The following is a 113,761-nucleotide window of genomic DNA, read 5'->3' on the forward strand; positions in this document are numbered from 1 at the left end:
GGACGTGGTTGGCGAACTGGGAGGTGATCGCGCCGTCCTGGGTCCAGTGGCCGGAGTTGTGCGGGCGCATCGCGAGTTCGTTGACGAGGATGCGGCCGTCGCGGGTCTGGAACAGCTCGACGGCGAGGTGGCCGACGACGTCCAGTTCCTTGGCGATGTTCAGGGCCAGTTCCTCGGCCCTGAGGGCCAGGGACTCGTCCAGGTCGGGGGCCGGGGCGATCACCGTGTCGCAGACGCCGTTGACCTGCTGGGACTCGACAACCGGGTAGGCGACGGCCTGGCCGTGCGGCGACCGTACGACGTTGGCGGCGAGCTCGCGGACGTAGTCGACCTTCTCCTCGGCGAGGACGGGGACGCCGGCCCGGAAGGGGTCGGCGGCCTCCTCGGCGGAGTCCACCACCCACACGCCCTTGCCGTCGTAGCCGCCGCGGACGGTCTTGAGGACGACGGGGAAGCCGTCGCCCTCCGCCGCGAAGGCCGCCACGTCCTCGGGATCGCTGACGATCCGGTGCCGTGGGCACGGGACGCCGATCGCGTCGAGCCGCGCGCGCATCACGCCCTTGTCCTGGGCGTGCACGAGCGCGTCGGGGCCGGGGCGGACGGGGATGCCGTCCGCCTCCAGGGCTCTGAGGTGCTCGGTGGGTACGTGCTCGTGATCGAAGGTGATCACATCGCACCCGCGCGCGAACTCGCGCAGCGTGTCGAGGTCGCGATAGTCGCCGATGACGACGTCGCTCACCACTTGCGCCGCGGAATCCAGAGGGGTGTCACTGAGAAGCTTGAACCTGATGCCGAGCGGGATGCCTGCTTCGTGTGTCATACGCGCGAGCTGGCCCCCGCCGACCATGCCGACTACCGGGAACGTCACGACCCCAGGGTATCGGTCGAGCCACGGCGGCCGAATTCCGCGCCTCTCACCGGTCCTCTTACCAGGTTGTTTCCCTGTGTGTGAGTTCATCCACAGGCAACTGGCCAGGGGGGTGGTTAGCATGGCTGAGTTGACGAAATCACTCGACTGACCGACCCGACTGGGGGACTGTACAACCATGGGACATGGTTCCTCAGGGTTGCGAAGGATCGTTCGCGAGGTCGCCAAATTCGGTGCGGTGGGCGGAGCGGGGCTCCTCGTCAACCTTGTCGTCTTCAACATGGTGCGGCATCTCACCGACCTTCCGGTGGTCCGGGCGAGCGTCGTGGCGACGGTCGTGTCGATCGTCTTCAACTACATAGGGTTCCGTTACTTCACGTACCGCGACCGCGACAAGAGCGGCCGTACGAAGGAGCTGACCCTGTTCCTGCTGTTCAGCGTGGTCGGCCTGGTCATCGAAAACGGCATCCTCTATGCCGCGACCTACGGTTTCGGCTGGGACAGCCCGCTCCAGAGCAACATCTTCAAGTTCGTCGGCATCGGCATCGCGACCCTGTTCCGCTTCTGGTCCTACCGCAGCTGGGTCTTCAAGACCCTCCCCGCCCGCGAGGCGGTGGCGAGCGCGGAGTCCTTCCTGGAGGAGGCCGAGCAGGGCGCGGCCAGGAAACCCCGACCGCGCCAGCGAGTCCTCTGACGCCGGCCGCCGGGCGGACCTAGGCGGGCTCGCAACGGCCCCACCGGACCCGCACAGGCCGCCGCAGGCATTTCAGGGGCGCGGGGAACTGCGCAAAAACGCCCACCCCCACAGACCGGCACCCGAACAACCACCCCCGCCCCCACGGGACCGGCGCCGCTCAAGCCGCGCAGCTCACCGCACCGTCGGCTCGTCCTCGTCCAGCACCGACGACTTCAGCGGGGTGCGGGAGAGGAACAGGCCGAAGACCGGGGGCTGGGCCTGGAGCATTTCCAGGCGGCCGCCGTCGGCCTCCGCCAGGTCCCGGGCCACCGCGAGGCCGATGCCCGTGGAGTTGCGGCCGCTGATCGTGCGCTCGAAGATGCGCGCGCCGAGGTCGGCGGGGACGCCGGGGCCCTCGTCGGTGACCTCGATGACGGCCTGGTTGCCGGTGACGCGGGTGCGCAGGGCCACCGTGCCGCCGCCGTGCATGAGGGAGTTCTCGATCAGCGCGGCCAGCACCTGGGCCACCGCACCCGGCGTGCCGACAGCCGTGAGATGGCGTTTGCCCGAGCTCACGATCGCCCGGCCGGCACTGCGGTACGCGGGCCGCCACTCGGCGAGCTGCTGCTGGATGACCTCGTCGAGGTCGAAGGTGACCGCGTTGCCGGCCCGGGGGTCACGGGAGTTCGTCAGCAGCCGCTCGACCACGTCCGTCAGCCGCTCCACCTGGGTCAGCGCGACGTTCGCCTCCTCCTTCACCGTGTCCGGGTCGTCGGTGAGGGTGATCTCCTCCAGGCGCATGGACAGGGCGGTCAGGGGTGTACGGAGCTGATGGGAGGCGTCGGCGGCCAGGCGCCGTTCCGCCGTCAGCATGCGCGCGATGCGCTCGGCGGAGGAGTCCAGGACGTCGGCGACCCGGTCCAGCTCGGGGACGCCGTACCGTTTGTGCCGGGGCCGCGGGTCGCCCGAGCCGAGACGTTCCGCGGTCTCGGCGAGGTCGGTCAGCGGCGAGGCCAGCTTGTTGGCCTGGCGGATCGCCAGCAGCACCGCGGCGATCACCGCGAGCAGCGCCACCAGGCCGATGATCAGGAGCGTACGGCCGACCTCCCTGGTCACCGAGGAGCGCGGCTCCTGCACGGTGACCGTCTCGCCCTCCTCGCCCCGCTCCGTGGAGCTGATGACCTGCCCCGACGGCTTGGAGCCGACCTCGATCGGGTCCTTCCCGGGGATCCGGATCACGGCGTACCGTTCCTGCGCGACCTGCTCGCGCAGGATCTCCGCGTTCACGTCCTCCGCGGCGAACAGCCGGCTGTCCACGATCCCGGCCAGCCGGATCGCCTCGGAGTCGACCCGCTCCTGGGCACTGTTGCTGATGGTGCGGGTCTCGACGATGACGAGGGAGACGCCGAAGACGGCGATCACCACGAGCACCACGGCGAGCGTGGACTGGATCAGTCGACGGCGCATGTCCTCTTACCTGCCAGGCGGACGGGGTTCAGCTCTTCTCGAAGCGGAAGCCCACTCCCCGTACCGTCGCGATGTACCGCGGGTTGGCCGCGTCGTCCCCGAGCTTCTTGCGGAGCCACGAGATGTGCATGTCGAGCGTCTTGGTCGACGACCACCACGTGGTGTCCCAGACCTCGCGCATCAACTGGTCCCGCGTCACCACGCGTCCGGCGTCCCGCACCAGCACCCGCAGCAGGTCGAACTCCTTCGCCGTGAGCTGGAGTTCCTCGTCGCCCATCCACGCCCGGTGCGACTCGACGTCGATCCGCACCCCGTGGGTGGCCGGCGGCTGCGCCGGCTCGGCCGCCCCGCGCCGCAGCAGGGCCCGGACCCGGGCGAGCAGCTCGGCGAGCCGGAAGGGCTTGGTGACGTAGTCGTCGGCGCCCGCGTCGAGCCCGACGACGGTGTCCACCTCGTCGGCGCGCGCGGTCAGGATGAGGATCGGTACGGCGTGGCCCTCGGCGCGCAGTCGGCGGGCCACCTCGAGGCCGTCCATGCCGGGCAGACCCAGGTCGAGGACGACCAGGTCGATGCCGCCCTGCATTCCGGCGTCGAGTGCGGTGGGGCCGTCCTCACGCACCTCGACCTCGTACCCTTCCCGGCGCAGGGCGCGGGCCAGCGGCTCCGAAATGGACGCATCGTCCTCGGCGAGCAGTACACGGGTCATGAGCTGATGGTAGACCGCCTCTGACAGATGCTGGGGTGTGATCACAACCCCATGGTTCTTACCTTTCGAGGATCCGGTGTGAACCTGTGACTGTGCGGTGCCAATCCTGTAAGGACCTTAGAAACTGGGTGTACGGTTCCTCGGTCACCTGTGATTCAGCTCTCAAGTCCTTCCATTTCCGTCCGTATCCTGTCGTATGGTGAATCAATGCCTGTCGCATCGTGGGGACCTTTGGCGCGCATCCGTCGCTGAAGGTTTCTTTTGTGTGCGGTAATCCCCACCAGCAAGGAACGACCATGGCGTCCAGCCTGACGAAGGACTCGGTGACTCCGGGCACCCCCGGTTCCGACAAGACCTTCTTCGGCCACCCCCGCGGACTGGCCACACTCTTCATGACCGAGATGTGGGAGAGGTTCTCCTACTACGGCATGAGGGCTCTGCTCCCGCTGTACCTCGTCGCCCCCGGCGGCCTGCACCTGAGCGCCGCGACCGCGACCGCGATCTACTCCGTGTACGTGTCGCTGGTCTACCTGCTCGCGATGCCGGGCGGCTGGTTCGGCGACCGCGTCTGGGGCCCCCGCAAGACCGTCGCCGTCGCCGGCGCGGTGATCATGCTCGGCCACCTCACGCTGGCGCTGCCCTCCTCGGGCACCTTCTACGCCGGCCTCGGCCTGGTCGCGATCGGTTCCGGCCTGCTGAAGGCCAACATCTCCACGATGGTCGGCCACCTCTACGAGGGCCCGGACGACCCCCGCCGCGACGGCGGCTTCACCGTCTTCTACATGGGCATCAACCTCGGCGCCTTCGCCGCGCCCCTGGTCATCGGCACCATCGGCGAGAACGTCAGCTGGCACCTGGGCTTCGCCCTCGCCGCGGTCGGCATGGCCCTGGGTCTGGCCCAGTTCCTGATCGGCAGCCGCCACCTGGCCGACCGCTCCAGCGTCGTCCCGACGCCGCTGTCCGCCACGGAGAAGGCCTCCACCCTGCGCAAGGCCGCGATCTGGGCCGGCATCGCCGTCGTCTTCTACGCGATCGTCGGCTTCTCCGGCCACTACACGCTGAACTGGATCCTGGTTCCGCTGACCCTGCTCGGCGTGATCATCCCGGTGATGGTCCTGGCCAACATCAAGCGCGACAAGGACCTGGACCGCACCGAACAGAAGTCGATGTCGGCGTACATCTGGTTCTTCGTGGCCGCGGCCGTGTTCTGGATGATCTACGACCAGGGCGGCTCGACCCTGTCGATCTTCGCCGACTCCTCCGCCGAGAACAGCGTCCTCGGCTGGACGTTCCCGGTCTCCTGGTACCAGTCGGTCAACCCCGTCCTCATCATGGCGCTGGCCCCGGTCTTCGCCTGGTTCTGGCTGGCGCTGAACCGGCGCGGCAAGGAGCCGAGCACGGCCGTGAAGTTCGCCTCGGGCCTGGTGCTCGTCGGTGCGTCCTTCTTCCTGTTCCTCGCGCCGCTGGCCATCGCGGACGGTGGCCACAAGGCCGCGGCGATGTGGCTGGTCGCGATCTACTTCCTGCAGACCGTGGGTGAGCTGCTGCTCTCCCCGGTGGGCCTCTCGGTGACCACGAAGATGGCTCCCGCGAAGTACGCCTCGCAGATGATGGGCGTCTGGTTCCTCGCGGTGACCGCGGGCGACGCCACGACCGGACTGCTGTCCATCGCCGGGGTCGACCTCAACAAGACCGGCGTGGTGGCTCTGGAGGCCGCGCTCGCCGTGCTCGCCGGTGTCGCGGTGTGGATGTACCGCAGCCGGGTCAAGGAGCTCATGGGCAGCGTGCGCTGAGCCGCCCTCCGCTGAGACGGCGGGGCGTCGGGATCCTGGTGGGTCCCGACGCCCGCCGGTTTCTGCACCGTGCGCGGTTCCCGCGCCTCTCAGAGCCTCCTGCGCCCGGGCATGAACGTGAAGATCGCGCCGCCCAGCAGCACCGCGGTCCCCGCCACCAGGCCCAGCGCCTTCAGGGCCGCGTGGTCGTCCGCGCCCGTCGCCGCCAGGCCGCCGCTGGTCGACGTACCACCCGTGCCGCTCGTCCCGCCGGAGCCGGACGAGCCGCCCGACGCCCCGCCCTCCTGCTCCTCGGTGGTCAGGGTCAGGGAGACCGCCGTCCTGTCCGGCGTGCAGGTCGTGGTCGTACCCAGGGCGTTGATCGTCAGGACACCCGGCGACAGCGTCGACTCACCCGTCGCGCCCGGCTTGTACGTGCCCGTCATGTCCGGGATCTCTATCGGGTCGCCCGACTTGATGGCCGCGGAGTTGGTGGGACCCTCTACATGGACCGAGCCCGTGTCGGCGCCGCCCAGAACCACCTCCATGGAGGGCTTGACCGAGTCCGCGGGGATGTCGGCGGGGCTGTCCATCGGGGAGTTCTTGAACTGCACGGTCACCCCGTAACCGCCGCCGTCCTTCTTGGCGTTGATCTGGATCGAGGAAGTGGCCTTCTTCTCACCGAGGGGCGACTGACAGGTGTAGGGGATGTCGACCGCCTTGCCGGTGAAGTCGGTCTGGCCGCCGTCGGAGGACGTGGCGCTCGGGGTCGCCGTGGCCGTGTCGGTCGGGGTCGGGGTGGGGCTCGACGTGGGAGTGGCGGTGTCCGTCGGTGTCGGCGTCGGTGTCTCCGTGCCGTCCCCCGCGGCCACGTCGATCGTCCCCGCCGCCGGCACCGTCTCCGTCGGCGTGCACACCGTGTTCGTCCCCATCGCGTTCACCGTGTACGCGCCCGGCGTCAGCGTCACCTTCCCGGCCGCCGTCAGCTTCAGCGTGCCCTTCATGTCGGACAGCACCATGGCGCCGCCCTTCGGGATGGCCGGGTTCTCGCGCGGACCGGTCATCGCGAGGTCGGTGCTCTGCGCGCCGGACGCCTTCAGCGTGCCGGTCGGCTGGACCGAGTTCGCCGGCAGATCGATGATGTTCGGGTTCTTGGAAGCGGCCTGGGTGAACTTCCACACCACGTCGACCTCGTCGCCGACCTTCGCGGTGGCCGGCGCGGTGATCTCGACCTTGGTGGTGCCGTTGACGGGGTCGAGGCCGACGCCGGCGGGCGGCACGCACCGGGTGGCGAACGACACCTCCGCGGCCTGGGCGGGCCCGGCGGCGAGGCCGAGCACCACGCCCGCCCCGGCCAGCACCAGCGCCGCACCGGCCGCGCCCGCTCTTCTCGGCCCGCCGGCCGGTGGGACTCTCCTTCGCTTGCTCACGTGGAACCCTCTCTGGTGGGAGTCGTGGGACTCGTCGGGCTGTCGTCGTGCGGTGCGGAGAGCCGGCCACCGGCCGCGCCCGGATCGGCGTCCGGGGTGAACCACGGCAGGGTGGAGGTCGCGGGGGCCGCGTGCGCGGCCGTGGAGGGCTTGAAACCCGGCAGGCGCAGGGCGAGTTCGGGCAGCCGCAGTCCGCGGTGCCGGAGGCCTCCGGCGGGTCGTGGCCGTACCCGGTCCACCACCGCCATGCCGATACGGAACAGTGCCGCCGGTACGACCAGGCAGACCAGCACCCAGAACAGGGTCACGCCCCAGGGCCGTCCCACCCCCCAGGGCTGCTCGGCCAGGACCTTGCCGCCGTACTTCAGCGACACCGTGTACGCGCCGTGCGCGCCGCCCGTGAGCTCGACGGGCAGTTCGATCCGCGCCTTCCCGCCGGGCCGGATCGTGCCGCGCCACTGCTGGTCCTCCCACTGCGGGGCGAACACACCGTGCGCGGTGCCCACTTGGAAGACCGGGTTCTTGACGGCGGAGGTGCCGAGGTTTCCGACGGTGAAGACAAGGGTGCGGGCGGGGGGCGCCCCGAACCAGGTCAGCAGGCCCCCGGAGCCGTCGAGCCGGGTGTCGGTGAGGACGGAGAGCCGCCCGCCGTCCGTCTCGGCGGGCAGCGGTTCCACGGCGTGCCCGGCCACCTGGAAGATCGCGTCGGCCTCCGCCTTCGCCCCGGTCACCGTGGCCACGTGCACCACACAGGGACAGGGCACCGGCGGCTCGGCGACGGGCAGCTTCTTGCTGAAGCGCCCCTTCGAGTCCGTCGTGACGGCCCGGCCGTCCGCGTTGGCACAGGAGTTGGTGCCGCCCGGCACCCCGCGCGAGGGCACCGCCTGTCCGCAGACCAGGATCATCAGCAACGCCCGCGCACGCCACCCGCTGCCGCTCACGGTGATCGAACCGCCGGTCCCTGCCTGGGACTTGGACAGCTGCACGCTCGGCCCGTCCGCCGCGGCCGCCGTCCCCGCCAGGGGTCCGAGCAGCAGCGCGAGCACCGCCACCATCGCCGCCCACCGCACCTTGCCGCTCGGGCTCACGTCGTCGCTCCCGTCAACTCGGCTCGCGAACAGGGGGATTCGGGCGCGGATCGCCACCGCGCCACAGGACGCGCCGACCGTCCGGGGGACGGCACGGGCGGCATGGGCGGCATGGGCGGCTCCAGCGGTCGTACGAGAGCGAACCGGGCCGCTCAGCGGCGGACGCGGGCCGCCTGGTTGCGCCGGGTCAGCCACAGCGTGCCCGCGGCGCCCGCGAGCAGCACCGTGCCGCCGAGCGTGCCGAGGGCGATCGCCGAGTCCTCAGGCCCGGTCTGCGGGAGAGCGTCGGCCGAATCGCTGCCGCTGCCGCCGTCGCTCCGAGCGCCGCCGGAGGAGGAGCCCGAGGCGGCGGTGACGTCCAGGGTCAGCGAGGCGCCGGGGCTGTTGGTCGGCGTGCAGGTGGTGGTCGTACCGAGCGCCTTGATGGTGAGCACACCCGCCGTGAAGGTGACCTTGCCGGACTTCTTCGGGGTGTACGTCCCGGTCAGGTCATTGATCTTGATGGGGGTGTTGGCCGGCACCACCGCCTGGTTGGCGGGGCCCGTCACGCTCATCGTCCCGCTGTCCGCGCCGCCCAGCTTGATGGTGGCGCTCGGGTTCATCGCGCCCTTGCCGAGATCGACCGGGCTGGACGAGACGCCCTTCTGCCACGACATGGTCATCCTGTATCCGCTGCCGCTCTTGACGCCCTTGATGTCGATGGGCGAGACGGCGCTCTTGTCCCCGATCGGCGTCTTGCACTGGTAGTTGACGTTCACGACCTCGGCACGGGCAGCGGGGGCGGCCATCAGCACCGCCGAGCCGGCCAGAGCCGCGACGGACGCGAGCGCGGCGGTTCGTTTCGGGTGAGACACGGTTCCGCTCCCTAACTCGTTCCTGACGGCACATCAGATCGGCCGTCAAGGTACGCCGGGGCACCGGAGGAAGGAAGAGAAAGTAAGTGTCGGAACTGTGGGGACACACGGGGAAGCCCCGGGGAACACCCGCGGGGCACCGGGGCACACAGGAGAGCGGGGACGGATGCTAGGCGGGTGCGCCGAGCTCCGCCCACACGGTCTTGCCCGTCAGTCCGGGAGCTCTGACGACTCCCCAGTCCAGGCAGAGCCGCTGCACGATGAACATGCCGTGGCCGCCGGGCCGCCCGGCCCGGTGCGGGGTGCGCGGTGCCGGCTGCCCGGTCCCGCGGTCCGAGACCTCGACACGGATCACCTTGTTGTCGCAGGAGATCCACAACTGGTCCGGGCCGTCCGCATGGAGACACGCGTTCGTCACCAGCTCGGAGACGACCAGCAACACGTCCTCCGCCACGGCCCGCCGGTCCGCGGACGCCGCCGGCAACCACCCCCACGCGTACAACGCCTGCCGGGTGAAGTCGCGCGCGAGCGGGACGACCCCGCTCTCCCCCTCGAAGCTCAGTCGACGGGCCTGCCGTGCCGTCGACACCTCGGCTTCGCCGCCAGGCTCCACGCCGGGCTCCGGGTCACGGTCGCCCGGCGAGTAGGGCCGGGTGGTGCTCATCAGCGCTTCACCTCACCGATTCACCGGTTCACGATTCAAAACGTCACTGCATGGTCGCTCACCGAACAGTCAGTACGGATGTCTCCTGCCCGACCGGACCGGTAGAACACCCCTCCATTCGTGACGTATGTCCGCCACGAGGGGTGTGACACCCGATGGACACCAGTCGGACGAGACGAACGAGACACGAGCGGGGCCACGGCCGCCACCCGACCCGCCGTCTCAGCCGCCGGACTCGTCGGCCAGGGCCTCCTCCAGCGTGTCGTGCACGGTGAAGACCGCGTCGGCCCCAGTGATCTCGAAGACGCGTGCCACGACCGGCAGCATGCCCGCAAGATGTACGCCACCCCCCGCCGCCTCGGCCTTCAGCCGAGCCCCCAGCAGCACATTCAGTCCGGTGGAGTCACAGAACTCCAGCCGTGTGCAGTCGACGACAAGCCGGCTCTTCCCCTTGGCGAGGCACTCCTCGAGTGGCTCACGCAACAAATCGGCCGTGTGGTGATCCAACTCACCTGCTGGAGTCACGACGGCGCTGGAGCCCTCTTGCCGCACCTCAACCAGAAGCCGGCCAGACTGTGCGCTGCCGACCGTCCCGCGGTCCATGCCGTCTCTCTCTCCCGACGTCGTGGCTGCTGATGACGCCCTCGAACACTACGCCTTCTCCACACCCTCCGACACCCGAACAATCACTCACAAACGGACATAACCGCACAGATCACACTTGCGATCGTGTCCGGAAACCGGGTAGGGCTAGTAGAGACACGAACTCGACACGGCCGGCTTTGGAGGCGCCGCACACCGCAGTGCACGAACTGGCTTCGGCAGCCATATGCCGAGAACGATGGAGGACATCATGTCACCCCGGCTCGACGCCTCGCATACCCATCAGGCGACGTCGGCATCCCCCCCGGAACATCTGGATCCCATCGAGCAGGACAGCGAAGGCGACGTGCTCGCCGGGCTTCCGGACATCCCGCCCTTCGAAGAGGTCGGGGCCGTGGACGCGCGTGCCCTTTCCAAGACCCTCTTCGCGCGGCTGGAGTCGCTGGAGGAGGGCACGTACGAGTACTCGTACGTCCGCAACACGCTCGTCGAACTGAACCTCGCCCTGGTCAAGTTCGCCGCCTCCCGGTTCCGCTCCCGAAGTGAGCCGATGGAGGACATCATCCAGGTCGGCACCATCGGCCTGATCAAGGCGATCGACCGCTTCGAACTCAGCAGGGGTGTGGAGTTCCCCACCTTCGCGATGCCAACCATCGTGGGCGAGATCAAACGCTTCTTCCGCGACACGTCCTGGTCGGTGCGGGTGCCGCGCCGTCTCCAGGAGCTCCGGCTCGACCTGGCCAAGGCCGGTGACGAACTGGCCCAGAAGCTCGACCGCGCCCCCACCGTGGCCGAGCTCGCCGACCGCCTCGGGCTGTCCAAGGAGGAGGTCGTCGAGGGCATGGCGGCGTCCAACGCCTACACCGCCTCCTCGCTGGACGCCCAGCCTGAGGAGGACGACTCCGAGGGCGCCCTGGCCGACCGCATCGGTTACGAGGACCACGGACTCGAGGGCATCGAGTACGTCGAGTCCCTGAAGCCGCTGATCGCCGAACTCCCCTCCCGGGACCGCCAGATCCTCTCGCTGCGCTTCGTCGCGGGCATGACCCAGTCGGAGATCGGCGAGGAGCTCGGGATCTCGCAGATGCACGTCTCGCGGCTGCTGTCGCGGACTCTGGTACGGCTGCGCAAGGGCCTGACCGTCGAGGAGTGACGCGTCGGCACCACTGACCTGCGCGTGTGCCCGGTGTCCTGTGGGACACCGGGCACCGTGCGTTCCGGACGCCTCACGGTTACTGGGAGAAACCCTTTCCCCAGGGGTTCGCTTCCCTCACTATGGTCCCTCACAGACTGGCCGGTACGTCAGGAGGAGGCTGCGCATGACTCGCCCCGACGGGGCGTCCGACGCCCGGCTCACGGAGCTGCTGCGCGCCGACACGGCCACGGCGTACGCGGCCCTGCTGGAGCTCCGCGCCCGCCACCAGCCCTCGGTGCTCGCCTACGCCCGCCTCTGCACGGCCGGTGAGTCCGCCGCCCGGCAGCTGGCCGCCCAGACCTTCACCCTCGCCGCCAGGGAGACGGCCCGCGGGGTCGACCCCGGCGTCCCCTGGCGCCACCGGCTCCTGCTGCTGACGGCCCGGTCGGCGGCGGCGTGGGCCGGGGACGACCGGGCGGCGGGCCTGGACCCGAGCGTCCTGCTGCTCCTGAACACGGCGGGACCCGGCGGCCCGGTGCCGCCCCTGCTCGCCGCCTTCGAGTCTTTGCCCGCCCGCACCCAGGGCCTCGTCTGGTACCGCCTGGTGGAGGCCGAGCCGGAGCACCGCACCGCCGAGCACCTGGGCCTCACCCGCGAGGACGTGGTCTACGGCACGGAGGGCGCTCTGCAGTCCCTGGCCCGGGCGGGTCTGAGACTCCGCCTCGCCGCCTCGGACGACCCCCACTGCGCGGACTTCGGCCGCCTCATCGAGGAGTCCGTACGCCCGGAGAACCCCCGCGTCAGCACCGACCTGCACGCCCACATGGCCCGCTGCCCGCACTGCACGGCGGCCCACGAGGAGCTGTGCGCGCTGCGGGACACTCCGCGGGCGGCACTGGCGGAGGGGCTGCTGCCGTGGGGCGGGACGGCGTACGTGGGATCGGAGCGGGGCACGGATGTGCCGGCGGCGGAGCGGCGCGCGATGTCGCGGGCGCCGTCGGGCACGTGGCCGCGGCCGCGCCGGCTGGTGCTGGCCTCCGCGGCGCTGGGGGTGGCGCTCGCGCCGCTGCTGGTGTTCCTGGTGGCGCAGGGCGACGACTCGTCCTCCGGGGCGCCGGCGTCGCCCTCCGCTCCGGGCGCCGGCGCGCTGCCGGGTCCGCCCCAGGTGACGGTGACGGCGACGGTCTCGTCCTCCCCCTCGCCGTCCCTCTCCGCCACCACCAGGCCGCCCTCGCACTCGCCGTCGCCGTCGAGGAGCACGGCACCGCCGCGAAAGGCGAGCCCGCCCCCGTTCCGCCCGCCGGGCGGCGCCTATGCCCAGGTGGTCAACGTCTCCACGGCCCGCTGCCTGGACGTCTCCGGTGACATCGAGGAGGGCACGGACGTCGTCACGGCCCCCTGCACCGCGGCGGGCTCCCAGCGCTGGCGCGTCGACTCCGCCCGCGGTGTCCTCCAGTCGTACGCCGACCCCGACTTCTGCCTCGACAGCCGCGGCGACGTCGACAAGGGCCTCGGCATCTGGTCCTGCGACTCGGTCGAGGGCCGCAACGGCGACAACCTGCGCTTCACGGTCGACCCCGACGGGGTGATCCGCCCGGCGATCGCCATCGCGACCGGGGTGACGCCCGGGGGCGGGAACGGTGTCTCGCTGGAACCGCTGACCGGGGGTGCGGAGCAGCGGTGGCGGGCGGGGGCCTCCTGAGGCCCGGGCAGAGGCCTCCTGAGGCTCAGACCACGCGCACCCCGCGCCGCCACACCTCGCTGACCAGCGGCACCCCCGGCCGGTAGGCCAGGTGCACATGGCTCGGGGCGTCCAGGAGGATCAGGTCGGCGCGTGCGCCCGGGGTCAGCCGGCCGATGTCCTCGCGGCGCAGGGCGGCCGCCCCGCCCGCCGTGGCCGACCAGACGGCCTCGTCCGGGGTCATCCCCATGTCGCGTACCGCGAGGGCGACGCAGAAGGGGACCGAGGAGGTGAAGGAGGAGCCCGGGTTGCAGTCCGTGGACAGGGCGACGGTGACCCCCGCGTCCAGGAGGCGACGGGCGTCCGGCCACTCGGCGCGGGTGGAGAACTCCGCGCCGGGCAGCAGCGTGGCGACCGTACGGCTGTTCGCCAGGGCGTCCACGTCCTCGGCGGTGAGGTGGGTGCAGTGGTCGGCGCTGGCCGCGTCGAGTTCGACGGCGAGCTGGACGCCGGGCCCGTAGGAGAGCTGGTTGGCGTGGATGCGGGGGTGCAGGCCCTTCGCCCTGCCCGCCGTGAGGATCGCGCGGGCCTGGTCGCCGTCGAAGGCGCCCTTCTCGCAGAAGACGTCGATCCAACGGGCGTACGGGGCGCAGGCGTCGAGCATCGCGCCGGTGACGAGGGAGACGTAGCCCGCCGGGTCGTCGGCGTGGTCCGGCGACACGATGTGGGCGCCGAGGTAGGTGACCTCGTCGGTGTGGGCGGCGGCGATGCGCAGCGCCCTCGCCTCGTCCTCGACGGTCAGGCCGTAGCCGGACTTGGTCTCGAAGGTCGTCGTGCCCTGGCGGAGGGCCTCGGTGAGGTAGCGGGTGAGGTTGCGTTCGAGTTCCGCGTCGCTCGCCGCCCGTGTCGCGGCGACCGTCGTGCGGATGCCGCCCGCGCTGTAGGCCCGCCCTGACATGCGGGCGTTGAACTCCTGGGTGCGGTCGCCCGCGAAGACGAGGTGGCTGTGGGAGTCGACGAAGCCGGGGAGGACCGCCCTGCCACCTGCGTCGACCCGATTGTCAGTGGCGGGTGCTTTGCTTTGATCACCGGTCCACACGACGCGGTCGCCCTCGATGGCGACGGCCGCGTGCTGGATCAGTCCGAGGGGGGATCCGTCACCGGAGGAGGGGTCGTTGGTGACCAGAGCGGCGATGTTGGTGATGAGCGTGCTCGCGGTGCTCGCGGAGTGGGCGGGGCTGACGTTCGTCGCGTTGCTCATGGCGTCCTCGGTGGCCTGGTCGGCGGTGGGGGCGGGTTCGGGGGCGGGCCGCGGCGGCGGGCGGCCCGGAGTCATCCGTGCAGCGCGGCGACGGCGTCCGCGAGGGCTTTCGGCACATCCGGCACCAGCGCGTGGACCCCGTCGCGCACGACGTGCCGACCTCCCACGACCGTGTGCGACACGTCTGCTGCCGACGCGGCGAATACGGTCGTCTCGGCCCCGAGCCGCGGAGGCGGCCCTGCCGTCCTGACCGAGTCGAGGGCCACGGTGGTGAAGTCGGCGAGCGCGCCGGGCTCCAGGGTGCCCGCGCCGTCCCAGCCGAGGGCCGCGTGGCCGTCGGCGGAGGCCGCCCTCAGCAGGGCCGCCGCCGTCCAGTGACCACGGGTGCGGGTGCGCAGGCGCTCGTTGAGCTCCATCGCGCGTGCCTCTTCGAGCAGGTCGATCACGGCGTGGCTGTCGGAGCCGAGGGAGAGCGGTGAACCCGCCTTCTGGAGGGCCACGGCCGGTCCGATGCCGTCGGCGAGGTCCCGCTCCGTCGTCGGGCACATGCAGGTGCCGGTGCCGCTGCCGCCGATCAGGGCGATGTCCTCGTCGGTGAGGTGGGTGTTGTGGACGCCGGTGGTGCGCGGCCCGAGGACACCGTGCTCGGCGAGCAGTTCGGTCGGCGTGCACCCGTGGGCGGCACGGCACGCGTCGTTCTCGGCGGTCTGCTCGGACAGGTGGACGTGGAGCGGGGCCCGCCGCTCCTCGGCCCAGCGCGCCACAGTCGCCAACTGCCCGGCGGGCACGGCCCGTACGGAGTGGATGGCCGCGCCGATCCTCGCGTGATCTTGGTCCTTGAGAACTGAACAGCGTTCGGCCCAGGCCTGGGCGCTGCCGTCGGAGAAGCGCAGCTGGTGATGGTCGGGCCGCTGTCCGAAGCCGGAGGAGAGATAGGCGGTGTCGAGGAGGGTGACGCGGACACCGGCGTCGGCGGCGGCCTCGATCAGCGCCTCGCCCATGGCGTTGGGGTCGGCGTAGGGGGTGCCGCCGGGGGCGTGGTGCAGGTAGTGGAACTCTCCGACGGCCGTCACACCGGCCAGCGCCATCTCCGCGTACACGGCACGGGCGAGGTCGCGGTAGGTGTCCGGGGTGAGCCGGTCGGCGGTGGCGTACATGACCTCGCGCCAGGTCCAGAAGGTCCCGGAGCCGACCTGGACGGTGCCGCGCAGAGCCCGGTGGAAGGCGTGCGAGTGGGTGTTCGCCAGCCCCGGGAGGGTCAGTCCGCGCAGGATCTCGGCGCCGGGGGGCGGGGTGGGGGTGCTCGTGCGGACGGTGGTGATGCGGCCGTCCTTCACGTCCATGGCCACGCCCGGCTCGACGTGGGTGTCGAGCCAGGCGTGCTCCAGCCAGTACGTCTTCGCTGTCACCTGCAGGCCAGCCCTTCCAGTACATCGGCGAGCGCGAGGACTCCGGCCACGCAGTCGTCCTCGGCGGCGAACTCCGCCGGGGAGTGCGAGACGCCGGTGGGGTTGCGCACGAACAGCATGGCGGTCGGGATGTGCCCGGAGAGGATCCCGGCGTCGTGTCCCGCTCCGGTTCCCAGGACCGGCACCGTGAGATCGGTGCCGGTGCCCAGGATGCGGGCGAGTTCGTCGCGCAGGGCGTGGTCGAACTCGACGACGGGCGTGAAGGACTCCCGGACGATGTCGAGGGCGATGCCGTGGGCGTCGGCGTACTCCCGGGCCGCCTTCTCGATGCCGCCGACCACCTGGTCGAGGCTCTCCTGGTCGGCGGCGCGGGAGTCGAGCCAGCCGCGCACCAGGGAAGGGATGGCGTTGACGCCGTTCGGCTCGACGGCGATCTTGCCGAAGGTGGCGACGGCACCGGCGAGTTCGGCCTCGCGGCGGGCCGCGAGCACGGTCTCGGCGTACGACAGCATGGGGTCGCGCCGGTCCACGAGGCGGGTGGTGCCGGCGTGGTTGGCCTCGCCCCGGAAGTCGAACCGCCAGCGCCCGTGCGGCCAGATGGCACTGGCGATGCCGACCCGGTCGCCGGAGAGGTCCAGCGCCCTGCCCTGCTCGACGTGCAGCTCGACGAAGGCGCCGATGCGGGCGAGCCGCTCCGGGTCGGCACCGATGCCGTCGGGGTCGTATCCGGCGGCCTCCATGGCTCGCGGGAGTGTGATGCCCTCCCCGTCGGTCAGCAGGTGCGCCTGCTCGGCGGTGAGCTGCCCGGCGGTGAGCCGCGATCCGACACAGGCGAGCCCGAACCGGGCCCCCTCCTCGTCACCGAAGTTGACGAGGGCGAGGGGCTTGGTGAACTCGGCCCGCCGCGCCCGGAGTTCGTCGAGCGCGGCGAAGGAGGACACGACTCCGAGGGGACCGTCGAAGGCGCCTCCGTCGGGTACGGAGTCGAGGTGCGACCCGGTGACGACGGCGTCCCCCTGCGCGGGGTCCCCGAGCCAGGCCCACTGGTTGCCGTTCCGGTCGACCTCGTAGGTCAGTCCGCGGGCTTCGGCCTGCTCCCTGAACCAGGCCCGGCACTCGCCGTCGGCCCCGGTCCAGGCGAACCGGCGATAGCCGCGCGAGCCGGGGTGCCGGCCGACGGGGAGCAGCTCGCGCCACATCTCCTGAAACGAGGAGGTACGGGGGTGCTGAGCTGTTCCGGAGTCGGTGCCCACCGTCACGCGTCCTCACCCTCGCGCATCGGGACCCGCACGCCCCGCTCGTCGGCGACCGTCTCCGCGATGTCGTACCCGGCGTCCACGTGCCGGATGACGCCCATGCCGGGGTCGTTCGTCAGTACCCGCCGGACCTTCTCGCCGCCCAGCTTGGTGCCGTCGGCCACCGTGACCTGACCGGCGTGGATGGAGCGGCCCATGCCGACGCCGCCGCCGTGGTGCAGGGACACCCAGGACGCACCCGAGGCCACGTTGACCATGGCGTTCAGCAGCGGCCAGTCGGCGATCGCGTCGGACCCGTCGAGCATGGCCTCGGTCTCCCGGTAGGGGGAGGCGACGGACCCGGCGTCCAGGTGGTCCCGTCCGATCGCCAGCGGTGCCGCCAGCTCTCCGCTCGCCACCATGTCGTTGAAGCGCTCACCGGCCTTGTCGCGCTCGCCGTAGCCGAGCCAGCAGATCCGGGCGGGCAGGCCCTGGAAGTGGACGCGCTCACCGGCCATCTTGATCCAGCGCGCGAGGGACTCGTTCTCGGGGAAGAGCTCCAGGATCGCCTTGTCGGTCTTGGCGATGTCGGAGGCCTCACCCGACAGCGCGGCCCAGCGGAAGGGGCCCTTGCCCTCGCAGAACAGCGGCCGGATGTAGGCGGGGACGAACCCGGGGAAGGCGAACGCCCGCTCGTACCCGGCGAGTTGGGCCTCGCCCCGGATCGAGTTGCCGTAGTCGAAGACCTCGGCGCCGGCGTCCATGAAGCCGACCATGGCCTCGACGTGGCGGGCCATCGACTCGCGGGCCCGGGTGGTGAAGCCCGCCGGGTCCTTGGCGGCGGCGTCGGCCATGTCCTCGAAGGCGATGCCCGTCGGCAGGTAGGCCAGCGGGTCGTGGGCCGAGGTCTGGTCGGTGACGATGTCGATGGGCGCGCTCTCGGCGAGCATGCGCGGCAGCAGCTCGGCGGCGTTGCCCAGCAGGCCGATGGACAGGGGGCGGCGGGCGTCACGGGCCTCGACGGCGAGCTGGAGGGCGTGCTCCAGGCTGTCGGCCTTCACGTCCAGGTAGCGGTGCTCGATGCGCCGCTCGATGGCACGCGGGTCGACGTCGATGCAGATGGCGACACCGTCGTTCATGGTGACCGCGAGGGGCTGGGCGCCGCCCATGCCGCCGAGGCCGGCGGTGAGGGTGATCGTCCCGGCCAGGGTGCCGCCGAACTTCTTCGCGGCGACCGCGGAGAAGGTCTCGTAGGTGCCCTGGAGGATGCCCTGGGTGCCGATGTAGATCCAGGAGCCGGCGGTCATCTGGCCGTACATGGTGAGGCCGAGGGCCTCCAGGCGGCGGAACTCCTCCCAGTTCGCCCAGTCTCCGACGAGGTTGGAGTTGGCGATCAGGACGCGCGGGGCCCACTCGTGGGTCTGCATGACGCCGACGGGGCGGCCGGACTGCACCAGCATGGTCTCGTCCTGCTTGAGGGTGCGCAGGGTGCGGACCATGGCGTCGAAGGAGCGCCAGTCACGGGCGGCCTTGCCGGTGCCGCCGTAGACGACGAGCTGGTCGGGGTGTTCGGCGACCTCGGGGTCCAGGTTGTTCTGCAGCATCCGCAGGGCGGCTTCCTGCTGCCATCCCAGGGCGCTCAGTTCCGTACCGCGCGGCGCTCGGACGGGGCGGGGTCCTGACATGGTCTGCCTCCTGGGGACTGTGCCGCGGATGGCCGCGTGCCGGTTGTTGCCGTCGATATTCACATCCTGACTTCCTGAATAGAACTAGTCAATACGTTCTCGCGTCAGCCTCGGTAGGAGAGGGATGTTTCCGGACAGGGATGTTTGCCTGGACATCCGAGGTACGGGTGACGAGCAGGACGGGGACGTGATGGACGGGGACGTGATGGACGAGTACGGCAGCACCGGCGAGGGGCGGGCCGCCCGCCGGGACGAGGCGGTGCGGGCGGCCGTGGAGCAGGGCCTGCTGGGGCCGGACACCCCCGTCGTCGGACTTCTCGACGTCACCGGCATCCGGGAGTCCGCGGCCGAGCTCCGCGCCGCCTTCGACGAGGTCACCGCGCCGGGCACGCCGGTGCTGCACGCGTTCGCGGTGAAGGCGACCCCGCTGGTTCCGGTGCTGCGGCTGCTGCGCGAGGAGGGCATCGGCGCGGAGGTGGCGAGCCCGGGCGAACTGGCGCTCGCGCGGGCGGCGGGGCTGCCACCGGAGCGGACCGTCCTGGACTCGCCCGCCAAGACGCCCTCCGAGCTCAGGGAGGCGCTGGCGCTGGGGATCGCCGTCAACGCGGACAACCCGCAGGAGCTGGACCGCGTCGACGCGCTCATGCGGTCGGCCGTCAGCCGCTCCCCGCTAGGGATCCGGGTCAACCCGCAGGTCGGCGGCGGCTCCATCGGGGCGACCTCCACGGCCACCGCGACCTCGAAGTTCGGGGTGGCGCTGCGGGACGAGGGGGCGCGCGAGTGGGTCGTGCGCGCCTACCTCGACCGGCCCTGGCTCTCCCGGCTGCACGCGCACACCGGTTCGCAGGGCATCCCGCTGTCCCTGATGACCCAGGGGGTCGCGGAGACCTATGCGCTCGCCGAGGAGATCAACCGGCGGATCGGGCGGCCGCAGATCGACACGATCGACATCGGCGGCGGGCTGCCGGTGAACTTCGCCTCGGACGTGACGACACCGACGTACACCGAGTACGCGCGGGCGCTCAGGGAGGCGGTGCCGGGGCTGTTCGACGGGCGGTACGGGCTGGTGACCGAGTTCGGGCGGTCGCTGCTGGCCAAGCACGGCACGATCGTGGCGCGGGTGGAGTACGCCAAGAGCGCGGGCGGGCGAGCGGTCGCGGTGACGCACGCGGGCGTGCAGGTGGCGACGCGGACGGTGTACGTGCCGGGGTCGTGGCCGCTGAGGATCGCGGCCTACGACGGCAAGGGACGGCCCAAGAGCGGGGCCGAGGTGGTGCAGGACGTGGCGGGGCCGGCCTGCTTCGCGGGCGACCTGCTGGCCGAGGGGCGCGCGCTGCCGCTGCTCGGCCAAGGGGACTACGCGGCGGCGCTGGACACGGGCGCGTACTACTTCGCGCACCACTACGCGTACAACTCGCTGGCCCGGCCGGGCATCTACGGCTTCGCCCCCGACCGGGCGGGAGGCGTCCGCTTCGCGACCGTGCGGGATCCCCAGACGCTCGCCTCGATCGTGGCCGAGTCCGGAGGGGCGCACGCCGGTGCGCTCACCACCCTCCACGCCCCCGGGAGCAGTTGACACACACCGACCGGTCCGCCGATCAATGGCCCCGCGAACCAGGCAAGTTGACCCACTCTAGCCACTCCGAGCATGTTCCACCGGAAAATGCCGGATCCCTCACTCCTCGCGCACACGTTGCGTAGTTTCGGCGTCACTCAGCCGAACCCCAGGTGGGAGGGGAACCACGGTGCAGGGAATCGACGAGTGCCTGCTGGAAGCCATGCGGCTGCCGGGCGCGCGGGGGGCCGCGCTGGTCGACTGGACGAGCGGGCTGGCCCTGGGAGCCGTCGGGGAGTCCCCCGGCGGCGACCAGGAGGCGGCCGCCGCGGAGGCCGCCGAGCTCGCCCGGCTCGCCGCCGAGCAGCGCGCCTTCGCCTCCGGGAGTTCCCAGGCCACCGAGCCGGGAGCCGCCGAGGAGGAGCCGGACCCGCCGGTCGAAGACCTCATCCTCAGCAACCGGGACAGCTACCACGTCCTCAGGTTCGTGCCGACGTCCTTCGACAGCAGTGTGTTCCTGCACCTGTGGCTGGCCCGCGCGGAGGGCAACCTCGCGCTGGCCCGGATCCGGCTCGGTGAGATGGCCGGACGGCTGGAGCTCGGATGACGACGGTCCCGGCCATGCCCGCCACCCCGCCGCCCCGGCTGCCGGTGCGCGACAAGGCGGGCGCCCTGGACCGCGGCTGGGGCGGTGTCTCCCCGATGCTGACCCGACTGGCCGCCGAGCGCGCCACCGGTGTCCTGGTGCGCGAGCGCGGCACCCTGCACCTGGCCGACGGCAAGGTGGTGCACGCCGAGAGCCCGGCCGCCCCCGGCACCGACGTCCTCCTCGCCGCCCACGGCACGCTGGACCCCGACATCTGGCGGCAGGCCCTGGCCGAGAGCGTCGCGAGCACCGGCGGTGCCGGCACCGGGGTCCGCCGCCTCACCGGCGCCGAGGCCGTGCACCGGGCGGGCCGCCGGCTGGTCGCGGGCGGGCTGCTCACCCCGGGTGCCCTGGAGCTGTGCCGGCTGACCGCGCTGTACGACGCGGCGTACTTCGCCCTCTCCCCGAGCAGCACCCCGGGCCGCTTCCGCTACGGCACCGAGGACGGACCTCAGGCGCCCGCCGACGCGCCCCCGGAGCCCGACGGCACCCCCGGCGTCCCGCACCCGGTGCCGGTCGCCGACCTGGAGCGCGAGACCCTGCGCCGCCGCGACCTGCTGCACCGCATCTGGCCCGACGCGCTGCCGGACGAGGTGCCGCTGACCCGGGAGCACCGCCCCGCGTCCCCGCCGCTGCCGGCCCGGCGACTGGCGGTGCTGGCCCGTGTCGACGGCATCCGCACGGCGTCGGAGATCGCGCGCGAACTGGGCCGCCCGGCCTTCCACACCCTGGTGGACATACGGCGTCTGGTGGCGGCCGGAGTGGTCGCGCCCCGCCCGCCGGTGTCCTTCACCGAGCCTCGGCCCGGGCCGCCGGGCGACGGTGTCCCCGTCGAGCCCGTCGATCCCCACACCACCTTGCTGAAGAGGCTCAGGGATGCGCTGGAGGCCCTTTGAGCGGCAGCGGATCCGCGCCGAGAGGAGAGACCTGATGGCAGCAGCTCAGGACGCGATCCTGGAGGAGCTGCGCCGGCTCAGAGCCCGGGTGCCGCAGCTCACCGGCGCCCTCGCGGCCGACGCCGACGGTCTCGTCCTGGCCCAGGACACCCCGGGGGTCGACCCGGAGGCGGTGGCCGCGCTCACCGGGACCACCCGGGCACTCGCCGCCCAGCTGGCCGACGTGACCGGCCAGGGGGACCTGCGCGAACTGCTCGTACGGGGCGTGTACGGCTACGTCGCCACGTACGCGGCGGGCGCCGGGGCCGTCGTCACGCTGCTCGCGCAGGACCGGGTCAACGTCGGCCGCCTCCACCTGGAGGGCCGCCGGGCGGGAGCCCGGATCGCGGAGCTCGTCGACAGCGCGGCCGCCGAGCCCACCGAAACCATCACGAAGGCGCCCGCGAAGCCCGCTCCGGCTCGTGCCAGAGCGGCCCGCACGTCCCGGGCCAAGCCCGTGGACGCCCGCGCCGCGGCCACCGCACCGACGGCGGCCCGCACCACCACCGAAAGTTAGCGAACCGAGGAGACACAGTCATGGCCAACACCGAAACCGCGCTGAAGGAGGCCCTCGCCTCCATCGAGGGCGCGACCGGCGTCGCGCTCGTCGACTACACCAGCGGCATGGCGCTCGGCACCATGGGCGGCAGCAAGGGCTTCGACCTCAACGTGGCCGCCGCCGGCAACACCGACGTGGTCCGCGCGAAGATGCGCACGATGGAGCACCTCGGGCTCAAGGGCCAGATCGAGGACATCCTGATCAGCCTGTCCGACCAGTACCACCTGATCCGCCTGATCAGCGGACGCGGTGGCAACGGCCTCTTCCTCTACCTGGTCCTGGACGCCAAGCGCTCCAACCTCGCCATGGCCCGCCACCAGCTGCGGGCCATCGAAGCCGACCTGGAGGTGTGACCCGGCACCGCCGGTACTAGACCAGGGCCGCGGTGCGGCGGCGCGCTCCTCCCGGGGCCGCGTCGCCCGCCGCGACACCCGTGCTGCGGTACGCCTTGACCGCCTTGCCGGCCGGGCGTCCGCCGCGTGCGTCGAGCCAGTCGACCCGCACCCACAGCAGCGCGTCCCCCTCCCGCTCGCGCCGCCCGAGCCAGGCGGCCTTGAGCCAAAGGCCGGCACCGCACCCGGCGAGCAGCATGCCGCCGGCGACAGGCACCGCGAACGAGGTCAGCAGCGCGACCAGCGAGGCCAGCAGGAGCCACCAGCGGTGCCCGCGACGCCAGTTGCGCACACTGACCGCGCGGTCCTGGAGCACGTCGTGCTTCCCGGCGCGGACGGCCGCCCGCCCCAGCGCGGTGTACCGCTTGCGGCGGCCGTACGACACCACCGCCACCGCCACGATGAACAGCGCGGCGCCCGCCATCACCCCGATCCGGCGCCCGGTCAGGCCCGGGATCAGCAGCCCGACGCCCGCCGCGCACACTCCGAGCCACCACAGCGGTGCGGCCCCGGCGCGCACGACGACGGCCACCCGAGCCAGCCCCTGAACCCTGCGATCTCCGCGTGCCACGTCCCGCCTCCTCGTCGTCCTGGCACAGTTCTGACGGTCCGGGAGGGTAGCGGGCGAACGTGAGACGAGCCTGAAAAAACGCGGCCCTATTCCACGAACAGTCCCCGGGCCGCGGCCCGCGCGTCGAACTCCTCCAGGCGGGCCTGCGCGTCCGGCAGGTCGTCGCACATCGCCTCCAGCAGCACCCGGCCCAGCAGCATCGGCGCGCAGGCGGTGTCGAAGGCGAGGCCGGTGCCGACGGCGGCGGGCAGCAGCAGGTCGGAGACCTTGGCGACCGGCGCGAAGGCGGAGTCGGCGACGGTGACGACGCTCAGGCCCGCCTCCTTGGCGTAGGCGAGGGTGTCGACGACCTCGCGCGGATGCCGGGGCAGCGCGAAGCACAGCAGGGTCGAGGCGCCCGCGCGGACGGCGGCGTCGATCCGGTCGTGGATCATCGTGCCGCCCTCGTTGAGCAGCCGTACGTCCGGATGGACCTTGGCGGCGAAGTAGGCGAAGCCGTACGCCTGGGAGGCGGCGGCCCGCAGCCCGAGCACCGGCAGGGGGCGGGAGGCGGCGAGCAGCCGCCCGGCCTTCTGCACCGGGCGGGGGTCGGCGAGGATCTCCGCCAGGTGCTTGAGGTTCTCGATCTCGGCCTCGACGGCCTGCTGGTACTCGTTGTACGACGCGGAGGCCGCCGTCTGCTCGGCGGGCGCGACCTCGCGAAGGTGCCGGCGCAGGGCCGGGTAGCCGTCGAAGCCGAGGGCGACGGCGAAGCGGGTGACGGAGGGCTGGCTGACCCCGGCCAGCTCGGCCAGCTCCACGCTGGACAGGAACGGCACGTCCCCTGCCCGCCGCACCATGCTGTGCGCGATGCGCCGCTGGGTCGGTGTGAGCCGGTGCCCCTCGAACAGCGCCTGAAGCCGTCCCGCGGGAGTGTCCGCCACACCCGCCCCGCCCATGTCGCTCATGCCTCGATCCCCCTCCAGATGTCCGTGAACCGGTCGAGCAGCGCGGCCGCCGCCGTCACGTCGCCCGTGAGCGGCCGGTCGGCCGTGTCCTGCGCCAGCACCGCCTCGGCGAGTTCCAGCGCCCGGCCCACCGGGAGGTCCGGGTCGGCCCTGAGACCGCGCTGGCGCAGCGCCCGTACGGCGGCGACGAGTTCGCAGCCGACGACGAGACGGTACGCGCCGCACGCGCGCAGTGTCTGGCGTGCGGCGAGCGAGGCGAAGCTGGCCTGTTCCTCGACGCCTCGGGAGAGTACAGCGTGGCCGAGCGAGGCGGGCGCCGAGAAGGCCCGCAGGTCGCCGAGGGCCGCTCCGGCGGCGTACTCCAGGATCATCACGCCGGAGGAGGCGGGCTCCTGGTCGGCGAGGAAGGGCCTGAGGCGGGTGAAGACGGGCTCGTTCAGGGTGGAGAGCCGGGACGTGGACAGCCGGGCGACCTGGGTGAGGGCCAGCCTGAAGTGGTCCAGGGCCAGGGCGAGTTGGGCCTGGTAGAAGCCGCCGTGGTGGTAGGCGGCCATGTCCTCGGGGGAGATGAGGGGGTTCTCGGCGGCCGCGTTGATCTCGATCGCGATGACCTCCTCCAGGGCGTCGGCCGCGTCCTGGGCGGGCCCGTGGATCTGCGGGAGACACCGGAAGCCGTACGGATCCTGGATGCGGCCGAGCGGTGGGGTGGGCCGGTCCTCGGCCCCGATCAGCTTCCGCATCCGCCGGGCCACTTCGGCGGACCCGCGGTGCGGGCGGGCCGCGTGCACGGGGGCGGCGTACGCCTCGTGCGACCCGTCCACGGCCAGCAGCGACAGCGCCCCGACGACCTGTGTGGCCTCGACGAGCCCGCGCAGTTCGTGCAGTGCGAGGGCGGCCTGGCCGAGGGTGAGGGCGTTGCTGCTGATGAAGGCGAGGGCGTCGTTGTTGTCGAGGGGCTGGGGCTCGGGGGCGCCGGCCTCCCTCCAGGGGTGCTCCCCCGCCAGCGCCAGTCCCACCTGGGCCAGCGCCGCGATGTCACCGGTGCCCACCGAGCCGAACTCGTTGACGACCGGGTACGCGCCGTTCTCCAGGGCCTCGCACAGGGCCGTGACGACGGTCGGCCGCAGTCCCGCGCCGCCCGCCAGGACCTGGTTGGCGCGGACCGCGAGCATCGCGCGGACCTGCCGGGCCGGGAGCTCCTCGCCGATGGCGCCGGCGTGGCTGCGCAGCAGCCGCAGCCCGTGTTCGGCGGCCGCCTCGGTGGGCACGTCCTCGTTCCGGTTGGCGCCGACGCCGGTCGAGCGGCCGTAGACGCGTCCGGTCGCGGCGATCTGGCGGGCGGCGTCCCAGGACTCCGCGACCCGCTTCATCGCGTCGGTCCCGGGCACCGGGCGCGCGCTCCCGTCGGCGAGGCGGGCGACGTCCGCGACGTCGAGCCCGATCCCGTCGAGGACCACCAGGCCGGTGTGGCCCACTGAGACGGGATCAGGACTGTCCACGATCCGAGACGACATCTAGCCCAAACTCCCCTCAATGCGGACATCTGATCTTGCCTGGCGGTCATCCGTTACCTCGGATTAACACCGAACCGTTGACAACCTATTCAGGTACCGAGAACTCTGCATGACGTTATACAGCCGGGCAAGGGACAACTCATGATCCAGTTCGACGCGGTCCACAAGCGCTTCCCCAACGGCACGACAGCAGTGCACGATCTCACCCTCGACATGCCGGAAGGCGGCGTCACCGTCCTCGTCGGATCCTCCGGTTGCGGCAAGACGACCACCCTCAGGATGATCAACCGGATGGTCGAACCGACCTCCGGCACCATCAAGGTCGGCGGCAAGGACGTCACCCGGCAGGACGCGGCCGAACTGCGCCGCTCCATCGGCTACGTCATCCAGCAGTCCGGCCTCTTCCCGCACCGCACGGTGCTGGACAACATCGCCACCGTCCCGCTCCTGCTCGGCCACGGCCGCAAGAGGGCCCGGGCCCGCGCCGCCGAGCTCCTGGAGACCGTCGGCCTGACCGCCGAGTCCGGCAAGCGGTACCCGCACCAGCTCTCCGGCGGCCAGCAGCAGCGGGTCGGCGTCGCCCGCGCGCTCGCCGCCGACCCGCCGGTCCTGCTCATGGACGAACCCTTCGGCGCGGTCGACCCGGTCGTACGCACCCAGCTCCAGGACGAACTGCTCCGGCTCCAGAAGGAGTTGAACAAGACCATCGTCTTCGTCACACACGACGTCGACGAGGCCGTCCGCCTCGGCGACCGCATCGCGATCTTCCGCACCGGCGGCCACCTCGTCCAGTGCGCCCCTCCCGCCGAACTCCTCGCCCGCCCCGCCGACGACTTCGTGGCCGACTTCCTCGGCGCCGAGCGCGGCCTGAAGCTGCTCTCGCTGAAGACCCTGGCCGAGGTCCCGCAGGGCCCGGCGCCGGAAGGGGCCGCCTGGTCCCTCGTGTGCGACGCGGCGGGCAGGCCCCTGCACTGGGCGGCCGACGACGCCGAGGTGCCCGTACGACCGCTCAAGGACGGCGACTCCCTGCTCGCCGCCCTCGACGAGTCCGTCGCCTCCCCCGCCGGCCTGGTCGCCCGCGTCGACGCCGACGGCGTCCTCACCGGGGTCACCTCCCGCAACGACATCCACCGGCACGCCGGCCGGGCCCACACGGAAGCCCGGGTGGCCGCATGACCATCGACTGGTCGTGGATATCCGGCCACACCGACGACCTGACCACCCTGACGATCTCGCACCTCCAGGCAGCGCTCTCGGCGGTCTTCTTCGGCCTGCTGATCAGCCTCCCCCTCGCCGTGGTCGCCCATCGGATCCGGCCCCTGCGCGGCTTCCTGCTCGGCCTCTCGAACGTCCTGTTCACGATCCCCTCGATCGCGATCTTCGTGCTCCTGCTGCCGATCAGCGGCCTCACCCGCACCACGACCGTGATCGGCCTGACCGTCTACACCCTGGTCGTCCTGCTGCAGAACACCGTCGAGGGCCTCGACTCGGTCCCCGCGAAGACCAAGGAGGCCGCGAAGGCGATGGGCACCCGCCCGTTGCGCACCCTCCTCACCGTCGAACTCCCCCTCGCCCTGCCCGTGATCATGGCGGGCGTACGGATCGCGACCGTCATGTCGATCTCCCTGGTGTCGGTCGCCACCTACATCGGCGACGGCGGTCTCGGCCAGCTCTTCACCGACGGCTTCCAGCGCGACTTCCCGACCCCGGTGATCGCGGGCGTGGTCCTCACGCTCCTGCTCGCCGTGGCCGCGGACGCCCTGCTGGTGGCCCTCCAGTACGTCCTGACCCCGTGGCGGCGGAGGCGAGCCTGACATGTACGAACTCATCAAGAACCTCGGCACCTGGCTGACCAGCGGCTCCCAGTGGACCGGGACCGACGGCATCGCCCACCGGCTCGCCGAGCACCTGCAGTACTCGCTGCTCGCGACCCTCGTCGCGGCCGCGATCGGCCTTCCCCTCGGCCTGCTCATCGGTCACACCGGCAAGGGGGCCTTCCTCGCGATCAACCTCGCGTCCTTCGGCCGCGCCCTGCCCACCGTCGGCCTGGTCGTGCTGGTCTTCCTGGCCGGCGGCCTGTCCATGCTCCCGGTCTACGTCGCCCTCGTCGCCCTCGCGGTCCCGGCGATCGTCACCAACACCTACGCCGGCATGACGGCCGTGGATCCGGATGTGCGCGACGCCGCCCGCGGCCAGGGCATGCGCGGGCATCAGGTCCTGTTCCAGGTCGAACTGCCCCTCGCGCTCCCCCTGATCATGACCGGCCTGCGCCTGGCACTCATCCAGGTCGTCGCCACCGCGACCATCGCGGCGTACGTCTCCTTCGGGGGCCTCGGCCGCTACGTCTTCGACGGCCTCGCCCAGCGCGACCTCGTCCAGGTGCTCGGCGGGGCGGTGCTGGTCGCCGTGATCGCCGTCGCCCTCGACCTGCTGCTCTCCGCCCTCCAGCGCTTCCTCTTCCGTCACCGCACCGCGTAAGGACCCCTCCGATGAACCGACGCACCCTCCTCGGCGGCCTCCTCGCGGCGGCCTCCGTCCCCGCCCTCTCCGCCTGCTCCAGCGGCATCACCTCCCTCGACGGCGGCGGCACCACCTCCGGCGGCAGCGGCTCCAGCAAGGGCGGAGTCACCATCGGCACCGCCAACTTCACCGAGAACCAGGTCCTCGGCTACCTGTACGCGGCCGTGCTCCAGCAGGCCGGCGTGAAGGTGAAGGTCCGCCCCAACCTCGGCACCCGCGAGATCGTGATCCCCGCCCTCAAGGCGGGCGACATCGACCTGCTGCCCGAGTACCAGGGCGCCCTCCTCAACTACCTGGCCCCCAAGGACGCCTCCGCCGAGCCGGGCACCATGCAGAACGCCCTCACCCTGGCCCTGCCCGCCGGCCTCCAGGTGCTCCCGTACGGCCAGGCGGCCGACTCCGACTGCTTCGTCGTCACCCGGGCGACCGCCAGGAAGTACGGCCTCGTCACCCTCGCCGACCTCGCCAAGCAGAACGGCAAGCTGGTCATCGGCGCCGCACCCGAGGTCAAGAAGCGCCGGGTGGGCGCGGTCGGCCTCAAGGAGGTGTACGGCGTCGAGTTCAAGGAGTTCAAGTCCCTCGACTCGGACGGTCCGCTCGTCAAGGGCGCCCTGAAGAAGGGCGATGTCGACGTGGCGAACCTCTTCACCACCGACACCGACATCGCGGCCGACGACTGGGTGGTGCTGACCGACCCCAAGAACCTCATCCCCAGCCAGCACATCGTGCCCCTCATCGCCGACCGCAAGGCCGACGACACCGTCCGCAAGGCCCTCGCCCGCCTCGGCAACGTCCTGACCACCGCCCAGCTGACCCAGCTCAACAGCCAGGTCGACAACGACAAGAAGGACCCGGAGGACGTGGCGAACGCGTATGCGAAGCAGCACGGGCTGACCACGGGCTGATCTGGGAAGGGCCCCCGCCGCAACAGGGGGGCTAACCCCAGTGCAGCGGGCGGTCCCGCTGCCTACCGTGGACCCCATGACCGGAATGGATGCGCGGGACCCCGAACTCAAGAAGGAACTCAACGCCACCCTGCAGGCCCGCAGGGAACTGGGCGAGGAGTACGAGTCCGCGCTGGTCGACTCGTTCCTGGAGAAGGTCGACCAGCGGATCGACGGCGCCGTGGACCGCCGGCTGCGCCGGCAGCTCGCCGAGCAGCAGATGGTGACCGCCCGGGGAGCCCGCTCGCCCAAGCCCACCGACTCCTTCGGCGAACGCTTCGGCTTCGGCATCGTCTCCCTGGTGCTGGCGATCCCGCTCTCCGCGATCGGCGGCGGCGTCGCCCACCTGCCCGGCCTGCTGGTCTCCTGGGTCGGCATCGTCGGCGTCAACGCCTTCCAGGCGCTCCGCGTCAACCCGGACCTCTTCCGCGGCGGCCGGCGCGGCAAGCCGTCCTCCCGGACCAGCGACTGGGAAGGCTGACCCGGCGCTCACACCTGCGCGGTCGGCAGCACCATGACCTGGCGCAGGTTGACGTGCCGGGGCCGGCTGGTGACGTAGGCGACGACGTCGGCGAGCTCGGCGGCCGCCAGCGTGCCCATCGCCTCGACCATCCCGCCGACCTGCGCCCGCAGCCCGTCGTTGTCGATGTGCGTGGCCAGTTCGGACTCCGTCAGCCCCGGCTCGATGTTGGTGACCCGCACGCCCCGCGGCCCGAACTCGTTCCTCAGCAGCGCGGAGAGATGCGTGACCGCGGCCTTCGTCGCCCCGTACACGGCGTAGTTCGTGAAGCCCGTGACGTGCGCGCCGATGGACGAGACGTTCACCAGGTCCGCGCTGCGCCCCTGCGCCGCCGCCTCGTCGAGGTCGCCGGCGAAGGCGCCGATGACCCGCAGGACACCGGTGACATTGGTGTCGATCATCCGCTGCCACTCGTCGACCCGGGCGTCGACGATCGGGTTCGGCAGCATCACGCCCGCGTTGTTCACCACCAGGTCGACGGCCCCGTACGCCGTGTGCACACGCTCCACGGCGGCCGCCACGGACGCGTCGTCGGTCACGTCGGCGACCACGGCCAGGGCCTGTCCGCCGTCGGCCCGGATCTTCCCGGCGATCGCCTCCAGCCGCTCACCGCGCCGGGCGAGCAGCGCGACCCGCGCCCCCTGCTCGGCCAGCAGCACGGCCGTGGCCTCGCCGATACCGCTCGCCGCCCCGGTGACGACAGCGGTACGTCCGGCCAGATTCTCGTACGACATGTTGTGCTCCTCGGTGCATGCCCGCCGGGGCGACTCCCCGGCCTCGTCCACCACCCTGCGGCGCCCGGGCGGTCCTACCCAGGGATGCGCTTTTCCTGGGTCTGCCGGTACCAGGTTCGAAAGCCGCGCCTCCCCTACGATCGAACCCATGGACGGGGACCTCGGAGACTTCTTGCGTTCACGCCGCGCCCGCATCCGGCCCGAGGAGGTGGGGCTGCCCTCGCACGGGCGGCGCCGCGTGCCCGGGCTGCGCCGGGAGGAGGTGGCGCAGCTGGCCGGCGTGAGCGTCGACTACTACATCCGTCTGGAGCAGGGCCGCGGTCCTGGGGGCCCCTCCCGGACGAAGTCCGGGGGAGTCTCGGACGCCGTGCTGGACGCCGTCGCGCGCGTCCTGCGCCTGGACGAGACCGAACGCGACTACCTGCACGCGGTGGCCCGCCCCCGCCGACAGGCCGCACGTCCCGCCAGCCCCCGCGTCCGCCAGGGCGTCCAGCTCCTGCTCGACAGCATGGACCGCACCCCGGCCTTCGTCCTCGACCGCCGGATGACCGTCCTGGCCTGGAACGCCCTGGCCGACGCGGTGTTCGGTTACAGCGGTACGACGGCCAGGACGCGCAGCATTCCGCGGCAGGTCTTCCTCGACCCCGCCGCACGCGACCTCTACCCGGAGTGGCAGGCGGTGGCCTCTCAGTGCGTGGCCCATCTGCGGGTCCTGGCGGGCCATCACCAGGACGACCGCGAACTGACCTCGCTGGTCGGCGAGCTCTCCCTCAAGAGCGAGGACTTCCGCCGGCTGTGGGCCGACCACCAGGTCAAGGAGTGCGCCTACGGCGTGAAGCGCCTCCGGCATCCGGTGGCGGGCCTGCTCGTCTTCGCGTACGAGACCCTCACCGTCCCGGGAGACGGCGACCAGAGCCTGCTCGTCTACACCCCGGAACCGGGATCGGAGACGGCGGAGCGGCTGGCGCTGCTGGGCAGCTGGGCATCGAGCGCCGCCCGCTGAACCTCGCTCACTGAACGTCGCTCACTGAGACCGCCTGCTGAGGCCCCCCGCAAAAGAAATATCGCGGGGACCGCCGCACCCCCGTTAACGGGGGGCGGGACGACGGCGGTCCCCGCGAGGGACGTCGACCGGGTCAGGCCAGGTCTCACGTCCGGCGTCCATGGAGGTCCGGGAGCCGCTCCGGAGGTCCTTGGACGTTTCGGTGCCGGCTGGGGCGGGGAGCCGCTCCCGCCCTGCCGACATCCACCAATGTGCCGGACCCGTGTTAAGCGTGTGCTGCGTGGACGTGACGCGCTCGTACCAGTTCCGCGAAGTCCACCTTTTCGGTGGGAAACCGCAAGTCCGCCGCCGGCACCCGGCGTTCACCGGAGGTTTGCCGTCACTTCCCGCCCTTGGCGAGGAAGGCCAGCAGATCCTGGCGGCTGATGACTCCGGTGGGCTTGCCCTCCACGAGGACGATCGCCGCGTCCGCCGAGCCGAGGACCGACATCAGGTCGCCGACCGGCTCGCCGGAGCCGACCTGGGGAAGGGGGGCCGACATGTGCTTCTCCAGCGGGTCCTCCAGCGAGGCCCGCTGGGTGAACAGGGCGTCGAGCAGCTCGCGTTCGACGACCGAGCCGACGACCTCCGCGGCCATCACGTCCGGGTGACCGGCGCCCGGCTTGACGATCGGCATCTGCGAGACGCCGTACTCCCGCAGCACGTCGATGGCCTCGCCGACCGTCTCGTCCGGGTGCATGTGGACGAGGGAGGGGATGGCGCCGTGCACCTTGTCGTTCAGGACGTCGGCGACGCGGGCGCTGGGGCCCTCGTCCTCCAGGAAGCCGTAGTCGGCCATCCACTCGTCGTTGAAGATCTTCGAGAGGTAGCCGCGCCCGCTGTCCGGGAGCAGGACCACCACGACGCCGTTCTCGTCCAGGCGCTCGGCGACCCGCAGGGCCGCGACGACGGCCATGCCGCAGGAGCCGCCCACCAGCAGGCCCTCCTCCTTGGCGAGGCGGCGGGTCATCTGGAAGGAGTCCTTGTCGGAGACGGCGACGATCTCGTCGGCGACGGTCCGGTCGTAGGCGGTCGGCCAGAAGTCCTCGCCGACACCCTCGACGAGATACGGCCGCCCGGAGCCGCCGGAGTACACGGACCCCTCGGGGTCGGCGCCGACGACCTGGACCCCGCCGTCACTGGCGTCCTTCAGGTACCGGCCGGTGCCGGAGATGGTGCCGCCGGTGCCGACACCAGCCACGAAGTGGGTGATCCGCCCCTCCGTCTGCTCCCACAGCTCGGGGCCGGTGGAGTGATAGTGGGAGAGCGGGTTGTTGGGGTTGGAGTACTGGTCGGGCTTCCACGCACCGGGCGTCTCGCGCACCAGCCGGTCGGAGACGTTGTAGTACGAGTCCGGGTGCTCGGGGTCCACGGCGGTCGGGCAGACGACGACCTCGGCGCCGTAGGCCCGCAGGACGTTGATCTTGTCGGTCGACACCTTGTCGGGGCACACGAAGATGCACTTGTACCCCTTCTGCTGCGCCACGATGGCGAGCCCCACCCCGGTGTTTCCGCTGGTCGGCTCGACGATGGTGCCCCCGGGCTTGAGCGCGCCGCTCTCCTCCGCCGCCTCGATCATGCGCAGGGCAATGCGGTCCTTCACGGATCCGCCGGGGTTGAAGTACTCGACCTTGGCCAGGACGGTCGCCTTGATGCCCTTGGTCACGTTGTTGAGCCTCACCAGCGGGGTGTTGCCGACGAGGCTGATCATCGAGTCGTGGAATTGCACCGTTGTCTCCGGATGCTTGCAAAAGAAAGTGGTCCTAGTGGTCCGGCCAGCCTATGGCCTGTTCGGGCGCCATGACGGTCGTTCACTCCCCGTTGGGATTGGGCCACGGTCCGTGCGGGGCAAGGAGTGGGTGTACGGGTACGACGGAGGTGGCGGCTACGTATGACGAGCATGTCGAGGGCGAGGGTGGCCCGGCGGATCGCGGCCGGCGCGGCCTACGGCAGCGGCGGGATCGGTCTGATCGGGGCGGCGGGCATGGGCCTGCTGCTGGCGGAGGCGCGGCTGGCCAGACGGCAGGTGGGCAACGGCACGACGCCGCACGTCCCGCAGGCCGAGGGCCGGTACGGCCATGTCTACGCCGCCGCGGGCGATCCGCCCCTGCGTCTGACCATGCTGGGTGACTCCACGGCGGCGGGCCAGGGGGTGCACCGGGCGGCCCAGACACCGGGCGCGCTGCTGGCGTCGGGGCTGGCGGCGGTGGCGGAACGTCCGGTGGAGTTCCGCAACGTCGCCCTGCCCGGGGCCACCTCGGACGACCTGGACCGCCAGGTGGCGCTGGTGCTGTCGGATCCCGAGCGGGTCCCGGACATCTGCGTGATCATGATCGGCGCGAACGACGTCACGCACCGGATGCCGGCGACGCGTTCCGTGCGGCATCTGTCCTCGGCGGTAAGACGGCTGCGCACGGCCGGTGCCGAGGTCGTGGTCGGCACCTGTCCCGACCTGGGCACGATCGAGCCGGTGCAGCAGCCGCTGCGGTGGCTGGCCCGGCGGGCCTCGCGGCAGCTGGCGGCCGCGCAGACGATCGGCGCGGTGGAACAGGGCGGCCGCACGGTGTCGCTGGGCGACCTGCTGGGCCCGGAGTTCGCGGCGAACCCGCGCGAGCTGTTCGGCCCCGACAACTACCACCCCTCGGCGGAGGGTTACGCGACGGCGGCGATGGCGGTGCTGCCGACGGTGTGCGCGGCCCTGGGTCTGTGGCCGGCCGACGAGGACCGCCCGGACGTCTCCCGCCGCGAGGGCTTCCTGCCGGTGGCGAGGGCGGCGGCGGAGGCGGCCTCGGAGGCGGGCACGGAGGTCGCGGCGGCGATGCCGACCGGCCCGAAGGGGCCCTGGGCCCTGCTCAAGCGCAGGCGCAGGCGGCGGGTCCGGGCGACGGAGCCGTCACCCACCACGAGCCCGTCCGGTGTCTGAGAGGAGAGGAGACGGGGGTCCGAGGAGCGGAGGCAGGGTCCGAGGAGCGGAGAACCGGGAAAAGCAAGCGCTTAGACATAGGTCACACCGCCATCCCCGTGACCCAGGCCATACGTACGGGTAACTTCCCAAGCAGCCCAGTCGGAAGAACACCCCCGTAACGCCAATGGAGCCGTGATGCCCGAAGCCGTGATCGTCTCGACCGCCCGCTCCCCCATCGGCCGCGCAGTCAAGGGCTCGCTCAAGGACCTGCGCCCCGACGACCTCACCGCCACGATCATCCAGGCCGCCCTCGCCAAGGTCCCCGAGCTGGACCCGCGCGACATCGACGACCTGATGCTCGGCTGCGGCCTCCCCGGCGGCGAGCAGGGCTACAACCTGGGCCGCATCGTGGCCGTGCAGATGGGCATGGACCACCTGCCTGGCTGCACGATCACCCGTTACTGTTCCTCCTCGCTGCAGACGAGCCGCATGGCCCTGCACGCCATCAAGGCCGGCGAGGGCGACGTCTTCATCTCGGCAGGCGTCGAGATGGTCTCCCGTTACGCCAAGGGCAGCTCGGACGGCCTCCCGGACACGACGAACCCGATCTTCGACGAGGCCCAGGCCCGCACCGCCGCCACCGCCGTGTCCGAGGGCTCCACCTGGCACGACCCGCGCGAGGACGGCCTGCTCCCCGACCCCTACATCGCGATGGGCCAGACCGCCGAGAACCTGGCCCGCGTCAAGGGCGTCACCCGCCAGGACATGGACGAGTTCGGCGTCCGCTCGCAGAACCTCGCCGAGGAAGCCATCAAGAACGGCTTCTGGGAGCGCGAGATCACCCCGGTCACGCTCCCCGACGGCACCGTGGTCTCCAAGGACGACGGCCCGCGCGCCGGCGTCACGCTCGACGGCGTCCAGGGCCTGAAGCCGGTCTTCCGCCCCGACGGCATGGTCACCGCCGCCAACTGCTGCCCGCTCAACGACGGTGCCGCCGCGGTCGTGATCATGTCCGACACCAAGGCCCGCGAACTCGGCCTCACCCCGCTCGCCCGCATCGTGTCGACCGGCGTCTCGGGCCTGTCCCCCGAGATCATGGGTCTCGGCCCGGTGGACGCGTCGAACCAGGCCCTGCGCCGCGCCGGTCTCACGATCGACGACATCGACCTGGTCGAGATCAACGAGGCGTTCGCCGCCCAGGTGATCCCCTCCTACCGCGACCTGAACATCCCGCTGGAGAAGCTGAACGTCAACGGCGGCGCGATCGCCGTCGGCCACCCCTTCGGCATGACCGGCGCCCGCATCACCGGCACGCTCATCAACTCCCTCCAGTTCCACGACAAGCAGTTCGGTCTGGAGACCATGTGCGTGGGCGGCGGCCAGGGCATGGCGATGGTCATCGAGCGCCTGAGCTGACCGCTCAACTCTCCGTGTCCGTACGGGGACTCCGTGTCACTCTTTGGCCCAGAACCGGGGAAACTCCAAGGTTCTGGGCCGATTTGTGATCCAATCTCCCTCAGGATGTGACCTATCTCCCTTCCGAGAGGGATTTGCGCAGCTCAGGGCCGCTCGCCAGCAAGCACCGGACCCAAAGTCCTGTCCGATTCGTGACGTTACGCACTGACAGCTGGATAGTCCGCCCTTCAAGCTGATGTAGGAAGTCGGGGGTCGACTTTGAACCGGGAGTACGTCAGTGAGCGCCATGCCGATCGCCTTGCTGGTCACCACGGCCGCCACGGGCGCCGTGGGCGTCGCCGTCCTGCGCACCCTCATGGTGCTGCGCCGACAGGTCGCCGCCCTGCACGCCGAGCTCGCCAGGAACAACACCGCGGACGTACGGGGTCTCGTCCCGGCCGCGCGTCCGGCAGCCGACGTCGACGAGATACGTGCCGCCGTGGCCGAGGCCCTCGCCGAGGAGCGTGAGCGCGAGCTCGCCGAGGCGCGGGCCTTCTGGGCCGCCCAGGAGGCCCGTGACGCCTCCGAGGCGCCCTCGCTGCTCGGGCTGCCCGACAGCGAGCTGTTCCTGCCCCGGCAGGCCGATTTCGTGGGTCTGGAGCCGCTGGAGCCGGTGTCGGAGTCCTCGGCCGACGCGGACGAGTTCGCCGGCGACAGCCCCGAACTGGCCGCGGCCCGGCGCCGGCATCCCTCCCACCCGGACTTCGTGCCGGTCGGTTCACCGGTCGTGGGCGACCACGAACGCACGGTGGCCACCCTGGAGGAACTCGCCGCCTCCGGCACCGAGCTGGCCGACGTCCGTCCCGGCCCCCTCGGCACCCTGGACGTCTACGTCTTCGCGGACGGCACGACCCTCTGCATGACCCCGGGCCACCGCGAGACGGCCGAACGCCTGTCGGCGGCCCTGCGCGCGGGCGAGAGCGCGGTCCTGCTGGGCGGCTCGGGCGTCTCGGGCGCGTACACGCTGACCTTCGCGTGCGGCGAGGAGAACGTCTACATCCTGGCCGACCGGGTCATAGCGTCCCTGTAGGCGTCACGAGGCCACGGGGTCACACGCCGGCCCGCTGTTGGGCCTGTGCCACCAGTTCCAGCGCTTCTTCCACCTGGCTCTCGTCCGTCAGGACGAGAGCCAAGTCGTGCACGGCCACGGTGATCTGGTCGGCGGCGGCGAACATCCCCGCGTCCGGCATCTCGCGCAGCTCGGTCCCCGGCTCCTCCACGACCTGGGTCCGGCGGGCGAACTCCCGTGCCAGTCCCAGTGCTTCGGCCGCCGCGCCCCGCTGCAACCGGCTCTGCGGCGCGGCCCGCAGACGGTCGGCGAAGTGGTCCACGGCCCGGGTCAGACGCGAAGTATCAGCCACGCGGCAACCGTACGCGTCCGACCGGGACTGTTGCCAACAGGCGAACGCTCAGGCACGGTGACCTGAAGGACCGGCTTACATCCCCTTTGCGTCCGGAGGCGCCGATGTCCCACGTCCTCTCCGAGGAGACCCACCGCAACATGCTCGCCCGCATCCCCCATTGCACCGGTCGTGAAGTGTCCGACTGGCTGCGCACCGTCGACGAAGGCCCGGCCCTCTTCCGCTTCGAGGAAAAGGTCAGCTGGCTCCGCCACGAACACAACCTCGCGTACGGCCACGCCAAGGCGATCATCCACGAGTACGACCTGAGGAGGGCCGCGCGCAGGTACTTCTGAGCTGCGCACATGCCGAAGGGCCCCCGGTCGGAACCGGGGGCCCTTCGCCGTACGAACCGTAACGCCCGTCAGAGCGCCGCGGACTAGTCGCTGCTGTTGAGGATCGCGATGAGTCGCAGGAACTCCATGTAGATCCACACCAGCGTCAGTGTGAGACCGAACGCGGCCAGCCACGCCTCCTCGCGCGGGGCGCCGTAGGCGATACCGTCCTCGACCTGCTTGAAGTCGAGGGCGAGGAAGCACGCGCCGAGCAGCACGCCGATGATGCCGAACAGGATGCCGAGGCCGCCGCTGCGGAAGCCGAGGCCGTCACCGCCACCGAACGCGGCGAACAGCAGGTTGACCACCATCAGCAGCAGGAAGCCGAGCGCGGCCGCCATGACGAAGCCGTAGAACCGCCGGTTGACGCGGATCCAGCCGGCCTTGTACGCCACCAGTACCGCGGCGAAGACCGCCAGGGTGCCGATCACGGCCTGCATGGCCGCGCCGCTCGCGATGCGGTTGTCGACGATGCTGGAGACGACGCCGAGGAACACGCCCTCGAACGCGGCGTACGACACGATCAGCGCGGGCGTGGCCGTGCGCTTGAAGGACTGCACGAGCGCCAGGACCATGCCGATCACCGCGGCGCCGATGCCGATGCCGTACGAGCGCCCGATGTTGGCGTCGTCGACGGGCAGCAGCGCCCAGGCGAGGGCGGCGGTGACGATCAGGATGCCGAGCGTGGTGCCGGTGCGCAGGACGACGTCGTCGATCGTCATGCGGCCGGTGGTCACCGGGGTCTGCGGCGGTGCGCCCTGCTGCAGGCCCTGCTGGGCATAGGGGTTGGTCGCGTACGGGTTGCCCTGCGGCTGCGCGTAGGGGCTGCCCTGCGTGCCCACGGCTGCGCCCCCGGCCTGCGGCGCGGTGTTGAAGCCCGCGTAGCCGTTGTCGCGGCTGAACCCCCGTCGCGAGAAGACCGGGTTGCTGCTCCTCATTTCACTCCTCCATGGCCACCGTGTGTGGACCTTGCCCTCAAGAGTAATAGGTAGGCAAAGGAATGACCCTAGTGCTTGAGGAGGATCTTCCCTCGTTGTGCTGGCCAACACGCTACGCGCGGGCTTGATTCCCGGCACCGGAGGGGCCTCATCCGAAGGGGAAGCCGGTGTACCCCTCGGCGAGGTCGGTCTCGGCGGCCCGCGACCCGGCGATCCGCTCCAGCCGCGCCAGCTGCATCCGGTCCTCGAAGGCGGTGGCGTCGGGCGCCCGGTGCAGGAGGCTCGTCATGTCGTACGAGAACCGTTCGGCCTGCCACACCCGCCGCAGGCAGGTCTCCGAGTAGGCGTCGAGGCGCTCGGCGGAACCGGTCTCCTGCTGGTGTGTCAGCGCCCTCACGAAGGTCACGACGTCCCCCACGGCGAGGTTGAGGCCCTTGGCGCCGGTGGGCGGGACGATGTGCGCCGCGTCTCCGGCGAGGAAGAGCCGGCCGTGGCGCATGGGCTCGTGGACGTAGGAGCGCATGGGGGTGACGGACTTCTGCGTGATCGGTCCCCTGTCGAGCCTCCAGTCGTCGTCCGTCTCGAAACGGCGCTCCAGCTCGTCCCAGATCTCCTCGTCGCCCCAGCTCTCGGCGTCGGTGCCCTCGGGGACCTGGAGGTAGAGGCGGGAGACGGACGGGGAGCGCATGGACAGCAGGGCGAAGCCGCGGTCGTGGCGGGCGTAGACGAGTTCGTCGTGGGAGGGCGGGACGTCGGCGAGGATGCCGAGCCAGGCGAAGGGGTACGTCCGCTCGAAGACCCGGGTCAGCTCCGCGGGGACCGCCTTCCTCGCCACGCCCCAGAAGCCGTCGCAGCCGACGACGTACTCGCATTCCAGGACGTCCTCGCGGCCCTCGTGCCGGAAGCGCACGCGCGGGGCGTCGGTGTCGGCGCCTTCGACGGCCAGGGCCTCCGCCTCGAACAGCAGCGGCCCGCCGTCCTTGAGCTGGAGGGCGATGAGGTCCTTGCAGACCTCGGTCTGGGCGTAGACCGTCACGGACCGGCCACCGGTGAGGGCGGGGAAGTCGACGCGGTGGCGCTTCCTGTCGTAGCGCAGTTCGATGCCGTCGTGCGGGAGTCCCTCGCGGTCCATGCGCTCCCCGGCGCCTGCCGCGCGCAGTACGTCGACCGTGCCCTGCTCCAGGATCCCGGCGCGCTGGCGCTGCTCGACATAGGCGCGGTCGCGGCTCTCCAGGACGACGGAGTCGATGCCGGCGTGATGGAGGAGCCGGGCGAGGAGGAGGCCGGCGGGGCCGGCTCCGATGATGCCGACGGTGGTGCGCATCGGGCGTTCCCTTCGGAGACCTTGTGGCTACGGGCGCAATTGCGCTTGTTCGCGTGGTGAAGTTTTATTCACTTGAGTGAGCCGAGTTTGCGCCGCGGGGTCTGCCGATGTCAACGGTTCTGTGCGGCCGTCCGGCCCGCGGGTGGCTGCCGCGGGCCGGACGGCCGTTCGGGTCAGCGGCTGGGCCAGCCGTCCAGGTGCCGGTGCATGGTGACGTCGTCCTGCGCGTCGCCCTTCGGGGCGTCGGCCACGGCGTCCCGAAGGACCGAGTTGACCTCGGCGGCGAGGGCGTCGGCCCGGGTGCGCAGATCGGTCGCGGGGATGTCGGAGCGGGTCAGGGCGTCCAGCCGACGGTGGACGTCGGCGAGTTGGCGGCGGTGGGCGGAGTCGAGGGTGAGCGGGGCGGGTGTGGAGACGACGAACTGGTAGGCCCCGGCCAGGGTCTGGCAGCCGGTGCAGCTCTTGTTGACGGCGTCGCTGAGGTTCACGGCGTTCAGGCGGGTGTGCTCGCCCGCGACGGTGACGATCTGGAACGACAGCGCGACCGAACGGCAGTCGTCGTCGGCGGTGCAGGCCGACGAGACCGCGTTGGCCTGGTTGCGCACGGAGGCCGCGTTCACCGTGCCGAACTGGCGGATGGTGAACGAGTCCTTCTCCTCCGTGTGGTCGTGGCGGTCGGCGTGGCTGAAGACATGGTCCGACGCGACGGCGACCTTGGCGGGCCCGCCGGTGGCGGCCTGCGCCGGCACGGCGGTCGCCACACCGGCGACACCGGCGGCGAACAGCCCCACGCGAACGGCACGGCGGGTCAACGGGCTGGAAGTACGGGGTTTTCGGTGGCTGCTCAAGGGATCTCCTTGGGTGGATGGATGAATACGGATGTGGGGGGCGGGGGTTGGGGAGAACGGGGCTCGCGAGCGTCTCGGCGAACGGCGAGGCCGGCCCACGGCCCGTCGCCCCACGACGACCACGGGCTCTCCGGGCCGGTCCGGCCCACCCGAGGCGGGATGGCCTGCCACCCCGGATCACGACCCCGGCCGCCAACCACACCCAGGCAGGCAGTAGCCCCACCCGGAGTAGGCCACGGGCCCGCCCCGGCACCGAGTACGAACCACCGGCCACGCCCCGAGAGGGCGGCCGCGAGCCGACGGCCCGGTGGAGGCCACCCGACCGTCCGACCGTCCCGAAGGCAGCCCCCCAGCGACACCCGCCGATCGGGGTGGACCGACCGGCCCTCCCCTCAGGACGCCCCCGGCGAACCGCTGGCCGGTGGCGGGGGCGGGGTGTCCGTGGGCGAGGGCGGGATGCTTTCCGACGGGGTCGGGGACGAGACGGGGGCGGTCGGGCCCGTGCCCGGGGAGGACGGTTCCGCCGCCGTCGACGTGCCCGGCGTCGGGGACGCCGGCCCGCGGGAGGTACCTCCGCTCGCCGAGCCCGGCGCTGCCGCGGACGCCGCCGGTGAGGCGGCCGCCGAGGTGCCGGTGGACGTCCCGGGGGAGGGCGCGTCCGAGCCCGCAGAGCGGCCCGCCGCCGAGGGTGGGACCGCGCCCGGGTCCGTGCCCGCCGGGTCGTCCGCGGTGCCCTTGTCCGAGGTCGACGCGTCGACGTCCGGAGCCGTGGCCTGCCGGGGCTGCGGTTCCTCCGTCGACACCCCGGGCTGGAGGATCGGCGCGATCGGGGGTTTCTTCGGGAGCGGCTGGGGTGTCAGCCCGGACGTCCACGCATAGCTGAGACCCGCCAGCCCGGCGAGCACCACCGCACAGAGCGCCACCCGCAACCGGGGCCGGTCCGCCGTGGACCGTTTCGCGGCCCGCAGGATCCGCCCCCCGATCTTCACGGAGAGATAGACGACGCCGCCCATCGGGATCAGCAGCATCAGACAGCCGAGGACCCCGACGAGTCCCTCGACGATCTGGCCGGCCGCGAAGGCCGCCCCGGTGCCGGAGAACTGCTCGACCATGGACCGGGTCATCGTGGCGATGATCCGGGGCAGGTTCCACAGCCCGTAGCCCATCTCGCCGATGATCAGCGGCACCATGGTGAGCACCCACGCGGCCACGATGGTCCGTGCCGACTTCTTCAGCCCGGCGACCTCTTTGCGGGCGGCCCGTCCCTTCCGGCCCGGGACCAGACTGAGCAGGATCGGCCTGATCTTGCCGTAGAGGTCCGGGACGCCGGCGAGGTCGCCCAGGATGTAGTAGCCGTCGAGCCGTACCGCCGGCATCAGCTGTTCGAGGATCTCGAAGTGCCCGAGATACACCGCGGCGAGGAAGAACTGCTCCCCCGTCGCGAAGTACAGCCCGGCCATGCCGAGCATGAAGACGACGTTGAAGTAGACCCCGCCCAGGTCGGTCCTGATCCGGCCGCCGCGTCCGATCCGGTACACGTCCGTCACGTCCGTGTACATCGACGGCCAGATGAGGAAGATCCCGCAGCCGATGCAGCCGGGCCGGGCACCGCCGTATCTGCACGCGGAGGCGTGGCCGAACTCGTGGAAGACGAGCGAGGCCACGGTCAGCGCGAACACGATCAGGATCAGCACCGGCTGGTCCAGGACCTCCAGGACCGGCTCGATCGCCCCGAAGAAACCGAACAGCCACACGTCCATGGCGACGGCCGTGAGGAGCACGGCCGCGACCACGACCGGCCGGTGCAGCCACGCGAACAGCCCCGCGATCCGTGCCGTGCGCCGCTCGTCGAAGATGACCCGGTGGCCCTTGAGGGCGAGCAGCAGGTCGGAGCGCGGTGCGTCGACCTCGTCGCTCACCTGGCCCTCGGGGACCGTCACGCCGAGCGGTTCGAGCTTCTTCTCCACGAGGAAGCGGATGTTCTCGCCGCTGACCTCGCGGCCGAACCTCGCGCTCACCCGGTGGGCGATCGACTCGGTGTCCCGGACGCCGTCGACGGACGATGCCACCAGGTACAGCAACCGCGACAGCTGCACGACCTGCCCGTCCCCCCGACGGGCGATGTACTTGGGCTCGGTGAAACCCGACCCCTGGTACTCGCCGTGCAGTCGCAGTCCCGCGCTCAGCCGCGGCACGAGCCGGAGTTCGACGACCGGCAGGCTGCCCGTCGCCACCTGCTCGTACGTCACCGGCCAGCCGCCCGGCCCGGGCACCGGCCCGGAGTCGTACAGCGTCGCGGGCCCGTCTCCGAGCACTGTCATATGTGGTCTCCCCCCACGTCCTCCCCGTTCCCCCTTGCATGGCCGTCGGGGTGGGCCGCACCGCTGGTACGGGCGGCCCACCCCGACGGCCGTGGTCACGCCGTCATTGCCGTCGTTACTGCTTGACGACGATCGACTGCGAGGCCTGCGACTCGGCGACCGAGTACGAGGAGTGGTCGTTGAGCGCCGCGGACTGGTTGTCCGCCTGGATGTTGGCGATGTGCTTGGTGACGTTGGTCGTCTTGTTGAAGCTGAACTTCAGACGGCCGAGGGCCTCGCGGCCCGGCAGCAGCTCGGCGGACTCGGTCTCCAGCTCGTGCATGTCCATGCTCATGACGGACGTCCTTTCAGGTGATGCGGATCGGGTTCGAGGTGGTGCGCGGGTGTTACTGGGTGACCGTGATGGTCTGGCCGGCCTGCGAGGCGGCGGCCGAGGCGAAGGAGTGGTCGTTGACGGCCACGGAGGAGTTGTGCGCCTCGACGTTGGCGATGTGCTTGGTGACGTTGGTCGTCTTGTTGAAGCTGAACTTCAGACGGCCGAGGGCTTCGCGGCCCGGCAGCAGTTCCGCGGACTCGGCCTCGAGCTCGTGAGCGTCCATCATGATCAATTCCCCCTCAGGGATGGGCATTTCCGGTCGGACCGAGTCAGGTTCCCCCCACACTCTGTCCAACCTGGTCGGACGTGCTGTCCAACGAGATTGGACACTAGGGCCTCGCGGGGCCACTGCGCAACCCGTTCGGGGAATCACCCTTTCGGCGGCGGGTGGGGCCGCCCGTAGAATCGGCCCCGACATGGACGGTTCCGCCGAGCGGCGAGCAGGAAGTGACCCACCCGTGGCCAACGCACTCCAGCAGTTGATCCGTGAGCGCCTGGACCGCAAGGGCTGGTCCTACGGCGACGTGGCGCGTCGCGGTGGCGTCCCGCGCTCCACCGTCCACCACCTGGCGACCACCGACCGCGTCGTCCGCATGCCCCAGGCGACCACCCTGGAGGGACTGTCCAAGGGCCTGGAACTCCCGTTGGACACCGTCCGCCGCGCCGCCGCGGAGGCCTGCGGCATCCACGTGTACGGCACACCGGCCGGCCAGGACCCCGAGGGCACCGCCGCCCGCCCGGCCGACCCCGAGGTGGACCTCCTGATCGCCAGCCTCCAGAGGCTCTCGGCCGACGACCGCCGCCACGTGGCCGCCCTCGTGGAGTCCCTGCTGGACCGCACCCCGAAGAAGTAACCCCGGGCACCCGGCGCTGCGTACGACCACCCCTCCGGCCACGGATCCCCGGACCGCCGACGGCCACCGGCTCCAGCACCACGCGAGCACCCGAGCGGGCCGACCCACTTGGGGGTCCCGCAGGCACCCGTCCGAGCCGGAGCACCTAGCGGGCCACACACGCGACCGCCCGGGCCGACCCGCCCGCAGGCCCCGCCGACGCCCGGCCGGGGCCACCCGGGTCACGCTTTCCGGGCCCCGCCACCACCCCGGGCGAGCACCCCACCGGCCCCCGACGCCCCGTCAGGAAACGGCCACCTGAGGGTGGCGGGTGGCTTCCTGACGGGCGCCTGGCCGCCACGCAAGCACCGCAAGGCCGGCGGACCGACCCACGCAGCGCGTGCGGCCGTCCGGCACGCACCTCCCCGCCCCCGTCCCCGCACCCTCAACCCCCACCCCTGGCCAAGGAAGTGACCGTCCGGAACCCTGGTCCCGGCGGTCTCCGATCGCGGATGTTCACTCTTCCGTGGAGTCGGAAAAAGAATTTCGACTGTGCCCGACAGCGTCGGCAGCCCCCGCTAGTCTCTCGTCCTGCCCGAGGAGCGAGAGCCGCACGACCCCGGGCTCCCAGGGGGGAATGTGTTGTTCGTGCATGGCGGACCGGCCACGGCCGTGGTCCGTGGGCCCGCCGGAGAATCTGTCGTACTGCTCTCCGGTGAGCTGCCCGAGGTACTGACCGACCAGTCGGTGACCGAACTCCTGGAACTGGCCGCCGTCGTCCTGGACGCGGACGAGCTGCCCCTGTTCCACACCTGTCTGAGAACCCTGCGCCGCGACGGCATGCGCGCCGGCCGCCGCATCGAGATCGACGGTGCCGTACTGACCGTCTACGAGGGTTGAAGACGAGAGGCCGGCCCACGCGTGAGAAGTCATCGCGTGGGCGGGAAAGTGCCCGGAGCCGGACTTGAACCGGCACGCCCGCGAAGGGGCAGCGAGGTTTAAGCTCGCCGTGTCTGCATTCCACCATCCGGGCAGGCCATGGGCTCCGCGTCGAGGTTCCGAGCCTATCGGGGTGCATCCCCCGAACAGTGGTCGGGCGGACCGATGTTGTCTTATTTTATTGACGTCTGAGGGTGCATCAGACCGTGGAACACGCCATCCGCACTTGCCAATAGCGTTCCGTGGGGCACCCGGCCACGCATGCGGAATGACGGAATTTCACCGCCCGAACGAGGACGCTCCACCTGTTCTCTGCAGATTTCCCGATCAGGGACCGCTGTCATCCCCAGGTATGACACCGAGCGGCGCGGTCCCTCCAAAGTCTGCCTTCGGAACCAGAACTGCGGCTGACTACACGGCGGGCTCCGGCCACCACGATGGAAGACGTCCTTCAACGAAGTCGTCCCGCTAGGAGTTCCATCCCGTGACCACCACTCCAGTCGCCGGCCGGACCACCACCGTGGCCGCGCGCGCCACGGATCTGTCGAAGATCTACGGACAGGGCGAGACCCAGGTGGTCGCCCTGGACCGGGTCACCGTCGAGTTCCGGCAGGCCGAGTTCACCGCGATCATGGGCCCCTCCGGTTCCGGCAAGTCCACGCTGATGCACTGCGTGGCCGGCCTCGACACCTTCTCCTCCGGCTCGGTCCGCATCGGCGACACCGAGCTGGGCTCCCTGAAGGACAAGCAGCTCACCAAACTGCGGCGGGACAAGATCGGCTTCATCTTCCAGGCGTTCAACCTGCTGCCGACCCTGACGGCCCTGGAGAACATCACGCTCCCGATGGACATCGCGGGCCGCAAGCCGGACAAGGAGTGGCTGGACTCGGTCATCCGGATGATCGGCCTGCGGGACCGGCTCAGCCACCGCCCCGCCCAGCTCTCCGGCGGCCAGCAGCAGCGCGTCGCCGTCGCCCGGGCCCTCGCGTCCAAGCCCGACATCATCTTCGGTGACGAGCCGACCGGAAACCTCGACTCCCGCTCCGGCGCCGAGGTCCTGGGCTTCCTGCGCAACTCCGTACGGGAGCTGGGGCAGACGGTCGTCATGGTGACCCACGACCCGGTGGCCGCGGCGTACGCGGACCGGGTGGTCTTCCTCGCGGACGGCCGGATCGTGGACGAGATGTACAAGCCCACGGCCGACAACGTGCTCGACTTCATGCGCCTCCTTCCTGGGGGAAACCCCCAGACCCCCGAGTTCGACGCGAAGGGCCGTACCTCCTGATGTTCCGCACCGCCCTGCGCAACGTCCTCGCGCACAAGGCCAGACTGCTGATGACCGTGCTCGCCGTGATGCTCGGCGTGGCGTTCGTGTCCGGCACCCTCGTCTTCACCAACACCATCTCCGAGGCCTACCAGAAGAGTTCGGCCAAGGGCTTCGACCAGGTCGACGTGGCCGTCACCGCCAAGTCCGAGGAGGACAAGGGCAACACGATCGGCAAGAGCCACGAGCTCACCCAGCCGATGCTCGACAAGAGCGCCGAGGTTCCCGGGGCCGCGAACGCCATCGGCGTGGTGAGCGGCTTCACCGCCATCGCCGACAAGGACGGCAAGCTCATCGGCGGCGGCTTCCAGTCGCAGGGCGGCAACTACTACGGCGCCAAGGACCCCCGGTACCCGCTGGCCGAGGGCACCGCACCGCACGGCGCGAACCAGGTCGCGATCGACTCGGAGACCGCGAAGCGGGCCGGCTACAAGGTCGGGGACACCGTGCGCATCTCGGTCGACGGCCCGGTCCTCAAGCCCGTAGTCACCGGCATCTTCACCACCGACGACGGCAATGTCGCGGCCGGCGGCAGCCTCGCGCTGTTCGACACGGCCACCGCCCAGAAGCTGTTCGGCAAGCCGGGGACGTACGACGAGATCGACGTGAAGGCGGCCTCCGGCACCTCCCAGGCCGCCCTGCGGGCCGCGCTGGACAAGGCGCTGCCCGCACACCTGGTGGAGACGGAGACCGGCAAGGAACTCGCCGACAACCAGGCCGAGATGATCTCGGCCTCGATGAGCGGTCTCAAGCAGGGCCTGCTGGTCTTCGCCGGCATCGCGCTGTTCGTCGGCACCTTCATCATCGCCAACACCTTCACCATGCTGGTAGCCCAGCGCACCAAGGAGCTGGCGCTGCTCAGGGCGGTCGGCGCGTCCCGTCGGCAGGTCACGCGGTCGGTACTGGTCGAGGCGTTCGTGGTCGGCCTGATCGCCGCCGTGACGGGTCTGGTGGCCGGCATCGGCATCGGCGCCGGGCTCAGGTCCCTCATGGGCACGCTCGGGGCGACCGTCCCGGACGGGCCGCTCATCATCACACCGGGCACGGTCGGCACGGCCCTCGCGGTGGGCGTCCTGATCACCATGCTGGCGGCCTGGCTGCCGGGCCGCAGGGCGGCGAAGATCCCGCCGGTCGCGGCGATGAGCAGCGTGCACGCGAAGGCGACGACCAAGTCGCTGGTGCTGCGCAACACTCTGGGCGCGCTGTTCAGCGGGGCGGGGGTCGCCGTGATCCTGGCGGCCACGACGATGGACGGCTCGGACGGCCAGGCCCCCATGGGCATGGGCGCGGTCCTCCTGATCGTCGGCGTCTTCATCCTCACTCCCCTGCTGTCCCGTCCGCTGATCGCGGCGGCGGCCCCTCTCCTGCGCGTCTTCGGCGTCTCCGGGAAGCTGGCCCGCCAGAACTCGGTGCGCAACCCGCGCCGTACGGCCGCCACCGCCTCCGCGCTGATGATCGGTCTCACCCTGATCACCGGCATGACGGTGATGGCGGGCAGCCTCCAGAAGTCGATCGACAAGATGGCGTCGGCGGCCGTCAAGGCGGACTACGTCGTCTCCATGGCGAACGGCAACGAGCTCTCGCCCGACGTCGAGAAGAAGCTGGCGAAGGTCGACGACGTCACCGCCGTCAGCCCGCTGCGCAACGCCGCCTCCCGTATCGACGGCGAGACCGAGTACCTGACCGGTGTCAACGGCTCCGCGATCGGGAAGCTGACCGACCTGAAGGTCGACAACGGCACCTTCGAGGTCGGCGGCACCCAGGTCGTCGTGGACCAGGACACCGCCAAGTCCCGCGGCTGGAAGGCGGGTTCCGCCTTCACCGTGCACTACGAGGACGGCAAGGCGCAGCAGCTCACGGTCGCCGGGGTCTACGAGGGCAACGAGCTGATCAGCGGCATCATGGTCGACAGCGCGACGCTCACCCCGCATCTGCGCGACGTCTCCGACATGCAGGTCATGCTGAAGACGTCCGACGGCGCGTCCGCCGCGGCCAAGGACAGGCTGGAGAAGGCCCTCGGCTCCAACCCGGCCATCAAGGTCCAGGACAAGAAGGACCTCTCCGAGTCCATCGCGCAGATGTTCACGCTGATGCTGAACATGCTCTACGGCCTCCTGGCGATGGCGGTGATCGTCGCGGTCCTCGGCGTCATCAACACCCTGGCCATGTCGGTCTTCGAGCGTTCCCAGGAGATCGGCATGCTCCGCGCGATCGGCCTGGACCGCAAGGGCATCAAACGGATGGTCCGTCTGGAGTCCCTGGTCATCTCCCTGTTCGGCGGGGTCCTCGGGATCGGACTGGGCGTCTTCTTCGGCTGGGCGGCCGGTGAGCTGCTCGGCACGAAGATGGCGACGTACGAACTCGTCCTGCCGTGGGCCCGGATGGCGGTGTTCCTGCTGCTCGCGGCGACGGTCGGCATCCTCGCCGCGCTGTGGCCGGCCCGCCGGGCGGCCCGCATGAACATGCTGGCGGCGATCAAGGCCGAGTAGCGGTACGGCACCGGGGGCCCGTCACGGAGGGGGTGGCGGGCCCCTTGTGTGTGCTCAGTTCCAGGTGCGGGCGCGCAGCGGCATCCCGGAGACGCCGGACTCGGGGGTACGGACGGCCAGGACCTGGTTGACGCCGAGATGGTTGCGTTCGAAGCCGAGGGCGCAGGCGGCCATGTAGAGGCGCCAGACCCGGGCCCGGCCCGGACCGGCCAGCCGGACCGCGCGCTGCCACTCGGCCTCCAGGTTGGCGACCCAGCGGCGCAGGGTGAGCGCGTAGTGCTCACGGATCGCCTCGACGTCCCGTACCTCGAACCCGGCCCGTTCCAACTGGGTCACCGTGGAGCCGACGGGGGCGAGCTCGCCGTCGGGGAAGACGTAGGCGTCGATGAACCCGTCGAGGTCGTACGCCGATTCGTCGGACAGCGGGCGCCGCGCGATCTGGTGGTTGAGCAGCCGCCCACCGGGCGCGAGCAGCCGGTACAGGTCCTCGGCGTACTCCAGGTACTTCTCCGATCCCACGTGCTCGGCCATGCCGATGGAGGAGATCGCGTCGTACGGCCCGTCGGCCACGTCGCGGTAGTCCTGTACGCGGATCTCGACCCGGTCGGTCAGTCCGGCGTCGGCGACGCGCTTGCGGGCGTAGGCCGCCTGCTCCTGGGAGAGGGTGATGCCGACGACGCGCACGCCGTACTCGCGGGCGGCGTGGATCGCCATCGAGCCCCAGCCGCAGCCGACGTCGAGGAGCCGCTGCCCCGGCTGGAGCGCGAGCTTGCGGCAGACGAGGTCGAGCTTGTCGTGCTGGGCCTGTTCGAGGGTGCCGTCCGGGCTCGGCCAGTAGGCGCACGAGTACACCATGGACGGGCCGAGGACGGTCTCGTAGAAGCCGTTGCCGACGTCGTAGTGGTGGCTGATGGCGCGCTGGTCGCTGCGCCTGGTGTGCAGATGGCCCCGGGTGCGGCGGATCTCCTCGCGGGGCGGGGCCGGGGGCAGCGGCAGACCGGCGAGCCGGACGAGTCCGAGCAGCGCGGCGCGGGTCCCCGGGTCGCGCAGGACCTGGAGCGCGGAGCGGGTGTCGCCACGCTCCCAGACCAGGCCGGAGACCAAGCCGAGAGCGGTGTAGAAGTCGCCCTCGATGTCGAGGTCCCCGGCGACCCAGGCGCGGGCCAGGCCCAGTTCGCCCGGCTTCCACAGCAGCCGGCGCACGGCGCGGCGGTTGCGTACGAACAGGGTGGGCGCGTCGGGCGGCCCCGCCGTGGAACCGTCCCAGGCCCGGATCCGAACCGGCAGTTCGGATTCCAGCAGCTGTTCGAGCAGACTCTTCAGCCGCAGTGCGGCATCCGCCATGACCCACACCTCCGTGACGAGGATCCCGGATTTGTCCACTCGGGTAAACAACCGAACGGTCATGGTCAATCCCGGAGAAGGCCGAAGGACCTCCCGCACCACGGATGGCGGGAGGTCCTTCGGGGTGGATCAGCGACCGGAGCGGGTCAGGAGGCCTTCGCCTCGGTCTTCTTCGGCTCGGCGGCCGGCACAGGACGCGCGGCCTCGTAGAACTCCTCGCGCGGGTGCTCCATCGCGCCGAGGGAGACGACCTCGCGCTTGAGGAACATGCCGAGGGTCCAGTCGGCGAAGACGCGGACCTTGCGGTTCCAGGTCGGCATGGCCAGACCGTGGTAGCCGCGGTGCATGTACCAGGCGAGACGGCCCTTGACCTTGATCTTCATCTTGCCCATGACGATCATCGCCACGCCCTTGTGCAGGCCGAGACCCGCGACAGCACCCTTGTTGGAGTGGCTGTACTCCTTCTGCGGGAAGCCCCGCATGCCGGAGATCACGTTGTCGCCGAGGACCCGCGCCTGACGCAGCGCGTGCTGGGCGTTCGGCGGGCACCAGGCGTTCTCGACCCCGGCCTTGCGGGCGGCGACGTCCGGGACCTGGGCGTTGTCGCCGGCGGCCCAGATGTAGTCGGTGCCCTGGACCTGGAGGGTCGGGGCGGTGTCCACGTGACCGCGCGGGCCCAGCGGAAGGCCGTAGCGGGCCAGGACCGGGTTCGGCTTGACGCCGGCGGTCCAGACGATGGTGCTGGAGTCGACCTCCAGGCCGTTCTTGAGGACCACGTGGCCGTCGACGCAGGAGTCCATCGAGGTGGAGAGGTAGATCTCCACGCCCCGGCTCTCCAGGTGCTCCTTGCCGTACTGGCCGAGCTTGGGGCCGACCTCGGGAAGGATCTTGTCGGCGGCGTCGACGAGGATGAACCGCATGTCCTCGCGCGAGACGTTGGTGTAGTACTTGGCCGCGTCGCGGGCCAGGTCCTCGACCTCGCCGATGGTCTCCGCGCCCGCGAAGCCACCGCCGATGAACACGAAGGTGAGCGCCTTGCGGCGGATCTCCTCGTCGGTCGTGGAGTCGGCCTTGTCGAGCTGCTCAAGCACGTGGTTGCGCAGGCCGATGGCCTCCTCGATGCCCTTCATGCCGATGCCCTGCTCGGCGAGGCCGGGGATCGGGAAGGTGCGGGAGACCGCGCCGAGCGCGATCACCAGGTAGTCGAAGGGCAGCTCGTACGCCTCGCCGACCAGCGGGGCGATCGTGGCGACCTTGCGGTCCTGGTCGATGGTGGTGACCCGGCCGGTGAGCACCTCCGCCTTCGGCAGCACGCGTCGCAGCGGGACGACGACGTGGCGCGGGGAGATGTTGCCGGCGGCGGTTTCGGGGAGGAAGGGCTGGTAGGTCATGTACGACCGGGGGTCGACGACCGTGACGGTCGCCTCGCCGTAGCGCATCTTCTTGAGAATGCGCCGAGCTGCGTACAGGCCTACGTACCCACCGCCTACTACGAGGATCCTGGGACGCTCCGTGGTGCTCATGGCATCGAGTATCCACCTGCCCCAGGGGGGTCGCTCGTGCGCCCCTTCACAAGCTCTTGGAAGGTGTGTGTTATCCTCCGCGACTCGCGTGATCCACGTCATGGCGCGGAACGGGAACCAGCGTGTAGGGCGACCCGTTGTCAATGCCGCGTGAGCTGCCTCTCTGTGCCGGAAGGCCACCCGTGAGGGACTCTCGCAGCCCCCTCGCAGAACCCCCTCCCGAGGTCCGCAACCCACCGTTTTGAACGTGTTCACACGGGTGCCGGACCCCCGGAAGGGCCAACCGGACCCCCTTCGTCGTCCGACAGGGCCAAATTCCTTGTGAAGAACTTCACGAACTTTCTCGGCGCCACGTCAAAGAGGGGCCCCGAAGGGCCCCTCGGACGCGCTCATACGTTGTTCTGCCTGCTCAGCAGAGGTGCCCGGCAGGCCCTAAGCAAGGGACCACGCGATGCCGTCGAGGATGTCGTGCTCGCTCACGACGACCTCCTCGGCACCGATCCGCTCCATGATCGTGAGCAGGACGAGGGCCCCGGCACCGATGACGTCCACGCGCCCCGGATGCATGGAGGGCACGGCCGCGCGCTCGGCGTGGGTGGAACGCAGCAGCCACTCGGTGATCTCGCGGACCCGGTCGTGGGAGACCCGGGAGTGGTGGATGGCCTCGGAGTCGTACTCCGGCAGCTCCTGTGCGATCGCCGACACGGTGGTGACGGACCCGGCGAGCCCCACCAGCGTGCGCGCCTCGCGCAGCGGCACGGTCTCCTCGGCGAGATCGAGAGCCGCCTCGATGTCGGCCCGCATCGCGGCGATCTGCGCGACGGTGGGCGGGTCGCTGACCACCCCGTCCCGCACCAGGTGCCGCTCGGTCATCCGCACACAGCCGACGTCCACGGAGCGTGCGGCGCGCACATGGTCGTCGCCCACGACGAACTCCGTCGAACCGCCCCCGATGTCCACGACGAGGTACGGCCTGGCCAGATGGTCGCTGCCCGCGAGCTCCCTGGTCGCCCCGGTGAAGGAGAACTCCGCCTCCTGGTCCCCGGTGATGACCTCGGGCTCGACCCCGAGGATGTCCAGGACCCCGCGCACGAACTCGTCCCGGTTCTCGGCGTCCCGGGAGGCGGAGGTGGCGACGAACCGGAGCCGCTCGGCCCCGCGCTCCTTGATGACCGCCGCGTACTCCCGGCACGCGGCGAAGGTCCGCTCCAGCGCCTCGGGCGCGAGCCGCCCGGTCCGGTCGACGCCCTGCCCGAGCCGCACGATGGTCATACGCCGGTCCAGGTCGACCAGTTCGCCGGTCTCCGGGTCGCAGTCCGCCACGAGGAGGCGGATGGAGTTCGTACCGCAGTCGACGGCGGCCACGCGGGTCACTTGGTGTCCTCCTGCTGCTCGGGCAGGGTCACGCAGGCGCCCTTGCGCCACCACTCCGGCAGCATCGCGATCGCCTCGTCGCCCAGCGGGTTGACGCCAGGGCCCGCGGCCAGCGAATGCCCGACCAGGACGTGCAGGCACTTCACCCGGTCCGGCATGCCACCCGCGCTCGGGAAGCCCTCCAGGACCTCGATGGCGTCCCGGCGTGCGAGGTAGTCCTCGTGCGCGGCCCGGTACGCCTTCGCGAGCTCCGGATCGGTCTGCAGCCGCTCCGTCATCTCCTTCATGACGCCGTTCGCCTCAAGCGTGCCGATCGCCGAGGCGGCGCGCGGACACGTCAGGTAGTACGTCGTCGGGAACGGCGTGCCGTCCGGCAGCCGGGGCGCGGTCTCCACGACGTCCGGCTGCCCGCACGGGCACCGGTGCGCGATCGCCCGCAGCCCGCGCGGCGGCCGCCCGAGCTGCTGCTTGAAGGCCTCGACATCCGCGTCGGTCGGCTCGGTGCGAGGCGTGGTCGGCGGGGGAGTTTCCATCTGCCTGAGCTTGTCTTTCTGCTATCCGTCGAGGTCGGTTCACTGGTTGGAGGCGTCGGACTTGTCGACCCCGTCCCAGACGTTCGCGTACCAAGGGCGGTCGGCCGCGCCCTGGTCGGTGCGGGACTGCCTCGCCGCGTCCGGGTCGACGACGATGAAGCCCGTCTCCCCCGGCATCACATAGTGCAGCCGCTGCCGGATCTGCTGCTCAGCGTAGGCGTCGTCCTGCCAGCGCGCCTTGAGGTCGCGCAGCTTCTCGACCCGCTGGGCGGCCCGCGCCTTCTCCCGCTGGACATCGGCGATCTCGGCGCGCTGGGAGACGTACTGCCTTATCGGGTACGCCAGCGCCACCACCAGCGTGCACAGCACGAGGGCGAGCAGCGCGGCCCGGCCGGTCAGCCGGGAGCGGCGGGCCTGCCGTTTGGTCTGGGAGCGGTAGACACGGGCCGCGGTCTGCTCACCGAGCAGCCTGATCCTGGTCGTGGTGGAGAAACGGTCCCGGTCCTTCACGGCCATCGGCTCGCCGCCTCCCCTTCTACGTGCGTACGTCCCCGCACACGGTACGGGACCGGTACGGGGACGTACGTACGACTGGCTAAGGCTTAGCCCTGCCGGGGGCAGGCCTTGACGCCGCTCAGCCCTTGAAGCCGCTCAGCCCTTGAAGCGCGGGAACGCGCTGCGGCCGGCGTACACCGCGGCGTCGTCGAGGATCTCCTCGATACGCAGGAGCTGGTTGTACTTGGCGACGCGCTCGGAGCGGGCCGGGGCGCCGGTCTTGATCTGGCCGCAGTTGGTGGCGACGGCCAGGTCGGCGATGGTGACGTCCTCGGTCTCGCCGGAGCGGTGGGACATCATGCACTTGAAGCCGCTGCGCTGGGCGAGCTCCACCGCGTCGAGGGTCTCGGTCAGCGAGCCGATCTGGTTCACCTTGACGAGCAGCGCGTTGGCGGCGCCGTCCTCGATGCCGCGGGCCAGACGCTCCGGGTTGGTGACGAACAGGTCGTCGCCGACGATCTGGACCTTGTCGCCCAGCTTGTCGGTGAGGACCTTCCAGCCGGCCCAGTCGTCCTCGAACAGCGGGTCCTCGATGGAGACGAGCGGGTAGGCCGCAACGAGCTCCTCGTAGTACTCCGTCATCTCGGCGGCGGAGCGGTCCTTGCCCTCGAACTGGTACTTGCCGTCCTTGTAGAACTCGGAGGCGGCGACGTCGAGCGCCAGGGCGACCTGCTCGCCGGGGATGTAACCGGCTTCCTTGATCGCCTCCAGGATCAGGTCCAGGGCGGCGCGGTTCGACTCCAGGTTCGGCGCGAAGCCGCCCTCGTCGCCGAGACCGGTGGACAGGCCCTTGCTCTTCAGGACCTTCTTGAGGGTGTGGTAGACCTCGGTGCCCCAGCGCAGCGCCTCGGAGAAGGACTCCGCGCCGATCGGGGCGATCATGAACTCCTGGATGTCCACGTTGGAGTCGGCGTGCGAGCCGCCGTTCAGGATGTTCATCATCGGCACCGGCAGCAGGTGCGCGTTCGGGCCGCCCAGGTAGCGGAAGAGCGGGAGGTCGCTGGCCTCGGAGGCGGCGTGGGCGACGGCGAGGGAGACGCCGAGGATGGCGTTGGCGCCGAGCGAGCCCTTGTTGTCGGTGGCGTCCAGGTCGAACATCGCCTGGTCGATCAGACGCTGCTCGGTGGCGTCGTAGCCGACGAGCTCCGGGCCGATCTGCTCGATGACGGCGAGGACGGCCTTCTCGACACCCTTGCCCTGGTAGCGGTTCGGGTCACCGTCGCGCAGCTCGATGGCCTCGAAGGCGCCCGTGGAGGCGCCGGACGGGACGGCGGCACGACCGGTGCTGCCGTCGTCGAGGCCGACCTCGACCTCGACCGTGGGGTTGCCTCGGGAGTCCAGGATTTCCCGGGCTACGACGACGTCGATGGACGGCACGAGCATCTCCTTCTTGGGATGTGACACGGTCCGCCGGGACCGCGGTGGGTTCTGCGAGACCGAGCCTAACCGGCTCCGGAGGATCGGCCACCGTGTGGACCGCCCCCTGGACAGAACCGAGAGTAAATTGTTTCTGAACTGAACAAAGACGTCCCGGCACCGGGGCAAGAAAAAACCCCGCTCCGGTGCGTACGGGGGAACACGCACCGGAGCGGGGAGCCCGTGGGGACGGGGGGTGACCCTCACGAGGCCTTCATCCTGAAGGACACGCCTGCGAGGGCACCGTGGTTCAGCCGGGTCTTACTTGAGGTGCAGCTGCTGACCCGGGTAGATGAGGTTCGCGTCCTCGATGATGTCCTTGTTCAGCTTGAACAGCTTCTGGTAGCCGCCCTTGACCTTGTGCTTCTCGGCGATCGAGCTGAGGGTGTCACCCTTGACGACCTTGTACTCGCCGTCACCCTTCTTGACCTTCTTGCCGGTCGGGGTGGTGACGGTCTTCTTGGCCGCCGGGCGGTCGGTCGAACGGGAGGCGCTCTGCTCGTCGGTCGAGCGGGTGCTGGTGCCCGAGTTCGAGGAGCTGGAGTTCGAGCTGGAGGAGGACGAGCTGCTGCCGCCGTTGTAGCCGGCGCTGGACAGGCCCGTGCCGCAGACCGGCCAGGCACCCTTGCCCTGCGAGGCCAGGACCTTCTCGGCGACGGCGATCTGCTGGGACTTGCTGGCCTGGTTGGCCTGCGCGGCGTACTGCGTGCCGCCGTACGCGGCCCAGGTGGAGGCCGAGAACTGCAGGCCGCCGTAGTAGCCGTTGCCGGTGTTGATCGACCAGTTGCCGCCGGACTCGCACTGGGCGACGGCGTCCCACTCGGAGGCGGTGGCGGCAGAGGCGTTGCCGGCCGCCATCAGCGGGGCGGCGATGGCGACACCGGTGACGCCGGCCAGAGCGGCGACGCGGGTGGCCTTGGAAGGACGACGGTGCTTGCCCTTGCCGGAAAACAGCATGGTGGATCCCCTCACCGACGCCTGCGAGGTGAGCTGTCGGGTTCGGGCCGGTTGAGTTGCCCGGTCGCACACCCTGCGGTGCGCGGCTTCACCCCAAGCCGGTTCCGGCGGCCTTTCGGCCGTGAGACCCCGTGAGGCCTCAACTTCCGGACCCGGCGCTTACCTTGGGTCCCCCGCTCCTGCCTACGGCGCTTGACGCGACGACTGTTCCCGTACGGCCGCTGGCAGGATTCGGCGTTGCGACAGACGGGGCTCGGGTTGCCGAGCGGTCACGACCGTAGACACGCGCTCGGCGGAATTTCAAAGACGATCAGGGCTTCTGAGACTCATCCCACACTTTCACCAAAGTGGACATTCAGTGCGAAGTGTGACGTGAACTGCCGCTGTTTTTCTGGGCTTTTCAGCCCTATTCAGCCCCTGTGTCGAGCGTCTGACCGGCCACGATGTTGCTCGGGTCGACCCCGATGCGGTCCTTGTTCTCGGCGTAGAGGGCGCGCCATCCGCCGTCGAGACCAAGGGAGTCGGCGATGGAGGCAAGGGAGTCGCCCTCCTGGACGACATAGGTGGCGGCGGCATGCCGGCCGGCCGGGGCAGAGGCTGTGCTCTTCGTCGCACTCTCCTCCGCGCTGCCACCGCGGTGCTTGCCGGAGCCGAGGGCTCCGACGTCCACGAGGGCTGAAGAGCTGCCCTCCTGCCACGACTTGTCCGCTTCATTCTCTTCTGTGCCGACCACGGGCGAGCTGTCGGACGGCTGCGCCTGCTTCCCGGCCGAGCCGCCGGATCCCGAAGAATCCTTTTTGTCCTGCTTGGCGGAACTGTCGTCACCGGAGGGAGAGGACGACGGCGTCGCGGACGAACCGTCCAGCGCGTCGAGCAGACCGGAAGACCCCTCGGAGCCCGACGAGTTGGAGGAACCGGATGAATCAGACGAACCAGACGAGCGGGACGATCCGGACGCCGAGGCCGAGGGCGTACCGCTCCCCACACCCGTGTCGACGTCGGCCGAGCTCGAGTCCTTGCTGAGGCCGCTGAGCAGACCGCAGGTCGGCCACGCGGCGATGCCCTGGTCCGCGAGGAGCTTCTCCGCCACGGCTATCTGCTGGTTGCGGCTGGCCAGGTCCGCGGTCTTGGCGTATTCGAGGCCGCCGTACTTCTCCCAGTTCTCCTGGGACATCTGGAGGCCGCCGTAGTAGCCGTTGCCGTCGTTCGCACTCCAGGAACCGCCGCTCTCGCACTCCGCGACATGGTCCCACGTGGTGCCGGTGGCGGCGCTCGCTCCGGTCGCTCCGAGCAGTGGGATCGCGATGGCGGATCCCGTCACACCGGCCGCTACGAGGAGAGCCGGAGCCTGACGGGGGCGACGGTGACGACCGTTCCCGGAGAGCATGGAGGGACCTTTCCCGAGACAGCAAGTACTGGCGTGGTGAGTGGTGCGGGACACCGCGCTGGTCCGTGAACGTATAGGGATTCGATCACTTGTCACAAGTTAATGCCGCGTAGATCACGTGAAGATCACAGACTTGAGGGCGTGTCATGTTTAAACGGACCCAGGCGGGGATAGCCCGGACCCCTCGGTCCATTACCGGACGGGCGTGAACTCCACGGGCAAATTACGCAGTCCACGCATGATGAGCCCACCACGCCAGCGCAAATCAGCTGAATCCACCGCGAGTTGAAGGTCCGGGAGTCGGGTGAGGAGCGTGGTGAGCGCGGTCTGGCCCTCCAGACGGGCGAGCGGGGCACCGAGGCAGTAGTGGATGCCGTGGCCGTAACCGAGGTGCTGATTGTCACGGCGGGACAGATCGAGCACATCGGGGTCGGCGAACCGCTCCGGATCCCGGTCCGCGGCGGCGAGCACGACGAGCACCGGGTCCCCGGCGGCGATGTCCTGCCCGCCGATCCGCAGGGGTTCGGTGGCGAATCGCCAGGTGGCCAGTTCGACCGGGCCGTCGTAGCGCAGAAGTTCCTCCACCCCGGTCTCCAGCAGGTCCCTGTCCGGTCCGGCCAGGGACTCCTGCAGCCGGTTCCGCTGCTCGGGGTGGGTGAGGAGGGCATACACGCCGTTGCCGACCAAGTTGACCGTGGTCTCGAAACCTGCGAACAAAAGAATGAAAGCCATGGCCGCGGCCTCGTTCTCGGTGAGGTGCTCACCGTGGTCGGAGGCGCGGATGAGGGCGGAGATCAGGTCCTCACCGGGGGCGGGCTCCTCGGGCAGCGCCTCCCGCTTGCGGTGGATGAGTTCGGCGAGATAGCCGCGCATCTTCTTCACGGACCGCGCGACCCCGCCCCGCGGGCCTCCGCCGTGCCGGATCATCATGCCCGCCCAGTCCCGGAAGTCGTCCTGGTCCTCACGGGGGACGCCCAGCAGGTCGCAGATCGCGTAGATGGGGAGCGGGAAGGCGAAGTCGTGGATGAGGTCGGCGGTGCCGGTGGCCGCGAACCCGTCGATCAGACGGTCGGTCAGCTCCTGCACCCGGGGGGCGAACTCGGCGACCCTCCTGGGCGTGAACGCCTTGCTGACGAGCCGTCGGAGCCTGGTGTGGTCCGGCGGGTCGATGTTCAGCAGATGCGTCATCAGCTCCGCCTTGCGCTCCCCCGGGATACCGGTCTTGCCCTTGGCGTGCGCGGGTTCGTCATGGTGCGCGGGGTTCTTGCTGAGCCGCTGGTCGGCGAGGGCCTGCTTGGCATCGGCGTAGCGGGTGACCAACCAGGCCTCCACTCCACTGGGCAGCCGTGTCCTGTGCACGGGGGCGTGCTCGCGGAGCCAGGCGTAGGCGGGGTAGGGATTGGTGGCGAACTCCCATGAGAAGAGCTCGGGGGTGGGGGGTGCGAGGGCGGGGGTGGTGGGCGCGGGGGTTGCGGAGGGGTGGTCGGTCACTCCTTGACGTTATCTGGCGGGGTGGGGGGCTGGTCGGTGCCGCTTCCCGCACGTGCCGAGGGCCTTCCCTCCTCCCACCTGCCAGGTCCCTCCCCACCCAACCGGCGCTACCTCAGCCCTCTCCCCCTCCTCAGCCCTCCACCTCCCGGATCGCATCCCGATACGCCCGAGCCGCCGCCCTCAGCGCTGCCTCCGGGTCGACGCCCTCCGCCTCGGCGCGGGTGGCCAGGGTGAGGAGTTCGTACCCGATGCCCTCCGTCCTCGGGAGGGGGACGTCCAGGCCCGCCGTCCGCACCCGTGACGCCAGCTTGGCCGCGAGGGCTAGGCCGGGCTGGCCGAGGGGGATGCCTTCGGTCACCGAGGTGCGCTGCTTCTCTATCGCCTTGGTGCGCAGCCAGTGGGCCTTGACCTCTTCGGGGGTCTCGGCTCTCTCGTCGCCGAAGACGTGCGGGTGGCGGTGGATGAGCTTGGCGACGATGCCGCCGGCGACGTCGTCGACGGAGAAGGGGGCGTCCGGGTCCTCCTCGGCGATCCGGGCGTGGAAGACGACCTGGAGCAGGACGTCCCCGAGTTCCTCGCGCAGTTCGTCGCGGTCGCCCTCCTCGATGGCCTCGACGAGTTCGTACGCCTCCTCGATGCCGTACTTCGCGAGGCCCTTGTGGGTCTGCTGGGAGGACCACGGGCACTCGGTGCGGATGCGGTCCATGACCTGGACGAGGTCGAGGAGCCGGGCGCCGGGCAGGTCGTAGGAGGCGGGGAGGAGCTCCAGCTCGGGCATCTGGAGGCGGCCGGATCCGGCGAGGCGGGCCAGGCCGTCCGTGAGGGCCGGTTCGCCCTCGCCGGTGGCCACGACGACCACAGTGTGTCCGCCCGCGCACGCCGCGACCAGTTCCTCAGCGGTCGGGGACGTCTCGTCGACCGGTATCCCCGCCTCCCGCAGATACGGCAGCTGGGGGTGGGCGCCGTCGGCGCACAGCACCCGGTCGGCGGCGTGCAGTGCCTGCCAGGCGGGCCAGGACAGCAGGCCGGGGGCGACGCGGTGGCTGGTGGTGAGCAGGACGATGCGGCCGGGGGCGGACGCCGTGTCGGGGTCCTGGTCGGGGGCGGGCTCGAAGCCGGGTGCGTTCACAGTTCGAAGCTAACGCACGGCGCCGACGGGGCGATCAGGTTGTCCACAGGCCGGGGGCGGCAGGTTGATCGTACGATCATCCGCCTGCCAGGCGGACCGCCCGATGAGCCGTCGCCGCCCCGGCCCCCCTGCTCCCTGTCCCCGTCCCGCTAAGCGCTCTTCTCGCTCCCGGCCGCGCTGACCTCCCGTACCCACGGCGTCTTCGCGTCGACGCGGGTGCTCTTCGTGACGTCCCAGGTGCCGTAGCGCGGGTTGAGGTCGACGTCGAGTTGCTTGGACGCCTTGCTCAGGGCGTTCCAGAAGGCCGGGTTGCTGGTGTCGGTGCCGAGCTTTCCGGCGAGTTTCTGGGCCTCCAGCTGGAGGCGGAGGTTCTCGTCGAGGCGTTCGGGGGCGATGCCGTACTGCTGGAGCCAGGTCGTCTCCAGGCCCTTGGTGCCGCCCGCCTGCTCCTCCAGGCCGGACCGCAGTTCCTGGACCTCCTTGCGGGTCACGGAGACGCCCGCGTCGGCGGCCGCCCGGTGCAGTACCCGGTCGAGGACCATGCCGTGCAGGACGTCCCGGGTGAGGGTGCCGGTCTTGGCGATGGCCTGCTTGTACTGCGTCTCGTCCGTGACGGCGGCCCGCTGCGCGTCACGCACCTCGGTCACCCGGTTCTCCAGCTGGGAGACGGTGATCCGCTGCCCGCCGACCACGGCCGCCGCGCCGGGATGCGCGTCGCTCCCGCAGGCGGTGAGCAGGGGGGCCGCGGCCGCGAGGGCGGCGGAGAGGACGAGCGCGGTGCGACGACGGCGGTGCAAGGAGGCCTCCCGAGGAGATTGTGCGACGGTGCACAAGGTCTTGCGGTGATCGATGGTAGGCAGGGGACCGGCTCTGGCCAACCCATTCGACCAACGATTCACCAGGACTTCGGGCACCGCCGCGCCCTCACCGCACGCACGCGCGTGCGATGGGCTCAGCCGGTGATGGCCACCGGGCCGTCCCACGCGTCCCGGTCCACGGTGATCGTGTAGCCGTTCCGCGTCTCCTTGCTGTTGACGAGGTACTGGTGGCCGCGGCTGTGGTCGGTGTACTGGGTCCTGCCGAACGGCCAGTCCGTCGTCGTGGTGTTCTGCTTGTCCCACAGCGCGTACCAGAGGTTGCCCGGCAGGTCGGTCCTGTCGGTGGCGTTGGCGATCGCCTTGGCGCTGGAGCTGGTGAAGCCGTAGAAGCCGGCGCGGTACGTCTTGGCGCGCAGGGTCTTGTCGAAGGCGCGCACGTAGGTGAGCACGGCGTCGTTGCACGCCTTGTTCGTGATGTCGTACGCCTCCATGTCCAGGTAGATCGGGCTGCCGATCTTCATGCCGAGCGCGGAGGCCTTGGCGACCGCGTCCGCGCCGTCCGTCGCGCCCAGGGAGGCGGCGGTGGAGGCGGTGAGCTTCTCGGGGTTGGAGCCGCTCTGGCAGGGCGGCTGGGCGCCGACGTAGAGCGGGATGAGCTTCCAGCCGGCCGCGCTGACCGACTTGACCCAGGAGGCGGTGAGGTTGGGCTGGGAGCAGCCGCGGTTCTTGCCGCCGACGTAGACGGCGGCGGCGCCGTAGAGGCCGCCGTGCCAGGCCTTCATCGCGGAGAGGGAGGGGGCGGCGCAGGTGTCGAAGGCGCGGCCGGTGTACGTCTTCTGGGCGGGCCAGATGGTCGCGGCCATCGAGCTCTGCGCGGCGAGGCCCGCGCCGGCGACCACGGCGGCCCCGGCGACGCCCCAGGTGATGTATCTGCGCTTCTTCGACTGCCGATGGCTGGACCTGGACGACATGGAGGACCCCACCCCTGGATGTGCTGTTGGTTGTGCTGTACATGGTGTTTGGTTGAAACAAAGCGTAAAGCCAACGGCGGAGCCTTCTAACCGCGCACCTGTCCCAGCCACTGGAGCGTCCGGCGGACCTCCGCCGCCAGCGGGTGGCCCGGTCCGTTGAGCCGCTCGACGTCGTGCAGCAGTCGGGCGAGGGTGTCGTGGGCGGCGGCGCGGTCGCCGAGGGCGAGCAGGAGGTGGCCGATACGGCGGCGGACGTCGTGGGCGAGTTGGGGGTCGCCGGCCACGTACTGGTTCTCGTAGTACGGCAGCAGGGCTCGGTACTCGGCCAGTGCCGCCGCGGGTTCGCCGAGTTGTTCGAGGCACTGGGCGGCGTCGTAGCGGAAGCGCAGGGACTGCGGGTCGGCGTGGCCGGCCTCGGTCGCGCGTTCGTCGGCGAGGCGGCGCAGTTCGGGCAGGGCGCGCCGGTACTGGCCGTCGTCCATGAGGGTGGCGGCGTACTGCTTGCGCAGGGTGCGGACGACCGGGGAGTTCGTGCCGTGCTGTTCGGCGGCCACGGGCAGGATGGCGCCGAGGATGTCGACGGCCTGGGTGATGCGGCCCTCGCCGAGGAGCCGTTTGACCTCGTCGACGGCGCGCGCGACGTCCGGTTTCTCGGTCTTCTCGGGGGCCGGTGTGACCGGGGCGGGCTGGGGCGCGGGCGTGCGCGCGCGGTCCGGCCAGGGGGCGTGCGGGCGCAGGAAGGGGCGGGTGGGGTCGAGGGGCGCTCCGGTGGGCATCCCGCGCGCGGGCAGCAGCAGCGCCAGGTCCTCGTACACGTCCTGTGCGGAGGCCGGGCGGTGCTGCGGGTCCTTGGCGAGCAGTCGCAGGACGAGCGCTTCGAGGGCCTCGGGAACTTCGGGGCGGGTGCGGCGCACGGGCAGCGGGGGCTCGTACAGGTGCCGGTGCAGTACGCCGAGCGCCGTGGAGCCGGCGAACGGCACGTCTCCGCTGAGGAGTTCGTGCAGCAGTACGCCGAGTGCGTACAGGTCGGTGTACGGGCCGACGGCGCCGCCCATGGCCTGCTCGGGCGCCATGTAGGCGGGCGAGCCGATCGGTGAGCCGGTGTGGGTGAGGCGGGTGGTGTCGGTGTCCATGACGGAGGCGACACCGAGGTCGAGGACGGTGACCGTGCCGTCCTGTTTCACCATCACGTTGCGCGGCTTGAGGTCGCGGTGGACGATCGGCACGGCGTGCACGGCGCTCAGGACGGCGCACAGTTGCGCGGTGACCGCGACCGCCCACTGCCAGGGGTACGGGTCGTGTTCGGCGAGGTGGTCGGAGAGGTCGGCGCCGTCGACGTACTGCATGACGAGGAACAGCTCCTCGCCCTCACTGCCGGCGTCGTGCACGGTGACGAGCCCGGGGTGGTCGACCTGTGCGGTCACCCGGCACTCGCGCACGAACCGGCGGCGCAGCTCGTCGGCCTCCTGGCCGGCCACCTTGTCGGGGCGCAGCAGCTTCACCGCCACGCGCCGGTCGAGGCGCCGGTCGTAGGCCGTCCACACCTGGCCCATGCCGCCCTGTCCGATGAGCGTGGCCAGTTCATAGCGGCCGCCGACGACACGTCCTGTCGCCACGGTCACCTGCCGCTCTCGGTGGTGCCGCCGTCGTGCTTGCGCAGATAGTCGCTGAGCTCGTCGAGTTCGGCGCGCACCTGGTCGATGCGGGCGGGCGCGGGGCGCTGCGGCGGCGGGGGCGGCAGGACACCGGGGGCGGGGACCGGAGGAGCCGACGGCTGCGGCTGCGGCTGGAGCGTGGGCGTGTACGGCGGCTGCGGCTGGGGCTGCGGCGCCGGCTGCGGGTAGCCGTAGCCGGTGTGGGCGGTCGGGCCCTGGGGCGGCGGGAAGCCGGCGAACCGCCGCTGCTGGTGCACCCGGATGTCCATCACCAGGAAGTACACGCTGCTGAAGAGGCCGAAGAGCAGGACCAGCGACATGGCGACGTCGGTCCGGGGATCGCTCTCCGGCAGTGCGCCGACCACCGCGAAGCACGCGATGGACAGCGGCAGGCTGGCCCAGGCCAGCACCCAGTCGACGGTCCGTCCGCGCAGGAACGCGACCCGGAACAGGGGTGCGCAGGCGAGCAGACCGCACGAGAGGAAACCGACGGCGGCGAGCACCACGCGCAGGGTGATGACCGTGCCCGAGTCGCGGGCGGGCGGCGCCGCGCCGTGGCCGTACATGAACGCTCCTGAACCGGGAATCGATGTGGGGTTCGAGCGTATAGGCCGATACCGACAACTGGTCACGGGTTGTACCGAACCGTTGTCGACCTGATCAGTCGGGCGCGACCGTTCCGTCGGTGAGCCCGTCGTACATCCCGCGCACGAGTTGCTCTCCGAGCCGGCCCGCGTGCCGGAGCGCCCGCTCGAACTCGTCGAGGGTGCGGAAGCGTTGGCCGTAGCGCCGTTGTTCGTCGAGCGGGAGCCGGGGCAGCTGGAGCCTGCGCACGTCCAGGCGGGTCGCGGTGGAGGCGTAGCTGCTGGCCTGGCGGTTGTTGGCGGTGCCGCGCAGGAAGCCGGCGAGGAACCAGGGGTCGAGCGCGGCCGGATCGGGGCGCAGCAGCACGAGGTTGCGGCCCAGGGCGGCTCCCGCGGTCGTCGTGTCGATGACGCGCGCCACCGAGCCCCCGCCGAGCACCGGTACGACGACGTCGCCGGGTTCGGTCAGCACGGCCTCCTCGTCGCTCTCGGGAAGTGTCCCGGAGGGGTCGGTCCCGGACAGGACGTCGTGGTCGGTGAGCACGGGCACGCGTGCGTGGCCGCCGTTTCCCCCGGTGCGCAGCATCAGGGCGCCTCCGCGCGCGAGTTCGCCGATGGTGGTGAGCGGCCACCGCGCGGGGTGCGCGGCGTCGGCGCGCCGCGGGGTGAGGTCGGCGGTCAGGCGCAGCGTCTCCCCCAGCAACTCGCGCACGCCCGTGAGCTGCTCGGCGCCGTCGGCCGCCGTGGGGGGCGGCAGGTGGCGGGCGGGGGCGAGGTCCACGTCGTCGTCGAGGAGTTCGATGACGGGCAGCGCGCGGGCCAGGCCGGGCCTTTCCGTGAAGCGGCCGGGGCGTTGGAAGGCCTGCCAGGCATCGAGTACGGCCTCGCGTACGGCCCGCCAGTCCGGTCCGCCGCGCCCCTCACCGGCGAACTGCCCCACGTCGACGAGGAGCACCTCCGGCTGCGCGGGCGCCCTTTCCGGGCGACGCAGCACCCACAGGTGCAGCGGGATGTTGTACGGCGGTGCCGCCCCGACCGGCAGGGCGATCACGGCGCGCAGGGCACCGCGGCGCAGCAGGTCGGCGCGGATACGGCGGCCGGAGCGGCGGGAGGCTGCCGCGGGCGGCATGAGCAGCACACCGGCGCCACCGTCCTTGAGGCGGGCGAGCGCGTGCTGGACCCAGGCGAGCTCGGACTCGGTGCGGGCCGGGAAGCCGTACTCCCAGCGGGGGTCGTAGGCGAGTTCGTCGTGGCCCCAGTTGCGCTCGTTGAACGGCGGGTGGCACAGGACGGCGTCGGCGCGCAACCGCGGGTGGGCGTCGGCGCGCAGGCTGTCGCCGGTGGCGCCGCGCACGGTGGACCAGGTGTGCAGGGCGAGTCTGAGCGTGGTGAGCGCGGCGAGTTCGGGGGCGCTGTCCTGCGCGTAGAGCTTCTGGTCGGGACGGGTGGCGGCGGCCCGCAGGAGGGCGCCGGTGCCGCAGGCCGGGTCGAGGACGGTGCGGGCGGGGCCGGCGAGGTCGGCCATGAGGCCGGCCAGCTCGGCGGGCGTGAGCGTGTACTGGCGCGGGTTGGCGTCCAGGTGCCGGCCGAGCAGGAACTCGAAGGTCTGGCGGGCGCCCAGCTCGGCGGCCAGCTCGGCGACACCGCGCAGGAGGGGGGCCGAGGGAAGGAGTTCCGGACCGGTGGGGGTGTGAACGGCGGAGTGGGCACTCTCCGTGGCTGGGCTGTGAACGGCGTTCACAGCAGAGGGCGCGTCGGCGGCGGGTGCCGGGGCCGCGCCCGGGGTGTTCACAGTCTCCGGAGTGCTCGTGGCCGGCTCCGGCCCGAATCGCGGTGTGAACACCTCCCGCAGCGCCCCCGGCAGCATCTCCGCGAGACGTTCGTCGGAACCGGCGCTGAGCTCCAGCCAGACCGGCGGGCGGTCATGGATCAGCAGCAGTACGCAGCCCGCGTGGATGAGGGCGGTGACCGGGCCGTGGGGGTGGCCGGAGAGCTGCTGCCAGACGCGTTCCCGCAGCGGGACCTCGGCGAGTTTCCCCTGCGTGCGCAGCCAAGACTCGACTTCGGCGAGCGCGAAGGACGGGCTGGTCTCGGTGCCGCCGACGGGCCTCGGGAAGTCGGCGTGCCGACGGCGCCAGTTGCTGACGGCCGCGCGGCCCACGCCGGCCATCCGCGCGATACCGGCGGCGGTCACCTCCGTCGCGTTGTCCTGCACCCGTCCGGCTCCCCTCGTCGTACCGCACCAGCCCTGAGCCCCGCATGTGACGCCGAGCATACCGACGCACGCAAGATCTACCCATTCACGACCGTGTACACGAGAGATGTTGTGAATAGTGTTGACTCGGTTCACAGGCTCTGTTCTTATTGACCCAGCGAACGAGCGATCCCCGAGTGGCGGTGGTCGCCCACAGCCCACAGCCCGCACCCCGCACCTCAACTCACCTCACCGCATCCCCACCAAGGACTCACCATGCGCCGTACCGCACTCGCCGCCCTCTGCATCGCCGCCGCGGCCACCGCAGGACTCACCGGATGCCAGCCGGGCCAGGACAAGGCCGACAGCGGGACGAACGCGGCCGGCGCGTCCGCCGGGTCGGGCACGCCGGCCGCGAAGAAGGAGCCCCTCGCCGGGCTGACCGGCGGAGAGATAGCCGACCGGGCCACCAAGGCCACGACCGGCGCCTCCTCGCTGCGAATGAAGGGCGACATCCCCGACGACGAGAGCGGCGCCACCATCAGGCTCGACGTCCTCCTGAACAAGAAGGGCGAGTGCGCCGGCACCATCGGCATGGGCGGCAAGGGCAAGGCCGACCTGATCAAGACCGGTGACCTCGTGTACATGAAGTTCGACGAGGCGTTCCTGCGCGAGCAGAGCGAGGGCGAGTCGAAGGCGGACACCGACGCGGCCGTGGCCATGCTGGCCGGCAAGTGGACCAAGTCGAAGGCGACGGGTGCGGACGCCAAGGAGTTCGAGGCATTCTGCGACCTGGGCGCGGTGCTCGACGGCGCCGAGGACACCAACTCGGACGCGAGCCGCGGCAAGGCGGCCACCGTCGACGGGGCTTCGGCGATCACCTTGCACGAGAAGGACGGCAAGGAGCGCTACACGCTGTACGTCGCCACCGAGGGCAAGCCGTATCTGCTGCGGATCGACAGCACGGCCGGAGCGGACCAGGGGTCCGTCACCTTCAGCGACTTCGACAAGCCGGTCCCGACGCAGAAGCCGACCGGCGAGATCCTGGACCTCGACGCCCTGGGCGGCTGAGCCCTCCGGGACGGACGGGACGGACGGGACGGACGGGACGGACGGGACAGACGCGCCACACGCGGCACGCACGAGCCCGGCGCACTGGGACGCGGCACGCTCAAAGGGCGTGTCGCATCCACACGTTGGGCTCGACGTACACCGCGTAGCCGCGCTCCGGCTCGCAGCGCACCGGCACCAGCGCCCCGGGCACCTCGACGTCGCCCCGGGTGTCGAAGGGCAGCCCGGTCCAACGGCGCCACTGCTCCAGCGAGCCGGACACCGTCATGGAGGCCGGCGCCACGGAGTGCACCTCGGCACCGGCCCGGACGTGCACGCGCAGCCAGGGGTCGTACGGCAGGCCGTCGGGGCGTACCCGACGGGCGTACTCCTCGATGGGGGTGTGCGGTTCCAGGTGCTTGGCGCTGGGGCGGACCGGGGCGACGACTTCGCTGAAGCCGTGGGCGCGGGCGTTGTCACGCATCGCCGAGAGCATCCGGCCGGACAGGCCGTGGCCCTGGAGGCGCGGATCGACGACGACGGAGATCGCACTGACCGTGTCGGGCCTTACGCCACGCCGCAGGTCGCTGAAGGCCCACCCCAGCACCTGGTCCCAGCCCCGGGCGGGCAGTTCACCGCGGTCCTCGGTGTGGAGGGCGAAGGGGACGCTGTGGGCGTGCGCGACGACCTCGCCCCGCTCGTCCTCGGCGAACAGGACGTGCTCGGGGAGTTCGCCGGAGATCCGTCCGTAGTGGGCGTTGCCCACCGGGTCCTCGGTCACGAACTCGGGCCAGCTGTCGGCCATGCCGAGGACGCGCTCCCGCATCTCGGGGCGCTCGGCGAGACTCGATACCTTCAGCTCCATGCGATCACCGTAGGCGCGGACCCGCCCGGCGGAAAAGCGCATTTCCCCGCCCGCGGTGGCTCCGAGGAGGCGTCGGCGCGGAGCCTCAGTCCGCGTGGAAGCGCGGCGGTGCGGCCGTCGGGTTGCCGCCCACCGGGAGTTTCTGGCCGGGACAGCCGGAGAGGACCTTCTCCATCGCGGACTTCTCGGCGGCCGTGACCCACAGGGCGTACTTCTTCTTCACCGCGACCTGGGCGGCCACATACGTGCACCGGTACGCCTTGTTGGGCGGCAGCCAGGTCGCCGTGTCGCCGTCCCCCTTGGAACGGTTGGTGCTCGCGTCGACGGCCAGGAGGTTGAGGGGGTCATTGGCGAGAGCTATCCGCTTGCCGGCGTCCCAGTACTTGGCGCCCTTCTGCCAGGCGTCGGAGAGCGCGACCACGTGGTCGATGTCGACCTGGCTGCGCCCCCGCCGGTAGGTCACCTCCTTGCCCGAGTACGGGTCCGACTCGAGCACGCCGTAGGACACCTTGCAGTGCCCGCCGGTGAACTTCACGTTCTCCAGGTCGCGTTGGAGTATGTCGTCGCGGGTGTCGCAGTCGTTCGAGTCGGTGTCCGCCCACGCGGTGCCGAACCGTTCACGCTCGTAACCCGTCTTGGGCGCCCGCCCCTTCACGGTGAGCGACTCGGCGGCGGTGAGGGCCGCACCCGAACCGCCCGCGCCCGCGGTCTCCTCGGGCCCGCCGGACCCGGTGGTCGTGTCCGCCTTGCACCCGGCCACCGCGAACACCAGCACGACGGCTGCCGCGGCCCCGCCCCTCAGACGCATCACGTGCGCCCCTCCCCTTGAAACCGGTCCGCCCCCGCAGGGAGCGATTTCCCCCGTACGACGTCTCGCACACCGTAGCGAGCGGGCGCACTGCGGCATTCAGGAGGTCCGGACCTGGTCCGGACCACCATCCGTTCGAGTGGGCATTGCCGGCATATCAGTCGTATCGTCGTTGCTGAGTCGCTTCCGGAAGGAGCTCTGGATGGGCATCTTCGACAGGTTCAAGAGCAACCGCCACATGCAGGACAAGGCCAAGGACATGTCCGACATGGCGGAACGGAAGGCCAACGACAGGACGGGCAACAAGTACGAGAGCCAGGTCGACGACGCGCAGCAGAAGATCGAAGGGTCGCTCGGCATGGATCGCGACAGGCCCGAACAGCCGTAACGGCTCCCCACCGCACGCTGAGGCCGCTCGCGCGGCTCCGTCTCGCGCGGGCGGCCTCGCGTTCCTGACGGTCATGGCGCCTCGGCCGGGGTCATGCCGGCGGGCCGGCCGGCCACGGCAGCACCGTGAGCTCCGGCCATTCTCCCTTCCAGCGCGCGGCCTTGGCGTCGTAGACCGCCCTCGGAGCGAGCACCGGATTGGGCCGGACCACGAGGTTGAACACGTCGGACAGCCCGTGGGGCGCGTAGACCCGCCATTCCCCGTCGGGCTCCAGCCGTACTCCCAGACAGCAGGTGGTCGCGGCGAAGCGGTCGATGGCGGCCTCGGTGGAGTCGTACGGCGGGCAGGGCACTTGGAACTTCCGCTCGTACCAGAGGTGCACCCGGGCCTCGTTGCGGATCTCCACCTCGGCCCGCAGGTCCTCGAACACCTCCTGCCCCGCCTTGATGACGGCGTCCTCGGCCTGCCAGGAGAGGTCGGTGTCGTCGAAGTAGAAGACGTCGTAGTCCCGGATGCCGTGAGCCGGGGGCCTGCCGGTGACCACGTTCCACACGGTCTGGAACAGGCAGCCCGCCGTCACGTACCAGCCCGGCAGCTCGAGCGTCGCCGTCCTGGCCATCACCTCGGTCAGGACCTCGTTCCGGCCGAGCACGGAGCGGAACGCGTCGAGTTGTTCCGCGAGGGGGAGTCGTCCGAGCATCCGTCCTGACTATCACGGTCAGGGATTGCCGGTACCCGGTCGCATCCGAGGGGAGCAGTCGCCGAGCAGGCCCGCGATCCCACGTCCGTACGCCAGGCAACTGCCCTGCCGGGACGGCGAGTTGGCTGGCGCGGACACGAGCGGGCCGCCCTGTGGCCGCCGCAGCCCTCCGGCTGCGGCCTAGGCCGCAGCCGGGCGAGCGGCCGACCCGCCGCGTCCGTCCTCAAGAGCAGCGACCGCCCGGCGGCGGCACCAGCACGCCCTCCGGAGGGCAGGGCACCCGCCTCACGACGGCCCCGCGCCGGGCCACTGACGGGCGCGGACGGCCGGCGAGCGCGACGCGCTCCGTCACCCCACCGCCACACCCGCCCCACCGAGGCCCCGCCCCCGCTCGTCCCGTCACGACCCCAGGATCGACGTGAGGAACTCCCCCACCCATCCCAGCAACTCCCGCCCGACCAGCGGCTTCCCGCCCACCTTCGCCGTCTTCGGGCGCGGTACCAGCACCTGGTGCGCGGCCGGCTTGATGACGGTGCCCGGGTAGAGCCGCTTGAGCCGCAGTTCCTGCGACTCGCGCAACTCCACCGGTGCGAAGCGGATGTTGGTGCCCTGGAGGACGATCTCGCCGACGCCGCACGCGCGTGCGAGCATCCGAAGTCCCGCCACCAGCAGCAGGTTCTCCACCGGCTCGGGCAACTTGCCGTAGCGGTCGACGAGTTCCTCGCGTACGGCCTTGATGTCCTCCTCGGTGTTCACCGAGGCGATCGCGCGGTAGGCCTGCAGGCGCAGCCGCTCGCCCGGTGCGTAGTCGTGCGGGACGTGCGCGTCGACGGGGAGCTCGATCTTGACCTCCAGCGGCGGCTCCTCCTCGACTCCGCCCTCCAGGGAGGCCCGGTAGTCCGCGACGGCCTCGCCGACCATGCGGACGTACAGGTCGAAGCCGACGCCGGCGATGTGCCCGGACTGCTCGCCGCCGAGGAGGTTGCCCGCGCCGCGGATCTCCAGGTCCTTCATCGCCACGTACATGCCCGCGCCCATCTCGGTGTGCTGGGCGATCGTCGCCAGGCGTTCGTGCGCCGTCTCCGTCAGCGGCTTCTCCGGCGGGTACAGGAAGTAGGCGTAGCCCCGCTCGCGGCCACGGCCCACCCGGCCGCGCAGCTGGTGCAGCTGGGACAGGCCGAAGTTGTCGCCGCGCTCCACGATCAGCGTGTTCGCGTTGGAGATGTCGATGCCCGACTCGACGATCGTGGTCGACACGAGCACGTCGAACTTCTTCTCCCAGAAGTCGACGACGACCTGCTCCAGGGCCTGCTCCGACATCTGGCCGTGGGCGGTGGCGATGCGCGCCTCGGGGACGATCTCGCGCAGCCGGGAGGCCGCCCGGTCGATCGACTCGACCCGGTTGTGGATGTAGAAGACCTGGCCCTCGCGCAGCAGTTCACGGCGGATGGCCGCGCCGATCTGCCGCTCCTCGTACGGCCCGACGAAGGTGAGCACCGGGTGGCGCTCCTCCGGGGGTGTGGTGATCGTCGACATCTCGCGGATGCCGGTGACCGCCATCTCCAGGGTGCGCGGGATCGGGGTGGCGGACATGGTCAGCACGTCGACGTTGGCGCGGAGCTTCTTCAGCTGCTCCTTGTGCTCGACGCCGAAGCGCTGCTCCTCGTCGACGATGACCAGGCCGAGGTCCTTGAACTTGGTCTCCGAGGAGAACAGCCGGTGGGTGCCGATGACGACGTCCACCGAGCCCTCGCGCAGCCCCTCCAGGGTGGCCTTCGCCTCGGTGTCGGTCTGGAAGCGGCTGAGCGCCTTCACGACCACGGGGAACTGGGAGTACCGCTCGCTGAAGGTCCCGAAGTGCTGCTGCACCAGCAGGGTCGTCGGGACGAGGACGGCGACCTGCTTGCCGTCCTGGACGGCCTTGAAGGCGGCCCTGACCGCGATCTCCGTCTTGCCGTAGCCGACGTCGCCGCAGATCAGACGGTCCATGGGGACCGACTTCTCCATGTCCTCCTTGACCTCGGCGATGGTGGTGAGCTGGTCGGGGGTCTCCGCGTACGGGAAGGCGTCCTCCAGCTCCCGCTGCCACGGGGTGTCCGGGCCGAAGGTGTGCCCGGGGGCCGCCATCCGCGCGCTGTACAGCCTGATCAGGTCGGCGGCGATCTCCTTGACGGCCTTCTTCGCGCGCGCCTTGGTCTTGGTCCAGTCGGCGCCGCCGAGCCGGTGCAGCGTGGGGGCCTCGCCGCCGACGTACTTGGTGATCTGCTCCAGCTGGTCGGTGGGGATGTAGAGCCGGTCGCCGGGCTGGCCGCGCTTGGCGGGGGCGTACTCGACGACGAGGTACTCGCGCGTGGCGCCCTGCACGGTCCGCTGGACCATCTCGATGTAGCGGCCGACGCCGTGCTGTTCGTGGACGATGTAGTCGCCCGCCTCCAGGGTGAGCGGGTCGATCGTCTTGCGGCGCCGCGCGGGCATCCGGGCGCCGTCCTTGCCGGCCGCCTTCTGCCCGGTCAGGTCCGTCTCGGTCAGGACGGCGAGTCTGAGCGCCGGGTCGACGAACCCGTACTCGATCGAGCCGCACGCCACGTGGACCACGGACGGGCTCAGGGACGCGAGCTCCGCGTCGAGGCGGGCCGCGATGCCCTCGCCGCCCAGTACCTCGACGGTACGGGCGGCGGGGCCGTGGGCCTCGGTCACGAAGACCGCGCGCCAGCCGTCGGCGAGCCAGCCCTTGGTGTCGGCGAGCGCCTTGGCGGTGTCGCCGCGGTAGGTCTCGGGCGCGTGCATGCCGAGTTTGAGGGTGTCCGCCTCCAGTTCCAGGTCCGCCGCGAACGGCGACACGGACCACCACATCATGTCCAGCTCGCGCGCGTGGTCGCGGACGTCGGCGATGGACCACAGGGAGGCCGCGCCGACGTCGATGGGCGCCTCGCCGCCGCCCGCGGTGGCCGCCCAGGATGCCTGGAGGAACTCCTGCGAGGTGGCCACGAGGTCGGAGGCGCGCGTGCGGACCCGCTCCGGGTCGCACACGACGGCCATGGCGCCCTTGGGCAGGACGTCGATCAGGAGCTCCATGTCGTCGACGAGGACGGGTGCCAGGGACTCCATTCCCTCCACGGCGATCCCCTCGGCGATCCTGCCGAGCAGATCGCCGAGCTCCGGGTGCTGCTCGGCGAGGGCACGCGCACGTGCGCGTACGTCGTCCGTCAGGAGCAGTTCGCGGCAGGGCGGGGCCCACAGGCCGTGCTCGGCGACCTCCAGGGAACGCTGGTCGGCGACCTTGAAGTAGCGGATCTCCTCGACGTCGTCGCCCCAGAACTCGACGCGCAGGGGGTGTTCCTCGGTGGGCGGGAAGACGTCGAGGATGCCGCCCCGGACGGCGAACTCGCCGCGCTTCTCGACGAGCTCCACGCGCGCGTACGCGGCGCCGGCGAGGGACTCCACGATCGCGTTCAGGTCGGCGGTCTGACCGGTGCGCAGCGCCACCGGCTCCAGGTCGCCGAGGCCCTTGACCTGCGGCTGGAGCACGGAGCGTACGGGTGCGACGACCACGGAGACCGGGCCGGTCTCGGGGTCGTCGGGGCGGGGGTGGGCCAGGCGCCGCAGGACGGCGAGGCGGCGGCCGACGGTGTCGGAGCGGGGGCTGAGGCGCTCGTGCGGGAGGGTCTCCCAGGACGGGTACTCCACGACCCCCTCCGAGGGGAGCAGGGAGCGCAGGGCGGCGGCCAGGTCCTCCGCCTCGCGGCCCGTCGCTGTCACGGCGAGCACGGGCCGGCCGGCCTCACGCGCGAGGGCGGCGATCGCGAAGGGGCGGGCCGCCGGTGGGCCGACCAGGTCGACGTGCATGCGGTTGCCGTCCTGGGCCGCCGTGATCGCTTCCGCGAGGGCGGGGTCCTTGACGACGGCGTCGAGCAGACCGTGCAGGCTCATTCTGGGCGGCTTTCGTCCGGGGGATTTCTGGGGGTGGGCAACGCGAAGGGCCCGACACAACGAAGGGCCGGGGGGTCTCCAGCCTACGACGGTGTCGGCCCGGCCGTCGGAGCCTGTGGACAACCCCGCCCCACCCGCGGGTGCCCTGTGGACGGCGAGGAACCCGCACGCCGCTCCCCGGGACAGCGAAGAACCCGGCGCCGAGAAGTCCCTCGTGACTTCTCGGCGCCGGGCGTTCCCCCGCGTTCCCCCGTCCCCAGAGGTGGCTACTCGGTCGCGATCGCGTTCAGGACGTTCATCCGGCCCGCCCGGAACGCCGGGACGAGGGCGGCGAACAGGCCCACGAAGGCCGAGCCGATGAAGACCGCGATGATCGTCGGCCAGGGGATCTCCAGGACCTTCAGGCCCTCCAGGGCGAGGAGCTTCTGGGCGGTCGCGCCCCAGCCCATGCCCAGACCCAGCCCCAGCAGTGCGCCGAAGAGCGCGATCACCACCGACTCCATGCGGATCATCCGCCGCAGCTGGCGCCGCGAGAGGCCGATGGCCCGCATGAGGCCGATCTCCCGGGTCCGCTCGACCACCGAGAGCGCCAGGGTGTTCACGACACCCAGGATCGCGACGATGATCGCCAGGGCCAGCAGGCCGTAGATCATGTTCAGCAGCTGGCCGATCTGGTCCTTGAACGCCTCCTTGTAGTCGGTCTGGTCGCGCACGGTGTACTGCGGGTAGTCGTGCAGCGCCGACTTCAGGGACTTGTACGCGGCGTCCTGCTGCCCGTCCTTGGCGTTGGCGAAGACCAGCTGGTCCAGCGGCATCTTGTCGGCCGGCACGTACTTGGCGAGGGTGGCGATCGAGATGTACTTGGAGCCCGCGTCGATGACGACGTCGCTGCTGGTGATCGCCCGGACCGTCAGCTCGGCGGTCGCGCCGTCCTTGAAGGCGACCTTGATCTTCGAGCCCAGGTGGACGCCGTGCGCCTTGGCGAACTTCTCGTGCACGGACATCGAGTCGGGCTTGTAGGCGTCGGCGAGCTTGCCCGCCACCGTCTTGGTCCGCAGGTCGGTCGCGAACGTCGGGTCGGCCGCCGTGATGTCGGTGTCCTTGAGCGTCTTGCCGTCGGGGGTCGTGTAGTCGGCCTCCGCGATCTTGTACTCGGTGACGTGTGCCAGGCCCGGCGTGTCCTTCATGGCCTTCACCGCGGCCGGGGTGACCAGCTGCCCGCTGTCGGACCGGACGATGAAGTCGGTGCCGACCGTCTTGTCGAGCTCGTCGGTGGCCGAGGCGACCATGGACGAGCCGACGACCGCCAGACAGGCGACCAGCGCGAGGCCGATCATCAGGGCGGCGCCCGTGGCACCGGTACGGCGCGGGTTGCGCAGGGCGTTGCGCTCGGCCAGGCGGCCGATCGGACCGAACATCCTGAGGACGAGCGCGCCCAGGACGCGCACCACCCCGCCGGCGAGCAGCGGTCCGATGACGACGAAGCCGATCAAGGAGAGCACCACGCCGATGCCGAGCCACAGGGAGCCCTCGCTCGCCTTGTCGGCGGACGCGGCCACGTACAGGCTCAAACCGCCCGCGCCGGTCAGCACCGTGCCCAGCAGGGCCCGTACGCGGCCCGCCTTGGCGTCGGCCGGGGCGCCCGCGTCGCGCAGGGCGGCCATCGGGGAGACCTTGCCGGCGCGGCGGGCCGGCAGCCAGGCGGCGAGGACGGTGACGACCACCCCGAGGAGCAGACCGACCACGGGGGTCGTCCAGGCGATGGTCAGGTCGCTGGTCGACAGGTGGATGCCCAGGGAGCCCATGAGCTTCATCAGCCCGACCGCGAGCCCGACGCCCGCGCCGACCCCCAGCACCGACCCGAACACGCCCAGGAGCAGCGCCTCGACCAGCACGGACCGGTTGACCTGCCCGCGGGAGGAGCCGACGGCCCGCATCAGCCCGATCTCCCTCGTCCGCTGCGCGACCAGCATCGAGAAGGTGTTGATGATCAGGAAGATGCCGACGAGGAAGGCGATCCCGGCGAAGCCGAGCATCGCGTACTTCATGACGTTCATGAAGCCCTCGACGTCCTTCTGGTTGGCGTCGGCGGTCTCCTTGGCCGTCTGCACCTTGTAGCCGCCGCCGATCTCGGCCGCGACGTTCTTCTTCAGCTGGGCGTCGGTGACCCCGGAGGCGGCCGTGACGTTGACGTTCGTGAACACGCCCGTTTTGCCGACCAGCGTCTCCTGGGCCGTCTTCGTGTCCAGGTAGAAGATCGCGGCACCGGGGTTGGTGACCTGGAAGGCGGCGATGCCGGAGATCTTCGCGGTGTGCGTGCCGATCGCGCTGATCACGCCGATCTCGTCACCGAGCTTCAGGTGGTGCTTGTCGACGGTGTCCTGGTCGACCATGACCTGGCCGGAGTTCTTCGGCACCGCACCGGAGGTCACCTTCATGGTGCGGGCGTCGTTGCCGTTCCAGCTGCCGACGATGGTCGGGCCGCCGCCGGACGGCGAGAGGCTGTCCTTGTCGGCGTCCACGACGGTCACCGAGGTCGAGAAGACGGTCCCCTCGGCCGTCTTCACGCCCTGTGCCTTGCGCACCTCGCCGACCACGGCGGCCGGCATGACCGGCGGCCTGCCGTTGTCGGAGGTCGTCTCGCCGCTGTCGGAGGCGCCCTTGGCGCTCACCGTCACGTCCGAGGAGGTGGCCGCGAAGAGCTTGTCGAAGGTGGTGGACATGGTGTCCGTGAACACCAGCGTCCCGCAGACGAAGGCGACCGACAGCAGGACGGCGACGGCCGACAGGGCCATGCGTCCCTTGTGCGCGAAGAAGTTGCGCATGGAGGTCTTCATGACGGTCATGACGTGCGCCCCCGGGCGTCGAAGTCCTTCATGCGGTCCAGGACGGCCTCCGCGGTCGGCTTGTGCATCTCGTCGACGATCCGGCCGTCGGCGAGGTACAGCACGCGGTCCGCGTAGGAGGCGGCCACCGGGTCGTGCGTGACCATGACGATGGTCTGCCCGAGCTCGTCGACGGAGCGGCGCAGGAAGCCCAGTACCTCGGCGCCCGCGCGCGAGTCGAGGTTTCCGGTCGGCTCGTCACCGAAGATGATCTCGGGCCGCGCGGCCAGGGCGCGGGCCACGGCGACCCGCTGCTGCTGTCCGCCGGAGAGCTGGGTCGGCCGGTGCCTGAGCCGGTCGGAAAGTCCCACGGTGTCCACCACGCGCCCGAGCCACTGCTTGTCGGGCTTGCGTCCGGCGATGTCCATGGGCAGCGTGATGTTCTCGAGCGCGTTGAGCGTCGGAAGCAGGTTGAAGGCCTGGAAGATGAACCCGATCCGGTCCCGGCGCAGCCGCGTGAGCTTCTTGTCCTTCAGGCCGGTGATCTCGGTGTCGTCCAGGTAGATCTGGCCGCTCGTCACGGTGTCCAGCCCGGCGAGGCAGTGCATGAGGGTGGACTTGCCGGATCCCGAGGGGCCCATGATCGCGGTGAACTGTCCGCGAGCGATGTCCACGTCCACATGGTCGAGGGCGACGACCCGGGTCTCCCCGGACCCGTACGCCTTGACGACCTGCCGTGCCCGCGCGGCAACGGCCGTACGCCCGCCAGTGCCCCCGTGCCTGGTGATGGTTACAGCCGATGTCACGGTATGTCTCCTATATCGGTCAGTCAGTGAGCCGCCGGGACCGCCCGGCGTTCGGTAGGTGGTGGTGCGTGTGCTGGGTACGGCGTTCAGTCTGGTGCCGCGGGACGGCCCGGCGCGCTGGTGCTCAGCACCCTCTTCTACGGGGGAAAACCCCACCCCCGGCGATCCGGTCGACCCTCCCCCCACCGCTCCCCAGCGGCGTAAAGCCAGGTTAAGGAAGGCCCCTGGCCCTTCTCCTCCTCCGGCGGTACGAACCCTCCCCCAGCCGTAGTGCGGAGGTACCCCTAGGGGCAGTCCACCGCTGGGTGGAGGCGATCTAGGGGTCGGCTCCACCCTCCTGCCCACCGAGACCGCACCCTGCCGCCACGTGAGGGGCAAGTGGGAGAGTGGTCGCCGGCAGATAGATGCAGGGGGAAGGAATCGGCGTGGACGACACGAGGCCGTCGGTACGGGAGTCCGCGCAGCACGTGTCCACGAACCGGCGCGGGGCGGTCGTGGCGGCCCTGATGCTCGCGATGGCGCTCGCGGCCCTGGACGCCACCATCGTCTCCACGGCGGTCCCGCAGATCGTCGGCGACCTGGGCGGCTTCTCGGTCTTCTCCTGGCTGTTCTCCGGCTATCTGCTGGCCGTGACGGTGACCCTGCCGGTGTACGGCAAGCTGTCCGACACCTTCGGGCGCAAACCCGTGCTGATCGCGGGCTCGGCGGTGTTCCTGCTCGGCTCGCTGCTGTGCGCGGTGGCGTGGAACATGGGGGCGCTGATCGCGTTCCGGATCGTCCAGGGGCTCGGCGGCGGGGCCCTGCAAGGCACGGTCCAGACGCTCGCAGCCGACCTGTACCCGCTGAAGGAGCGCCCCAAGATCCAGGCCAAGCTGTCCACGGTGTGGGCGGTGGCGGCGGTCGCGGGCCCGGGGATCGGCGGGGTGCTCGCGGCGTACGCGGACTGGCGGTGGATCTTCCTGGTCAACCTGCCGATCGGCGCGGTGGCGCTGTGGCTGATCGCCCGTCATCTGCACGAGCCGCAGCGCTCCGTCCGCGAGACGACGGCCACGCGTACGCGTGTCGACTGGGCGGGCGCGCTCGCGGTGTTCGCGTGCGGGGGCGTGCTGCTGACCGCACTCGTGCAGGCCGGGGTGGCCTGGCCGTGGCTGTCGTGGCCGTCACTGGGCCTGTTCGGCACGGGATTCGCCCTGGTGGCCGCCGTGGTCCTGATCGAACGCCGGGCGGCCGAGCCGATCATCCCCGGCTGGGTCTGGCGCCGCCGCACTATCGCCGCGGTGAACCTGGCCCTCGGCGCCCTGGGATTCCTCATGGTCGCCCCTGCGGTCTTCCTGCCGACGTACGCCCAGTCGGTGCTCGGCCTCGCCCCGGTCGCCGCCGGTTTCGTGCTGTCCGTATGGACGTTGAGCTGGCCGGTGTCGGCGGCGCTGAGCCAGCACGTGTACCGGCGCATCGGCTTCCGCAACACGGCGATGCTGGGCATCGGAGCGGCGGCCCTGATCCTGTTCGCCTTCCCCTTCCTCCCGTATCCGGGCGCGGCCTGGCAGCCCACCCTGCTGATGCTGCTCCTGGGCGGCGCGCTGGGCCTGTTCCAGCTCCCCCTGATCGTCGGGGTCCAGTCGACGGTCGGCTGGGCGGAACGCGGCACGACGACGGCCTCCGTCCTGTTCTGCCGCCAGACCGGTCAGACGATCGGCGCGGCGGTCTTCGGCGCGGTCGCGAACGGGGTGCTGGCGAGCCGCCTGGGCGGCGCGAGCGATCTGGACTCCGTCACGCGCGCGTTGGACGCCGGCACGGCCCCGGAGACGACCCGCGCGGCCATCGCGGACGCGGTGCACGCGGTGTACATGGGCGCGGGCTGCGCGGCGGCCCTGGCGTTCGCGGTGCTGCTGGTGCTGGCGCCGCGGCGCTTCCCGGTCCTCGTGGAGCAGTGACCGGACCGGCCGCCCGGACACCCCGCGTAAGGACCCGGACACACTCCGGTGAGCCCAAAAGTCTGAGTTAACCGGAGGTAACACCGCAGGTCAGCGAAGTAAGCGCATACCGACCGATCAGTTTGTCGAAAGGGCTGTACAACGACGAACCGCCGAGTAACGTGCGGGGCTCCGCTCTTTCTCCACCCCCCAGAACTCCCTGCGGTCCGCCGCGCCGGGCCCGAGCCACGCAAGGAGCACGGGATGTCCTACGACCCGTCACAGCCGTATCCCACCTATCCCTGGCAGCCCCCCGCCCCACCGCCCGAACCGGCCCCGCACCCCTCGCGCCACCGCTCCCCGCTCGGCCACCACAGCGACCTGCGGATCCTGCGCAGCGCCTACCGCTGGCAGCGGCGCACCGCCACGCTCACCGCGCTCGGCTACTTCACGTTCTTCCTCGTGCTGTCCGCGTGCGCGCCCTCCTTCATGGCGAGCAGCGTCACCGACGGACTGCCCACCGGACTGATCCTGGCCCTGCTCCAACTCCCCGTCACCTGGCTGGCGATCGCCGTGTACGAGCACACCGCGCGCCGCTACGTCGACCCGCTCGCGGACCGCATCCGCAAGCAGTCCGAGGTGGACGCCAGGCGAGAGGCGGCGGCCCGATGACCGGCTTCAGCGACTCCGCGCAGGCGATGAGCCTGGTGGCGTTCTCCGCCGTCGCCACCATCACCCTCCTGCTGTGCGTGATGACCGGCCCGGACGGCGACGACCTCGACGAGTTCTACACCGGCTACAGCTCCCTGTCCGCCATGCGCAACGGCCTCGCCATCGCGGGCGACTACATCTCCGCCGCGACCGTGCTCGGCACGGGCGGCGTGATCGCCCTGTGCGGCTACGACGGCGTCGTCCTCGCGCTCAGCACGGCCCTGTCGCTGATGCTGCTGATGTTCCTGCTGGCCGAACCCCTGCGCAACGCGGGCCGGTTCACCATGGGCGACGCCCTCGCCCGCCGGATGCCGGGACGATCCGTACGCGTCGCCGCGTGCCTGGTCACCCTCGCCGCACTGCTCCCGCTGATGCTGGTGCAGCTCGCCGGCGCCGGCCAACTGCTGGCGTTCATCCTGGGGTTCTCCGGCGACTCGCTGAAGACGGGGTTCATCATCGGCCTGGGTATCCTGATGATCAGCTACGCGGCCATCGGCGGCATGAAGGGCACCGCCCTCATCCAGATCCTGAAGATCGTCATGCTCCTCGGATCGGGTGCCGTGGTCGCCGTACTGGTCATGAACCGGTTCGACTGGAATCCCGCGACCCTGTTCGACACGGCGGCCCGGCAGAGCGGCGTGGGGCCCGACTTCCTTCAGTCCGGGCTGGAGTTCGCCGGCGGGCCGTATCCCCGCATCGACATGATCACCTCGCAGCTCGCGGTCGTCATCGGCGGAGCGTGTCTGCCGCACGTCACGATGCGCATGTACACCGCCTCCAGCGCCCGTCAGGTACGGCGTTCGATGTCCTGGGCGGTGTCGGCGGTGGCCGTGTTCGTCCTGGTCATCACGGTTGTCGGGGTCGGGGCGACGGCGATGATCGGGCGTACGGTGATCGCGGAGGCCGATCCGCAGGGCAACACGGCGTATCTGCTGGGCTCCCGGGCGGTGTTCGGGCCCGACGTGTCGACCGGTGAGACGTTTCTCTTCACCACGGTCACCACCGCGCTCTTCCTCACCCTGCTCGCCTCCGTCGCCGGCATGATCCTCGCCTGCGCCAACTCCCTGGCCCACGACGTGTTCGCGGCCCGGGCCCCGTCGATGCCGCCGCAGCGCGAGATCCTGCTGGCCAGGGTGTCCGCGCTGGCGGTCGGCCTCCCCACGATCTTCCTCGCGACGCTGATCCAGCACCACAGCCTTCAGCCGCTGGTGATCCTGTCCTTCTGCGTCGGCGCGTCCGCGTTGGCCCCCGCGCTCGTGTACACCCTCTTCTGGCGGCGCTACACCCGGACGGGCCTGCTCTGCACGCTGATCGGCGGCACGCTGACGGTGCTCTTGCTGATGCCGGGCACGAATCTCGTGTCGGGCTCACCCGTGTCCGCCTTCCCCGAAGCCGACTTCAACTGGCTGCCGTTCACGACGACCGGGCTGGTGTCCATTCCGGCGGGGTTCTTGTTCGGGTGGCTGGGGACGGTGATTTCCGGGCGGCACAAGGCGGAGGAACAGCGGAAGCAGTACGACGCGGTCGAGGGGTGGATTCTGGCGGGGGCTGTGCGGAGGGGGTGAACGGGGGGCCTGTCGGGTGCGGGTCGGTGGGAGTGGGGGTGAGCCGGGGTCGTGTGTCGGGTGCGGGTCGGTGGGGGTGGAGGTGGGGTGTGCCGGGGTCGTCTGTCGGGTGCGGGTCGGTGGGGGCTGGTCGCGCAGTTCCCCGCGCCCCTGGGTGGGTGCGGGTGGGCGGCATCAGATCTGCGCCGCTGCTCCGGCTGCCTGCCCCGGCGCCCCGACCGTCCTGGCCTGGTCGATCCGGCTGTCCCGCCCGTCCCGGCCTGCTCGACCCAGCCGTCCTGACCGTCCCGGCCCACTCGACCCGGCCGTCCCGACGACCCGACCCAGCCGTCCCGACCGTCCCGACCCGCTCGACCCAGCCGTCCCGACCGTCCCGACCCACTCGACCCAGCCGTCCCGGCGACCCGGCCTGGTTGGCCCGGCTGTCACTCCGTCGCCGCTGTCCCCGTGAGTTCCGTCAGGCTGCTGCGTACGTGGTCCATCTGGGCCTGCACCCCGTCCCGGTGCTCCGCGTGCTTCCGCAGCACCCCCTCCGTCTCCTCGGCGATCCGCTCCTCCTCGCCCCGCGCCCGCGCAAGGATCTCCGCCGCACGCACGCGTGCGTCCTCCTCGCACTGCTCCACCGACGCCTCCGCCTCGGCGAACCCCCGCTTCGCCTCCGCCAGGGCCGCCTGCGCCCGCGCCACCCGCTCGGCGACCCGCGCGTCCGCCTCGGCCGCCCGCTTCTCGTCGGCCCGCTCCACCTCGGCCCACCGCTCCGCGTGCTCCCTGGCCTGCTCGGCGAGCATCGCGATGGTGCGCTGCCGTACGTCACGCAGCGCGGCCAGCTCCTCCCCTCGCCCCGCTTTCACCTCACGCCGGGCGGTGACACGGATCTCGTCGGCCTCGGCGCGCGCCACGAGCAGCCGCTGACGGGCGCTCTCGTCTGCCGCGGCGCGCACGGCGTCGGCGTGCGCCTGAGCGGCATCCCGTACGCCGTCGGCGTGCGCCCGCGCCTCATCCATGAGGCGCTGCGCATCCTGCCGCGCCCTCTCCCGGACGGCCTCGGCCTCCTCCTGGCCCAGCTCGAACAGCCGTCGCGCGCCCTCACCGAGGGTCTCGTACGCCTGCGGGGCCAGCGTGGACACGACCTCCCGCAGCTCTTCCGCCTCGGCCTCCATCTCCCTGGCGAGGACGGTGAGCCGGGCGGCCCGTTCCCAGGCCGCGTCACGGTCCCGGGACAGGGCGGCGGCGTACGCGTCGACCTGTTCGGGGCGGTAGCCGCGCCCCCGTACGGCCACGAACCCCGGGGGCGACACCGGTGCGCTGCTCATCCTGGAATTCCTCTCCGCCGACAACACAAACGGACGCGAAATGATGATTTCGCGCACATCTTGATGTATCGGACGGAAATGTTCATAACGCGACACTCCGCACACCAGTCACGGTCGTGACGGATCGTCACGTGATCGAAGGCGCGCAAAAAGGGCCGGACCCTGGTCACACGACCGGGGTCCGGCCCTCCACACGCGCGTGGATCAGCGGCGGCTGGGCGTCAGGGCCTCACAGCAGCCCGTCCCACATCTGTTCGAGCAGCACCGACCACCAGCTCTCCGGCGAACCCAGCGCCGCCGGGTCGAGCGAGGCCAACTGGGCCTGGAAGTCGACGGTCCAGCGGCCCGCCTGCTCCTGGTTCAGGCCGAAGCGGAGCCGCCACATCCGGCCGAGCAGGGCCAGACAGCGCTGGAACTCGGGCAGGCCCGTGTTCACGAACTGCGGCGGTACGGGCGCACCGCCCGGCCCGGCCTCCACGGGTACGGCGACGATGTTCGCCGTGCCGTACTGCACACAGACCGCCTTGCCGAAGTCGCTGCCCATGACGAGGTACGAGCCCGCGTCGGCGGCCGGCTGCACCCCGCGCTCGGCGGCCAGCTCGGCCAGCGTCGGCACCGGCCGCCCCGGCTGGGCCTGCGCCCAGAAGAACGGGCCCATGTCGAACGGCAGCCCCGCCACGACCAGCGAGTGCGCGACGACCGGCGGCACGCCCTGGCGGTCCACCGCGACCTGCTCGAACCGGAAGATCCCCGGACCGAAGGCTCCCGCCAGCTCCTGCGCCACGCCCTCCGGCGGGATCGGCGGCGCGGCCTGGACCGGGGGCAGGGGGGCGCGTACGGGCGCCGGGCGCGCCGGGCCGTCGGCCACCTGGTGCAACTCGCCCTGGTGTGCCAGCAGTTGCTGCATGCCCTGTTGCCGGCTCGCGTGATCCGTGCCGTACGGGGCGATGCTCGCGATCCGTGCCTGCGGCCACTGCTCCCGGATCATCCGCGCGCAGTACGCTCCCGGCAGCTCGCAGGACTCCAACTCGGTGTGGAGCTCCAGCACTTGGTCCGGGGGGACGTTCATGCCACGCAGCTCGTGGAAGATCTGCCACTCCGGGTGCGGGGTCCCCGGCGCCGACCGCCGGATCAGCTGCTGCTCCGACCCGTCCTGCGCCCGGTACCGAAGCACGGCCTGGTACCCGGGCCCTACAGTGGGCTGCGACTGCTGGGGGTAGCCGTAGGCCGGGGGCGGGCCGGGGACGGGGTGCGCTTGCCCCGGCATCGGCTGTCCCGGCGGCGGCACGTGGCCCGGGGACGGTACGGCACCCGGAGGCGGGGGCGGCATCGTGCCGGGCGGCATCGGCTGCGGAGCGCCCGGAGCGGCGCCGGGGGCTTGCGGCGGTGGGGGCATGCCGGGGCCGGACCCGGGAGGCGAGGACAACATGGTTTCCGCGTGATGCACGGCTCCTGGCGCGGTCCGGGGAACCCCGGGGGGACCGGGAGGCTGCGGCGCGCCGGGAGCACCCTGAGCACCGGGGAACTGTGGTGCACCCTGAGCGCCGGGGAACTGAGCCGCGCCCGGCATACCGGGAGCGCCAGCCCCACCGGGGGCGCCCGGCGCACCCGGTGCACTCGGGAACTGCGGTGCCCCCTGTCCGACAGGAGGCTGAGCCGTACCGGCCGCACCCGGGAATCCCGAAGCCCCCGACGGAGGCGACGTGGGCGCACCAGGAGCCGCCGACGGGCCCGGCGGCTGCGGCGCCCCCGAACCCGAGGGGCCCTCGGCACCCGGCGCCGACACGAACTGAGTGGGCACGTACCCGCCCCCCGGCGCCCCGGGAACGGGGGGCGGAGTCGCACCCCCGGCCGGCGCACCGGGCACCCCTGGGGGACCGGGCGGAGGCGGCGGGGTCGAACCCCCGGCCTGCGCCCCCCGCGACGGAGGCGCCAACTTGCTGGTGGCGACATCAGCGATGTCCCTGGCACTCGGCGCGGGCCTGGGAGCACCGGGAGCACCGGGTACTTCCGCCCCAGAACCACCGGCCCCTTGCGGATACCCGTACGAGGACCCACCCGGCACAGACGGAGCCGGAGGCGGAACCGGAGTCGGACCCTGCGAAGCACCGGCCCCCGGAGCCTGCGGATACCCGTAGGAAGCCCCGTCCGACGGCGTACCCCCCTGCGGCCCCGCCTCCTCCCGCATCCCGGACGACGCCCCCCGGCCCCCCGAAATCCGCGCAGTCCTGGAGTCCAGGGGCTCCGACACCTCGGCGATCTCCGAAGCCTCCGACACCTCCACAAGCTCCGAAGCCGACGAAACCGACGAAACCCCCGCCCCCGCCTCCGTCTCCGCGGCCCCGGCCCCGTCCCCGTCGCTCACCGGCGCCGAGAACACCGTGTCCGGCAACGCCACGGAGAGATCCTCACCCCCGTTGGTGTCGGTCCCGGTCCACGGCCTCGCCTCCGCGGGCACGCCAGGCGCGGCGCCCGCCCCGGCGATCCCCAACTTGTCCGCCGCGTCCTGCAACCACTCCGGCGGTGTCAGCAGGAACGACGTCTGGTTCAGATCGACCCGGGACGCGGCCGCACCGCCCGCCGCCGCTCCCGCGTCCCCGGCCCCGTCCTCCCGCCCGTACTCCTCCTCGTACCGGCGAATGACCTCACCCACCGGCAACGAGGGCCACAGCGTGGCCTCCCCGCTGTCCCGGGCGATCACCAGCCGCTGCGCGCCCCCGTCCGAACGCGGTCCCTCCGCACGGTCCTCGGCCCACACCACGAACCCGAGGTCGAACTCCCGCACCCGCACCTCACGATGCTGGTACGACGGCACATCCCCGTTGATCCACTCTTCCGCGCGCTCCTGCGCCTGCGCGAACGTCACCATCGCTGAAGCTCACTCCCCCGACACGGAAGAAGACACGGGAACGGAACGGGCGAACCCGCCGTCCACCATCAGGTTCGCCACCGTCTCCAACTCCGGCGGATTACCGGCCAGTCGGGACAGGAACACGTCGAAGTCCGCACCGCAGGGCAGCAGCAGCCGCTCCACGCGCTCGGCGGGCGGCATCGAAGGGTCGACGTCGCGGGCGTCGTCGTAGGCGCAGAACCAGACCGAACCGATGCCCTCGCCCTTCACCTTCACGGCCAGCAGACCGCCCTGCACGAAGCCGACCCCGAGGTAGTCCTTCGTCAGATGGTCGCGCAGGCACTTGTTGACGTACACGAGGTCGTTGACCGCCGCCTCGTCGCGCACCGTGAAGAACGGCTGGTCGATCAGGAGTCCCAACTCCGCGTCCAGCGCGGCCCCCACCGGCGCCGAGCCGCCCGCCGCCTTCAGAAAGGACCGGTACGCGCCCGGCAGCCGGTACCCGAGATCCTCCTCGACCCCCTGCACCTGCGACTCCGTCACCGCCACCGACGACTTCGGCAGCCCGAAGTGCGCCGGACGCGTCTCCTGCAACGGCCGCGTCCCGCGCTTGCTCTGGTCGACACGTGTCGTCGCGATCCCGCCGTGGTGCCGCAGCAGGGCCTTCACCTCGACCGGGATCAGTTCCAGGCGCCGCGAGGCCACCACGTGGTGCCAGGTCCAGCCGTGCGGTGTCGCCACCGCCGGCACCGTGTCCCACAGCTCGTGGCCGGTCGCCGCGAGCGCCGCGTTCGCCGACACGTAGTCCGTCAGCCGCAGTTCGTCGACCCCGAAACCCTCCGGCGGCTCGGCGATCTCCGCGGCGGCCCGCGCGTAGGGCGAGAAGTCGGGGTAGCCACGCTCGTCCACCCGTACCCCTCTGGGATGACGGGCGGCCCGGACCGGATCCGGGAAATGCACGACCTGCCCGGCATAGGCCGCGTTCGGCGGCGCGGCTTGTTGCCCGAGCCGACCTGTCGTCATGGCGAAAGCCCCCTGCGGCGCTCTGGTACGACCCGCGGCGACCCCCCGGGCAAAGCAGGGTGCCGCCACGCGCCGTATCGACTGTCTCGTCCGTCTCCACGCGTCAACCGCGCGCATCGCGGCGACCACTTGGATCGCGGTGCCGACAGCCTATGCGGTACGACGACACCGGTCACCGGGCACCGGCCAGGCCCCCTCCGCTTCCGTGACCAGCCGTCACCCCACCGTGACGGAGCCACCGAACACGGGCGTGTCGCACCGCCCCAGCTTCCGCACCAGCCACGCCATTTGGCAGTCTGTGCCCTCCGGGGGGATGCTCGGGAGGGGATGACGATCATGAACACGACGCAGACGGGACCGCAGACAGGACCGCACACGGGCACGACGACCGGTACGCACGGCAGCCCGCACACCGGCGTCAACGGCGATCCCCGCATCGGCTGGAGCAGCGCCGAGAGACCCCACGCGCCCACCCTCCGCCACCGCCGCGACGGCATACTGCCCACGGTCGCCGCCGCCCTCTCCGTGCGCGGCGCCACCCTCACCTCCACCGCCGCCCGCGGCGACCAGCCCCCGCCGCTGCACCCGCTCGTCCAGGACTTCCTCGACACGCTCGGCAGCGACCGGCGCGACCGCTTCACCGGCCGCTGCGCCGAGACCATGCTCATATCGCGGCACATCGCCGCCGCCGACGCCGCCCGCAGCAAGCGCGCCGCCCGCAAACCGATGACCAACGGCGAGGCCCGCCGCGCCCTCAAGCAGGCCAAACTCACCGCCCGCCGCATCCGCGAGGACGGTGACCCGCTGCACGGCAGTTTCGCCGCCCCCTGCCGCGCCTGCACCGCCCTCAGCGCCCACTTCGGCGTACGCATCGTCGACCCGACGGCGGACGGCGGCTGACACCCCCCACCGAACGACCCGAACGACCCGCACGACGGCGCCCGACACGCAACACCCCGGCGCCCACCCATGACCTCGACGAACGCGAAGGGCAGATGCACCCCGACCGCACCGGTACCACCCGCTTCCCCGTCCCCGTCGACGCCGTGCTGCGCGCCGCCGGCTGGCAGCCCGGACGCTGGGACATAAAGCAGGCCGAGATCTGGGCCGACGCCCTGCGCGACCACACCTCGCCCGCCGGACACCGGCACGCCGTGTTCCCGGCCGCCGTCGAGGCCTGGGCGGAGTTCGGCGGACTCCATCTGACCCCCGCCGGCCCCGGCCGCCAGGTCGCGCCCGCCCGGCTCCACCTCGACCCGCTGCACGGACTCCACATGGCCCGCACCCTCGCCGACCTCGGCCGCGCCCTCGACACCGAGGTCTGCCCCGTCGGCGCCGAGACCGACACCCAGGCGCTCCTCGCCATCGACACCGAGGGTCGCGTCTACGCCCTCGACCACACCGGCGACTGGTACCTCGGCCCCGACATCGACCAGGCCCTCGCCGGCCTCGTCTCCGGCATCGAACCCACCCGCCTCACCGCCGACTGACCTCCACGACGGCGACGACGGGGCGTGGGTCCCACGACGGTCACGCCGCCGGAATCACCGCCGACACCCGGAAACCCCCGGCCTCCGTGGGCCCCGACACGAACACCCCGCCCAGCGCGGAGACCCGCTCCTTCATCCCCACCAGGCCGTTGCCCCCCGAAGGCAGCCTGGCCGACGCGAGGGACGAGATCTCCGGCGGCGGTTCGTTCTCCACCTGCATCGCGATCTCCGACACCCGGTGCGCCAGGCGTACGTGCGTCTTCGCACCCGCCGCGTGCTTGTGGACGTTCGTCAACGCCTCCTGCACCACGCGGAACGCCGTCTGCTCGATCTGCGCGGCGTACGACCGCACGTCACCCTCCACCGACAGATCCACGGCCATGCCGGCCGCGGCCGACTGCCCGATCAGCGTCTCCAGATCGTCCAGACTGGGCCCGTCGGCCTCGTCCACCGCCCGCGAGGCCGCCGCGGCCGCCGCCACCCCCACCGCGACGAGCGGCACCGCCGCCCGCTCGTGACGCCCGAACCCGTCCCCGCTGCGCAGCACCCCGAGCATCTCCCGCAGCTCGGTGAGCGCCTGCCGGCCCATGTCCCCCACCAGGGCCGCGTTCTTCACGGCCTTCTCGGGATCCTTGCGGGCCACGGCCTGCAGGGCGGCCGCGTGCACCACCATCAGGCTCACCCGGTGCGCCACGACGTCGTGCATCTCACGGGCGATACGGGTCCGCTCCTCGCCCCGCGCCCACTCCGCCCGCTCCTCGGCGCGCTCGGCGAGCAGCTGGAGCTCCCGCTCGAGGTCGTCGGCCCGCTCCCGCAGACTCTCCATCAGCCGGCGCCGGGCCCCCACATACAGCCCGAGCAGCAGGGGCGGCGCGGTCATCCCGATCGCGGTCGTGATCGACGCGAAGGGTACGAACCAGTCCCCCAGGTCCAGTTCGCCGTGCGCCATGTCCTGGCGCACCCGCACGAACATCACGATCAGCATCCCGACGAGGGACATCCCCGCCAGCGAGCCGATGATCCGGCGCGGCAGCTCGGACGCGGCGAGCGTGTACAGGCCGACGATGCCCATGAGGTAGCCCATCTGGGCGGGCGTGATGGCGATGCTCACGAGCACGACGGCGATCGGCCACTTGCGCCGGACGACCAGCACCGACCCCGCCAGCACCCCGAACACGATCCCCGCGGCCATCGGGATCCCCGCGTCGTCCGCGAACCGGATCCCCTCGAACGCGCACTCCACCGCGGACGCCGACGCCAGGCCCACGTCCAGCACCGCACTGCGCCACCGTGCCCACCACCACGGCCCCTTCTGTGCCGCGGTGGTGTCTTCCCCCGTCGTGGTCATGCCTCCAGCCTACGGGCGCCCCCCGCCGGATTTCCGGTGACTTTCGACGACTGGCCTACACCACATCGAGTGACCGATCGACTACGAAACGACCCGGTATCCCTCGAACTGCTGAATCGCTCACCGTTCGAGGCCGGAACACCACCTTCCACCCGCACGGTATGCCCATGGCACATCCACAGGGCAAATACGCGGACTTCGAGGACTTGCGGGAGCAGGCGATGACTCTCCGACGCCACGGGTACAGCCTTCGGCAGATCCGCGAGGAGTTGAAGATCTCCAACAACGACATCCTCCAGCGGCTGGTGAAGGGCGAACCGCCGCCGGAGTGGACGAGACGACCGAACGCGAAGGACGACCTGCGCGAGAGGGCGCGGGAGCTACGACTCCAGGGCTGGACCTACGACCGGATCGGGGCCGAACTGGGCTACTCCAAGAGTTCTGTGTCGCTATGGGTGCGGGACCTGCCACCCCCGGAGCCCAAGTCCACACCGGAAGAACAGCGCGCACGCATGAACGCCGGGCTGGCACGCCTGCGACACGCCCAGGACCAAGAGCGTCAAGCGACCAAGGCGGCAGCGGAAGCGGCCGTCGGCGAGATGTCGGACCGCGAACTCTTCTTCACGGGAGTGGCGCTCTACTGGGCCGAGGGCGCCAAGGACAAGCCGCACCGTCGGACCGAGGTGCTGCAGTTCATCAACAGCGACCCCAACGTGATCAGGCTCTTCCTGCGCTGGCTCGAGTTCCTCGGGGTCCAGCGGGAACGCCTGACCCTACGGGTCAGCATCCACGAGAGCGCAGATGTGGAGTCCGCCGAGATGTTCTGGGCCGACATTGCCGGTGTCGACACGTCGGCATTCAGCAAGGCCACCCTGAAACGACACAACCCCCGAACGGTTCGCAAGAACACCGGACCCACCTACCACGGCTGTCTCGTGATTTACGTCCGGCAGAGCGCCGATCTGTACCGTCGCATGGAGGGCGCCTGGTACGGCATAGTAGGAGCCGCCACTCGGCGACCTGACTGAATGTCCGGTTTAGTCGAATTCATTCCCCCGTGGTGTAATTGGCAGCACTGTGGCTTTTGGTGCCATCTGTCCGGGTTCGAGTCCTGGCGGGGGAGCCACGCTCTGTTCGGGCCCTGACAGCACTGTCAGGGCCCACTCTCATGTCCCCCCTGAAACGCCCCGGTATCCTGCGGATGTCACCCTCCCCCTCCACAGCCGAAGGGCATCCCGTGAGCGCCATTCGCCCGGCAGCCGTCGTCGTTCTCGCAGCGGGTGAGGGCACCCGTATGAAGTCGGCCACACCCAAGGTCCTGCACGAGCTCTGTGGCCGCAGCCTTGTGGGGCATGTGCTCGCCGCCGCCCGCGAGCTGGACCCCGAGAACCTCGTCGTGGTCGTGGGGCACGCCCGGGAGAAGGTCACCGCGCATCTCGCCGGCACCGACGCCGACGTACGAACGGCCGTGCAGGCGCAGCAGAACGGCACCGGGCACGCCGTACGGATGGCCCTGGAGGAGCTGGGCGGCCGCGTCGACGGGACCGTCGTCGTGGTGTGCGGGGACACCCCGCTGCTGACCGGAGAGACCCTCAACGCCCTTGCCGCCACGCACTCCGCGGACGGCAACGCCGTCACCGTGCTGAGCGCCGACGTGCCGGACGCGACGGGGTACGGGCGGATCGTGCGGGACGAGACCTCGGGTGCCGTGACCGAGATCGTCGAGCACAAGGACGCCTCCGAGGCGCAGCGGGAGATCCGGGAGATCAACTCCGGGGTGTTCGCCTTCGACGGGCAGTTGCTCGCGGACGCGCTGGGCAAGGTGCGCACCGACAACTCCCAGGGTGAGGAGTACCTCACCGACGTGCTCGGGATCCTCCGTGCGGCCGGGCACCGTGTCGGCGCCTGCGTCGCGGGCGACCACCGGGAGATCGCCGGGATCAACAACCGGGTGCAGCTCTCCGAGGCGCGGCGCATTCTCAACGACCGGCTGCTGACCCGGGCGATGCTCTCCGGTGTCACCGTGATCGATCCGGCGACCACGTGGGTCGACGTCACCGTCACCTTCGACCAGGACGCCGTGGTCCACCCGGGCACGCAGCTGCACGGTTCGACGCATGTCGGCGAAGGCGCCGAGGTGGGTCCCAACAGCCGCCTCACGGACACCCACGTCGGAGCGGGGGCGCGCGTCGACACCACCGTCGCCTACAGCTCCCACGTCGGCGACCACGCGACCGTCGGACCGTTCGCCTACCTCCGTCCCGGCACCCGGCTGGGTGCCAAGGGCAAGATCGGGACGTACGTCGAGACGAAGAACGCGCAGATCGGCGAGGGCAGCAAGGTGCCGCACCTCTCCTATGTCGGGGACGCCACCATCGGTGAGTACAGCAACATCGGCGCCGCGAGCGTGTTCGTGAACTACGACGGTCAGGACAAGCACCACACGACCGTCGGGTCGCATTGCCGTACGGGTTCGGACAACATGTTTGTGGCGCCTGTCACGGTCGGGGACGGTGCGTACACCGCCGCAGGGTCGGTGATCACGAAGGATGTGCCGCCCGGTTCGCTGGCCGTGGCCCGTGGCCAGCAGCGGAATATCGAGGGTTGGGTGGCCCGGAAGCGTCCGGGGAGCGCGGCGGCGAAGGCTGCCGAGGCGGCTTCCCGGGAGGGCGCGAGCGAGGACTGACCGGAAACAGGTGCGCCGAAGTCGTCGTACCGTGATAAGTGCACACCCGCACCCCACCAGCTGAGACGGCCCGTCGCGCCCAGCGGCGCGGTCTGTCGACGTACGGCTGAGACACCTCTGAGGAGACAGTGCTGTGACCGGGATCAAGACGACCGGCGAGAAGAAGATGATGTTCTTCTCCGGCCGCGCCCACCCCGAGCTTGCCAAGGAGGTCGCCCAGCAGCTGGGTGTCGGGGTGGTCCCGACCAAGGCCTTCGACTTCGCGAACGGCGAGATCTACGTCCGCTACCAGGAGTCGGCCCGTGGCGCCGACTGCTTCGTGATCCAGAGCCACACGGCTCCGATCAACCAGTGGATCATGGAGCAGCTGATCATGATCGACGCGCTGAAGCGGGCGTCGGCCCGCTCCATCACCGTCATCGTGCCGTTCTACGGTTACGCGCGGCAGGACAAGAAGCACCGTGGCCGTGAGCCGATCTCGGCGCGGCTGATCGCGGATCTGATGAAGACCGCCGGTGCCGACCGGCTGCTGACCGTCGATCTGCACACCGACCAGATCCAGGGCTTCTTCGACGGGCCCGTGGACCATCTCTTCGCGCTTCCGCTGCTCGCGGACTACGTGGGCCGCAAGGTCGACCGGAACAAGCTGACGGTCGTGTCCCCGGACGCGGGCCGGGTGCGGGTCGCGGACCGCTGGTGCGACCGGCTGGGCGCGCCGCTGGCGATCGTGCACAAGCGGCGTGACAAGGACGTGGCGAACCAGGTGACCGTCCACGAGGTCGTGGGTGAGGTCAAGGGCCGGGTGTGTGTCCTGGTCGACGACATGATCGACACGGGTGGCACGATCTGCGCGGCCGCGGACGCGCTGTTCGCGCACGGCGCGGAGGACGTCATCGTGACGGCCACCCACGGTGTGCTGTCCGGTCCGGCGGCGGACCGGCTGAAGAACTCCCGGGTGGGCGAGTTCGTGTTCACCAACACCCTGCCGACGCCGGGTGAGCTGGGCCGGGACCTGGACAAGCTGACGGTCCTGTCGATCGCGCCGACGATCGCGAGCGCCGTGCGTGAGGTGTTCGAGGACGGTTCGGTGACGAGCCTGTTCGACGAGCAGTAGGCGCGCCGGTACTCCGTAAAAACGCTTCTGCATGATCGATTTTCCTACGGCCTTCCGCGCCGAGTAGACTGCCTCAGTTGCTCGGCGAGGGAGGCCGTACCTGTTCGCGCAGGTGTCGGCGGTCCGTTATCGACGCGCTCTTCGTAGCAGGCCGTTCGTGGCCGGGTGACCTCCCCCACTCTCGACTCCGCTCGAGCGGGGGGACCCCCATCGCAAAAGTTCTACGAGGAGTGATCCGCATGTCCGAGGTCAAGATCGCCGCCGAGACCCGTTCGGAGTTCGGCAAGGGTGCCGCCCGCCGTATCCGCCGTGACAACAAGGTTCCCGGTGTTCTGTACGGTCGCGGTTCCGACCCCATCCACCTGACCCTCCCGGGCCACGAGCTGCTGCTCGCGCTGCGTACGTCGAACGTCCTGATCTCCCTGGACATCGACGGCAAGACCAACGAGCTGGCCATCCCGAAGTCCGTGCAGCGTGACCCGATCAAGGGCTACCTGGAGCACGTCGACCTCCAGCTGGTCAAGCGCGGCGAGCAGGTCAACGTCGAGATCTACGTCCAGACCGAGGGCGAGCTGGCCCCGGGTGCCTTCCTCCTGGAGCACGTCCTGAACGCGCTTCCGGTCGTGGCCGAGGCCACGCACATCCCCGAGTCGGTCACCGTCTCCATCGCGGGCCTGGCCGCGGGTGACTCCATCCTCGCCAAGGACATCACCCTGCCGAAGGGCACCACGCTGGACGTCGACGGCGAGACCGTCGTCCTTCAGGTCCTGGCCGCGCAGGCCGAGGAGTCCGAGGGCGAGGCCGCCGAGGGCGACGAGTCCGCCGAGGCCTGATCGACGGTTCGGCCCTGGCCGTAGTGCCGCCGCCTCCCCGGCGCCCGGTACCGCGGCAGCGATATACGCTCCAGCCGCCGCCCCTGTCCGGGGGCGGCGGCTGCGGCATGTGCAGAGGAGAGATGGACGTGACTACCCCCGCCAACGCCCCCTGGCTGATCGTCGGCCTCGGGAACCCGGGGCCCGAGTACGCGGGCAATCGGCACAACGTGGGTTTCATGGTGGCCGATCTGCTGGCCGAGCGGGTCGGGGGCCGGTTCAAGCGGGCCGGGAAGGCACAGGCGCAGGTCATTGAGGGGCGGATCGGGCCGCCGGGACCGGCGAACCGGCGGGTGGTCCTGGCGAAGCCGATGTCGTTCATGAACCTGTCCGGCGGTCCGGTGAACGCGCTCAAGGACTTCTACAAGGTGCCGGTCGCCAACGTCGTGGCGATCCATGACGAGCTGGACATCGACTACGGCGTTCTGCGGCTGAAGCTGGGCGGCGGGGACAACGGTCACAACGGGCTGAAGTCGATGACGAAGGCGTTCGGGGCGGAGTACCACCGGGTGCGGTTCGGGATCGGGCGTCCGCCGGGCCGTATGCAGGTGGCGGACTTCGTGCTGAAGGACTTCTCGTCGAGCGAGCGCAAGGAGCTCGACTACTTCGTGGACCGTGCGGCCGACGCGGTGGAGGCTCTGGTGATCGAGGGTCTCGAGCGGGCGCAAAGCACGTACAACTCCTGACTTGTCCGCCGGTCCGCCGGACCCGAGTTGACCCCGCGCAGGGCCATGGCCAATGATCCCCGCCATGCCTGCCACGACCCTCACCTCCCGCCGGGCCTCGTTCGCCGCGCTGCGGTTCGGACGGCTCGCGTCGATGGGTGCGGTCGCGCTGCTGATCCTGGTCGCGGGGGTGTGGGCGTCCTGGGGCAGCGCGCAGTACGTGATGCTGACCAAGGGGCGCGAGCGCGGCACGATCGAGGTGGCCCGGTGCGCGCGGGAGGTGTGCAGCGGTCCGTACAGGCCGTTGTCGCACGGGTCCGTGGCGCGGGACCGGGTCGTCATCGAGAAGACGGTGGCGGTGCGCAAGGGCCGGACCTACCCGGTCGTGGTGAAGCCCGGCAGCGCCGAGGTCGTGCTGTCGGGGCGGGCCGGGGTGCTGTACGCCTGGGTGCCGATGGGCGGGGCGCTGCTGCTGGCTTCGGTGGTCGTGGCGGGCGGACTGCGCAGGACCCGGTTCGCGTGGGTGCTGGCGGGGTCGGGAATCGCCCTGCTCACGGCGGCTTTCGTGACCATCTGACGGCTTTCGCCGTTCTCCGCTTCTGTGGAGAACCTGAGTGTTCTCTGTTCGTGATTGACCAGAGGTCAGTCGCGGCTGGATGCTGAGCCGCCCCCTCCACATCTTCCCGTTTCACTCTCGAAGATGGATTACTGCCCCATGCGCACCCTCACCCGCTTCGGCGTCCTGTCCGCCGTCGCCTCGGCGGCCTTCCTGGTCGCCCCGGTCGCCCACGCCACCCCTCAGGGTGACAACGGAACCGTGAAGATCCACGACGCCGCCACCGGCGAAGAGCTCCGCAAGAACGAGCCGCACGTCTGCACCTTCTATCTCGACGCCTTCGGCTTCGACGCCGTCCAGGAGGTCGACTGGCACATCGAGGCCTGGGCCCCGACGGCCGACGTCAAGGGCGAGACCGTGAAGTCCGGCGAGATCACGCTGGACTCCGACGGCCACGGCCGTACGAACGACCTCTCGCTGCCCGACGGGCACTACAAGCTGTTCTGGAACTTCGACGGAGAGAAGGGCGCCGCCAAGCACAAGGTGTTCTGGACGGACTGCGAGGACGAGCAGGGCGGTGGCGGCGGTACGGCCGCCCCCACCCCGTCCGGCTCGTCCACCACGGAACCGAGCGGCGGTCCGAGCACCGGTCCGAGCGCCGAGCCCAGCGAGTCCACCGAGGCCGGGGCGTCCGCGTCGGCCTCCTCCTCCGCCTCCGCGCAGGGCTCCGCCGGAGACCTCGCCGAGACCGGCAACAGCGCTCCGGTCGGCCTGCTCGCGGGCGTCTCCGCCGCGCTGGTGGCAGCGGGCGGTTACCTCGTCGCCAGGCGGCGCCGGGCCTGACATACCGGAGAAAGGCGGTGCCCCCGGATCCCGGGGGCACCGCCTTTCTCCGTGTGGAGGTCAGCCGGTGTTGCGCAGGCCGGCCGCCACGCCGTTGACGGTCAGGAGCAGGGCGCGGGCGAGCAGCGGGTCGGGCTCCTCGCCCGCGGCCGCCGCGTCGCGCTGGCGCTTGAGCAGCGTCACCTGGAGGTAGGAGATCGGGTCCAGGTAGGCGTCGCGGATCGCGAAGGTCTGCTTGAGGACAGGAGTGGCGTCGAGGAGTTCGTCCTCGCCCGTGACCCTGAGGACCTCGCGGACGGTGAGCTCGTGCTCGGCCTCGATGGCGGCGAAGACGTGCTGGAGCTCGGCGGGGACGAGGGTCTCGACGTAGTGGCGGGCGATGCGCAGGTCGGTCTTCGCGAGCGTCATCTCGACGTTGGAGATGAAGTTCCGGAAGAAGTGCCACTGCTCGTGCATCTCGTCGAGCACCGTGTCCAGGCCCGCCTCGCGCAGCGCCTTCAGGCCGGAGCCGACGCCGAACCAGCCGGGCACGATCTGCCGGGACTGGGTCCAGCCGAACACCCACGGGATGGCCCGCAGTCCGTCCAGGGAGACGCCCGAGCCGGGGCGGCGGGAGGGCCGTGAGCCGAGGTGCAGGTCGGCGAGCTGGTCCACCGGCGTCGACGCGACGAAGTACGTCGGCAGGTCCGGGTCCTCGACGAGCCTGCGGTACGCGGCGTGAGCGGCGTCGGAGACGACGTCCATGGCCGCGTCCCAGCGGGCCAGCGCCTCGTCGGACTGACGGGGAGCCGTGTGCAGGGCGGAGGCCTGCAGGGTGGCCGCGACCGTCAGCTCCAGGTTCTCCCGGGCCAGGGACGGCACGAGGTACTTGTCGGAGATGACCTCGCCCTGCTCGGTGACCTTGATCTCGCCCTCCAGGGTGCCCCACGGCTGGGCGAGGATGGCGTCGTGGGAGGGGCCGCCGCCGCGGCCGACGGTGCCGCCGCGGCCGTGGAAGAGGCGCAGGCGTACGCCGTACCGGTGCGCCACGTCACGCAGCCGCCGCTGGGCGCGGTGGATCTCCCACTGGGAGGTGGTGATGCCGCCGAACTTCGAGGAGTCGGAGTAGCCGAGCATGACCTCCTGGACGTCCCCGCGCAGGGCCACGAGCCTGCGGTACGAGGGGTCGGAGAGCATGTCCTCCAGGATGGTGTCGGCGGCCTTGAGCTCGTCGGTGGTCTCCAGGAGCGGCACGATGCCGATCTTCGCCCACCCGGCGTGCAGGTCGAGCAGGCCGGCCTCGCGGGCCAGCACCGCCGCCGCGAAGACGTCGTCGGCGCCCTGGCACATCGAGATGATGTACGACTCGATGACCTCGGGTCCGAAGACGGCAAGGGCCCGCTTCACGGTCTGGAAGACACCGAGGGTCTTCTCGCCGGCCGCGTCCACCGGAGCCGGGGTGGGCGCGAGGGGCCGGCGGGAGCGCAGCTCCTTCGCGAGCAGCTTGGCCCGGTACTCGCGGGGCATGTCCGCGTACCGCCAGGACTCCTCGCCGAGCCGGTCGAAGAGCTGGCCGAGGGCGTGGTGGTGGGCGTCGGCGTGCTCGCGGACGTCCATGGTGGCGAGCTGGAGGCCGAAGGCGGACAGGGTGCGGATGGTGCGGTCCATCCGGCCGTCCGCGAAGAGGCCGCCCCGGTGCTCGCGCAGCGAGGTCTGGATCAGCGTGAGGTCGCTCAGCAGCTCGCTGGTGCCGAGGTAGTCGCGGCCGTCCTCGTGCGGGATGCCCTTGGCCAGGCGCGTCTTGGTGTTCTCCAGCTTCTGCCGGATGCAGGTGGCCTTGAGGCGGTACGGCTCCTCGGCGTTGAGCCGCTTGTAGCGGGGGCTGATCTCCGGCAGGCGCTCCAGGTCGGCCTTCAGGGACTCCAGGAGTTCCTCGGTGGCGCCGGTGTAGCGGATGGAGTTGGACAGGAAGCCGCGCAGCTCGTCGATGAGCTCCAGGGCGTCGTTGATGCCGTGCTCGTGCTGGAGGATCAGGACGTCCCAGGTGACCTGGGGGGTGACGTTGGGGTTGCCGTCCCGGTCGCCGCCGATCCAGGTGCCGAAGGTGAGGGGCCGGGTGGCGTCGGGGATCCTGACGCCGACGCGCTCCAGCTCGGCCGTCAGGTCCTCCAGGACGTCGCCCACGGCGCCGGCGTGCAGCTCGTCGAGGTAGTAGATGGCGTTGCGGGCCTCGTCGGCGGGCTCGGGGCGCACCACCCGGAGTTCGTCGGTCTGCCAGACGAGGTCGATGTTCTCGGCCAGACGGGTGTCGTAGCGGCGGCGGTCCGTCTCGATGACCGGGGTCTCCAGGAGGGCTGCGATCCGGCGGAGCTTGTTCAGTACGGAGCGGCGGGCGGCCTCGGTCGGGTGGGCGGTGAAGACCGGGCGGACGTTGAGGTTGGCGACGGTCTGGCGCAGGTGCTCGGGGTCTGCGTCCTTGAGCCGGTCGGCCGTACGGGCGAGGAGACCGCCCTCGGCGGCGCGCCGGGCCCGCAGCTCGCGGCCGCGGTGCACCTGCTCGGTGACATTGGCCAGGTGGAAGTAGGTGGAGAAGGCCCGTACCAGCTTGGCGGCGGTCTCCAGTTCGATGCCGCGCAGCAGCTCGGCGGCGGCCTCGCCGTCCTCACGGGTGAGGCGGCGCACCTTCTCGACGAGTTCCAGCAGCTCGGGGCCCTCCTGGCGGACCAGGGTCTCGCCCAGGAGGTCGCCCAGCCGGCGGATGTCGGCGCGCAGTTCGGTACTGGTCGACATGGCGCTCGTGGTCAGGTCGTCGGCACTGCTCACAGGTGCGGCTCCTTGCAGTGTTGAAGCTCGTCCGGCAGGGGAACCCGGAGTGCGGTCGTGCGGCAGCCGCCGCATAGGGCCGGGCCATCCGGGAAGAAATCAGAGCGGACCGCGCTGTCCGACCGACTCCAAGGATAGGTGTCCATGCGGACGCGCAGACTTTCGGGCTCTTGCCGCAGGGCGCCGCACTGCCATACTTACGATGCCGTAGGTTACGGAACCGTAGGGACCGTCGTAACGGAACCCGGGAAAGGTTTCCCTCAGCCCGGCACCTGTCTTCAACCCACGAAACCCCACAGGGGACGCCCATGACCACGCGCTCCGATGTGATCGCAGACGCCCCGAAGGCGCCCGACGGCTCGACACCGCCCTCCGCGACGCTCGGCGGTGAGCAGAAACGCTCGATCGAACAGATCACGCTGCTCCTCTTCATCACCGTTCCGTTCCTCGCCCTGCTCGCGGCGGTGCCGCTGGCCTGGGGCTGGGGGGTGAGCTGGCTCGATCTGGGCCTTCTGGTCTTCTTCTACTACCTCGGCTGCCACGGCATCACGATCGGCTTCCACCGCTACTTCACGCACGGCTCCTTCAAGGCCAAGCGGCCCCTGCGGATCGCGCTGGCGATCATGGGGTCGATGGCGGTCGAGGGGCCGCTGGTGCGCTGGGTGGCCGACCACCGCAGGCACCACAAATTCTCCGACGCCGAGGGCGACCCCCACTCGCCGTGGCGGTTCGGTGAGACGGTCCCGGCACTGATCAAGGGCCTGTGGTGGGCCCACATCGCCTGGATGTTCGACGAGGAGCAGACCCCGCAGGAGAAGTACGCGCCGGATCTGGTCAAGGACCCGGCGATCCGCGCGATCTCCCGCCAGTTCATCTTCTGGACGATGCTCTCGCTGGCCCTGCCCGCCGTGATCGGCGGTCTGGTGACGATGTCCTGGTGGGGCGCGTTCACCGGCTTCTTCTGGGGCTCCCTGGTCCGTGTCTGCCTCCTGCACCACGTGACCTGGTCGATCAACTCGATCTGTCACGCGGTCGGCAAGCGGCCCTTCAAGTCGCGGGACCGCTCGGGCAACGTGTGGTGGCTGGCCGTGCTGTCCTGCGGTGAGTCCTGGCACAACCTGCATCACGCCGACCCGACCTCGGCCCGGCACGGGGTGATGCGGGGCCAGCTGGACTCCTCGGCGCGGTTCATCCGCTGGTTCGAGATGCTCGGCTGGGCGTACGACGTGCGCTGGCCGTCACGCTCGCGTATCGATTCGCGCCGGATCACGGACGGGGACGGCTCCGGACGCAAGGAGGAGACCGCCGAGGCGGCATGATGGACGCCGTGGCGACCGACTCCAGCAGTACCCCGAGCAACGAAGCGAAGCCGCGGCGCGTGCGGCGCACCCGGATGACGGGGGCCGAGCGCCGCGCCCAGCTTCTGGAGATCGGTCGCACGCTGTTCGCCTCGAAGGGCTTCGAGGCCACGTCGGTGGAGGAGATCGCGGCGAAGGCCGGCGTCTCCAAGCCGGTGGTGTACGAGCACTTCGGCGGCAAGGAGGGCCTGTACGCGGTGGTGGTGGACCGTGAGATGCGCCGGCTGCTGGACATGGTGACGAGTTCCCTGACCGCAGGCCACCCCCGCGAACTGTGCGAACAGGCGGCCTTCGCCCTCCTCGACTACATCGAGGAGCACACGGACGGCTTCCGCATCCTGGTCCGTGACTCCCCCATCCCCCAGTCCACGGGGTCCTTCGCCTCGCTGATCTCGGACATCGCGACCCAGGTGGAGGACATCCTGGGCCGCGAGTTCAAGAGGCGCGGCTTCGATCCCAAGCTGGCCCCGCTGTACGCCCAGGCCCTGGTCGGCATGGTCGCCCTGACCGGCCAGTGGTGGCTGGACGTGCGCCGCCCGAAGAAGGCGGAGGTGGCGGCGCATCTGGTGAACCTGGCGTGGCACGGCCTGGACGGCCTGGAGGCGAAGCCGCGCCTGATAGGACGCCGGAAGTACTGAGCCGCCCGGCGCAGCCGTCCCGCCGTCGCCTCCGGCGCCCCTGCCTCGCCGGACTCGGCCACAACCTGGGAGCAGCACACATGCACTCCGCACCGGGCCCGGAGTGGGAGACCGCCTGCCGGATCTGCGGGCACGACGACGATCCGGAACCCTTCTGGGAGGGCGGCCGGCCCAACGAGGGCGCCATCTGCCCCTGCTGCGGCAATGAGCCCAGCATGAAAGACGTCAGCGTGATCGGGTTGCGGGAGAATCGCGGTCACTGGCTCGGCCAGGGCGCTCCCTGGGATTCGCCCAGCTTCCGTCCGAAGGACTGGGACATCCTCGAGCAGGTCAAGAACATCCCGGCCGAGTGGCGCTGACCGGGCACCGGCACATACGACGGCCCGTGCACCCCGGGGGTGCACGGGCCGTCCGTCTGCGTACCGTCAGTGTTTGAAGGTGTCCTTCGTCTTTTCCTTGGCCTGGCGGGCGTCGCCCTTGGACTGCGCCATGCGGCCCTCGGCCTCCATACGCTCGTTGCCGACCGCGCGGCCCACGACCTCCTTGGCCTTGCCCTTGACCTGTTCCTTCTTGGCCTTGGCCTTCTGGTCTCCTGCCACGGTTCTCACTCCCAGCGATTGCAGAGTCCGTTGTCATCGATGCGGGTGACCCGGCCCGCCCCGCTCAAACCAGGAACTCCAGCCGGTTGCCCACGGGGTCACGGGAGGAGAAGCGCAACCGCCCCGGCAGGCCCTCGTCCCACACGACCGGCGCGCCGAGCGCGTCCAGCCGGTCGGCGTAGGCCCGGATGTCGGTGACCCGCAGCCCGGGATGCGCCTTCCTCGCCGGGGTGAATCCTTCCTCGATCCCCAGGTGCAGCTCCGCGGCCCCCGCCCGGAACCAGCAGCCGCCCCGGGCCGCGAGCACCGGCGGCTTGGGGATCTCGGTCATGCCGAGGACGCCGACGTAGTAGGCGCGCAGCAGGTCCTCCGAGCCGGGGGGCGCGGCGAGCTGTACGTGGTCCACGGCCGCGAGCATCAGCCCTCCTTGCGGGCGACGGCGAAGATACGGCGGAACGGGAACGGCGTGCCGTGTGCCCCGGCCGGGTACGCCTCGCGCAGGGCCGCCCGGTACTCGGCGAGAAAGGCATCCCGGGCCTTCGGGTCGTCGGCGAGCGCGGTCAGGACGGGCCGCAGACCGGTCCCCTTGACCCAGTCCAGGACCGGGTCCTCGCCCTGCAACAGGTGCACGTACGTCGTCTCCCACGCGTCCACCGCGCAGCCCAGGTCGGCCAGCTCCGCCAGATAGCCGGCGGGCGACAGGACGGCGTCGCCGTGGCGCAGGGTCTCCGCGAGTCCCACGGACCCGGCGAGTTCGCGCATCAGCCGGTGGCTCGGGGAGTCGAAGTTGCCGGGCACCTGGAAGGCGAAGGTGCCGCCCGGCGCGAGTCCGTCCACCCACGCCCCGAAACGCTCCGCGTGCCCCGGCACCCACTGCAGCGTCGCGTTGCTGACGATCAGGCCGTACGGCTGCGCGGGCGTCCAGGTGCGTGCGTCCGCGTGGGCGAAGTCGAGCCGGCCGCCGCCGGACGTGGGGCCGGCGTACTCGGCACGGGCCTTGTCGAGCATCTCGGCGGAGTTGTCGTAGCCGGTGATCCGGGCGGTCGGCCAGCGTGCGGCGAGCAGCGCCGTCATGTTGCCGGGGCCGCAGCCCAGGTCGGCGATCAGGGGCGCGTCCCCCGGCGGTTCCGGGACGCGGGCCAGGAGGTCGGTGAAGGGGCGGGCGCGGTGGTCCGCGTGGCGCAGGTACTGGGCCGGGTCCCAGGTGGGAGTCGTCATGCCGTCCACCTTCCCCGTCGATTTATCTTGATGTCAAGAGACTTGACTTCAAGAGACTTCACATCGACACAACCACTACACTGATCGTCATGGAGGACGAGGTCGATCGGCTGGTCGCTGCGTGGCGCCGGGAGCGCCCTGACCTCGACGTGGAACCGCTCGAGGTGCTCAGCCGGGTGAGCAGACTGGCCCGGCACCTGGACCGGGCACGCCGGCTGGCCTTCGCGGAGCACAGTCTTGAGCCCTGGGAGTTCGACGTGCTGACCGCGCTCAGGCGCGCGGGGACGCCGTATCAGCTCTCCCCCGGGCAGCTGCTGACGCAGACTCTGGTCACCTCGGGCACCATGACCAACCGCATCGACCGGCTGGCCAAGAAGGGCCTGGTGGAGCGGCTGCCCGATCCGAGCGACCGGCGCGGGGTGCTGGTCCGGCTCACGGAGGACGGCAAGGACCGCGCGGACCAGGCCCTCGCCGGTCTGCTGGAACAGGAGCGCGCGATCCTCGCCGAGCTCTCCCGTGCCCAGCGCGGGGAACTGGCCGGGCTGCTACGCCAGTTGACCGCCCCGTTCGACAACATCCCCGGCTAGGTCGACCGGCCCCACGCCCGCGCGCCGCGCCAGAGCCACGGCGGCCAGGGTGGAGTGGACGCCCAGTTTGCCGAGGACGTTCTGCATATGGGTGCGGACGGTGTGCGGCGAGAGGAACAGCCGGTCGGCGACCGCCTTGCGGCCCAGGCCGGCGACCATGCAGCGCAGCACCTCCCGCTCGCGCGGGGTGAGGGACTCCACCAGCCGCTCGCTCTCGGTGCGGTGCTTGCGGGCGGCGGTGAGCTCCCTGAGCACTCCGGTGAGCAGGGCGGGCGGCAGATGGGTCTCGTCGCGCAGCACCCCCCGGATGACGGTGAGCAGCCGGGACAGCGAGCAGTCCTTGGCGACCCAGCCCGACGCGCCGGCCTGCAGGGCGAGCGCGGCCCGCCGCGGATCGTCCTTCTCGGCGAGCACGACGATCCGGACCGCCGGCTGCCCGGTACGGACCCCGGCGACCAGCGATATGCCGTCGACAAGACCCTCCTCGCCGCCGTCCTGCACGGACATGGCGGGCCTGATGCCCTGGACGTTGCCGCCCAGATCTGCGTCGACGAGCAGCACGTCGAAACGGCGGCCCTCGGCGGCCGCGCGCTCCAGACTGCGCAGCGCGGCGGGACCGCTGCCGGCCGCGGAGACCTCCACGTCGGGCTCGGCCGCCAGTGCGGCGGCGAGCGACTCGGCGAAGATGCGATGGTCGTCGACGACCAGGACTCGGATGCGAACCACGAAACCCCCTTCCCCAAGCTCTCGAAGAGCAGGGGATACCCCATCGTCTTCGTCTGAGGACGACTCGGGAGACGACACCGCCGCGGGTACGACGCCCCAAGCACGATGGCCGCACGGCCGCCGCCGCGCAAGAACTGCTACCCCCGCTTCGGGCGCCGTACCCGACTGTCTCGCCCCCCTGATCAGCACCGGCCCCCACCGGTGCTGTTCATCAGGGTAAGGCCGGGGGGCAGGAGCGGAAGGTTATTTGCAGAACTGGCTGTCCGGTGCGTTTATGGTGAGCCGCATGTTTCGTCTGGAGACAGAAGTCGACAAAGCCCGGCAAGATCTGCTCCGCAAGCGGCTGCGGGACACCAACACGGCCGCCTCCCCGGTCCTGCGCGCACTGCGCGGAACCCCTGGTGAACGGGAACTTCCGCTCCATGTCTGGGCGTTGGACGACTCCGGCGCCCTGGCGGGCGGGCTGGTCGGCCACACCTGGACGAGCTGGCTGCACGTGACGTATCTGTGGGTCGACGCACGGCACCGCGGGGCGGGCCTGGGTTCGCAGTTGCTCGCACGGGCGGAGCGCATGGCCCGGCGCGGCCGGGGCTGCACCGCCGTACGCCTGGAGACCTGGGACTTCCAGGCGCCGGAGTTCTACAAGAAGCAGGGGTACGAGGTGGTGTGTGTGATCCCGGACTATCCGCCGGGGGCCACGGAGTACACCCTCACCAAGATGCTCACCGTCTGAAGCGCCAGGAGCCCGGCTCGTCCGCCGGCGCCAGACCCAGCTCCCCTGCGATGCCGGCCGCGCGGCGGTGGGAGACGTCGGGGTAGTGCGCGGGGTGCACCTCGATGACCCCGTGGTCGTCGGCCGAGGCCGTGCGCAGCGCCTCGCGGAGCGTGTGTTCCTGGTCCGCCACCCGGGCCCGCTCCTCCCGCCGCCGGGCGACGGCCGCGCCCCGGCGGCTCGTGGCCGCGATCACGCCGAGTGCGATCAGCGCGAACGCCCCGACGCCCAGGACGTCACCGGTCGCGTGCGCGCCGCCCGGGATCCGGGGACGCAGGACGCCCTCGGGGTCCGCGAGGACGGTGACCCTCTGCCCGACGGCGAAGCTGCCGGATCCGGCTTGCAGGGCGGGGCCGGGGAGCCTGGTGCCGTCGAGGCGCGCGAGGGCGTAGTCGTAGGTGTCCGCCTCGCGCCCCCGGTCCGGGGCGGGCCAGTCCCGTACGACGGTGGCGGTGATCCGTTCGCCCCGTCGCTCCAGGGTGAGGTCGTCGCGGGCCAGGTCGGCGATGTACACGGCCACCAGGGAGGCCCCCACCACCAGGAGCGCGGCTGTCACGCCCGTCTCGTCCGCGCACAGCTTCGTCAGCAGCAGGGCGAGGAGCACCCCGTGCGCGATCCACAGGGGCACCAGGAGTCCGTAGCCCTGGTGGTCCGCCAGGAGGAAGAAGCCGACGATCGCGGCGAGCGCGTAGCAGCCGATGCCGATCGCCGACAGGATGCGAAGGCGCCCTCGACTCACGCTCCGACGCTACTGGGGCGTACGTCAGGGAGAGGCCCGGCTTTCCCCAAGTTCGGATCAAGCCGGGCAAAACAGCGGTCAGCCGGTCTCAGACCAGGCGTCGCGCCCCTGCCGAGGGCACCGCCTCGAACACCCGCGGAGCGGTGAACTCCGCTGCGGCGAAGGCCTCTTGGACCGCCTTGGTGAGGGGCTCGACGTCGGCCGCCTCCGCCAGCACGATCGCCGAACCGCCGAAGCCGCCGCCGGTCATCCGCGCGCCCAGGGCGCCCGAGGCGAGGGCGGTGTCGACGACCAGGTCCAGCTCCGGGCAGGAGATCCGGAAGTCGTCGCGCAGGGAGGTGTGACCCGCGACCAGCACGGGGCCGATCGCGCGGGTCTCGCCCGACTCCAGCAGGGCAACGACCTTCTCCACCCGCTCGTCCTCGGTGACGACGTGCCGGACCAGGCGTACGGCCTCCTCGTCGTCCCCGAGCCGCTTGAGGGCCGCGTCGAGCTCGCCGTAGGGGATGTCCCGCAGCGCGTCCACGCCCAGCAGGGCCGCACCCCGCTCGCAGCCCGCGCGGCGCTTTCCGTACTCGCCCTCGCTGTGGGAGTGCTTGACGCGGGTGTCGACGACGAGCAGGACCATGCCCTCGGCGGCGAGGTCGAAGGGGATCTGCTTCTGGGCGAGGTCCCGGGTGTCGAGGAACAGGGCGTGGCCCGTCTCGCAGCAGGCGGACGCGGTCTGGTCCATGATCCCGGTGGGGGCGCCGACGTAGACGTTCTCGGCGCGCTGGCACAGCCGGGCCAGCTGCCAGCGCTGGAGGCCGAGGTCGAAGAGGTCGTTCAGCGCGAGCGCGATCACGACCTCCAGGGCCGCCGACGAGGACAGGCCCGCGCCCGCCGGGACCGCCGAAGCGAGGTGGACGTCCGCGCCGGTGACCGGATGGCCGGCCTCGCGCAGCGCCCAGACGACACCGGCCGGGTACGCGGTCCATTTCCGGTCGCTCTCGGGCGCGAGGTCGTCGAGGCGCAGCTCCACGACACCGCCCCCGATGTCCGAGGAGTGCAGGCGCAGAACGCCGTCCGTGCGCCGGGAGACGGCCGCGACCGCGGTGTGCGGCAGCGCGAAGGGCATCACGAAGCCGTCGTTGTAGTCGGTGTGCTCACCGATGAGGTTGACGCGGCCCGGGGCCGACCAGACCCCCTCGGGCTCTGTTCCGTACAGCTCGACGAAACCGTCCCGGACCTGCTGTGCCGCCACTACTGCTCCCTCGTTGCGCTGATGTTCTGCGCGAACTCCCAGGCGTCCGCGACGATCCCCGCGAGATCCGCGCGGGACGGGTTCCAGCCCAGCTTCTCGCGGGCGGTGGCGGCGGAGGCGACCAGGGTGGCCGGGTCGCCGGCCCGGCGTGGGGCCACGACCTCGGGGATCGGGTGGCCGGTGACCTGGCGGACGGTCTCGATGACCTGCCGGACGGAGAAGCCCTCGCCGTTGCCGAGGTTGCAGATGAGGTGCTCGCCCGGCTTGGCGGCCGTCAGCGCCAGCAGGTGGGCCTCGGCCAGGTCGGCGACGTGGATGTAGTCACGCACGCAGGTGCCGTCCGGGGTCGGGTAGTCCTCGCCGAAGACGTTGATCGCCTCGCGCCTGCCCTGGGCGACCTGGAGGACCAGCGGGATGAGGTGCGACTCGGGGTCGTGGCGCTCGCCCTGGTTGCCGTAGGCACCGGCGACGTTGAAGTAGCGCAGGGAGACGGCACCCAGCCCGTGGGCGTTCGCCTCGCTGGTGATCATGAAGTCGACGGCGAGCTTGGAGGCGCCGTACGGGTTGGTGGGCTTCGTGGGCGCCGACTCGACGATCGGCACCTCCTCGGGCTCCCCGTACGTGGCGGCCGTGGAGGAGAAGACGAGCTTCTTGACGCCGGCCTCGCGCATGGCACCGAGCAGTGCCATGGTGCCGCCGACGTTGTTGTCCCAGTACTTCTCGGGCTTCACGACGGACTCGCCGACCTGGGAGGAGGCGGCGAAGTGGAGCACGCCGTCGAAGGAGGAGTCCAGCCACTTGGCCGCGTCGCGGATGTCGCCCTCGACGAAGGCGGCCCCGGCGGGGACACCCTCGCGGAAGCCGGTGGAGAGGTTGTCGAGGACGACGACCTCGTGCCCCGCCTCGAGCAGATGCTGGGCCACGACCCCGCCGACATACCCCGCGCCACCTGTCACCAGGTACTTCATGAACTCGCTACCTCTCGCAGTCGCTGTGCCGCGGCCTCCGGACGGATGTCGTTGATGAAGACGTTCATGCCCGACTCGGACCCCGCGAGGAACTTCAGCTTGCCGGACGTACGGCGAATGGTGAAAAGCTCGAGGTGCAGCGCGAAGTCGTCACGGCTGACGCCCTCGAACTCCTCCAACTGCCCGAACGGCGCCTGGTGCCAGCCGGCGATGTAGGGCGTCGAAGGCTCGTTCTCCCCGAAGATCCGGTCGAAGCGCCTCAAGAGTTCCAGATAGACCTTGGGGAACTCTGTGCGGGCCTCCTCGTCGAGGCCGAGCAGATCCGGCACCCGGCGCTTCGGGTACAGGTGCACCTCGTACGGCCAGTGCGCCGCGTAGGGCACGAAGGCGACCCAGTGCTCGCCCTCCAGGACGACCCGCTCGCCGGCGAGCTCGCTCTCCAGGACGGCGTCGAAGAGGTTCTCCCCTCCGGTCGCCTCCTTGTGCGCCGCGAGAGAACGCAACATCAGGGCGGTGCGCGGGGTGGTGAACGGGTAGGCGTAGATCTGGCCATGGGGGTGACCCAGGGTCACACCGATCTCCGCACCCCTGTTCTCGAAACAGAAGACCTGCTCCACGGAGGGCAGATGCGACAGCTCCGACGTCCGGTCGGTCCATGCGTCCAGGACGAGCCGTGCCTGCTCCTCCGTGAGATCCGCGAAGGACGCGTTGTGGTCCGAGGTGAAGCAGACGACCTCACAGCGCCCCGAGTCCCCGGCCAGCGAGGGGAAGCGGTTCTCGAAGACCACGGCGTCGTACGACGAGTCCGGGATCTCACTCAGCCGCTCGCCCTGCGAGGGGCACAGCGGGCACTCGTCGGCGGGCGGGTGGTAGGTGCGCCCCTGTCGGTGCGAGGCGATGGCCACGGAGTCGCCGAGCAGCGGATCCCGACGAACCTCCGACGTGGTGACAGTCCGCTCCAGCGGACGTCGGTCCACGGCGTCGCGGACGGTGTCGTCGCGCAGGTCGTAGTAGATGAGCTCGCGACCGTCGGCCAGCCGGGTCGAGGTCTTCTTCACCGCTGCGCTCCTTCACTCAAACATAACTAAACACAAGTAACCATCATCGCCCACCCACGTCAACATCGGAATCAAACAAAGCGCATCAGTCGAGGTGTTCAATTGCTGACTATGCAAAACCCCACAAAAGGCGCAGAAACCGCATATCTAGCGGCTGAGCTGAGGCTCCCCACCAACTGGCTCGACTACACGATCCTCGGCATCTACTTCGTCGTCGTCCTCGGCATCGGTTTCGCGGCCCGCCGCTCGGTCAAGACGAGCCTCGACTTCTTCCTCTCCGGCCGTTCCCTGCCGGCCTGGATCACGGGTCTCGCCTTCATCTCGGCCAACCTGGCCGCGACCGAGATCCTGGGGATGGCCGCCAACAGCGCGCAGTACGGCGCCTACACGGTCCACTGGTACTGGATCGGCGCCATCCCGGCCATGGTCTTCCTCGGCCTGGTGATGATGCCCTTCTACTACGGCAGCAAGGTGCGCTCGGTCCCCGAGATGCTCCTGCTGCGCTTCGACAAGTGGGCCCACCTCCTCAGCTCGGCGCTGTTCGCCTTCGCGGCGATCCTGATCGCGGGCGTGAACCTCTACGCCCTGGCGATCGTCGTGGAGGCCCTCCTGGGCTGGCCGCAGTGGGTGGCCATCGTCGTCGCGGGCGCCTTCGTCCTGGCCTACATCACCCTCGGCGGCCTCTCCTCCGCGATCTACAACGAGGTCCTCCAGTTCTTCGTGATCCTGGCGGCCCTGATCCCCCTGGTCGTCCTGGGCCTGAAGAAGGTCGGCGGCTGGGGCGGCCTCACGGACAAACTCACGGCGGAACACGGAGCGAACTTCACGACCGCCTGGGGCGGCACGGGCATCGGCAGCGCGAACCCGCTGGGCGCGAACTGGCTGACGATCGTCCTCGGCCTCGGATTCGTACTGTCCTTCGGCTACTGGACGACGAACTTCGCGGAGGTCCAGCGGGCCCTCTCCGCGAAGAACCTCTCCGCGGCCCAGCGCACCCCCCTGATCGCCGCGTACCCGAAGGTCTTCATCGTGTTCCTGGTGATGATCCCGGGCCTGGTGGCGGCGGCCCTGATCCCGGGCTTCGGCACCGCCGACTCGGGCTACCAGTACAACGACGCCATCCCGTACCTGATGGAACAGCTCCTGCCGAACGGCGTCCTGGGCATCGCGGTCACCGGCCTCCTGGCGGCCTTCATGGCAGGCATGGCGGCCAACGTCTCGTCCTTCAACACGGTGTTCACGAACGACATCTGGGGCCGCTATGTGCAGCGGGGCCGCGAGGACGCGTACTACGTCCGCTTCGGCCGCCTGATCACGGTGATCGGCGTCTGCGCCTCCGTGGGAACGGCCTTTCTGGCGTCCTCCTTCTCGAACATCATGAGCTACCTCCAGACCCTGTTCTCCTTCTTCAACGTGCCGATGTTCGTCGTCTTCATCATCGGCATGTTCTGGAAGCGCGCGTCCACGAAGTCGGGCTTCTGGGGCCTGCTCGCCGGCACGGTGGCGGCGATGGTGAACTACTTCTGGATCTACAAGCAGGGCATCATCGACATCCCCACAGACCAGGGCGCCAACTTCGTCTCCGCGATCGTGGGCTTCGTGGCGGGCGCGGTCGTGATGATCGCCGTCTCCCTGTTCACGGCCCCCAAGCCCGCCGAGGAACTCCAGGGCCTCGTCTACGGCACGACGTCCCCCGGCATGTCCGAGCCCCCCGGTGTCGGCGACGACGCCTGGTACCGCAGGCCGGCCCTGCTGGGCTGGGGTGCGGTGGTACTGGCGGCCGCCTGCTACATCCCGTTCTCGTTCTGACCGCGGGAGGATTGAGGAACCATGTCCGAGCACCACGGCTACTCCGAACACGACGTCCAGCGGGAAGTCTCCGAACTCCAGGCCAAGTCGGCCACCGCGGCCCGCATCTTCGACCTGCGCCGCATCATCGGCGGCCTGTTCGTCCTCTACGGCATCATCGTCACGATCGCCGGAATCAACCCCTCCGACTCCTCCCTCGACAGGTCGGAGGGCATCAACATCAACCTCTGGACCGGCCTCGGAATGCTGCTCCTCGGCATCTTCTTCCTGGTCTGGCTGAAACTGAAGCCGGTGGCGCCGGTGCGGGTGGACGAACCGGAGGAGTGACGGCGCCTGAGGGGGTGCCGGGTTCGGTTGTGGGGCGGGTGCGGGTCCGTCGCGGCTGGTCGCGCAGTTCCCCGCGGGCAGCTGCGCTGGGCTTGAGCGGGGCGCCTGAGGGGGTGCGTCGCGGTGTCGGCGGGCGGGTGCGGGTCCGTCGCGGCTGGTCGCGCAGTTCCCCGCGCCCCTGGGTGGGTGCAGTCGCCTGCACCAGGATGAGCCGTTGGCCGCGTACGGCGGGCAGGGGACGGGGTGGGGGGTGTCCGCCCGCAGCGGCCGGCGTCCGTTACCGAGCACTGTTAGAGCAGCCGAGCCGCCGGACCGAGGACGGATACCCCCCACCCCGGCCCCGACCCACCCACCGGACGGAACGCGCTACACACGCCCCCACCGGGGCCGCAGCTGCGCCGCAGGCATCAGGGGCGCGGGGAACTGCGCAAAAACGCCCGCCCCCACCGAACCCGCACCCAACCGTCAACCGGACCCGGCACCCCCAACCGGCCCCGCCCGGTCCAGCAACCCCGTCCGCGCAGCCAACGCCGCCGCCTCCAACCGAGACCCCACCCCCAGTTTCATCAGCACCCGCTGCACATGCGTACGCGCGGTGGACGGCGCTATCCCCATCCCCGCCGCGATCAGCCGCGTGTCCTCCCCGTCGGCCACCCGCACCAGCACCTCCACCTCCCGAGGCGTCAGCATCTGCAGCAACCGCTGCCCCTCGTCGTCCGGCTGGGCCGCGGGATTCAGCAGCTCACTGAACGCCCCCTGAAGCAACTGCGGAGCCACCGCCGCCTCCCCCGCCCGCGCCTTCATGATCGCCCGCTCGACCCCCTCGATGCGCTCGTCGTGCCGGACGTACCCCGACGCCCCCGCCGCGAACGCCGCCGCGATCCCCCGCGGACTCGGCACCGGACCCAGCACCAGCACCGCCACCTGCGGCCGCTCCCGCTTGATCTTCACGACCGGGTCGAACATCCCCGGCTCGGCCGGCGTGGCCGTCCCCAGCAGGCACACCTCGGGCGCCCGGCTGATCACCAGCTCCGCCGCCCCCGCGGCAGGCGCCGCCGCCGCGAGCACCCGGTGCCCGCGCAGTTTCAGCGCCGAGGCCAGCGCCTCGGCGAGCAATCGGTGGTCGTCGACCACCATGAGCCGAACTCCCATCGAGCAACCCCCCAGTCCCCCCATGGATCCGCGTGAATGCCCCACTATGGATGCCCACTGATCCGCACAGGCAGAGGCCTTCTCCCAGCACCCCCGCCCTTCATGCCCCCGGAAGCTACACGCTAGTTCGACGTTGCGCTTCCCCTACCGGTGAGAAGTGTCCCGGAAGTGACGAATTCCCGGCTTTCCTGTCGTTCGAGGACGATGTGCCGCACCTTCACGCGTCCTTGGCTTGACGCGTCCTCGGCTTCACGCGTCCTCGGCAAGCTCCAGCCACCGCATCTCCAGCTCCTCGCGCTCCCCGGCGAGGTCCCGCAGTTCGGCGTCAAGCGTGGCGACCCTCGCGAAGTCCGTGGCGTTCTCAGCGATGGACGCGTGCAGCTTCGTCTCCTTCTCGGAGATCTTGTCGAGCTGCCGCTCGATCTTCTGGAGCTCCTTCTTCGCGACCCGCTGATCGGCGGAGCTCTTCTCCACGGCGGGCTTCGACACCACGGGCGCCGAGGCGGCGGCCGTCTCCTCCATCCGCTGCCGTCGCTCCAGGTACTCGTCGATGCCCCGCGGCAGCATCCGCAAGGTGGCGTCCCCGAGCAGCGCGAAGACCCGGTCGGTCGT

104 protein-coding genes, 2 tRNA genes and 1 riboswitch (2 of these 107 only partly in view) are annotated in these 113,761 nt (G+C 71.0%); of the genes, 45 read left to right on the forward strand and 61 right to left on the reverse strand.

Translation table 11 applies throughout. The annotated features are described in order from the left end of the window. A protein-coding gene (locus H293_RS0126070; protein WP_028808205.1) for a 5-(carboxyamino)imidazole ribonucleotide synthase crosses the window boundary here: on the reverse strand, window positions 1-868 show its 5' portion. It extends 272 nt beyond the left edge of the window; the window shows 868 of its 1,140 coding nt (coding positions 1-868); the start codon lies at window positions 866-868; the stop codon falls past the left edge of the window. A gap of 178 nt (window positions 869-1,046) precedes the next feature. On the opposite strand from H293_RS0126070, the gene H293_RS0126075 reads away from it, so the two are divergent. After that, a complete protein-coding gene (locus tag H293_RS0126075; RefSeq protein ID WP_033415686.1) occupies window positions 1,047-1,562 on the forward strand; it encodes a GtrA family protein in 516 nt (171 codons plus the stop codon). Between the two features lie 174 nt (window positions 1,563-1,736). Here H293_RS0126075 and H293_RS0126080 read toward each other — a convergent pair whose 3' ends face one another. After that, on the reverse strand, window positions 1,737-3,011 hold the full coding sequence (locus tag H293_RS0126080) for an ATP-binding protein (protein WP_020120785.1): 1,275 nt from the start codon (window positions 3,009-3,011) through the stop codon (window positions 1,737-1,739). A gap of 28 nt (window positions 3,012-3,039) precedes the next feature. Continuing rightward, a complete protein-coding gene (locus H293_RS0126085) occupies window positions 3,040-3,717 on the reverse strand; it encodes a response regulator transcription factor (protein WP_007382513.1) in 678 nt (225 codons plus the stop codon). 296 nt (window positions 3,718-4,013) lie between these two features. On the opposite strand from H293_RS0126085, the gene H293_RS0126090 reads away from it, so the two are divergent. Continuing rightward, window positions 4,014-5,510, forward strand: a complete 1,497-nt coding sequence (locus H293_RS0126090) for an oligopeptide:H+ symporter (protein ID WP_020120787.1) — start codon at window positions 4,014-4,016, stop codon at window positions 5,508-5,510. 89 nt (window positions 5,511-5,599) lie between these two features. Here H293_RS0126090 and H293_RS0126095 read toward each other — a convergent pair whose 3' ends face one another. The 5 genes from H293_RS0126095 to H293_RS0126115 all read right to left on the reverse strand — a co-directional run bounded on the left by H293_RS0126095 (window position 5,600) and on the right by H293_RS0126115 (window position 10,128). Next, complete coding sequence (locus tag H293_RS0126095; protein WP_020120788.1) at window positions 5,600-6,850, reverse strand: hypothetical protein; 1,251 nt, start codon at window positions 6,848-6,850, stop codon at window positions 5,600-5,602. Window positions 6,851-6,915: 65 nt separating this feature from the next. Next, a complete protein-coding gene (locus H293_RS0126100; RefSeq protein WP_199790201.1) occupies window positions 6,916-7,974 on the reverse strand; it encodes a hypothetical protein in 1,059 nt (352 codons plus the stop codon). 185 nt (window positions 7,975-8,159) lie between these two features. Further along, a complete protein-coding gene (locus tag H293_RS0126105; protein ID WP_020120790.1) occupies window positions 8,160-8,861 on the reverse strand; it encodes an LPXTG cell wall anchor domain-containing protein in 702 nt (233 codons plus the stop codon). Between the two features lie 169 nt (window positions 8,862-9,030). Beyond that, a complete protein-coding gene (locus H293_RS0126110; RefSeq protein ID WP_020120791.1) occupies window positions 9,031-9,525 on the reverse strand; it encodes an ATP-binding protein in 495 nt (164 codons plus the stop codon). Window positions 9,526-9,747: 222 nt separating this feature from the next. Next, complete coding sequence (locus H293_RS0126115) at window positions 9,748-10,128, reverse strand: STAS domain-containing protein (RefSeq protein ID WP_020120792.1); 381 nt, start codon at window positions 10,126-10,128, stop codon at window positions 9,748-9,750. Between the two features lie 238 nt (window positions 10,129-10,366). On the opposite strand from H293_RS0126115, the gene H293_RS0126120 reads away from it, so the two are divergent. Both H293_RS0126120 and H293_RS0126125 read left to right on the forward strand, forming a co-directional pair. After that, window positions 10,367-11,281, forward strand: coding sequence for an RNA polymerase sigma factor SigF (locus tag H293_RS0126120; RefSeq protein ID WP_020120793.1), 915 nt, complete (start codon window positions 10,367-10,369; stop codon window positions 11,279-11,281). 166 nt (window positions 11,282-11,447) lie between these two features. Further along, window positions 11,448-12,965 carry an RICIN domain-containing protein gene (locus H293_RS0126125; RefSeq protein WP_020120794.1) on the forward strand — a complete coding sequence of 506 codons (1,518 nt, stop codon included), beginning with the start codon at window positions 11,448-11,450 and terminating at the stop codon, window positions 12,963-12,965. A 25-nt stretch (window positions 12,966-12,990) separates the two neighbouring features. Here the strand turns inward: H293_RS0126125 and hutI are convergent, their stop codons facing one another. The 4 genes from hutI to hutU are packed head-to-tail and all read right to left on the reverse strand — an operon-like array spanning window position 12,991 to window position 18,534. Next, window positions 12,991-14,280: an imidazolonepropionase gene (gene hutI, locus H293_RS0126130; protein ID WP_020120795.1), complete on the reverse strand. Its 1,290-nt coding sequence runs from the start codon at window positions 14,278-14,280 to the stop codon at window positions 12,991-12,993. Next, window positions 14,277-15,614 carry a formimidoylglutamate deiminase gene (locus H293_RS0126135; RefSeq protein WP_020120796.1) on the reverse strand — a complete coding sequence of 446 codons (1,338 nt, stop codon included), beginning with the start codon at window positions 15,612-15,614 and terminating at the stop codon, window positions 14,277-14,279. The genes hutI and H293_RS0126135 overlap by 4 nt, the downstream gene beginning before the upstream one ends. Then, window positions 15,611-16,813 carry an allantoate amidohydrolase gene (locus H293_RS0126140; RefSeq protein WP_020120797.1) on the reverse strand — a complete coding sequence of 401 codons (1,203 nt, stop codon included), beginning with the start codon at window positions 16,811-16,813 and terminating at the stop codon, window positions 15,611-15,613. The genes H293_RS0126135 and H293_RS0126140 overlap by 4 nt, the downstream gene beginning before the upstream one ends. 56 nt (window positions 16,814-16,869) lie before the next feature. Further along, entirely contained in the window at window positions 16,870-18,534 is a 1,665-nt protein-coding gene (hutU, locus tag H293_RS0126145) for a urocanate hydratase (RefSeq protein WP_020120798.1), read from the reverse strand. Window positions 18,535-18,724: 190 nt separating this feature from the next. On the opposite strand from hutU, the gene H293_RS0126150 reads away from it, so the two are divergent. From H293_RS0126150 to H293_RS0126170, 5 genes are all read left to right on the forward strand, one after another. Beyond that, on the forward strand, window positions 18,725-20,110 hold the full coding sequence (locus H293_RS0126150; protein WP_020120799.1) for a type III PLP-dependent enzyme domain-containing protein: 1,386 nt from the start codon (window positions 18,725-18,727) through the stop codon (window positions 20,108-20,110). A 169-nt stretch (window positions 20,111-20,279) separates the two neighbouring features. Then, window positions 20,280-20,696 (forward strand): hypothetical protein, encoded by a 417-nt coding sequence (locus H293_RS0126155; protein WP_020120800.1) that lies wholly within the window; start codon window positions 20,280-20,282, stop codon window positions 20,694-20,696. Beyond that, complete coding sequence (locus tag H293_RS0126160) at window positions 20,693-21,631, forward strand: hypothetical protein (protein WP_020120801.1); 939 nt, start codon at window positions 20,693-20,695, stop codon at window positions 21,629-21,631. Before H293_RS0126155 ends, H293_RS0126160 begins: the two co-directional genes overlap by 4 nt. A 34-nt stretch (window positions 21,632-21,665) precedes the next feature. After that, window positions 21,666-22,187 carry a roadblock/LC7 domain-containing protein gene (locus tag H293_RS0126165; protein WP_020120802.1) on the forward strand — a complete coding sequence of 174 codons (522 nt, stop codon included), beginning with the start codon at window positions 21,666-21,668 and terminating at the stop codon, window positions 22,185-22,187. Between the two features lie 20 nt (window positions 22,188-22,207). Then, window positions 22,208-22,582: a hypothetical protein gene (locus H293_RS0126170; RefSeq protein ID WP_020120803.1), complete on the forward strand. Its 375-nt coding sequence runs from the start codon at window positions 22,208-22,210 to the stop codon at window positions 22,580-22,582. A 16-nt stretch (window positions 22,583-22,598) separates the two neighbouring features. On the opposite strand, the gene H293_RS0126175 is transcribed toward H293_RS0126170, so the two are convergent. The 3 genes from H293_RS0126175 to H293_RS0126185 form a co-directional block, all read right to left on the reverse strand. Then, a complete protein-coding gene (locus tag H293_RS0126175; protein ID WP_028808208.1) occupies window positions 22,599-23,192 on the reverse strand; it encodes a hypothetical protein in 594 nt (197 codons plus the stop codon). Between the two features lie 86 nt (window positions 23,193-23,278). Further along, window positions 23,279-24,130 carry a MurR/RpiR family transcriptional regulator gene (locus tag H293_RS0126180; RefSeq protein WP_020120805.1) on the reverse strand — a complete coding sequence of 284 codons (852 nt, stop codon included), beginning with the start codon at window positions 24,128-24,130 and terminating at the stop codon, window positions 23,279-23,281. A 5-nt stretch (window positions 24,131-24,135) separates the two neighbouring features. After that, window positions 24,136-25,653 (reverse strand): aromatic amino acid ammonia-lyase, encoded by a 1,518-nt coding sequence (locus H293_RS0126185; protein WP_028808209.1) that lies wholly within the window; start codon window positions 25,651-25,653, stop codon window positions 24,136-24,138. Window positions 25,654-25,794: 141 nt separating this feature from the next. Here H293_RS0126185 and H293_RS0126190 point away from each other — a divergent pair, with 141 nt between their 5' ends. From H293_RS0126190 to H293_RS0126210, 5 genes are all read left to right on the forward strand, one after another. After that, window positions 25,795-26,829 carry an ABC transporter ATP-binding protein gene (locus H293_RS0126190; RefSeq protein ID WP_020120807.1) on the forward strand — a complete coding sequence of 345 codons (1,035 nt, stop codon included), beginning with the start codon at window positions 25,795-25,797 and terminating at the stop codon, window positions 26,827-26,829. Beyond that, window positions 26,826-27,467, forward strand: a complete 642-nt coding sequence (locus tag H293_RS0126195) for an ABC transporter permease (protein WP_020120808.1) — start codon at window positions 26,826-26,828, stop codon at window positions 27,465-27,467. Before H293_RS0126190 ends, H293_RS0126195 begins: the two co-directional genes overlap by 4 nt. Window position 27,468: 1 nt before the next feature. Continuing rightward, the gene (locus H293_RS0126200) at window positions 27,469-28,131 is read left to right on the forward strand and encodes an ABC transporter permease (protein WP_020120809.1); all 663 of its coding nucleotides are present in this window, start codon (window positions 27,469-27,471) and stop codon (window positions 28,129-28,131) included. Between the two features lie 11 nt (window positions 28,132-28,142). Then, a complete protein-coding gene (locus tag H293_RS0126205; RefSeq protein ID WP_020120810.1) occupies window positions 28,143-29,078 on the forward strand; it encodes an ABC transporter substrate-binding protein in 936 nt (311 codons plus the stop codon). Between the two features lie 76 nt (window positions 29,079-29,154). Continuing rightward, entirely contained in the window at window positions 29,155-29,598 is a 444-nt protein-coding gene (locus H293_RS0126210; protein ID WP_033415691.1) for a hypothetical protein, read from the forward strand. Between the two features lie 8 nt (window positions 29,599-29,606). Here the strand turns inward: H293_RS0126210 and H293_RS0126215 are convergent, their stop codons facing one another. Next, window positions 29,607-30,371, reverse strand: coding sequence for an SDR family oxidoreductase (locus tag H293_RS0126215; protein ID WP_028808211.1), 765 nt, complete (start codon window positions 30,369-30,371; stop codon window positions 29,607-29,609). A gap of 148 nt (window positions 30,372-30,519) precedes the next feature. On the opposite strand from H293_RS0126215, the gene H293_RS0126220 reads away from it, so the two are divergent. Further along, window positions 30,520-31,374 carry a helix-turn-helix transcriptional regulator gene (locus H293_RS0126220; RefSeq protein ID WP_020120813.1) on the forward strand — a complete coding sequence of 285 codons (855 nt, stop codon included), beginning with the start codon at window positions 30,520-30,522 and terminating at the stop codon, window positions 31,372-31,374. Window positions 31,375-31,753: 379 nt separating this feature from the next. Here H293_RS0126220 and H293_RS0126225 read toward each other — a convergent pair whose 3' ends face one another. Beyond that, window positions 31,754-33,142 carry a cystathionine beta-synthase gene (locus H293_RS0126225; protein ID WP_020120814.1) on the reverse strand — a complete coding sequence of 463 codons (1,389 nt, stop codon included), beginning with the start codon at window positions 33,140-33,142 and terminating at the stop codon, window positions 31,754-31,756. A 162-nt stretch (window positions 33,143-33,304) separates the two neighbouring features. Here H293_RS0126225 and H293_RS0126230 point away from each other — a divergent pair, with 162 nt between their 5' ends. The 3 genes from H293_RS0126230 to H293_RS0126240 all read left to right on the forward strand — a co-directional run bounded on the left by H293_RS0126230 (window position 33,305) and on the right by H293_RS0126240 (window position 36,803). Next, window positions 33,305-34,336 (forward strand): SGNH/GDSL hydrolase family protein, encoded by a 1,032-nt coding sequence (locus H293_RS0126230; protein ID WP_020120815.1) that lies wholly within the window; start codon window positions 33,305-33,307, stop codon window positions 34,334-34,336. A gap of 177 nt (window positions 34,337-34,513) precedes the next feature. After that, the gene (locus H293_RS0126235) at window positions 34,514-35,734 is read left to right on the forward strand and encodes an acetyl-CoA C-acetyltransferase (RefSeq protein ID WP_020120816.1); all 1,221 of its coding nucleotides are present in this window, start codon (window positions 34,514-34,516) and stop codon (window positions 35,732-35,734) included. Window positions 35,735-36,011: 277 nt separating this feature from the next. Beyond that, a complete protein-coding gene (locus H293_RS0126240) occupies window positions 36,012-36,803 on the forward strand; it encodes a hypothetical protein (protein WP_028808212.1) in 792 nt (263 codons plus the stop codon). 19 nt (window positions 36,804-36,822) lie between these two features. Here the strand turns inward: H293_RS0126240 and H293_RS0126245 are convergent, their stop codons facing one another. Then, entirely contained in the window at window positions 36,823-37,104 is a 282-nt protein-coding gene (locus H293_RS0126245; protein ID WP_020120818.1) for a hypothetical protein, read from the reverse strand. 134 nt (window positions 37,105-37,238) lie between these two features. Between H293_RS0126245 and H293_RS0126250 the strand changes: the two genes are divergently transcribed. Then, window positions 37,239-37,469, forward strand: a complete 231-nt coding sequence (locus H293_RS0126250) for a DUF4287 domain-containing protein (RefSeq protein WP_020120819.1) — start codon at window positions 37,239-37,241, stop codon at window positions 37,467-37,469. 83 nt (window positions 37,470-37,552) lie between these two features. Here H293_RS0126250 and H293_RS0126255 read toward each other — a convergent pair whose 3' ends face one another. The 6 genes from H293_RS0126255 to H293_RS0126280 form a co-directional block, all read right to left on the reverse strand. Further along, complete coding sequence (locus H293_RS0126255; RefSeq protein WP_020120820.1) at window positions 37,553-38,446, reverse strand: Bax inhibitor-1/YccA family protein; 894 nt, start codon at window positions 38,444-38,446, stop codon at window positions 37,553-37,555. Between the two features lie 148 nt (window positions 38,447-38,594). Then, window positions 38,595-39,770: a 4-hydroxybenzoate 3-monooxygenase gene (locus tag H293_RS0126260; protein ID WP_020120821.1), complete on the reverse strand. Its 1,176-nt coding sequence runs from the start codon at window positions 39,768-39,770 to the stop codon at window positions 38,595-38,597. Window positions 39,771-39,943: 173 nt separating this feature from the next. Next, window positions 39,944-40,618 carry a hypothetical protein gene (locus H293_RS0126265; protein ID WP_028808213.1) on the reverse strand — a complete coding sequence of 225 codons (675 nt, stop codon included), beginning with the start codon at window positions 40,616-40,618 and terminating at the stop codon, window positions 39,944-39,946. 392 nt (window positions 40,619-41,010) lie between these two features. Beyond that, the gene (locus H293_RS0126270) at window positions 41,011-42,939 is read right to left on the reverse strand and encodes a zinc metalloprotease (RefSeq protein WP_020120823.1); all 1,929 of its coding nucleotides are present in this window, start codon (window positions 42,937-42,939) and stop codon (window positions 41,011-41,013) included. Between the two features lie 115 nt (window positions 42,940-43,054). Continuing rightward, window positions 43,055-43,273 (reverse strand): hypothetical protein, encoded by a 219-nt coding sequence (locus tag H293_RS0126275; RefSeq protein WP_007382551.1) that lies wholly within the window; start codon window positions 43,271-43,273, stop codon window positions 43,055-43,057. A gap of 52 nt (window positions 43,274-43,325) precedes the next feature. Next, window positions 43,326-43,541: a hypothetical protein gene (locus tag H293_RS0126280; RefSeq protein ID WP_020120824.1), complete on the reverse strand. Its 216-nt coding sequence runs from the start codon at window positions 43,539-43,541 to the stop codon at window positions 43,326-43,328. Window positions 43,542-43,773: 232 nt separating this feature from the next. On the opposite strand from H293_RS0126280, the gene H293_RS0126285 reads away from it, so the two are divergent. Then, window positions 43,774-44,169 carry a helix-turn-helix domain-containing protein gene (locus H293_RS0126285; RefSeq protein WP_020120825.1) on the forward strand — a complete coding sequence of 132 codons (396 nt, stop codon included), beginning with the start codon at window positions 43,774-43,776 and terminating at the stop codon, window positions 44,167-44,169. A gap of 618 nt (window positions 44,170-44,787) precedes the next feature. Beyond that, complete coding sequence (locus tag H293_RS0126290) at window positions 44,788-45,048, forward strand: hypothetical protein (RefSeq protein WP_259294540.1); 261 nt, start codon at window positions 44,788-44,790, stop codon at window positions 45,046-45,048. Window positions 45,049-45,097: 49 nt separating this feature from the next. Here H293_RS0126290 and H293_RS0126295 read toward each other — a convergent pair. Next, a tRNA-Leu gene (locus tag H293_RS0126295) sits at window positions 45,098-45,181 on the reverse strand. A 390-nt stretch (window positions 45,182-45,571) separates the two neighbouring features. On the opposite strand from H293_RS0126295, the gene H293_RS0126300 reads away from it, so the two are divergent. Both H293_RS0126300 and H293_RS0126305 read left to right on the forward strand, forming a co-directional pair. Further along, on the forward strand, window positions 45,572-46,372 hold the full coding sequence (locus tag H293_RS0126300; RefSeq protein ID WP_020120827.1) for an ABC transporter ATP-binding protein: 801 nt from the start codon (window positions 45,572-45,574) through the stop codon (window positions 46,370-46,372). Beyond that, window positions 46,372-48,900: an ABC transporter permease gene (locus H293_RS0126305; RefSeq protein WP_020120828.1), complete on the forward strand. Its 2,529-nt coding sequence runs from the start codon at window positions 46,372-46,374 to the stop codon at window positions 48,898-48,900. The genes H293_RS0126300 and H293_RS0126305 overlap by 1 nt, the downstream gene beginning before the upstream one ends. A gap of 54 nt (window positions 48,901-48,954) precedes the next feature. Here H293_RS0126305 and H293_RS0126310 read toward each other — a convergent pair whose 3' ends face one another. From H293_RS0126310 to H293_RS0126380, 15 genes are all read right to left on the reverse strand, one after another. Continuing rightward, window positions 48,955-50,244, reverse strand: coding sequence for an SAM-dependent methyltransferase (locus H293_RS0126310; protein ID WP_028808214.1), 1,290 nt, complete (start codon window positions 50,242-50,244; stop codon window positions 48,955-48,957). Between the two features lie 146 nt (window positions 50,245-50,390). Next, window positions 50,391-51,767, reverse strand: coding sequence for an NAD(P)/FAD-dependent oxidoreductase (locus H293_RS0126315; protein ID WP_078612667.1), 1,377 nt, complete (start codon window positions 51,765-51,767; stop codon window positions 50,391-50,393). 432 nt (window positions 51,768-52,199) lie between these two features. After that, complete coding sequence (locus H293_RS0126320; protein ID WP_020120831.1) at window positions 52,200-53,141, reverse strand: Ppx/GppA phosphatase family protein; 942 nt, start codon at window positions 53,139-53,141, stop codon at window positions 52,200-52,202. Then, window positions 53,138-53,674 carry a DUF501 domain-containing protein gene (locus tag H293_RS0126325; RefSeq protein WP_020120832.1) on the reverse strand — a complete coding sequence of 179 codons (537 nt, stop codon included), beginning with the start codon at window positions 53,672-53,674 and terminating at the stop codon, window positions 53,138-53,140. The genes H293_RS0126320 and H293_RS0126325 overlap by 4 nt, the downstream gene beginning before the upstream one ends. A 39-nt stretch (window positions 53,675-53,713) precedes the next feature. Next, complete coding sequence (locus tag H293_RS0126330) at window positions 53,714-54,190, reverse strand: FtsB family cell division protein (protein WP_020120833.1); 477 nt, start codon at window positions 54,188-54,190, stop codon at window positions 53,714-53,716. A gap of 135 nt (window positions 54,191-54,325) precedes the next feature. Then, window positions 54,326-55,612: a phosphopyruvate hydratase gene (eno, locus tag H293_RS0126335; protein ID WP_007382562.1), complete on the reverse strand. Its 1,287-nt coding sequence runs from the start codon at window positions 55,610-55,612 to the stop codon at window positions 54,326-54,328. A gap of 294 nt (window positions 55,613-55,906) precedes the next feature. Then, window positions 55,907-56,602, reverse strand: a complete 696-nt coding sequence (locus tag H293_RS0126340; RefSeq protein WP_020120834.1) for a transglycosylase family protein — start codon at window positions 56,600-56,602, stop codon at window positions 55,907-55,909. Window positions 56,603-56,605: 3 nt separating this feature from the next. Further along, a riboswitch (cyclic di-AMP (ydaO/yuaA leader) is annotated at window positions 56,606-56,803 on the reverse strand. Window positions 56,804-57,008: 205 nt separating this feature from the next. Then, a complete protein-coding gene (locus tag H293_RS0126345) occupies window positions 57,009-57,989 on the reverse strand; it encodes a LysM peptidoglycan-binding domain-containing protein (RefSeq protein ID WP_028808215.1) in 981 nt (326 codons plus the stop codon). A 192-nt stretch (window positions 57,990-58,181) separates the two neighbouring features. After that, entirely contained in the window at window positions 58,182-59,480 is a 1,299-nt protein-coding gene (locus H293_RS0126350) for a cytochrome P450 family protein (protein WP_020120836.1), read from the reverse strand. A gap of 130 nt (window positions 59,481-59,610) precedes the next feature. Next, complete coding sequence (locus H293_RS0126355) at window positions 59,611-60,609, reverse strand: nucleoside triphosphate pyrophosphohydrolase (RefSeq protein WP_020120837.1); 999 nt, start codon at window positions 60,607-60,609, stop codon at window positions 59,611-59,613. A 149-nt stretch (window positions 60,610-60,758) separates the two neighbouring features. Then, window positions 60,759-61,406: a SurA N-terminal domain-containing protein gene (locus H293_RS0126360; protein WP_020120838.1), complete on the reverse strand. Its 648-nt coding sequence runs from the start codon at window positions 61,404-61,406 to the stop codon at window positions 60,759-60,761. Between the two features lie 155 nt (window positions 61,407-61,561). Continuing rightward, on the reverse strand, window positions 61,562-62,398 hold the full coding sequence (locus H293_RS0126365) for a glycoside hydrolase domain-containing protein (protein ID WP_020120839.1): 837 nt from the start codon (window positions 62,396-62,398) through the stop codon (window positions 61,562-61,564). An 86-nt stretch (window positions 62,399-62,484) separates the two neighbouring features. Further along, complete coding sequence (locus H293_RS0126370; RefSeq protein WP_310591913.1) at window positions 62,485-63,978, reverse strand: protein kinase domain-containing protein; 1,494 nt, start codon at window positions 63,976-63,978, stop codon at window positions 62,485-62,487. Between the two features lie 38 nt (window positions 63,979-64,016). After that, window positions 64,017-64,619 (reverse strand): hypothetical protein, encoded by a 603-nt coding sequence (locus tag H293_RS0126375; RefSeq protein ID WP_020120841.1) that lies wholly within the window; start codon window positions 64,617-64,619, stop codon window positions 64,017-64,019. Between the two features lie 94 nt (window positions 64,620-64,713). After that, window positions 64,714-66,852 carry an N-6 DNA methylase gene (locus tag H293_RS0126380; protein WP_020120842.1) on the reverse strand — a complete coding sequence of 713 codons (2,139 nt, stop codon included), beginning with the start codon at window positions 66,850-66,852 and terminating at the stop codon, window positions 64,714-64,716. A gap of 255 nt (window positions 66,853-67,107) precedes the next feature. Here H293_RS0126380 and H293_RS0126385 point away from each other — a divergent pair, with 255 nt between their 5' ends. Continuing rightward, entirely contained in the window at window positions 67,108-67,902 is a 795-nt protein-coding gene (locus H293_RS0126385) for a hypothetical protein (RefSeq protein WP_020120843.1), read from the forward strand. Between the two features lie 100 nt (window positions 67,903-68,002). Here H293_RS0126385 and H293_RS0126390 read toward each other — a convergent pair whose 3' ends face one another. Both H293_RS0126390 and H293_RS0126395 read right to left on the reverse strand, forming a co-directional pair. Beyond that, window positions 68,003-68,746: a GNAT family N-acetyltransferase gene (locus H293_RS0126390; protein WP_020120844.1), complete on the reverse strand. Its 744-nt coding sequence runs from the start codon at window positions 68,744-68,746 to the stop codon at window positions 68,003-68,005. An 85-nt stretch (window positions 68,747-68,831) separates the two neighbouring features. Beyond that, window positions 68,832-69,554 carry an HNH endonuclease family protein gene (locus H293_RS0126395; protein WP_020120845.1) on the reverse strand — a complete coding sequence of 241 codons (723 nt, stop codon included), beginning with the start codon at window positions 69,552-69,554 and terminating at the stop codon, window positions 68,832-68,834. Between the two features lie 202 nt (window positions 69,555-69,756). Between H293_RS0126395 and H293_RS0126400 the strand changes: the two genes are divergently transcribed. Then, window positions 69,757-69,942, forward strand: a complete 186-nt coding sequence (locus H293_RS0126400; RefSeq protein ID WP_020120846.1) for an antitoxin — start codon at window positions 69,757-69,759, stop codon at window positions 69,940-69,942. A 91-nt stretch (window positions 69,943-70,033) separates the two neighbouring features. On the opposite strand, the gene H293_RS0126405 is transcribed toward H293_RS0126400, so the two are convergent. From H293_RS0126405 to H293_RS0126420, 4 genes are all read right to left on the reverse strand, one after another. Next, the gene (locus H293_RS0126405) at window positions 70,034-70,642 is read right to left on the reverse strand and encodes a nucleotidyltransferase family protein (RefSeq protein WP_020120847.1); all 609 of its coding nucleotides are present in this window, start codon (window positions 70,640-70,642) and stop codon (window positions 70,034-70,036) included. Window positions 70,643-71,041: 399 nt separating this feature from the next. After that, the gene (mfd, locus tag H293_RS0126410; protein WP_020120848.1) at window positions 71,042-74,572 is read right to left on the reverse strand and encodes a transcription-repair coupling factor; all 3,531 of its coding nucleotides are present in this window, start codon (window positions 74,570-74,572) and stop codon (window positions 71,042-71,044) included. A 266-nt stretch (window positions 74,573-74,838) separates the two neighbouring features. After that, the gene (locus tag H293_RS0126415; RefSeq protein ID WP_020120849.1) at window positions 74,839-77,418 is read right to left on the reverse strand and encodes an ABC transporter permease; all 2,580 of its coding nucleotides are present in this window, start codon (window positions 77,416-77,418) and stop codon (window positions 74,839-74,841) included. Beyond that, window positions 77,415-78,203 (reverse strand): ABC transporter ATP-binding protein, encoded by a 789-nt coding sequence (locus H293_RS0126420; protein WP_020120850.1) that lies wholly within the window; start codon window positions 78,201-78,203, stop codon window positions 77,415-77,417. Before H293_RS0126420 ends, H293_RS0126415 begins: the two co-directional genes overlap by 4 nt. A 404-nt stretch (window positions 78,204-78,607) precedes the next feature. Here H293_RS0126420 and H293_RS0126425 point away from each other — a divergent pair, with 404 nt between their 5' ends. The 3 genes from H293_RS0126425 (at window position 78,608) to H293_RS0126435 (ending at window position 82,392) form a co-directional block, all read left to right on the forward strand. Further along, on the forward strand, window positions 78,608-80,137 hold the full coding sequence (locus H293_RS0126425) for an MFS transporter (protein ID WP_033415693.1): 1,530 nt from the start codon (window positions 78,608-78,610) through the stop codon (window positions 80,135-80,137). 243 nt (window positions 80,138-80,380) lie between these two features. Then, the gene (locus H293_RS0126430) at window positions 80,381-80,788 is read left to right on the forward strand and encodes a DUF485 domain-containing protein (RefSeq protein WP_020120852.1); all 408 of its coding nucleotides are present in this window, start codon (window positions 80,381-80,383) and stop codon (window positions 80,786-80,788) included. Further along, the gene (locus H293_RS0126435; RefSeq protein WP_020120853.1) at window positions 80,785-82,392 is read left to right on the forward strand and encodes a sodium/solute symporter; all 1,608 of its coding nucleotides are present in this window, start codon (window positions 80,785-80,787) and stop codon (window positions 82,390-82,392) included. Before H293_RS0126430 ends, H293_RS0126435 begins: the two co-directional genes overlap by 4 nt. Window positions 82,393-82,817: 425 nt before the next feature. On the opposite strand, the gene H293_RS0126440 is transcribed toward H293_RS0126435, so the two are convergent. The 3 genes from H293_RS0126440 to H293_RS0126450 all read right to left on the reverse strand — a co-directional run bounded on the left by H293_RS0126440 (window position 82,818) and on the right by H293_RS0126450 (window position 87,579). Continuing rightward, window positions 82,818-83,705 carry a hypothetical protein gene (locus tag H293_RS0126440; RefSeq protein WP_020120854.1) on the reverse strand — a complete coding sequence of 296 codons (888 nt, stop codon included), beginning with the start codon at window positions 83,703-83,705 and terminating at the stop codon, window positions 82,818-82,820. Between the two features lie 229 nt (window positions 83,706-83,934). Then, entirely contained in the window at window positions 83,935-86,574 is a 2,640-nt protein-coding gene (locus tag H293_RS55190; RefSeq protein WP_078612668.1) for an SUKH-4 family immunity protein, read from the reverse strand. A 9-nt stretch (window positions 86,575-86,583) separates the two neighbouring features. Then, window positions 86,584-87,579 carry an SMI1/KNR4 family protein gene (locus tag H293_RS0126450; protein ID WP_028808218.1) on the reverse strand — a complete coding sequence of 332 codons (996 nt, stop codon included), beginning with the start codon at window positions 87,577-87,579 and terminating at the stop codon, window positions 86,584-86,586. 327 nt (window positions 87,580-87,906) lie between these two features. Here H293_RS0126450 and H293_RS0126455 point away from each other — a divergent pair, with 327 nt between their 5' ends. Together H293_RS0126455 and H293_RS0126460 are read left to right on the forward strand one after the other, a co-directional pair. Then, window positions 87,907-88,479, forward strand: coding sequence for a YwqJ-related putative deaminase (locus H293_RS0126455; RefSeq protein WP_020120857.1), 573 nt, complete (start codon window positions 87,907-87,909; stop codon window positions 88,477-88,479). A gap of 95 nt (window positions 88,480-88,574) precedes the next feature. Then, window positions 88,575-89,069, forward strand: coding sequence for an SUKH-3 domain-containing protein (locus H293_RS0126460; protein WP_020120858.1), 495 nt, complete (start codon window positions 88,575-88,577; stop codon window positions 89,067-89,069). Between the two features lie 40 nt (window positions 89,070-89,109). Here the strand turns inward: H293_RS0126460 and H293_RS0126465 are convergent, their stop codons facing one another. Next, entirely contained in the window at window positions 89,110-90,417 is a 1,308-nt protein-coding gene (locus H293_RS0126465) for a sensor histidine kinase (protein ID WP_020120859.1), read from the reverse strand. 167 nt (window positions 90,418-90,584) lie between these two features. Between H293_RS0126465 and H293_RS0126470 the strand changes: the two genes are divergently transcribed. The 8 genes from H293_RS0126470 (at window position 90,585) to H293_RS0126505 (ending at window position 97,153) form a co-directional block, all read left to right on the forward strand. Beyond that, window positions 90,585-91,445 (forward strand): terminase gpP N-terminus-related DNA-binding protein, encoded by an 861-nt coding sequence (locus H293_RS0126470; protein ID WP_020120860.1) that lies wholly within the window; start codon window positions 90,585-90,587, stop codon window positions 91,443-91,445. A gap of 23 nt (window positions 91,446-91,468) precedes the next feature. Then, window positions 91,469-91,543 (forward strand) — tRNA-Gln (locus H293_RS0126475). Between the two features lie 111 nt (window positions 91,544-91,654). Continuing rightward, window positions 91,655-93,103 (forward strand): bifunctional UDP-N-acetylglucosamine diphosphorylase/glucosamine-1-phosphate N-acetyltransferase GlmU, encoded by a 1,449-nt coding sequence (gene glmU, locus H293_RS0126480; protein WP_078612669.1) that lies wholly within the window; start codon window positions 91,655-91,657, stop codon window positions 93,101-93,103. Between the two features lie 133 nt (window positions 93,104-93,236). After that, the gene (locus H293_RS0126485) at window positions 93,237-94,217 is read left to right on the forward strand and encodes a ribose-phosphate diphosphokinase (RefSeq protein WP_020120862.1); all 981 of its coding nucleotides are present in this window, start codon (window positions 93,237-93,239) and stop codon (window positions 94,215-94,217) included. Between the two features lie 239 nt (window positions 94,218-94,456). Further along, on the forward strand, window positions 94,457-95,050 hold the full coding sequence (locus tag H293_RS0126490) for a 50S ribosomal protein L25/general stress protein Ctc (protein ID WP_020120863.1): 594 nt from the start codon (window positions 94,457-94,459) through the stop codon (window positions 95,048-95,050). A 122-nt stretch (window positions 95,051-95,172) separates the two neighbouring features. Further along, window positions 95,173-95,775, forward strand: a complete 603-nt coding sequence (pth, locus tag H293_RS0126495; RefSeq protein WP_020120864.1) for an aminoacyl-tRNA hydrolase — start codon at window positions 95,173-95,175, stop codon at window positions 95,773-95,775. 52 nt (window positions 95,776-95,827) lie between these two features. After that, on the forward strand, window positions 95,828-96,331 hold the full coding sequence (locus tag H293_RS0126500) for a hypothetical protein (RefSeq protein WP_028808219.1): 504 nt from the start codon (window positions 95,828-95,830) through the stop codon (window positions 96,329-96,331). Between the two features lie 138 nt (window positions 96,332-96,469). Then, a complete protein-coding gene (locus tag H293_RS0126505; protein ID WP_020120866.1) occupies window positions 96,470-97,153 on the forward strand; it encodes an LPXTG cell wall anchor domain-containing protein in 684 nt (227 codons plus the stop codon). 60 nt (window positions 97,154-97,213) lie between these two features. Here the strand turns inward: H293_RS0126505 and ppc are convergent, their stop codons facing one another. Continuing rightward, window positions 97,214-99,955 (reverse strand): phosphoenolpyruvate carboxylase, encoded by a 2,742-nt coding sequence (gene ppc / locus H293_RS0126510; protein WP_020120867.1) that lies wholly within the window; start codon window positions 99,953-99,955, stop codon window positions 97,214-97,216. A gap of 308 nt (window positions 99,956-100,263) precedes the next feature. Here ppc and H293_RS0126515 point away from each other — a divergent pair, with 308 nt between their 5' ends. From H293_RS0126515 to H293_RS0126525, 3 genes are all read left to right on the forward strand, one after another. Further along, window positions 100,264-101,274, forward strand: coding sequence for an acyl-CoA desaturase (locus H293_RS0126515; protein WP_020120868.1), 1,011 nt, complete (start codon window positions 100,264-100,266; stop codon window positions 101,272-101,274). After that, window positions 101,271-101,951, forward strand: a complete 681-nt coding sequence (locus tag H293_RS0126520; RefSeq protein ID WP_028808220.1) for a TetR/AcrR family transcriptional regulator — start codon at window positions 101,271-101,273, stop codon at window positions 101,949-101,951. Before H293_RS0126515 ends, H293_RS0126520 begins: the two co-directional genes overlap by 4 nt. Before the next feature lie 80 nt (window positions 101,952-102,031). Next, window positions 102,032-102,310, forward strand: coding sequence for a hypothetical protein (locus H293_RS0126525; RefSeq protein ID WP_020120870.1), 279 nt, complete (start codon window positions 102,032-102,034; stop codon window positions 102,308-102,310). A gap of 66 nt (window positions 102,311-102,376) precedes the next feature. Here H293_RS0126525 and H293_RS55195 read toward each other — a convergent pair whose 3' ends face one another. The 3 genes from H293_RS55195 to H293_RS0126540 form a co-directional block, all read right to left on the reverse strand. Then, window positions 102,377-102,550 carry a CsbD family protein gene (locus H293_RS55195; protein ID WP_020120871.1) on the reverse strand — a complete coding sequence of 58 codons (174 nt, stop codon included), beginning with the start codon at window positions 102,548-102,550 and terminating at the stop codon, window positions 102,377-102,379. Window positions 102,551-102,614: 64 nt separating this feature from the next. Continuing rightward, window positions 102,615-102,968: a VOC family protein gene (locus H293_RS0126535; RefSeq protein ID WP_020120872.1), complete on the reverse strand. Its 354-nt coding sequence runs from the start codon at window positions 102,966-102,968 to the stop codon at window positions 102,615-102,617. Further along, a complete protein-coding gene (locus H293_RS0126540) occupies window positions 102,968-103,768 on the reverse strand; it encodes a trans-aconitate 2-methyltransferase (protein WP_020120873.1) in 801 nt (266 codons plus the stop codon). The genes H293_RS0126535 and H293_RS0126540 overlap by 1 nt, the downstream gene beginning before the upstream one ends. An 89-nt stretch (window positions 103,769-103,857) precedes the next feature. On the opposite strand from H293_RS0126540, the gene H293_RS0126545 reads away from it, so the two are divergent. Further along, on the forward strand, window positions 103,858-104,355 hold the full coding sequence (locus tag H293_RS0126545) for a MarR family winged helix-turn-helix transcriptional regulator (RefSeq protein ID WP_007382615.1): 498 nt from the start codon (window positions 103,858-103,860) through the stop codon (window positions 104,353-104,355). Here H293_RS0126545 and H293_RS0126550 read toward each other — a convergent pair. After that, on the reverse strand, window positions 104,314-105,081 hold the full coding sequence (locus H293_RS0126550) for a LuxR C-terminal-related transcriptional regulator (RefSeq protein WP_020120874.1): 768 nt from the start codon (window positions 105,079-105,081) through the stop codon (window positions 104,314-104,316). The two genes, H293_RS0126545 and H293_RS0126550, sit on opposite strands and share 42 nt — an antisense overlap. A gap of 274 nt (window positions 105,082-105,355) precedes the next feature. On the opposite strand from H293_RS0126550, the gene H293_RS0126555 reads away from it, so the two are divergent. After that, on the forward strand, window positions 105,356-105,814 hold the full coding sequence (locus H293_RS0126555; RefSeq protein ID WP_028808222.1) for a GNAT family N-acetyltransferase: 459 nt from the start codon (window positions 105,356-105,358) through the stop codon (window positions 105,812-105,814). Here H293_RS0126555 and H293_RS0126560 read toward each other — a convergent pair. The 4 genes from H293_RS0126560 to galT form a co-directional block, all read right to left on the reverse strand. Further along, the gene (locus H293_RS0126560; protein WP_020120876.1) at window positions 105,804-106,592 is read right to left on the reverse strand and encodes a hypothetical protein; all 789 of its coding nucleotides are present in this window, start codon (window positions 106,590-106,592) and stop codon (window positions 105,804-105,806) included. The two genes, H293_RS0126555 and H293_RS0126560, sit on opposite strands and share 11 nt — an antisense overlap. An 88-nt stretch (window positions 106,593-106,680) precedes the next feature. Further along, entirely contained in the window at window positions 106,681-107,835 is a 1,155-nt protein-coding gene (gene galK / locus H293_RS0126565) for a galactokinase (protein WP_020120877.1), read from the reverse strand. After that, the gene (gene galE / locus H293_RS0126570) at window positions 107,835-108,803 is read right to left on the reverse strand and encodes a UDP-glucose 4-epimerase GalE (protein WP_020120878.1); all 969 of its coding nucleotides are present in this window, start codon (window positions 108,801-108,803) and stop codon (window positions 107,835-107,837) included. Before galE ends, galK begins: the two co-directional genes overlap by 1 nt. Further along, window positions 108,800-109,861 carry a galactose-1-phosphate uridylyltransferase gene (gene galT / locus H293_RS0126575; protein WP_020120879.1) on the reverse strand — a complete coding sequence of 354 codons (1,062 nt, stop codon included), beginning with the start codon at window positions 109,859-109,861 and terminating at the stop codon, window positions 108,800-108,802. The genes galE and galT overlap by 4 nt, the downstream gene beginning before the upstream one ends. A 111-nt stretch (window positions 109,862-109,972) precedes the next feature. On the opposite strand from galT, the gene H293_RS0126580 reads away from it, so the two are divergent. Both H293_RS0126580 and H293_RS0126585 read left to right on the forward strand, forming a co-directional pair. Beyond that, window positions 109,973-111,670 (forward strand): sodium:solute symporter family protein, encoded by a 1,698-nt coding sequence (locus tag H293_RS0126580; protein ID WP_020120880.1) that lies wholly within the window; start codon window positions 109,973-109,975, stop codon window positions 111,668-111,670. Between the two features lie 21 nt (window positions 111,671-111,691). Next, window positions 111,692-111,997, forward strand: a complete 306-nt coding sequence (locus H293_RS0126585; protein ID WP_020120881.1) for a membrane protein — start codon at window positions 111,692-111,694, stop codon at window positions 111,995-111,997. Window positions 111,998-112,462: 465 nt separating this feature from the next. Here H293_RS0126585 and H293_RS0126590 read toward each other — a convergent pair whose 3' ends face one another. Next, window positions 112,463-113,149 (reverse strand): helix-turn-helix transcriptional regulator, encoded by a 687-nt coding sequence (locus H293_RS0126590; protein WP_078612670.1) that lies wholly within the window; start codon window positions 113,147-113,149, stop codon window positions 112,463-112,465. 249 nt (window positions 113,150-113,398) lie between these two features. Then, window positions 113,399-113,761: the final stretch of an ABC-F family ATP-binding cassette domain-containing protein gene (locus H293_RS0126595; protein ID WP_020120883.1), read on the reverse strand. The gene runs 1,440 nt beyond the window's last position; only the last 363 of its 1,803 coding nucleotides appear in the window; its start codon lies off the right edge, out of view — the gene reads right to left on this strand; the stop codon is at window positions 113,399-113,401.

It is taken from the genome of Streptomyces canus 299MFChir4.1, assembly GCF_000383615.1.
GTDB classification, from domain to species: Bacteria; Actinomycetota; Actinomycetes; order Streptomycetales; family Streptomycetaceae; genus Streptomyces; species Streptomyces canus_C.

Coding starts and splice junctions, on each gene's coding strand:
- H293_RS0126075 (WP_033415686.1), top strand. CDS start 1,047: ATGGGACATGGTTCCTCAGGGTTGCGAAGGATCGTTCGCGAGGTCGCC.
- H293_RS0126080 (WP_020120785.1), bottom strand. CDS start 3,011: ATGCGCCGTCGACTGATCCAGTCCACGCTCGCCGTGGTGCTCGTGGTG.
- H293_RS0126085 (WP_007382513.1), bottom strand. CDS start 3,717: ATGACCCGTGTACTGCTCGCCGAGGACGATGCGTCCATTTCGGAGCCG.
- H293_RS0126090 (WP_020120787.1), top strand. CDS start 4,014: ATGGCGTCCAGCCTGACGAAGGACTCGGTGACTCCGGGCACCCCCGGT.
- H293_RS0126100 (WP_199790201.1), bottom strand. CDS start 7,974: ATGGTGGCGGTGCTCGCGCTGCTGCTCGGACCCCTGGCGGGGACGGCG.
- H293_RS0126110 (WP_020120791.1), bottom strand. CDS start 9,525: ATGAGCACCACCCGGCCCTACTCGCCGGGCGACCGTGACCCGGAGCCC.
- H293_RS0126115 (WP_020120792.1), bottom strand. CDS start 10,128: ATGGACCGCGGGACGGTCGGCAGCGCACAGTCTGGCCGGCTTCTGGTT.
- H293_RS0126120 (WP_020120793.1), top strand. CDS start 10,367: ATGGAGGACATCATGTCACCCCGGCTCGACGCCTCGCATACCCATCAG.
- H293_RS0126125 (WP_020120794.1), top strand. CDS start 11,448: ATGACTCGCCCCGACGGGGCGTCCGACGCCCGGCTCACGGAGCTGCTG.
- hutI (WP_020120795.1), bottom strand. CDS start 14,280: ATGACTCCGGGCCGCCCGCCGCCGCGGCCCGCCCCCGAACCCGCCCCC.
- H293_RS0126140 (WP_020120797.1), bottom strand. CDS start 16,813: ATGTGGCGCGAGCTGCTCCCCGTCGGCCGGCACCCCGGCTCGCGCGGC.
- hutU (WP_020120798.1), bottom strand. CDS start 18,534: ATGTCAGGACCCCGCCCCGTCCGAGCGCCGCGCGGTACGGAACTGAGC.
- H293_RS0126150 (WP_020120799.1), top strand. CDS start 18,725: ATGGACGGGGACGTGATGGACGAGTACGGCAGCACCGGCGAGGGGCGG.
- H293_RS0126160 (WP_020120801.1), top strand. CDS start 20,693: ATGACGACGGTCCCGGCCATGCCCGCCACCCCGCCGCCCCGGCTGCCG.
- H293_RS0126165 (WP_020120802.1), top strand. CDS start 21,666: ATGGCAGCAGCTCAGGACGCGATCCTGGAGGAGCTGCGCCGGCTCAGA.
- H293_RS0126170 (WP_020120803.1), top strand. CDS start 22,208: ATGGCCAACACCGAAACCGCGCTGAAGGAGGCCCTCGCCTCCATCGAG.
- H293_RS0126180 (WP_020120805.1), bottom strand. CDS start 24,130: ATGGGCGGGGCGGGTGTGGCGGACACTCCCGCGGGACGGCTTCAGGCG.
- H293_RS0126185 (WP_028808209.1), bottom strand. CDS start 25,653: ATGTCGTCTCGGATCGTGGACAGTCCTGATCCCGTCTCAGTGGGCCAC.
- H293_RS0126190 (WP_020120807.1), top strand. CDS start 25,795: ATGATCCAGTTCGACGCGGTCCACAAGCGCTTCCCCAACGGCACGACA.
- H293_RS0126195 (WP_020120808.1), top strand. CDS start 26,826: ATGACCATCGACTGGTCGTGGATATCCGGCCACACCGACGACCTGACC.
- H293_RS0126200 (WP_020120809.1), top strand. CDS start 27,469: ATGTACGAACTCATCAAGAACCTCGGCACCTGGCTGACCAGCGGCTCC.
- H293_RS0126205 (WP_020120810.1), top strand. CDS start 28,143: ATGAACCGACGCACCCTCCTCGGCGGCCTCCTCGCGGCGGCCTCCGTC.
- H293_RS0126210 (WP_033415691.1), top strand. CDS start 29,155: ATGACCGGAATGGATGCGCGGGACCCCGAACTCAAGAAGGAACTCAAC.
- H293_RS0126215 (WP_028808211.1), bottom strand. CDS start 30,371: ATGTCGTACGAGAATCTGGCCGGACGTACCGCTGTCGTCACCGGGGCG.
- H293_RS0126220 (WP_020120813.1), top strand. CDS start 30,520: ATGGACGGGGACCTCGGAGACTTCTTGCGTTCACGCCGCGCCCGCATC.
- H293_RS0126230 (WP_020120815.1), top strand. CDS start 33,305: ATGACGAGCATGTCGAGGGCGAGGGTGGCCCGGCGGATCGCGGCCGGC.
- H293_RS0126235 (WP_020120816.1), top strand. CDS start 34,514: ATGCCCGAAGCCGTGATCGTCTCGACCGCCCGCTCCCCCATCGGCCGC.
- H293_RS0126250 (WP_020120819.1), top strand. CDS start 37,239: ATGTCCCACGTCCTCTCCGAGGAGACCCACCGCAACATGCTCGCCCGC.
- H293_RS0126255 (WP_020120820.1), bottom strand. CDS start 38,446: ATGAGGAGCAGCAACCCGGTCTTCTCGCGACGGGGGTTCAGCCGCGAC.
- H293_RS0126260 (WP_020120821.1), bottom strand. CDS start 39,770: ATGCGCACCACCGTCGGCATCATCGGAGCCGGCCCCGCCGGCCTCCTC.
- H293_RS0126270 (WP_020120823.1), bottom strand. CDS start 42,939: ATGACAGTGCTCGGAGACGGGCCCGCGACGCTGTACGACTCCGGGCCG.
- H293_RS0126275 (WP_007382551.1), bottom strand. CDS start 43,273: ATGAGCATGGACATGCACGAGCTGGAGACCGAGTCCGCCGAGCTGCTG.
- H293_RS0126280 (WP_020120824.1), bottom strand. CDS start 43,541: ATGATGGACGCTCACGAGCTCGAGGCCGAGTCCGCGGAACTGCTGCCG.
- H293_RS0126305 (WP_020120828.1), top strand. CDS start 46,372: ATGTTCCGCACCGCCCTGCGCAACGTCCTCGCGCACAAGGCCAGACTG.
- H293_RS0126310 (WP_028808214.1), bottom strand. CDS start 50,244: ATGGCGGATGCCGCACTGCGGCTGAAGAGTCTGCTCGAACAGCTGCTG.
- H293_RS0126315 (WP_078612667.1), bottom strand. CDS start 51,767: ATGAGCACCACGGAGCGTCCCAGGATCCTCGTAGTAGGCGGTGGGTAC.
- H293_RS0126325 (WP_020120832.1), bottom strand. CDS start 53,674: ATGGAAACTCCCCCGCCGACCACGCCTCGCACCGAGCCGACCGACGCG.
- H293_RS0126330 (WP_020120833.1), bottom strand. CDS start 54,190: ATGGCCGTGAAGGACCGGGACCGTTTCTCCACCACGACCAGGATCAGG.
- eno (WP_007382562.1), bottom strand. CDS start 55,612: ATGCTCGTGCCGTCCATCGACGTCGTCGTAGCCCGGGAAATCCTGGAC.
- H293_RS0126340 (WP_020120834.1), bottom strand. CDS start 56,602: ATGCTGTTTTCCGGCAAGGGCAAGCACCGTCGTCCTTCCAAGGCCACC.
- H293_RS0126345 (WP_028808215.1), bottom strand. CDS start 57,989: ATGCTCTCCGGGAACGGTCGTCACCGTCGCCCCCGTCAGGCTCCGGCT.
- H293_RS0126365 (WP_020120839.1), bottom strand. CDS start 62,398: ATGTCGTCCAGGTCCAGCCATCGGCAGTCGAAGAAGCGCAGATACATC.
- H293_RS0126375 (WP_020120841.1), bottom strand. CDS start 64,619: ATGTACGGCCACGGCGCGGCGCCGCCCGCCCGCGACTCGGGCACGGTC.
- H293_RS0126385 (WP_020120843.1), top strand. CDS start 67,108: ATGCGCCGTACCGCACTCGCCGCCCTCTGCATCGCCGCCGCGGCCACC.
- H293_RS0126390 (WP_020120844.1), bottom strand. CDS start 68,746: ATGGAGCTGAAGGTATCGAGTCTCGCCGAGCGCCCCGAGATGCGGGAG.
- H293_RS0126395 (WP_020120845.1), bottom strand. CDS start 69,554: ATGCGTCTGAGGGGCGGGGCCGCGGCAGCCGTCGTGCTGGTGTTCGCG.
- H293_RS0126400 (WP_020120846.1), top strand. CDS start 69,757: ATGGGCATCTTCGACAGGTTCAAGAGCAACCGCCACATGCAGGACAAG.
- H293_RS0126405 (WP_020120847.1), bottom strand. CDS start 70,642: ATGCTCGGACGACTCCCCCTCGCGGAACAACTCGACGCGTTCCGCTCC.
- mfd (WP_020120848.1), bottom strand. CDS start 74,572: ATGAGCCTGCACGGTCTGCTCGACGCCGTCGTCAAGGACCCCGCCCTC.
- H293_RS0126415 (WP_020120849.1), bottom strand. CDS start 77,418: ATGACCGTCATGAAGACCTCCATGCGCAACTTCTTCGCGCACAAGGGA.
- H293_RS0126425 (WP_033415693.1), top strand. CDS start 78,608: ATGCAGGGGGAAGGAATCGGCGTGGACGACACGAGGCCGTCGGTACGG.
- H293_RS0126430 (WP_020120852.1), top strand. CDS start 80,381: ATGTCCTACGACCCGTCACAGCCGTATCCCACCTATCCCTGGCAGCCC.
- H293_RS0126435 (WP_020120853.1), top strand. CDS start 80,785: ATGACCGGCTTCAGCGACTCCGCGCAGGCGATGAGCCTGGTGGCGTTC.
- H293_RS0126440 (WP_020120854.1), bottom strand. CDS start 83,705: ATGAGCAGCGCACCGGTGTCGCCCCCGGGGTTCGTGGCCGTACGGGGG.
- H293_RS55190 (WP_078612668.1), bottom strand. CDS start 86,574: ATGGTGACGTTCGCGCAGGCGCAGGAGCGCGCGGAAGAGTGGATCAAC.
- H293_RS0126450 (WP_028808218.1), bottom strand. CDS start 87,579: ATGACGACAGGTCGGCTCGGGCAACAAGCCGCGCCGCCGAACGCGGCC.
- H293_RS0126455 (WP_020120857.1), top strand. CDS start 87,907: ATGACGATCATGAACACGACGCAGACGGGACCGCAGACAGGACCGCAC.
- H293_RS0126460 (WP_020120858.1), top strand. CDS start 88,575: ATGCACCCCGACCGCACCGGTACCACCCGCTTCCCCGTCCCCGTCGAC.
- H293_RS0126465 (WP_020120859.1), bottom strand. CDS start 90,417: ATGACCACGACGGGGGAAGACACCACCGCGGCACAGAAGGGGCCGTGG.
- H293_RS0126470 (WP_020120860.1), top strand. CDS start 90,585: ATGGCACATCCACAGGGCAAATACGCGGACTTCGAGGACTTGCGGGAG.
- H293_RS0126490 (WP_020120863.1), top strand. CDS start 94,457: ATGTCCGAGGTCAAGATCGCCGCCGAGACCCGTTCGGAGTTCGGCAAG.
- pth (WP_020120864.1), top strand. CDS start 95,173: ATGGACGTGACTACCCCCGCCAACGCCCCCTGGCTGATCGTCGGCCTC.
- H293_RS0126500 (WP_028808219.1), top strand. CDS start 95,828: ATGATCCCCGCCATGCCTGCCACGACCCTCACCTCCCGCCGGGCCTCG.
- H293_RS0126505 (WP_020120866.1), top strand. CDS start 96,470: ATGCGCACCCTCACCCGCTTCGGCGTCCTGTCCGCCGTCGCCTCGGCG.
- H293_RS0126515 (WP_020120868.1), top strand. CDS start 100,264: ATGACCACGCGCTCCGATGTGATCGCAGACGCCCCGAAGGCGCCCGAC.
- H293_RS0126520 (WP_028808220.1), top strand. CDS start 101,271: ATGATGGACGCCGTGGCGACCGACTCCAGCAGTACCCCGAGCAACGAA.
- H293_RS0126525 (WP_020120870.1), top strand. CDS start 102,032: ATGCACTCCGCACCGGGCCCGGAGTGGGAGACCGCCTGCCGGATCTGC.
- H293_RS0126535 (WP_020120872.1), bottom strand. CDS start 102,968: ATGCTCGCGGCCGTGGACCACGTACAGCTCGCCGCGCCCCCCGGCTCG.
- H293_RS0126540 (WP_020120873.1), bottom strand. CDS start 103,768: ATGACGACTCCCACCTGGGACCCGGCCCAGTACCTGCGCCACGCGGAC.
- H293_RS0126545 (WP_007382615.1), top strand. CDS start 103,858: ATGGAGGACGAGGTCGATCGGCTGGTCGCTGCGTGGCGCCGGGAGCGC.
- H293_RS0126555 (WP_028808222.1), top strand. CDS start 105,356: ATGGTGAGCCGCATGTTTCGTCTGGAGACAGAAGTCGACAAAGCCCGG.
- galE (WP_020120878.1), bottom strand. CDS start 108,803: ATGAAGTACCTGGTGACAGGTGGCGCGGGGTATGTCGGCGGGGTCGTG.
- H293_RS0126580 (WP_020120880.1), top strand. CDS start 109,973: ATGCAAAACCCCACAAAAGGCGCAGAAACCGCATATCTAGCGGCTGAG.
- H293_RS0126585 (WP_020120881.1), top strand. CDS start 111,692: ATGTCCGAGCACCACGGCTACTCCGAACACGACGTCCAGCGGGAAGTC.
- H293_RS0126590 (WP_078612670.1), bottom strand. CDS start 113,149: ATGGGAGTTCGGCTCATGGTGGTCGACGACCACCGATTGCTCGCCGAG.